This window comes from Cryobacterium cheniae, from assembly GCF_004403395.1.
GTDB lineage: Bacteria > Actinomycetota > Actinomycetes > Actinomycetales > Microbacteriaceae > Cryobacterium > Cryobacterium cheniae.
Map to the genome: position 1 here is coordinate 1 of NZ_SOGN01000008.1, position 114,159 is coordinate 114,159.

The 114,159-nt window shown below is 68.6% G+C and carries 110 protein-coding genes, 2 tRNA genes, 2 pseudogenes and 1 riboswitch (1 of these 115 only partly in view); of the genes and pseudogenes, 78 read left to right on the top strand and 36 right to left on the bottom strand.

Annotation, left to right across the window (positions count from 1 at the left end; all coding sequences use genetic code 11):
* Positions 1–1,929: AAA family ATPase (locus E3T23_RS00795; protein WP_166806147.1), on the top strand; the 1,929-nt coding region annotated here is incomplete at its 5' end.
* Between the two features lie 62 nt (positions 1,930–1,991).
* Here the strand turns inward: E3T23_RS00795 and E3T23_RS00800 are convergent.
* Positions 1,992–2,384: a four-helix bundle copper-binding protein gene (locus tag E3T23_RS00800; RefSeq protein ID WP_134368525.1), complete on the bottom strand. Its 393-nt coding sequence runs from the start codon at positions 2,382–2,384 to the stop codon at positions 1,992–1,994.
* Between the two features lie 315 nt (positions 2,385–2,699).
* Here E3T23_RS00800 and ftsY point away from each other — a divergent pair, with 315 nt between their 5' ends.
* Genes ftsY through E3T23_RS00820 form a run of 4 tightly spaced genes read left to right on the top strand, consistent with a single transcriptional unit; the run spans position 2,700 to position 6,573 of the window.
* Positions 2,700–3,575, top strand: a complete 876-nt coding sequence (gene ftsY, locus E3T23_RS00805) for a signal recognition particle-docking protein FtsY (protein ID WP_134368526.1) — start codon at positions 2,700–2,702, stop codon at positions 3,573–3,575.
* A 7-nt stretch (positions 3,576–3,582) separates the two neighbouring features.
* Positions 3,583–4,086 carry a DUF2004 domain-containing protein gene (locus tag E3T23_RS00810; RefSeq protein WP_134368527.1) on the top strand — a complete coding sequence of 168 codons (504 nt, stop codon included), beginning with the start codon at positions 3,583–3,585 and terminating at the stop codon, positions 4,084–4,086.
* A gap of 56 nt (positions 4,087–4,142) precedes the next feature.
* A complete protein-coding gene (gene ffh / locus E3T23_RS00815; protein WP_134368528.1) occupies positions 4,143–5,711 on the top strand; it encodes a signal recognition particle protein in 1,569 nt (522 codons plus the stop codon).
* A gap of 58 nt (positions 5,712–5,769) precedes the next feature.
* Positions 5,770–6,573 carry an LLM class F420-dependent oxidoreductase gene (locus tag E3T23_RS00820; protein WP_134368529.1) on the top strand — a complete coding sequence of 268 codons (804 nt, stop codon included), beginning with the start codon at positions 5,770–5,772 and terminating at the stop codon, positions 6,571–6,573.
* A gap of 124 nt (positions 6,574–6,697) precedes the next feature.
* Here the strand turns inward: E3T23_RS00820 and E3T23_RS00825 are convergent, their stop codons facing one another.
* The gene (locus E3T23_RS00825; RefSeq protein ID WP_134368530.1) at positions 6,698–7,840 is read right to left on the bottom strand and encodes a glutamate--cysteine ligase; all 1,143 of its coding nucleotides are present in this window, start codon (positions 7,838–7,840) and stop codon (positions 6,698–6,700) included.
* A gap of 297 nt (positions 7,841–8,137) precedes the next feature.
* On the opposite strand from E3T23_RS00825, the gene rpsP reads away from it, so the two are divergent.
* From rpsP to E3T23_RS00880, 11 genes are all read left to right on the top strand, one after another.
* A complete protein-coding gene (gene rpsP / locus E3T23_RS00830; protein WP_134368531.1) occupies positions 8,138–8,563 on the top strand; it encodes a 30S ribosomal protein S16 in 426 nt (141 codons plus the stop codon).
* A 2-nt stretch (positions 8,564–8,565) separates the two neighbouring features.
* Entirely contained in the window at positions 8,566–8,802 is a 237-nt protein-coding gene (locus E3T23_RS00835; protein WP_134362437.1) for an RNA-binding protein, read from the top strand.
* Positions 8,803–8,824: 22 nt separating this feature from the next.
* Positions 8,825–9,502: a ribosome maturation factor RimM gene (gene rimM, locus E3T23_RS00840; RefSeq protein ID WP_134368532.1), complete on the top strand. Its 678-nt coding sequence runs from the start codon at positions 8,825–8,827 to the stop codon at positions 9,500–9,502.
* A gap of 89 nt (positions 9,503–9,591) precedes the next feature.
* Complete coding sequence (locus tag E3T23_RS00845) at positions 9,592–10,503, top strand: formate/nitrite transporter family protein (protein ID WP_134368533.1); 912 nt, start codon at positions 9,592–9,594, stop codon at positions 10,501–10,503.
* A 9-nt stretch (positions 10,504–10,512) separates the two neighbouring features.
* A complete protein-coding gene (gene trmD, locus E3T23_RS00850; RefSeq protein WP_134368534.1) occupies positions 10,513–11,247 on the top strand; it encodes a tRNA (guanosine(37)-N1)-methyltransferase TrmD in 735 nt (244 codons plus the stop codon).
* A 36-nt stretch (positions 11,248–11,283) separates the two neighbouring features.
* On the top strand, positions 11,284–11,838 hold the full coding sequence (locus E3T23_RS00855; protein WP_134368535.1) for an MFS transporter: 555 nt from the start codon (positions 11,284–11,286) through the stop codon (positions 11,836–11,838).
* Between the two features lie 195 nt (positions 11,839–12,033).
* On the top strand, positions 12,034–12,378 hold the full coding sequence (gene rplS / locus E3T23_RS00860) for a 50S ribosomal protein L19 (RefSeq protein WP_134368536.1): 345 nt from the start codon (positions 12,034–12,036) through the stop codon (positions 12,376–12,378).
* An 86-nt stretch (positions 12,379–12,464) separates the two neighbouring features.
* A complete protein-coding gene (gene lepB, locus E3T23_RS00865; protein ID WP_134368537.1) occupies positions 12,465–13,211 on the top strand; it encodes a signal peptidase I in 747 nt (248 codons plus the stop codon).
* Positions 13,212–13,856 carry a ribonuclease HII gene (locus E3T23_RS00870; protein ID WP_134368538.1) on the top strand — a complete coding sequence of 215 codons (645 nt, stop codon included), beginning with the start codon at positions 13,212–13,214 and terminating at the stop codon, positions 13,854–13,856. It abuts the gene before it with no gap.
* A gap of 12 nt (positions 13,857–13,868) precedes the next feature.
* Positions 13,869–14,192: a DUF2469 family protein gene (locus E3T23_RS00875; RefSeq protein ID WP_066596196.1), complete on the top strand. Its 324-nt coding sequence runs from the start codon at positions 13,869–13,871 to the stop codon at positions 14,190–14,192.
* Between the two features lie 86 nt (positions 14,193–14,278).
* Positions 14,279–15,748, top strand: a complete 1,470-nt coding sequence (locus tag E3T23_RS00880) for a glyceraldehyde-3-phosphate dehydrogenase (protein WP_255570524.1) — start codon at positions 14,279–14,281, stop codon at positions 15,746–15,748.
* A 34-nt stretch (positions 15,749–15,782) separates the two neighbouring features.
* Here the strand turns inward: E3T23_RS00880 and E3T23_RS00885 are convergent, their stop codons facing one another.
* Both E3T23_RS00885 and E3T23_RS00890 read right to left on the bottom strand, forming a co-directional pair.
* Positions 15,783–16,229, bottom strand: a complete 447-nt coding sequence (locus tag E3T23_RS00885; protein WP_134368540.1) for a nitroreductase family deazaflavin-dependent oxidoreductase — start codon at positions 16,227–16,229, stop codon at positions 15,783–15,785.
* A gap of 71 nt (positions 16,230–16,300) precedes the next feature.
* Positions 16,301–17,113 carry a metal-dependent hydrolase gene (locus E3T23_RS00890; RefSeq protein WP_134368541.1) on the bottom strand — a complete coding sequence of 271 codons (813 nt, stop codon included), beginning with the start codon at positions 17,111–17,113 and terminating at the stop codon, positions 16,301–16,303.
* 115 nt (positions 17,114–17,228) lie between these two features.
* Here E3T23_RS00890 and E3T23_RS00895 point away from each other — a divergent pair, with 115 nt between their 5' ends.
* The 12 genes and pseudogenes from E3T23_RS00895 to E3T23_RS15060 all read left to right on the top strand — a co-directional run bounded on the left by E3T23_RS00895 (position 17,229) and on the right by E3T23_RS15060 (position 27,838).
* Positions 17,229–18,374, top strand: a complete 1,146-nt coding sequence (locus E3T23_RS00895; RefSeq protein ID WP_134368542.1) for a dipeptidase — start codon at positions 17,229–17,231, stop codon at positions 18,372–18,374.
* A 58-nt stretch (positions 18,375–18,432) separates the two neighbouring features.
* Positions 18,433–19,161, top strand: coding sequence for an SGNH/GDSL hydrolase family protein (locus tag E3T23_RS00900; protein WP_134368543.1), 729 nt, complete (start codon positions 18,433–18,435; stop codon positions 19,159–19,161).
* 111 nt (positions 19,162–19,272) lie between these two features.
* On the top strand, positions 19,273–19,629 hold the full coding sequence (locus tag E3T23_RS00905; protein ID WP_134368544.1) for a YraN family protein: 357 nt from the start codon (positions 19,273–19,275) through the stop codon (positions 19,627–19,629).
* Positions 19,629–21,545 (top strand): annotated as a pseudogene (locus E3T23_RS15530) (YifB family Mg chelatase-like AAA ATPase); the annotation flags it as partial. The gene E3T23_RS00905 and the pseudogene E3T23_RS15530, both read left to right, overlap by 1 nt.
* Positions 21,546–21,701: 156 nt before the next feature.
* Positions 21,702–22,628: pseudogene (locus E3T23_RS15755) on the top strand (recombinase family protein); the annotation flags it as partial.
* 980 nt (positions 22,629–23,608) lie between these two features.
* On the top strand, positions 23,609–23,821 hold the full coding sequence (locus tag E3T23_RS00915; protein ID WP_134368546.1) for a hypothetical protein: 213 nt from the start codon (positions 23,609–23,611) through the stop codon (positions 23,819–23,821).
* On the top strand, positions 23,818–24,195 hold the full coding sequence (locus E3T23_RS00920; protein ID WP_134368547.1) for a hypothetical protein: 378 nt from the start codon (positions 23,818–23,820) through the stop codon (positions 24,193–24,195). The genes E3T23_RS00915 and E3T23_RS00920 overlap by 4 nt, the downstream gene beginning before the upstream one ends.
* Positions 24,192–25,766, top strand: a complete 1,575-nt coding sequence (locus tag E3T23_RS00925) for an AAA family ATPase (RefSeq protein ID WP_134368548.1) — start codon at positions 24,192–24,194, stop codon at positions 25,764–25,766. The genes E3T23_RS00920 and E3T23_RS00925 overlap by 4 nt, the downstream gene beginning before the upstream one ends.
* Before the next feature lie 94 nt (positions 25,767–25,860).
* On the top strand, positions 25,861–26,481 hold the full coding sequence (locus E3T23_RS00930; protein ID WP_134368549.1) for a hypothetical protein: 621 nt from the start codon (positions 25,861–25,863) through the stop codon (positions 26,479–26,481).
* Positions 26,481–26,831, top strand: coding sequence for a hypothetical protein (locus E3T23_RS15055; RefSeq protein ID WP_166806148.1), 351 nt, complete (start codon positions 26,481–26,483; stop codon positions 26,829–26,831). Before E3T23_RS00930 ends, E3T23_RS15055 begins: the two co-directional genes overlap by 1 nt.
* A gap of 256 nt (positions 26,832–27,087) precedes the next feature.
* Positions 27,088–27,639: a hypothetical protein gene (locus E3T23_RS00935; protein WP_134368550.1), complete on the top strand. Its 552-nt coding sequence runs from the start codon at positions 27,088–27,090 to the stop codon at positions 27,637–27,639.
* Between the two features lie 25 nt (positions 27,640–27,664).
* Positions 27,665–27,838: a hypothetical protein gene (locus E3T23_RS15060; protein ID WP_166806149.1), complete on the top strand. Its 174-nt coding sequence runs from the start codon at positions 27,665–27,667 to the stop codon at positions 27,836–27,838.
* Positions 27,839–27,900: 62 nt separating this feature from the next.
* Here E3T23_RS15060 and E3T23_RS00940 read toward each other — a convergent pair whose 3' ends face one another.
* Both E3T23_RS00940 and E3T23_RS00945 read right to left on the bottom strand, forming a co-directional pair.
* The gene (locus E3T23_RS00940; RefSeq protein WP_134368551.1) at positions 27,901–28,305 is read right to left on the bottom strand and encodes a hypothetical protein; all 405 of its coding nucleotides are present in this window, start codon (positions 28,303–28,305) and stop codon (positions 27,901–27,903) included.
* A 191-nt stretch (positions 28,306–28,496) separates the two neighbouring features.
* On the bottom strand, positions 28,497–28,991 hold the full coding sequence (locus E3T23_RS00945; RefSeq protein WP_134368552.1) for a hypothetical protein: 495 nt from the start codon (positions 28,989–28,991) through the stop codon (positions 28,497–28,499).
* A 176-nt stretch (positions 28,992–29,167) separates the two neighbouring features.
* Here E3T23_RS00945 and dprA point away from each other — a divergent pair, with 176 nt between their 5' ends.
* The 4 genes from dprA to E3T23_RS00965 all read left to right on the top strand — a co-directional run bounded on the left by dprA (position 29,168) and on the right by E3T23_RS00965 (position 34,127).
* Complete coding sequence (gene dprA, locus E3T23_RS00950; protein ID WP_134368553.1) at positions 29,168–30,427, top strand: DNA-processing protein DprA; 1,260 nt, start codon at positions 29,168–29,170, stop codon at positions 30,425–30,427.
* A gap of 134 nt (positions 30,428–30,561) precedes the next feature.
* Entirely contained in the window at positions 30,562–31,980 is a 1,419-nt protein-coding gene (locus E3T23_RS00955; RefSeq protein WP_134368554.1) for a DUF222 domain-containing protein, read from the top strand.
* Between the two features lie 156 nt (positions 31,981–32,136).
* A complete protein-coding gene (locus tag E3T23_RS00960; RefSeq protein ID WP_134368555.1) occupies positions 32,137–33,036 on the top strand; it encodes a phosphodiesterase in 900 nt (299 codons plus the stop codon).
* A gap of 5 nt (positions 33,037–33,041) precedes the next feature.
* Positions 33,042–34,127: a tyrosine recombinase XerC gene (locus tag E3T23_RS00965; protein ID WP_134368556.1), complete on the top strand. Its 1,086-nt coding sequence runs from the start codon at positions 33,042–33,044 to the stop codon at positions 34,125–34,127.
* A 66-nt stretch (positions 34,128–34,193) separates the two neighbouring features.
* Here the strand turns inward: E3T23_RS00965 and E3T23_RS00970 are convergent, their stop codons facing one another.
* Positions 34,194–34,889 (bottom strand): M23 family metallopeptidase, encoded by a 696-nt coding sequence (locus tag E3T23_RS00970; protein WP_241977485.1) that lies wholly within the window; start codon positions 34,887–34,889, stop codon positions 34,194–34,196.
* A gap of 325 nt (positions 34,890–35,214) precedes the next feature.
* On the opposite strand from E3T23_RS00970, the gene rpsB reads away from it, so the two are divergent.
* The 9 genes from rpsB to E3T23_RS01015 all read left to right on the top strand — a co-directional run bounded on the left by rpsB (position 35,215) and on the right by E3T23_RS01015 (position 41,916).
* The gene (rpsB, locus tag E3T23_RS00975; RefSeq protein ID WP_134368557.1) at positions 35,215–36,147 is read left to right on the top strand and encodes a 30S ribosomal protein S2; all 933 of its coding nucleotides are present in this window, start codon (positions 35,215–35,217) and stop codon (positions 36,145–36,147) included.
* Positions 36,148–36,156: 9 nt separating this feature from the next.
* Complete coding sequence (gene tsf, locus E3T23_RS00980; protein ID WP_134368558.1) at positions 36,157–36,984, top strand: translation elongation factor Ts; 828 nt, start codon at positions 36,157–36,159, stop codon at positions 36,982–36,984.
* Between the two features lie 156 nt (positions 36,985–37,140).
* Positions 37,141–37,857 (top strand): UMP kinase, encoded by a 717-nt coding sequence (gene pyrH / locus E3T23_RS00985; protein WP_134368559.1) that lies wholly within the window; start codon positions 37,141–37,143, stop codon positions 37,855–37,857.
* Between the two features lie 31 nt (positions 37,858–37,888).
* Entirely contained in the window at positions 37,889–38,443 is a 555-nt protein-coding gene (gene frr, locus E3T23_RS00990; protein ID WP_104103176.1) for a ribosome recycling factor, read from the top strand.
* Between the two features lie 15 nt (positions 38,444–38,458).
* Positions 38,459–39,454: a phosphatidate cytidylyltransferase gene (locus E3T23_RS00995; RefSeq protein ID WP_134368560.1), complete on the top strand. Its 996-nt coding sequence runs from the start codon at positions 38,459–38,461 to the stop codon at positions 39,452–39,454.
* A 46-nt stretch (positions 39,455–39,500) separates the two neighbouring features.
* Positions 39,501–40,046, top strand: a complete 546-nt coding sequence (locus E3T23_RS01000) for a DivIVA domain-containing protein (protein WP_134368561.1) — start codon at positions 39,501–39,503, stop codon at positions 40,044–40,046.
* Between the two features lie 79 nt (positions 40,047–40,125).
* Positions 40,126–40,824 (top strand): aggregation-promoting factor C-terminal-like domain-containing protein, encoded by a 699-nt coding sequence (locus tag E3T23_RS15540; protein ID WP_241977487.1) that lies wholly within the window; start codon positions 40,126–40,128, stop codon positions 40,822–40,824.
* Between the two features lie 37 nt (positions 40,825–40,861).
* On the top strand, positions 40,862–41,158 hold the full coding sequence (locus E3T23_RS01010; protein ID WP_134368562.1) for a hypothetical protein: 297 nt from the start codon (positions 40,862–40,864) through the stop codon (positions 41,156–41,158).
* Positions 41,159–41,199: 41 nt separating this feature from the next.
* Positions 41,200–41,916 carry an alpha/beta hydrolase gene (locus E3T23_RS01015; protein WP_134368678.1) on the top strand — a complete coding sequence of 239 codons (717 nt, stop codon included), beginning with the start codon at positions 41,200–41,202 and terminating at the stop codon, positions 41,914–41,916.
* On the opposite strand, the gene E3T23_RS01020 is transcribed toward E3T23_RS01015, so the two are convergent.
* Positions 41,913–42,962, bottom strand: a complete 1,050-nt coding sequence (locus E3T23_RS01020) for an AI-2E family transporter (RefSeq protein WP_134368563.1) — start codon at positions 42,960–42,962, stop codon at positions 41,913–41,915. The two genes, E3T23_RS01015 and E3T23_RS01020, sit on opposite strands and share 4 nt — an antisense overlap.
* A 114-nt stretch (positions 42,963–43,076) precedes the next feature.
* Entirely contained in the window at positions 43,077–44,696 is a 1,620-nt protein-coding gene (locus E3T23_RS01025) for a coiled-coil domain-containing protein (protein ID WP_134368564.1), read from the bottom strand.
* Positions 44,697–44,947: 251 nt separating this feature from the next.
* Between E3T23_RS01025 and E3T23_RS01030 the strand changes: the two genes are divergently transcribed.
* Together E3T23_RS01030 and E3T23_RS01035 are read left to right on the top strand one after the other, a co-directional pair.
* Positions 44,948–46,726, top strand: a complete 1,779-nt coding sequence (locus tag E3T23_RS01030; protein ID WP_134368565.1) for a DUF8094 domain-containing protein — start codon at positions 44,948–44,950, stop codon at positions 46,724–46,726.
* Complete coding sequence (locus E3T23_RS01035; protein WP_134368566.1) at positions 46,723–47,703, top strand: tetratricopeptide repeat protein; 981 nt, start codon at positions 46,723–46,725, stop codon at positions 47,701–47,703. The genes E3T23_RS01030 and E3T23_RS01035 overlap by 4 nt, the downstream gene beginning before the upstream one ends.
* Before the next feature lie 118 nt (positions 47,704–47,821).
* On the opposite strand, the gene glgB is transcribed toward E3T23_RS01035, so the two are convergent.
* Together glgB and E3T23_RS01045 are read right to left on the bottom strand one after the other, a co-directional pair.
* Positions 47,822–50,197, bottom strand: coding sequence for a 1,4-alpha-glucan branching protein GlgB (gene glgB / locus E3T23_RS01040; RefSeq protein WP_134368567.1), 2,376 nt, complete (start codon positions 50,195–50,197; stop codon positions 47,822–47,824).
* Positions 50,194–52,269: a maltotransferase domain-containing protein gene (locus tag E3T23_RS01045; protein WP_174843822.1), complete on the bottom strand. Its 2,076-nt coding sequence runs from the start codon at positions 52,267–52,269 to the stop codon at positions 50,194–50,196. The genes glgB and E3T23_RS01045 overlap by 4 nt, the downstream gene beginning before the upstream one ends.
* 80 nt (positions 52,270–52,349) lie before the next feature.
* On the opposite strand from E3T23_RS01045, the gene glgP reads away from it, so the two are divergent.
* The gene (gene glgP, locus E3T23_RS01050; RefSeq protein ID WP_134368568.1) at positions 52,350–54,923 is read left to right on the top strand and encodes an alpha-glucan family phosphorylase; all 2,574 of its coding nucleotides are present in this window, start codon (positions 52,350–52,352) and stop codon (positions 54,921–54,923) included.
* A gap of 88 nt (positions 54,924–55,011) precedes the next feature.
* Here the strand turns inward: glgP and ybaK are convergent, their stop codons facing one another.
* Together ybaK and glgX are read right to left on the bottom strand one after the other, a co-directional pair.
* Entirely contained in the window at positions 55,012–55,506 is a 495-nt protein-coding gene (gene ybaK, locus E3T23_RS01055) for a Cys-tRNA(Pro) deacylase (protein WP_134368569.1), read from the bottom strand.
* A 15-nt stretch (positions 55,507–55,521) separates the two neighbouring features.
* Positions 55,522–57,564, bottom strand: a complete 2,043-nt coding sequence (glgX, locus tag E3T23_RS01060; RefSeq protein ID WP_134368570.1) for a glycogen debranching protein GlgX — start codon at positions 57,562–57,564, stop codon at positions 55,522–55,524.
* 95 nt (positions 57,565–57,659) lie between these two features.
* Between glgX and E3T23_RS01065 the strand changes: the two genes are divergently transcribed.
* The 3 genes from E3T23_RS01065 (at position 57,660) to ligA (ending at position 62,605) form a co-directional block, all read left to right on the top strand.
* On the top strand, positions 57,660–58,844 hold the full coding sequence (locus E3T23_RS01065) for a cysteine desulfurase family protein (RefSeq protein ID WP_134368680.1): 1,185 nt from the start codon (positions 57,660–57,662) through the stop codon (positions 58,842–58,844).
* A gap of 172 nt (positions 58,845–59,016) precedes the next feature.
* The gene (gene mnmA / locus E3T23_RS01070; RefSeq protein WP_174843823.1) at positions 59,017–60,237 is read left to right on the top strand and encodes a tRNA 2-thiouridine(34) synthase MnmA; all 1,221 of its coding nucleotides are present in this window, start codon (positions 59,017–59,019) and stop codon (positions 60,235–60,237) included.
* Complete coding sequence (gene ligA, locus E3T23_RS01075) at positions 60,230–62,605, top strand: NAD-dependent DNA ligase LigA (protein ID WP_134368572.1); 2,376 nt, start codon at positions 60,230–60,232, stop codon at positions 62,603–62,605. Before mnmA ends, ligA begins: the two co-directional genes overlap by 8 nt.
* A gap of 2 nt (positions 62,606–62,607) precedes the next feature.
* Here ligA and E3T23_RS01080 read toward each other — a convergent pair whose 3' ends face one another.
* Both E3T23_RS01080 and E3T23_RS01085 read right to left on the bottom strand, forming a co-directional pair.
* A complete protein-coding gene (locus E3T23_RS01080) occupies positions 62,608–63,384 on the bottom strand; it encodes an alpha/beta fold hydrolase (protein ID WP_134368573.1) in 777 nt (258 codons plus the stop codon).
* On the bottom strand, positions 63,381–63,926 hold the full coding sequence (locus tag E3T23_RS01085) for a PadR family transcriptional regulator (RefSeq protein WP_134368574.1): 546 nt from the start codon (positions 63,924–63,926) through the stop codon (positions 63,381–63,383). Before E3T23_RS01085 ends, E3T23_RS01080 begins: the two co-directional genes overlap by 4 nt.
* Positions 63,927–64,223: 297 nt before the next feature.
* On the opposite strand from E3T23_RS01085, the gene E3T23_RS01090 reads away from it, so the two are divergent.
* From E3T23_RS01090 to E3T23_RS01115, 6 genes are read left to right on the top strand one after another with little or no spacing between them, the layout of a single operon-like run.
* Positions 64,224–65,603: an alpha/beta hydrolase gene (locus E3T23_RS01090; protein WP_134368575.1), complete on the top strand. Its 1,380-nt coding sequence runs from the start codon at positions 64,224–64,226 to the stop codon at positions 65,601–65,603.
* 38 nt (positions 65,604–65,641) lie between these two features.
* A complete protein-coding gene (gene gatC, locus E3T23_RS01095) occupies positions 65,642–65,938 on the top strand; it encodes an Asp-tRNA(Asn)/Glu-tRNA(Gln) amidotransferase subunit GatC (RefSeq protein ID WP_166806150.1) in 297 nt (98 codons plus the stop codon).
* 3 nt (positions 65,939–65,941) lie between these two features.
* Positions 65,942–67,480: an Asp-tRNA(Asn)/Glu-tRNA(Gln) amidotransferase subunit GatA gene (gatA, locus tag E3T23_RS01100; protein WP_134368576.1), complete on the top strand. Its 1,539-nt coding sequence runs from the start codon at positions 65,942–65,944 to the stop codon at positions 67,478–67,480.
* Positions 67,480–68,985, top strand: coding sequence for an Asp-tRNA(Asn)/Glu-tRNA(Gln) amidotransferase subunit GatB (gatB, locus tag E3T23_RS01105; protein ID WP_134368577.1), 1,506 nt, complete (start codon positions 67,480–67,482; stop codon positions 68,983–68,985). Before gatA ends, gatB begins: the two co-directional genes overlap by 1 nt.
* On the top strand, positions 68,985–69,299 hold the full coding sequence (locus E3T23_RS01110) for a hypothetical protein (RefSeq protein ID WP_134368578.1): 315 nt from the start codon (positions 68,985–68,987) through the stop codon (positions 69,297–69,299). Before gatB ends, E3T23_RS01110 begins: the two co-directional genes overlap by 1 nt.
* Before the next feature lie 5 nt (positions 69,300–69,304).
* Complete coding sequence (locus E3T23_RS01115) at positions 69,305–70,408, top strand: VIT1/CCC1 transporter family protein (protein WP_134368579.1); 1,104 nt, start codon at positions 69,305–69,307, stop codon at positions 70,406–70,408.
* Between the two features lie 62 nt (positions 70,409–70,470).
* On the opposite strand, the gene E3T23_RS01120 is transcribed toward E3T23_RS01115, so the two are convergent.
* Positions 70,471–71,811, bottom strand: coding sequence for an HNH endonuclease (locus E3T23_RS01120; protein WP_166806151.1), 1,341 nt, complete (start codon positions 71,809–71,811; stop codon positions 70,471–70,473).
* A gap of 315 nt (positions 71,812–72,126) precedes the next feature.
* Between E3T23_RS01120 and E3T23_RS01125 the strand changes: the two genes are divergently transcribed.
* From E3T23_RS01125 to E3T23_RS01140, 4 genes are all read left to right on the top strand, one after another.
* Positions 72,127–73,245, top strand: a complete 1,119-nt coding sequence (locus E3T23_RS01125) for an ABC transporter ATP-binding protein (RefSeq protein WP_241977489.1) — start codon at positions 72,127–72,129, stop codon at positions 73,243–73,245.
* A gap of 71 nt (positions 73,246–73,316) precedes the next feature.
* On the top strand, positions 73,317–74,468 hold the full coding sequence (locus E3T23_RS01130) for an ABC transporter substrate-binding protein (RefSeq protein ID WP_241977491.1): 1,152 nt from the start codon (positions 73,317–73,319) through the stop codon (positions 74,466–74,468).
* Positions 74,469–74,504: 36 nt separating this feature from the next.
* Entirely contained in the window at positions 74,505–75,428 is a 924-nt protein-coding gene (locus E3T23_RS01135) for an ABC transporter permease (RefSeq protein WP_134368583.1), read from the top strand.
* 9 nt (positions 75,429–75,437) lie between these two features.
* Entirely contained in the window at positions 75,438–76,238 is an 801-nt protein-coding gene (locus tag E3T23_RS01140) for an ABC transporter permease (protein ID WP_134368584.1), read from the top strand.
* A gap of 30 nt (positions 76,239–76,268) precedes the next feature.
* Here E3T23_RS01140 and E3T23_RS01145 read toward each other — a convergent pair whose 3' ends face one another.
* Entirely contained in the window at positions 76,269–76,832 is a 564-nt protein-coding gene (locus E3T23_RS01145) for a TIGR03086 family metal-binding protein (RefSeq protein WP_134368585.1), read from the bottom strand.
* Between the two features lie 226 nt (positions 76,833–77,058).
* Here E3T23_RS01145 and E3T23_RS01150 point away from each other — a divergent pair, with 226 nt between their 5' ends.
* Both E3T23_RS01150 and E3T23_RS01155 read left to right on the top strand, forming a co-directional pair.
* Positions 77,059–78,348, top strand: a complete 1,290-nt coding sequence (locus tag E3T23_RS01150) for a DNA polymerase IV (protein WP_134368586.1) — start codon at positions 77,059–77,061, stop codon at positions 78,346–78,348.
* A gap of 9 nt (positions 78,349–78,357) precedes the next feature.
* Positions 78,358–78,690: a hypothetical protein gene (locus tag E3T23_RS01155; protein WP_134368587.1), complete on the top strand. Its 333-nt coding sequence runs from the start codon at positions 78,358–78,360 to the stop codon at positions 78,688–78,690.
* Positions 78,691–78,767: 77 nt separating this feature from the next.
* Here the strand turns inward: E3T23_RS01155 and nhaA are convergent, their stop codons facing one another.
* Complete coding sequence (gene nhaA, locus E3T23_RS01160; RefSeq protein ID WP_134368588.1) at positions 78,768–80,141, bottom strand: Na+/H+ antiporter NhaA; 1,374 nt, start codon at positions 80,139–80,141, stop codon at positions 78,768–78,770.
* Between the two features lie 105 nt (positions 80,142–80,246).
* Positions 80,247–80,411, bottom strand: coding sequence for a hypothetical protein (locus E3T23_RS15065; RefSeq protein WP_166806152.1), 165 nt, complete (start codon positions 80,409–80,411; stop codon positions 80,247–80,249).
* Positions 80,412–80,483: 72 nt separating this feature from the next.
* Positions 80,484–80,593: riboswitch (TPP riboswitch) on the top strand.
* Positions 80,594–80,630: 37 nt separating this feature from the next.
* On the opposite strand from E3T23_RS15065, the gene E3T23_RS01165 reads away from it, so the two are divergent.
* Genes E3T23_RS01165 through E3T23_RS01185 form a run of 5 tightly spaced genes read left to right on the top strand, consistent with a single transcriptional unit; the run spans position 80,631 to position 84,504 of the window.
* Positions 80,631–81,263, top strand: a complete 633-nt coding sequence (locus tag E3T23_RS01165) for an ECF transporter S component (protein ID WP_134368589.1) — start codon at positions 80,631–80,633, stop codon at positions 81,261–81,263.
* A gap of 9 nt (positions 81,264–81,272) precedes the next feature.
* Entirely contained in the window at positions 81,273–82,808 is a 1,536-nt protein-coding gene (locus E3T23_RS01170) for an ABC transporter ATP-binding protein (protein ID WP_134368590.1), read from the top strand.
* The gene (locus E3T23_RS01175; RefSeq protein WP_134368591.1) at positions 82,805–83,587 is read left to right on the top strand and encodes an energy-coupling factor transporter transmembrane component T family protein; all 783 of its coding nucleotides are present in this window, start codon (positions 82,805–82,807) and stop codon (positions 83,585–83,587) included. Before E3T23_RS01170 ends, E3T23_RS01175 begins: the two co-directional genes overlap by 4 nt.
* Positions 83,574–84,239 carry a nucleoside/nucleotide kinase family protein gene (locus E3T23_RS01180; RefSeq protein ID WP_241977493.1) on the top strand — a complete coding sequence of 222 codons (666 nt, stop codon included), beginning with the start codon at positions 83,574–83,576 and terminating at the stop codon, positions 84,237–84,239. The genes E3T23_RS01175 and E3T23_RS01180 overlap by 14 nt, the downstream gene beginning before the upstream one ends.
* Before the next feature lie 4 nt (positions 84,240–84,243).
* Positions 84,244–84,504, top strand: coding sequence for a hypothetical protein (locus E3T23_RS01185; RefSeq protein WP_134368593.1), 261 nt, complete (start codon positions 84,244–84,246; stop codon positions 84,502–84,504).
* 61 nt (positions 84,505–84,565) lie between these two features.
* On the opposite strand, the gene E3T23_RS01190 is transcribed toward E3T23_RS01185, so the two are convergent.
* From E3T23_RS01190 to orn, 4 genes are all read right to left on the bottom strand, one after another.
* The gene (locus E3T23_RS01190) at positions 84,566–85,867 is read right to left on the bottom strand and encodes a D-alanyl-D-alanine carboxypeptidase family protein (RefSeq protein ID WP_134368594.1); all 1,302 of its coding nucleotides are present in this window, start codon (positions 85,865–85,867) and stop codon (positions 84,566–84,568) included.
* Positions 85,868–85,890: 23 nt separating this feature from the next.
* Entirely contained in the window at positions 85,891–86,241 is a 351-nt protein-coding gene (locus E3T23_RS01195) for a metallopeptidase family protein (protein WP_134368595.1), read from the bottom strand.
* Between the two features lie 101 nt (positions 86,242–86,342).
* Positions 86,343–86,418 (bottom strand) — tRNA-His (locus E3T23_RS01200).
* 42 nt (positions 86,419–86,460) lie between these two features.
* A complete protein-coding gene (gene orn, locus E3T23_RS01205; protein ID WP_134368596.1) occupies positions 86,461–87,081 on the bottom strand; it encodes an oligoribonuclease in 621 nt (206 codons plus the stop codon).
* A gap of 89 nt (positions 87,082–87,170) precedes the next feature.
* On the opposite strand from orn, the gene E3T23_RS01210 reads away from it, so the two are divergent.
* The 3 genes from E3T23_RS01210 to nadE all read left to right on the top strand — a co-directional run bounded on the left by E3T23_RS01210 (position 87,171) and on the right by nadE (position 88,423).
* Positions 87,171–87,431: a YbbN family protein gene (locus E3T23_RS01210; protein ID WP_134368597.1), complete on the top strand. Its 261-nt coding sequence runs from the start codon at positions 87,171–87,173 to the stop codon at positions 87,429–87,431.
* Positions 87,432–87,473: 42 nt separating this feature from the next.
* Positions 87,474–87,546: transfer RNA gene (locus E3T23_RS01215), tRNA-Arg, on the top strand.
* 55 nt (positions 87,547–87,601) lie between these two features.
* The gene (gene nadE / locus E3T23_RS01220; RefSeq protein WP_134368598.1) at positions 87,602–88,423 is read left to right on the top strand and encodes an ammonia-dependent NAD(+) synthetase; all 822 of its coding nucleotides are present in this window, start codon (positions 87,602–87,604) and stop codon (positions 88,421–88,423) included.
* 58 nt (positions 88,424–88,481) lie between these two features.
* Here the strand turns inward: nadE and E3T23_RS01225 are convergent, their stop codons facing one another.
* The 3 genes from E3T23_RS01225 to mgrA form a co-directional block, all read right to left on the bottom strand.
* Entirely contained in the window at positions 88,482–89,180 is a 699-nt protein-coding gene (locus E3T23_RS01225; protein ID WP_134368599.1) for a hypothetical protein, read from the bottom strand.
* A gap of 72 nt (positions 89,181–89,252) precedes the next feature.
* Entirely contained in the window at positions 89,253–89,492 is a 240-nt protein-coding gene (locus tag E3T23_RS01230; protein ID WP_134368600.1) for a hypothetical protein, read from the bottom strand.
* A 104-nt stretch (positions 89,493–89,596) separates the two neighbouring features.
* On the bottom strand, positions 89,597–90,604 hold the full coding sequence (gene mgrA / locus E3T23_RS01235; RefSeq protein ID WP_134368601.1) for an L-glyceraldehyde 3-phosphate reductase: 1,008 nt from the start codon (positions 90,602–90,604) through the stop codon (positions 89,597–89,599).
* Between the two features lie 17 nt (positions 90,605–90,621).
* Here mgrA and msrA point away from each other — a divergent pair, with 17 nt between their 5' ends.
* The 5 genes from msrA to E3T23_RS01260 all read left to right on the top strand — a co-directional run bounded on the left by msrA (position 90,622) and on the right by E3T23_RS01260 (position 94,592).
* On the top strand, positions 90,622–91,143 hold the full coding sequence (gene msrA, locus E3T23_RS01240; protein ID WP_134368602.1) for a peptide-methionine (S)-S-oxide reductase MsrA: 522 nt from the start codon (positions 90,622–90,624) through the stop codon (positions 91,141–91,143).
* 193 nt (positions 91,144–91,336) lie between these two features.
* Positions 91,337–91,819 (top strand): single-stranded DNA-binding protein, encoded by a 483-nt coding sequence (locus E3T23_RS01245; protein WP_134368603.1) that lies wholly within the window; start codon positions 91,337–91,339, stop codon positions 91,817–91,819.
* Between the two features lie 54 nt (positions 91,820–91,873).
* The gene (locus tag E3T23_RS01250) at positions 91,874–92,401 is read left to right on the top strand and encodes a DUF6993 domain-containing protein (RefSeq protein WP_241977494.1); all 528 of its coding nucleotides are present in this window, start codon (positions 91,874–91,876) and stop codon (positions 92,399–92,401) included.
* 5 nt (positions 92,402–92,406) lie between these two features.
* Positions 92,407–94,089, top strand: coding sequence for an energy-dependent translational throttle protein EttA (gene ettA, locus E3T23_RS01255; RefSeq protein WP_134368604.1), 1,683 nt, complete (start codon positions 92,407–92,409; stop codon positions 94,087–94,089).
* 8 nt (positions 94,090–94,097) lie between these two features.
* Positions 94,098–94,592, top strand: a complete 495-nt coding sequence (locus E3T23_RS01260) for an acyl-CoA thioesterase (protein ID WP_134368605.1) — start codon at positions 94,098–94,100, stop codon at positions 94,590–94,592.
* A 32-nt stretch (positions 94,593–94,624) separates the two neighbouring features.
* On the opposite strand, the gene E3T23_RS01265 is transcribed toward E3T23_RS01260, so the two are convergent.
* Entirely contained in the window at positions 94,625–95,038 is a 414-nt protein-coding gene (locus E3T23_RS01265; RefSeq protein WP_134368606.1) for a QcrA and Rieske domain-containing protein, read from the bottom strand.
* Between the two features lie 63 nt (positions 95,039–95,101).
* The gene (locus E3T23_RS01270; RefSeq protein ID WP_134368683.1) at positions 95,102–95,965 is read right to left on the bottom strand and encodes an acyl-CoA thioesterase; all 864 of its coding nucleotides are present in this window, start codon (positions 95,963–95,965) and stop codon (positions 95,102–95,104) included.
* 90 nt (positions 95,966–96,055) lie between these two features.
* Here E3T23_RS01270 and E3T23_RS01275 point away from each other — a divergent pair, with 90 nt between their 5' ends.
* Positions 96,056–96,733, top strand: a complete 678-nt coding sequence (locus E3T23_RS01275) for a DUF8185 domain-containing protein (RefSeq protein ID WP_134368607.1) — start codon at positions 96,056–96,058, stop codon at positions 96,731–96,733.
* Between the two features lie 45 nt (positions 96,734–96,778).
* Here the strand turns inward: E3T23_RS01275 and E3T23_RS01280 are convergent, their stop codons facing one another.
* Positions 96,779–97,825, bottom strand: coding sequence for a nitronate monooxygenase (locus E3T23_RS01280; RefSeq protein ID WP_134368608.1), 1,047 nt, complete (start codon positions 97,823–97,825; stop codon positions 96,779–96,781).
* 78 nt (positions 97,826–97,903) lie between these two features.
* On the bottom strand, positions 97,904–99,466 hold the full coding sequence (locus tag E3T23_RS01285; RefSeq protein ID WP_134368609.1) for a PucR family transcriptional regulator: 1,563 nt from the start codon (positions 99,464–99,466) through the stop codon (positions 97,904–97,906).
* Between the two features lie 144 nt (positions 99,467–99,610).
* Between E3T23_RS01285 and gabT the strand changes: the two genes are divergently transcribed.
* The 4 genes from gabT to E3T23_RS01305 are packed head-to-tail and all read left to right on the top strand — an operon-like array spanning position 99,611 to position 105,303.
* Positions 99,611–100,972, top strand: a complete 1,362-nt coding sequence (gene gabT / locus E3T23_RS01290) for a 4-aminobutyrate--2-oxoglutarate transaminase (protein ID WP_134368610.1) — start codon at positions 99,611–99,613, stop codon at positions 100,970–100,972.
* A complete protein-coding gene (locus E3T23_RS01295) occupies positions 100,969–102,360 on the top strand; it encodes a Glu/Leu/Phe/Val family dehydrogenase (RefSeq protein WP_134368611.1) in 1,392 nt (463 codons plus the stop codon). The genes gabT and E3T23_RS01295 overlap by 4 nt, the downstream gene beginning before the upstream one ends.
* Positions 102,361–102,414: 54 nt before the next feature.
* Complete coding sequence (locus E3T23_RS01300) at positions 102,415–103,878, top strand: NAD-dependent succinate-semialdehyde dehydrogenase (protein ID WP_134368612.1); 1,464 nt, start codon at positions 102,415–102,417, stop codon at positions 103,876–103,878.
* Positions 103,879–103,932: 54 nt separating this feature from the next.
* Positions 103,933–105,303: a flavin monoamine oxidase family protein gene (locus E3T23_RS01305; protein WP_134368613.1), complete on the top strand. Its 1,371-nt coding sequence runs from the start codon at positions 103,933–103,935 to the stop codon at positions 105,301–105,303.
* A 131-nt stretch (positions 105,304–105,434) separates the two neighbouring features.
* Here the strand turns inward: E3T23_RS01305 and E3T23_RS01310 are convergent, their stop codons facing one another.
* The 3 genes from E3T23_RS01310 to pepN all read right to left on the bottom strand — a co-directional run bounded on the left by E3T23_RS01310 (position 105,435) and on the right by pepN (position 109,809).
* Positions 105,435–105,893, bottom strand: a complete 459-nt coding sequence (locus E3T23_RS01310; protein WP_134368614.1) for a globin — start codon at positions 105,891–105,893, stop codon at positions 105,435–105,437.
* Entirely contained in the window at positions 105,883–107,148 is a 1,266-nt protein-coding gene (locus tag E3T23_RS01315) for a mechanosensitive ion channel family protein (protein WP_134368615.1), read from the bottom strand. Before E3T23_RS01315 ends, E3T23_RS01310 begins: the two co-directional genes overlap by 11 nt.
* A gap of 117 nt (positions 107,149–107,265) precedes the next feature.
* Positions 107,266–109,809 (bottom strand): aminopeptidase N, encoded by a 2,544-nt coding sequence (pepN, locus tag E3T23_RS01320; RefSeq protein WP_134368684.1) that lies wholly within the window; start codon positions 109,807–109,809, stop codon positions 107,266–107,268.
* A 141-nt stretch (positions 109,810–109,950) separates the two neighbouring features.
* Between pepN and E3T23_RS01325 the strand changes: the two genes are divergently transcribed.
* Positions 109,951–110,748, top strand: a complete 798-nt coding sequence (locus E3T23_RS01325) for a GNAT family N-acetyltransferase (RefSeq protein WP_134368616.1) — start codon at positions 109,951–109,953, stop codon at positions 110,746–110,748.
* 60 nt (positions 110,749–110,808) lie between these two features.
* On the opposite strand, the gene E3T23_RS01330 is transcribed toward E3T23_RS01325, so the two are convergent.
* The 3 genes from E3T23_RS01330 to E3T23_RS01340 form a co-directional block, all read right to left on the bottom strand.
* Positions 110,809–111,492 (bottom strand): dihydrofolate reductase family protein, encoded by a 684-nt coding sequence (locus tag E3T23_RS01330; RefSeq protein WP_241977499.1) that lies wholly within the window; start codon positions 111,490–111,492, stop codon positions 110,809–110,811.
* 74 nt (positions 111,493–111,566) lie between these two features.
* Positions 111,567–113,078, bottom strand: coding sequence for an SDR family NAD(P)-dependent oxidoreductase (locus E3T23_RS01335; RefSeq protein WP_134368617.1), 1,512 nt, complete (start codon positions 113,076–113,078; stop codon positions 111,567–111,569).
* A 118-nt stretch (positions 113,079–113,196) separates the two neighbouring features.
* Positions 113,197–114,159, bottom strand: the 3' portion of a protein-coding gene (locus E3T23_RS01340) for an MFS transporter (RefSeq protein WP_134368618.1). It continues 636 nt past the right edge of the window; the window shows 963 of its 1,599 coding nt (coding positions 637–1,599); the start codon falls outside the window, past its right edge; the stop codon is at positions 113,197–113,199.

Genomic DNA, 114,159 nt, shown 5'->3' on the forward strand with positions numbered 1-114,159 from the left:
GACGACCTCGGCCGGGTCGAGCTGATCGTGGCCGGTGCGTCCGACGGCACGCCGTCCGACGGCACGCCCGCCGCCGGTGCGACGGATGCCCGCGCGCCCGCCGCCCTGCCCGACCTGTCCGCGCGGCCGGGACTGGTGTGGGCCGAATCGGTGACCGACGCGCCCCCCGGGGTGCTCGGCCTGCTCCGGGGCGCGGTGATCGCCGACGATCTCGACGCCGCCGGCGCCGCCGTGGACCACCTCACCCGGTCCGCGGCCCTGCCGATCACCATCATCACCCGGGCCGGCGACGTGTTCAGCGACTCCGTGCTGCGCGGCGGCTCCGGGGCCAGGCGCAGTCGCCTCGAACTCGTCGCCGACCGCGACGCGGCCGCCGACGCCGCCGACGCGGTGCGCACCCGGCTGGAGCAGTGCGCCTCCGATCTCGCCGAGGCCCGCACGCTGCTCGCCGCCCGCAAAACCCAGGCGCAGGCCGCGGCGGCCCGGGTGCGGGACCTCGAGTCCCGCACCACCGTGCAGGCCGCGAAGACCAGCCGGGCCACCGTGCAGCTCGAGGCGGCCACCGCCGAACTGAACCGGCTCTCCGCCGCCCTGCTTCTCGCGGCCGAGACCGTCGCCGGGGCGGAGGCCGCGAGTGAGACGGCCAGCGCCGCGCGCGACGAGCAGCGGGTCCGGCCGCGCCCGGTGCTGGACACCGGATCGCGGGACGCGCTCTACGCCGGCCTCGAGCGCGCGCGCGAAAGTGAGGTCGAGGCCCGGCTGCAGGCCGAAACCGCCCGGGAACGCGTGCGCGCCGCACAGGCTCGAGCCGACGCGCTCGAGAAACAGCAGCACACCGAGCGGGCGGCGGCGGAGGAGTCAGCCCGGCGTGCGGTCATCCGTCGTCGCCAGGTGGATGTCGCGGGCCAGGTGGCCGAGGCGCTCCCGCTGGTGCTGGCCTCGGTCGACGCCTCCGTCAGTGCGGCCAGGATGCGCCTGGCCGCCGCCGAGACCGAGCGCAGCAGCCAGAATGCGGAACTCGCTGCACTGCGCCGGGAAGACAGCGCCCTGCGCGCTCGACTGCAGGCCGTCACCGAGACCGTGCACGGCCTGGAACTGGCCATCTACGAGAAGAAGCTGCACCTGTCCGGGATGCTCGAACGCGCCATCAGCGACCTCGGCTTGACCGAGGACGTTCTGGTGTCCGAGTACGGGCCCGACCAGCCGATCCCGAGCTTCGACCCGAGCAACCCCGACCCGAACGCTGCACCGGCCCGCTTCGACCGGGAGGACCAGCAGCGCCGCCTGGCGGTCGCCGAACGCCGCTACGCCCAGCTCGGCCGGGTGAACCCACTGGCCCTCGAGGAGTTCGCGGCTCTCGAGCAGCGGCACCGGTTCCTCACCGAGCAGCTCACCGACCTCACCAGCACGCGTCGCGACCTGCTGACGATCATCGACGAGATCGACGAGAAGATGGGCGCCATCTTCGGCAGCGCCTTCGACGACACCCAGGCGGCATTCGCCGAGGTGTTCCCGGTGCTGTTCCCGGGCGGGAGCGGCAGCATCCGTCTCACCGATCCCGACAACCTGCTCACGACCGGGATCGAGGTGTCGGTCAAGCCCGCCGGCAAGAAGATCGAGCGCCTCTCGCTGCTGTCGGGCGGGGAGCGTTCGCTCGCCGCCGTGGCCCTGCTGATCGCCATCTTCAAGGCCCGCCCGAGCCCGTTCTACATCATGGACGAGGTCGAAGCCGCTCTCGACGACGCGAACCTCGGTCGGCTGCTGACCATCTTCGAGGACCTGCGCGCCACCAGCCAGCTCATCGTCATCACCCACCAGAAACGCACGATGGAGATCGCGGATGCCCTCTACGGCGTCTCGATGCGCCTCGACGGGGTGTCGGCCGTGGTCGGGCAGCGCATCGCGAAGGACGACGAGCAGGCATCCTGAATCCTCGGCGTGGACGAGCGCGCTGCCGAGCGCGCTGCGGAGCGCGCTGCCGACCGCGTTGACTAGCGCGCGGACTTGCGCAGAACGGCCAGAAGCCGCGCGCAGGCCTCGTCGACCCGTCGGCAGGCCATACTGCAGGTCTGCCAGCCGGGGCGGAGGTCGGCCAGGTACTCGCAGGCCGCCATCGATGCCCGGGCGGCCTCCTGGCAGGTTTCCAGAAGGGCGGTGGTCGTCGGACCGTCGCTGCGGGTGTGCCAGGACAGCAGCCGACTCGTCGACGAGCACACCTCGATGCAGTCCAGGTCGGCCAGGAAGCAGCGGGTGACCTCGCCGTTGCCCTCGATCCTGAGGCAGGCGTCCGCGCAGTCCTCGCTCACCGTCACGAGCGCTTCGCACGCCGCGACACACCGAGATATCCCGGTTGGGACGTCGTCGCGCCCTGTGCTGACCGCCATGCCGACACCCTAGACCCGGTTCGAGGTGCTGTCGGGGGGTTGCGGGGGATGCCTGCCGGGACGGTCAGGGAACGGGCACCGGCAGCCCCGCGCTGACCGGATGGTCGGGCCCGGCATGCCGGTCTTCGCGCCCCTGCCGAACGGGAACACCCGCCAGAGAACCAGGAGAACGACCAGGCCGATCCCCAGGGTGATGAGGTCCCCGAGGGTGATGACGCAGCTGGTCTCCCGTGGTGCGCGGGTGCTGCGCCGCTGCGCGGGTGGCACGCCACCGGCGCAGCGGCGCAGGCAGCGCGCGAGCCATAGGCTGTACGTATGGCAGAACGCACCCCCTGGTCTCTCTCCGGCGCACTGCGCGGCATGTTCGCGAAGAAGCTGATCGACGCCGAAACGTGGGAAGACCTCGAAGACGCGCTCATCCAGGCCGATTTCGGTCCCAGCATCACGGAGGCGATCGTGGCCGATCTCCGGGCCAAGGTCGCCAAATACAACACGACCGACCCGACCGACCTGCAACGGATGCTGCGCGAAGGCCTCGAGGAACGGCTCTCCAAACTCGACTCCACCCTCAACCTCAGCGCGCGGCCTGCCGTCGTGCTCGTCGTCGGCGTCAACGGCGTCGGCAAGACCACCACGATCGGCAAATTCGCCAAGTTCCTGCGCACCTACAACCGCAGCGTGCTGATCGGGGCCGCCGACACGTTCCGCGCGGCCGCGGTGGAACAGTTGGCCACCTGGGCCGAACGGGCGGGCGCCGACATCGTACGGCCGCAGGCTCACGGCCAGGACCCGGCATCCGTCGCCTTCCAGACCGTCGAGCGGGCCATGAAAGACGGCACCGAAATTGTGATCATCGACACCGCCGGGCGCCTGCAGACCAAGGGCGGCCTGATGGACGAGCTCACCAAGATCCGCAAGGTGATCGAGAAGCAGACCCCGATCGCCGAGGTGCTGCTCGTGCTCGACGCGACGACCGGCCAGAATGGTCTGGCCCAGGCGGAGGCCTTCATCCAGCACGCCGGCGTGACCGGGCTCGTGCTCACCAAGCTGGACGGATCCGCCAAGGGCGGCTTCGTTCTCGCCGTGCAGGAGAAGACCGGCATCCCCATCAAACTCGTGGGTCAGGGTGAGGGCATCAACGACCTCACCGGCTTCACGCCGCACGTTTTCGCCCAAAAACTCGTCGGATAGGACAGTCATGACCATTGAACACGATTTCTTCGGAATCCTCGGCAGCGACGACACTGGCGAGGTCTACTGGTCGGATTCGGCCGAACTGGGCGACCAGGACGTGCAGATCGACCTCAGTTCGCCCGATGAGGAGTCCGTCTCGGCCGAATCGCTCGACATCGCCGCGGCCATGGTCAACGCCATCGAGGAACTCGACTCGCAGGCCCGCGAATCGCTTGTGGCCGACCTCAGCAAAGAGGGCTCGGTGACGGGCGCCTACATCACGACCGAACTCGACGAGATGGATCCCGAGGTCCTCGACGACGCCCTGATCTGGGATTCCGGCGATAAGCAGATCGACTTCCTGCGCTCCATCCAGCTGCAGCGGATCGGCTTCCACCCGCACCACTCCCGCAGCGAGGAGCACTTCGCGGTGCTCGAGTATTCGATCAGCCCCGATGACACCGACGCCCTGCTCGTCGTCACGATCGATGTGCACGGCGACCCGGTGCTGATCGCCGTCGAGCAGTAGCGCAAACGCGACCCCGGCACGCGACGGGTCCGCGGACCGGTTAAACTAAACGCATCATGGCTACTTTTGGAAACCTCTCAGATCGCCTGGCCGAGACGTTCAAGAATCTCCGCACCAAGGGCAAGCTCAGCGCGGCGGATGTCGACGGCACCGTTCGCGAGATTCGGCGCGCCCTGCTCGACGCCGACGTCGCCCTCGAGGTGGTCAAGGAATTCACCGGCAAGGTGCGCGAGCGCGCCCTCGGCGACGAGGTCAGCAAGGCGCTGAACCCGGCGCAGCAGGTCGTCAAGATCGTCAACGAGGAACTCGTCGAGATCCTCGGTGGCCAGCAGCGCCGACTAGAATTCGCCAAGAAGCCGCCGACCATCATCATGCTCGCGGGCCTCCAGGGCGCCGGTAAGACCACCCTCGCCGGCAAGCTCGCGAAGTGGCTCGCCAAAGACGGCCACACCCCGATCCTGGTCGCGGCCGACCTGCAGCGCCCCAACGCGGTCACCCAGCTCGAGGTCGTCGGCGCCCAGGCCGGCGTGCCGGTCTACGCGCCGGAGCCCGGCAACGGCGTCGGCAACCCGGTCAAGGTCGCCCGCGACGGCGTGAAGTACGCCCAGCAGAAGATGCACGACGTCGTCATCGTCGACACCGCCGGACGCCTCGGCGTCGACGCGGAGATGATGAAGCAGGCCGCGGACATCCGTAAGGCCATCGATCCCGACGAAGTGCTTTTCGTGATCGACGCCATGATCGGCCAGGATGCCGTGGCCACGGCCAAGGCGTTCCAGGACGGCGTCGACTTCACCGGCGTGGTGCTCTCCAAGCTCGACGGCGACGCTCGAGGCGGTGCGGCCCTGTCCGTGGCCTCGATCACCGGCCGTCCCATCATGTTCGCATCCACGGGTGAGAGCCTCGACGACTTCGAGCCGTTCCACCCCGACCGCATGGCCAGCCGCATCCTCGACCTCGGTGACATCCTCACCCTGATCGAGCAGGCGCAGGGTGCCTTCGACGAAGACGAAGCGCGCAAGATGGCGGAGAAGTTCTCCACCGACAGCTTCACCCTCGACGACTTCCTCGGCCAGATGCAGCAGCTGCGCAACATGGGCTCGATCAAGAAGATGATGAGCATGCTCCCGGGCGCCGGGGCCATGAAGCAGCAGCTCGAGAACTTCGACGAGCGCGAGATCGTGCGCACCGAGGCCATCATCCAGTCGATGACCAAGGCCGAGCGCACCACCCCGAAGCTGTTGAACGGATCCCGCCGGCTGCGCATCGCCCGCGGCGCCGGCTCGACCGTGACGGAGGTGAACCAGCTCGTGTCGCGCTTCGAGCAGGCCGCCAAAATGATGAAGACGGTCGCCAAGGGCGGCATGCCCAACATCCCCGGCATGGGTCCGGTCCCCGGGGGCATGGGCGGCGGCCGCAGCAAGCCGCAGCCGAAGAAGAAGGGCTCGAAATCGGGCAACCCGGCCAAGCGTGCGGCGGAGAACCTGGCCCTCGCGTCCGGCGAGAAGCCGGCCGCCGGTGCCGGCGTGAGCGGCGGCACGGGCTTCGGCCTCGGCTCCTCCCGGAAGGCCGGCGGTCCCAGCGAAGACGAAATGGCCGCCCTGCAGAAGATGCTCGGCCGGTAACACGCCCCTGCCAGCGCTGCGCTGCGGATGGCCCGGTTCGCCCGTTTAGGATGAGCGCATGACCTCCTCCCCGCACTCTTCCACGGCCGGGCCGGTGCGCATCGGTGCGCAGATCGCCCCCCAGCACGCCCTGTACCCGAAGATCAGGGCGACCCTGGCCGAGGTCGAGGCCCTGGGCACGGACATCGCCTTCGACTGGGACCACTTCTTCCCGCTCTCCGGCGAGAAGAACGGCCTGCATTTCGAGTCCTGGACGCTCCTCGCGGCGTGGGCGGAGCAGACCTCAACCATCGAGCTGGGCGCGCTGGTGAACTGCCACAGCTACCGCAACGCCGATCTGCAAGCCGACATGGCGCGAACCATCGACCACATCAGCGGCGGCCGGTTCGTCTTCGGCACTGGCTCCGGCTGGTTCGAGCGCGACTACGACGAGTACGGCTACGAGTTCGGCACCGCGGGAACCCGTCTGGATGCCCTCGAAGCCGACCTACCCCGCATCGAGGCGCGCTGGGAGAAGCTGAACCCGCCACCCCTGCGCGACATCCCGGTGCTGATCGGCGGCGGCGGCGAGAAGAAGACCCTCCGGATCGTGGCCAGGCACGCCGACATCTGGCACTCCTTCTCCAGCCCCGCCGTGCTCGAGCACAAACTGGGCGTGCTCTCACAGTGGTGCGACACGGTGGGCCGGGACCTGTCCGAGATCGAGATCTCCACCGAACTGCGGGGGCGCACCGTCGCGGAAGCCGACCAGCTCTACGACCTCGGGGCGCGCCTGTTCACCCTCGGCCTGTCCGGGCCGCACTACGACCTGGCACCGCTGACCGACTGGCTCGCCTGGCGCGACAGCAAAAACGCGCACTGAACATCCGCCGAACCGTGAGAAACGCCCCTGAAAACACGCCGGAGAGGGGCCGAACTCACGGTTCGGCGGATGGTCGGGGGTGCGTTCGGGTGCGTTCGGGTGCGTTCGGGGAGCGAGAGGTGCGTCAGGAAGTGGCGGGGAGGCCCGTGCGCAGTTCGCGGGTCAGCGACTTCACGACGGCCGGCAGGCTGCCCCCGTGCGCCTCGGCGACGCGGAGCTGCCGCTGGTAGCTCGCGCCACCGGAGATGATCCGGTTGAGGCTCTGCAGCTCGTGCAGGCAGCCGAGGCGCTCGGCGACGGGGGAGAGGATGCCGATCAGCCGGCGTACGTCGTCGGTCACCAGGCTTTCGGTCCCCGCGGTATCCGTGATGATCCTGGCGTCCAGGCCGTAGCGGGCCGCCCGCCATTTGTTCTCGCGAACGAACCACGGCTGCATCGATTCCACCGACTCGCCGGCGTCGAGGCGCCCGGACATCCAGTCGACCAGGCACTGGATGAACGCGGCGATGGCCCCGAGTTCCTCCGTGGTGGACACACCGTCGCAGGCGCGCACCTCGATGGTTCCCCACCGCGGTGACGGGCGGATGTCCCAGCGCACCTCGGTCACATCCTCGATCACCCCGGTGACGGCCATATCGGCCACATAGCGCTCCCAGGCCGCCCAGTCCTCCAGGATCCACGGCAGGCCGGCGGTCGGCAGCTGCTGAAACATCAGGGCGCGATTGGAGGCGTAGCCCGTGTTCACGCCCGCCCAGAACGGGCTCGACGCCGACAGGGCCTGCAGGTGCGGCAGGTAGCCGAGCAGGCCGTTCAGAATGGGGATGACCTTGGACTTGTCCTCGATCCCCACATGCACGTGGATGCCCCAGATCATCATGTTTCGGCCCCACCACTGGGTGCGGTCGATCAGCCGGTGGTAGCGGGCCTTGTCCGTGACCTCCTGGTCGAACCATTGACTAAACGGATGCGATCCGCTGCAGATGAGTTCGACGCCCCTCGGATCGGTGATCGCCCGCACCTCGTCAACCTGGGCGGCGACATCCGCGACGGCGCCCGCGACCGTTCGGTGCACCCCCGACACGAGTTCGACGGTGTTCAGGAGCAATTCGCCGGTGATGCGCGGATGCGGTGTGCCGTCGGGTGCGGCCAGGGCAGTCAGGACCTCGTCGGCCAGGCAGACCAGGTCGCCCGTCTCGCCGTCGACGAGGGCGAGTTCCCACTCGATGCCAATGGTTGACCGTTCTGACCGGGCAAATTCGATCTCCACGCGCCGTCCTCCCGATCCTGGTGCACCCGTTCGGGTGTGGCTTGGTGACAATCCTGACACCGATTGAGGGACCGGCACCACAGCCCGCGCCCCAAGCGCCCGGAGGGTCGGCGACGCCGGCCCCGCCGAGGTTGTCGATTATCAGAAAGTCGCCGATGTCTGACAGAATGGTTAGTCGAGTTCTCTTGCGTCCGACCCTCTACTCAGGCGCAGGAAAAAACCTTATTGAGCTTGTGCCGAGTGTGCCCCCACGCTCACGGCCTTCAGTTCGCCAAAAATCAAATACACAGGAGAATTGTGGCTGTCAAAATTCGTTTGAAGCGCATGGGCAAGATCCGTGCACCGTACTACCGCATCGTCGTTGCCGACTCGCGCACCAAGCGCGATGGTCGTGTCATCGAAGAGATCGGCATCTACCACCCCACGCAGGAGCCCTCCGTCATCGAGGTCAAGTCCGAGCGTGCGCTGTACTGGCTGGGCGTTGGCGCACAGCCGACCGAGCAGGTTGAGGCTCTCCTCAAGCTGACCGGCGACTGGGGCATCTTCAAGGGCGACAAGAACGCCGTCAGCACCGTGAAGTTCAAGGAGCCGAAGGTTCCCTTCGTCGCCGACGAGAAGAAGAAGCCGGTTCTGAAGCCGAAGGCCGACAAGCCCGTGGCCAAGGAAGAGGCTCCCAAGGAGACCGAGGCTGCCGCAGAGGCAACCGAAGAGGACAAGGCGTAATTTTGCTCGCTCCCGCGCTTGAGCACCTCGTCAAGGGGATCGTTGATCACCCGGACGATGTGCATGTTGCCGCCCAGACGTCCCCTCGGGGCGAGGTGCTCGAGGTTCGCGTGAACCCCGAGGACCTCGGCCGCGTGATCGGGCGCTCCGGGCGCACGGCCAAGGCACTGCGCACCCTCGTGGCCGCGCTGGCCGACGGCCGGCGCGTGCGCGTCGACGTTGTCGACACCGATTTCTGAACTGGTAAATGAGTAGTTGGATATGAGTTCGGTGAACGACAGCACGACTCCGCGCAGCCAGTTGAGGGTAGGGCGCCTGACGAAGGCGCACGGCCTCAAGGGAGCGATCAAGCTGGAACTGTTCACGGATGACCCGGGACGTCGTTTCGTCCCGGGCGCCGTGTTCACCCTGCAGGTGCCCACGGGTTCGCCCTGGCACGGCAAGAAGATCGAGCTCGTCGAGCTCCGCTGGTACAACCAGCACGCGGTGGGCTTCTTCAAGGATGTCCCCGACCGCGAAGCGGCCGAAGCCCTCGCCAAGGCGATCCTCTGGATCGACCAGGACGACGCGGAACAGTCCGGCGAAGAAGACGCCTGGTACGACCATCAGCTGATCGGCCTCGCCGTCGTCCGCGACGGCGTCAAAATCGGCACCATTGCGCGGCTGGAACACCTCCCCGCGCAGGACCTGCTGATCGTGAAGACCCCCGCCGGCGACGTCATGATCCCGTTCGTGAAGGCCATCGTGCCCTCCGTCGACATCAAGACCGGCATCGTCACCGTCACCCCGCCTCCGGGCCTGCTCGAGGAGCTCCCCGAGGAACCGGACGACGATGACGAGGACGTCGAGAACGACGCCGACACCACCGCAGTCACGGCTGCCCCCGAAACTGAATCAGAACCTGAGACCGAGATCGACGGAGCCCCCGGCCCAAGCTGAAGCACCCCCTTGGGGAGAGGCGCGCCGCGCCCGACCGGCTCCCCACCTCGTCACGACGCGGCAGACCTTTTTTCTAGGAGCACCGCCGCATGTCGTACGTCAAACCGAATCAACTCATTGATGACATTATTCACTCCGGTGTCCTTAAAACGAGACTGACCCTAGGGCAGATGGCGGTGCGGGGCGTACTCGCCGGGGCCATCCTCGGAGCGGCCACCACCGTCGCATTAACCGCCGCGGCCCAGACCGGCCTGCCGATCGTCGGGGCCGTGCTCTTCCCGGTCGGCTTCGCGATGATCCTGCTGCTGGGTCTCGAACTGGTCACCGGAAGCTTCGCCCTTATCCCGCTCGCGATCATGGAGGGGCGGGCCACCATCGCCAGGGGGCTCACGAACTTCTTCGTGGTCATCCTCGCCCACCTCGTCGGGGCCGGCCTGTACGCCTTCCTCTACACGACGTCGATCACCTACCTGGGCACGGACGCGTCCGACCCGATGATCCAGGCCATCATCGACCTCGCCGAGCACAAAGTGCTGCCCTACGAGGCTGTGGGTGCCGGCGGCATCCTGGTCGCGATCATCAAGGCCATGCTCTGCAACTGGATGGTCGCCATCGGCACGATCATGTTCTACACGTCGAAGTCCACGGGCGGCAAGATCCTCGCGATGTGGCTGCCGGTGACCACCTTCTTCAGCCTCGGCCTCGAGCACGCGATCGTCAACATGTTCGCCATCCCGGCCGGCATCATGCTCGGAGCCGACATCACGATCGGCCAGTGGTGGGTCTGGAACCAGGCGCCCGTGCTCCTCGGGAACCTTCTCGGCGCCATCCTCTTCACCGCGCTGCCGATCTACTTCTCGCACCGCACCCGCGTGAACCGCGCCCAGGCATCCGCTGAAGCCGCCGTCCCCGCCGTGCCCGCCGACACCACCGTGCCCGCCGACACCACCGTGCCCGCCGACACCACCGTGCCCGCCGACCCCGCGCTCCTTCGCTCGTAGACTTCTCCCGTGCGCATCGACATCATCACGATCTTTCCGGAGTTCTTCTCCGTCCTCGACGTCTCCCTGGTCGGCAAGGCCCGGCAATCGGGGCTGATCGACCTGCGGGTGCACAATCTGCGCGACCACACCCACGATCGGCACCACACCGTCGACGACACGCCCTACGGTGGCGGTGCGGGCATGGTGATGAAGCCGGAGCCGTGGGGTGACGCGATCGACGCGATCCTCACCGACGTGCACCCCCTCACCGAACCGACGGAGCAGACGGATGCGACGGATGCCGCCCCTCTCCTGATCTTCCCGTCCCCGGCCGGCGAGTTGTTCACGCAGGCCATGGCCCGCGAGCTGGCCGAGGAGCCGAACCTCATCTTCGGCTGCGGCCGCTACGAGGGTATCGACCAGCGGGTCTTCGACCACTACGCGGAGGCCGGCCGGGTGCGTCTGGTCAGCCTGGGTGACTACGTGCTCAACGGGGGAGAAGTGGCCGTGATGGCCATGATCGAGGCCGTCGGGCGCCTGATCCCGGGGGTCGTCGGCAACCCGGAGAGCCTTGTCGAGGAGTCCCACGAGGACGGCCTGCTCGAATACCCGAGCTACACGAAGCCCGCGGCGTGGCGCGGACTCGAGGTGCCTCCGGTGCTGCGGAGCGGCAACCACGGCGCCGTCGCCGCGTGGCGGCGCGAGCAGCAGCTCGAGCGAACCGCCCGGGTGCGCCCCGACCTTCTGCCGCCAGCGAACTGAGAGCGCCTGCTCGGGTCGTCCGGGTAGTCTGATCCCGTGTTCCTACGCAGGGTCTTCTACTACTGGCAGTTCATCGCCGCGCTGGTGCTTCCGGCCTGGCTGCTGATCGGCGCCTCCGTCTACGGAAGCGGCGGCTGGGACGTCGTCGGCAGTTTCTTCACCGGCCTCGTGGTCGGTGTGAGCCTGCTCGGTGTGAGCCTGATCTTCTTCGCTCGCGCAGCGGTGCGCAGCACGCGCATGGTGTCGTGGGCCGACGTGGGCGTCCTCACTCTGTGGCACGCCCTGATCGTGGCCATGGGGTTCACCTACGGCGTCGCGCCGGGGCTCGCCGCGCTGGTGATCCTGGTCGGGATCGGCGCCTTCTGGTTCGCCATCTGGGAGTTGGTCGACGCGGCCCGCCGCAGCATGCGGGCCATGATGCTCCTGATCGAGGAGACGGCGAGGGGCCCCGCGGTTCCGCCGACGATGCCGCCCACCCTGACGCCGACCGAGGGCTTCATCCCGACGCCGGACCCCACGGTCATCATCGTGCGCGAACATCCGCTCGATCCGCACGAGGGGAACAAGACCGGGACGTCGCCGGAGGCTTGACCCGCGGGCATCCGTCTTTTGCGGGCAGGGTCCGTTTCGTGACATAATCATCGTTTGTGCCGTGGCAAGCCTCTGCCACAGGGGAGCTGCAACGTATCGGCACGCAACACACTCATTCATTTGCTGATCCGCACGCCCGCGTGACGGATCGCATAAGCCGTAGTCGTCCTGTGGCGGATACAGAGAGCGAACACTATGCATATTCTCGACCAGGTGGATGCACCATCCCTCCGCAAGGACATCCCGGCGTTCCGCGCCGGCGACACCGTCAAGGTCCACGTCAACATCGTTGAGGGCGCCCGCTCTCGTGTGCAGGTCTTCCAGGGAGTCGTCATCGGACGCTCCGGCGAGGGCGTGCGCGAAACGTTCTGCGTTCGCAAGGTCAGCTTCCAGGTCGGCGTCGAGCGTACCTTCCCGGTGCACTCCCCGGTGATCGACCACATCGAGGTCATCACCCGTGGTGACGTGCGTCGCGCGAAGCTGTACTACCTGCGCAACCTGCGTGGCAAGAAGGCCAAGATCAAAGAGAAGCGCGACTAACAACCCGTCGCAGTCGACTCTCAGCGTCAGCTGGATTCCCCCTGAGCTCCTCACCCGTACACTGGGTCAGGAGCTCAGGCGGTTTAATGACAGACAATTCTCTGCCCACGCGATCCAATCGCCCGGGAACAGAAACGAAGCGCAAGAAGCGCGGCGTTGCACTCTTTATTCGTGACCTACTGGTCATCTTCGTGGTGGCGCTGCTCATCTCGTTCCTGATCAAGACATTCCTCGTGCGGTCGTTCTACATCCCGTCCGGGTCCATGGAAACCACGCTCCTGGTCAACGACCGGATCATCGTGAACCAGCTCGAACCCAAGCTGATCCCGATCACTCGCGGCGACGTCGTCGTCTTCCGGGATCCGGGCGGCTGGCTGCTGCCGCAGGCGCCCCTCGAGCAGAACCCCGTCGTCGCCGCCGTGGACTGGGTCATGGCCGCGGTCGGACTGGCGGCGCCGGACAGCAACGACCACCTCATCAAGCGCGTCATCGGACTGCCGGGCGACCATGTCACCTGCTGCAACCCGCTCGGCCAGATGAGCGTCAACGAGGTGCCCCTGTCCGAACCCTACGTGACGCTGCCGGCCGGGGAGACGAGAGTCTCGCAGGACGACTTCGACGTCGTCGTCCCGGACGGCTCGCTCTGGGTGATGGGGGACAACCGCTACAACTCCAAGGACTCCCGCTACAACACAGAGACCCCCGGCAAGGGGTTCGTGCCCGTCGACAACGTCGTCGGGCGCGCCCTCGTCATCAGCTGGCCGACCTCGCGCTGGGCGTGGCTCGACGACTACCCGGAGGTCTTCCAGGGCATCCCCACGGAGACGAGGTAGGTGGCGGTCGTGGATCCGACCCTCGACGTCGAGCGAGCGCTGCTGGCCGCCGGTGCGACCTGCGTGATCGGCGTCGACGAGGTCGGCCGCGGAGCCCTCGCCGGGCCCGTGGGGGTGGGTGTCGCCGTCGTCAACGCCTCCGCACGGGCCTTCCCGGCCGGATTGCGCGACTCCAAGATGCTCAGTGAACCCCGGCGCGAGCTCCTCGCGCCGCTCGCAGCGGCCTGGGCGCTGCACTCCGCGGTCGGCCTCGCGTCGCCGTTGGAGGTGGACCGGCTGGGCATCATCGCCGCGCTCGGCCTGGCCGGCAAACGGGCCCTCGCACAGCTGTACGCCGCGGGTGTCGACATCACCGGCGCCGTGGTGCTCCTGGACGGCAACGACGACTGGCTGAACAAGGCACTGGGCACCCCGCTCAACGTGGTGACCCGCGTGCGGGCCGACCAGGACTGCGCATCGGTGGCCGCCGCATCCGTCATCGCGAAGGTGCACCGCGACGCCCTGATGATCGAGGCGGATGCCGCGACGCCCGGCTACGAGTGGGCCGGCAACAAGGGCTACGGCAGCCCGGCGCACATGGCTGCCATCGCCCTGCTCGGTCCCGCCCTGCTGCACCGCAAATCCTGGCTGAAGATCACCGCGTAGACTTGAGGAACCATGGAAGAAGATGAGTTCGAGGACTACGACCGCGAGGTCGAGTTGGCCCTGTACCGCGAGTACCGAGACGTTGTGGGGCAGTTCCAGTACGTCGTCGAGACCGAACGACGCTTCTATCTCGCGAACGAGGTGGAATTGGTGCGCCGTGACACGGAACACGACTTCTACTTCGAATTGACCATGAAGGATGTCTGGGTCTGGGACGTCTACCGTTCCGACCGGTTCGTGAAGTCGGTACGGGTGCTGACCTTCAAAGACGTCAACGTCGAGGAACTGGCTTCCAAGGAGTTCGAACTGCCGAAGGAACTCGCACTCGACGAGTAGTAGGACGAATAGCACCACGAATGCTCAGGCCGGTGGGGCCTGCACACTCGGCGCAACGATGCGGTCGAGAACGAAGGGTATGTCTTTTGCTTCAGGAATCTGATCGCGCTCGGGCCACGTGGATCAACCGGGAGGCACTCGCTGAAGCGATGATCCCGTTGATCGGCCGTTTATACCGGGAAAACGACGTCGTCACCAGTGTGCACGGCCGGGGACTGGTCAACCAGTCGGTCATCGGCCTGCTCAAGGCGCACCGCTTCGCGCGGCACATCGACGACGTCGAGCTGCCTCTGGAGGAGACGCTGCCGCTGCTGCAGGTGCTCAGCACGCTGCGGCTCGGGACCGCGTCGATCGACCTGGGCCGGCTGGCCATGGCCTACAAGCTGGAGGGTGCCGGACGAGGTCTGGAGGAGTTCCTCCGCGCCGAACTCGCCGACGTCGTCGACCGCCAGGGTGATGTCGTCAGCGCGGGCACGGATGTCGTGCTCTACGGGTTCGGCCGGATCGGCCGCCTTCTCGCGCGCATCCTGATCGACCATGCCGGCGGGGGACAGGGGCTGCGCCTGCGGGCCATCGTGGTGCGCCGCGGGTCGGACAACGACATCGTCAAACGGGCGAGCCTGTTGCGGCGCGACTCGGTGCACGGACCCTTCGAGGGCACCATCACCGTCGACCCGGTGAACAACACGATCCTCGCCAACGGCACACTCATCCAGGTCATCTACTCGAGCGACCCGGCCACGGTCGACTACACCCGGTACGGCATCCAGAACGCCGTCGTGGTCGACAACACGGGACGCTGGCGCGACGCCGAGGGACTCCGTCAACACCTGGCCTGCCCGGGTGTCGCCCGGGTGCTGCTCACCGCGCCGGGCAAGGGCGCGCTGAAGAACATCGTGCACGGCATCAACCACGACACCATCACCGCGGACGACACCATCGTGACCGCGGCATCCTGCACCACCAACGCGATCACGCCCGTGCTCAAGGCCGTGAACGACCGCTTCGGCATCCGGGACGGCCACGTGGAGACGGTGCACTCGTTCACCAACGACCAGAACCTGATCGACAACTTCCACTCGGGCGACCGCCGCGGGCGCAGCGCCGCCCTGAACATGGTGCTCACCGAGACGGGGGCCGCGAAGGCCGTCGCCAAGGCGTTGCCCGAGCTGGCCGGCAAACTGACCGGCAACGCCATCCGGGTGCCCACGCCCGACGTGTCGATGGCGATCCTCAACCTGACCCTCGAGCAGGGCACCACCAGGGACGAGCTCAACACGTACCTGCGCACCATGTCGCTGCACTCCGAGCTGCACAAGCAGATCGACTACATCGACTCGCCCGAAGTCGTCTCCAGCGACTTCCTCGGCTCCCGCCGGGCCGGTATCGTCGACGGCCTCGCCACCATCTGCACCGACATGAAGGCCGTGCTGTACGTCTGGTACGACAACGAGTACGGATACAGCTGCCAGGTCATCCGGGTGCTGGAAGAGATGGCGGGCGTGCATCCGCCGGTCTTCCCGAAGTTGCTCAGCGCACCGGCCGCCCTGGTCTGATCGGGCGGATCCCGCCGCGCCGGCCCCGGGCGGGTCAGCGCGGCCGGGGCTCGCAGATCACGACCGGGATGTCCCGGTCGGTCTTCTGCTGGTAGCCGTCGTAACCGCGGTAGGCGGCCACGATCTGCGGCCACAGCTCGGCCTTCTCCGCGGGGGAGGCGGTGCGCGCCCGCAGCTTCAGGGTGTTGCCGTGCACGGTCAGTTCGACGTCCGGGTTCGCGACAAGGTTGAGGTACCACTGCGGGTGGCGGTCGTCGCCGCCCTTCGAGGCGATCAGCACGTAGCGCTGGGGCCCGTGGACGGGGGCGGTGAGCATGGTTGTGCGGCGCTTGCCGCTGGAACGGCCGATGGTGTGCAGCTCGACCGCCGGCATCGACCCGAACGAGGCGAGCAGGCGCCCGCCGGAGGCCGCCAGCACCGCGCGGTGCAGCACACTCATCGTCTTCATCTGCAGATCCGTCAGTCGATTGCCAAGGCCCATGGCTCCAGCCTACGAGGTGATCCGCGGGCGGCCGGCGGATGCCCGGCGGATGCCCGGCGTCGCCTGTCCGGTTACAGCGGCAGCGCCCCGGCAAGGCGCACCAGCACGGCCGCCAGATTGACACCCCGGGTCTCCAGGAGCGCGAAGAGCACGCCATAGCCCGCGTACCCGGTGACCGGGATGAGCAGCAGCCACTCCCGCAGGGAGCCGGCGTTGCCCAGCAGCGGCACGGCCAGGTAGCCGCCCGACGACCACAGGCCATCGAGCACCGGCACCCTTCGCCACCATCGCGGCGGCTTCGGGATCCACGGCCACAACAGGGGCAGCCCGCCCGTGGTGAGCAGGTCGCCCAGCAGGTGCACGCCGTAGCCCAGCGTGAAGCAGACCACGAACCACGACTGCTGCTCCGGGGCGAAAACGGCGATGAAGGCCGCCACGGCCAGGCCGATCACCCAGGCCCATCCCCACGACCTGTTCGACAGGCCCAGGACCTTGGCCGCGAACGCGATCGCCGCGGCGCTCAACAGGGCCGGGCCGACGCGCACCGGCTCCGTCGCCCAGGCCGGCTCCCAGAGCACCAACCCGATGACGCTGGCGAGCAGCCACGCCGAGAAGAGGCCGAGCAGACTGTGCAGGCCGTGCCGGTGCCCGCCGGAAGCGCGGGAGATCCCCGTGGTGACGAGCCGGCCCAGCAGCGGGACGGACTGTGAGATCGTGGCCGAGGTGTGGTCGGCGTCGGCGAGGAGGGCCGCCCCGGCGCAGAGCAGGGAGCCGGCGATCGTGCCCACGGGGGTCACCGGGAAGAGGCCGAGGCCGTGCCCGGCGGTCGCCGTGACGGCGATCCAGGCGGCGGCGCCCGTCATGGCATGGTGTGCACCCATCATGAGAGGGGGTCCTAACTGGTTCAGGCCGTCGGGGGCATGCCGAGCCTCGACTGGGCCGATCCAACTGTAGGCGGATTCGTTCTTCGACCGCGCCGGACGGCACTAGCGTGGGGGCATGAGCACACCGGTTCCGACCGCGCCCGCGTCCGCTGCAGCAGACGTCGAAGCATCCGTCGCAGCATCCGTCGTCGTGGAGCAGGCGCTCGCCCTGGCCCCCCTGATCGATGGCCACAACGACTGGGCGTGGGAGTGCCGCCAGAGCCGCGATTACTCCGTGGAGGGTCTCGAGGGCCGTCTGGCCACCGACACCGACATCTCCCGGCTGCGGGCCGGGCGGGTCGGGGCGCAGTTCTGGTCGGTCTACGTGAGCGACGACCACCTCGGCGCCGACGCCGTGCAGGGCACCCTCGAACAAATCGACTGGGTCTATCGCCTCGCCGCGCGCTACCCCGACGACTTCGGCATCGCCCGCAGCGCCGCCGACGTCGAGGCCGCCCGCGCGGCCGGTCGCATCGCCTCCCTGCTCGGCGCCGAGGGTGGGCACAGCCTCAACGACTCCCCGGCCGTGTTGCGCATGTTCGCCCGGCTCGGCGTGCGGTACCTCACCCTCACCCACGTGCACAACACGACCTGGGCCGATTCGGCCACCGACGAACCCGCGCACGACGGCCTCACGGCCCGCGGTGTCGACTTCGTGCGCGAACTGAACCGGCTGGGCATGCTGATCGACCTCTCCCACGTCTCCCCGGCCACGGCGCACGCGGCGCTCGACGCGTCCGACTCGCCCGTCATCTTCAGCCACAGCTCCTGCCGGGCCCTCACCGACCACCCCCGCAATGTGCCCGACGACGTTCTCACGCGCCTGGCGGCCAACGGCGGGGTGATCATGCTCACCTTCGTGCCCCAGTTCCTGTCCGAGGACTACTCGGTCTGGCTCGAGGGCGACCAGACCGGCCCGGCGCCCGTCGTGACGCTGACGGATGTCGCCGACCACGTCGAGCACGCCCGCCGTGTCGCGGGGGTGGGCCACATCGGCCTCGGCGGCGACTTCGACGGCACAGACGAGTTCCCCGCCGGTCTCTCGGGCGTCGACGGTTACCCCGCACTGCTGGCCGAGCTGGCCCGGCGCGGCTGGCCGGCCGCCGACCTGGCCGCCCTCGCCGGCGCCAACGTGTTGCGTGTGCTGCGCGAGACGGATGCCGCCTTCGCGGCCGCCGGACCCGCGGCATCCGGTGCCTCGGTGCCCCGGTTGGTGCGCTGAGCATGCCGGGCTGCGCACGCGACCAATCCGGGTGGCGCCCCGCTTTCGAATCAGTGTCATGACTCCTCGACGACGCCCTGCCTTCTGGATCACCGTCGGGATCGCCGCCGCCGTGCTGGCGGTCGCCGTGGCCCTGCTCACCGTCAGCGGCGCCCTCGGCGGCTCTCTCGGCGGCGTCCTGAGCCGCGGCCAGGGCGAGACCGGCCCGGGCTACTCGGCCCGTGCGCCCGGCGAGACCGTGGTCGCCTTCTACGGTGATTCCTACACGCGCGGCACCGGCGCGTCGGCCACGGACCAGCGTTGGTCGACCATCGTCTCCGCCGAGCGCGGCTGGACCGAGGTCAACCCGAGCCGCAACGGCCTCGGCTTCGTGAACCAGCGCGGGGCGGGCGACGACCTGGTCGATGAGGTCATCGCCGCCAGACCTGACATCGTGATCAGCACCATGGGGCTCAACGACAATTTCTCGATGCCGTCCCGTGCCGACGAGATCGAGGCCGCGATCACCCGCGACTTCACGACCATCCGGGCGGCCCTGCCCGAGGCGCGCCTCATCGTCGTGGAGCCGTTCTGGTACACCGCGGAGCGCCCGGAATCCGTCGAACAGATCATCGGCTGGGTGCAGGCGGCCGCGCTGGACGCCGACGCCGACTACATCTCCGGAGCCTCGCACTGGCTCGACGGGCACCCGGAATGGATGGCCGACGACGGCCTCCACCCCAACGACGCCGGTTATGCGGCCCTCGCCGAGCGGATGGACGCGGAGCTCGACGCGCTGGGGTTGTAGGCCGGGCCGGGCCCGGTCCTCCCCAGACGGGGTCCCGCCGCCGGCCGCACAGCTTCCCTGCCCAGCGAGCGCCGGGCCTGCCCGCCCGCCACGCTGGGGGCGGAGGTGCTTGTGGCACGCAAAGACGAACTGGGCAGGCGGGGCGAGGAGTGCGCCGCGGTCTTCCTCGCCGCCGCCGGCTACCGGGTGGTGGATCGCAACTGGCGTTGCGGGCAGGGTGAGATCGACCTGGTCGCCGAGATCGGGGGAGAGGTCGTCTTCGTCGAGGTGAAGACGCGCTCGGGCACCCGGTTCGGGCATCCGTTCGAAGCGATCACGGTCGCCAAGCTCGCCCGGCTGCGTCGCCTCGCGGCCGCCTGGTGCGAGCAGGCGGATGCCCGGCCCGCGCGCATCCGCGTCGACGCGATCGCGGTGATCATCCGACCCGGCACCGAGCCCGTGATCGAGCACCTGACGGGGGTGTTCTGATGGGGCTCGCCCGCACGCATGCGGTGGCCCTGGTCGGGCTGACCGGGGCGCTGGTCGAGGTGGAGGCCGACATCTCCGGGCAGTTGCCGGGCATCATCCTGATCGGGTTGCCCGATGCGGCCCTGTCGGAAGCCACCGAGCGGGTGCGCGCGGCGGCGAAGAACTCCGGCTGCCCGCTCACCCGCAACAAGCTCACCATCAACCTGTCCCCGGCGTCGCTGCCGAAGCACGGGTCGGGCTTCGACCTGGCCATCGCGCTGGCCTGCCTCGGGGCCGACCAGATGGTCTCTCCCGCCTCGGTGGGCCGGGTGGTGCACATCGGCGAGCTGGCCCTCGACGGGCGGCTGCGGCCGACCCCGGGCATGCTGCCGGCGGTGATCGCGGCCTCCCGGCTCGGCCACGGCACGGTCATGGTTCCGGCCGGAAACGTGGATGAGGCCTCCCTCGTGCCGGGCATGCGGGTGATCGGCGTCGCCTCCCTCCGGGACGCCGCCATCTGGCACGGCGCCGAACTGGAACCGATCCCGGTCGACCCCATCCGGATCCCCGGCGACGCCGCGGCGGAGGCGGCCGAACCCGACCTGGTCGACATCATCGGCAATGACGACGCGATCCTGGCGTTGCAAATCGCGGCGGCCGGCGGGCACCACGTGTTCATGGTGGGGCCGCCCGGCGCCGGCAAGACCATGCTGGCGGCCCGGCTGCCGGGGCTGCTGCCCGACCTCGACCCCGAGGCCTCCCTCGAGGTCAGTTCCATGCGATCGCTCAGCGGCCGCGCCGTCGGACGCGCGCTGATCACCCGGCCACCGCTCGAGGCGCCGCACCACACGGTGACGGCGGCGGCCATGGTCGGCGGCGGCAGCGGGCAGATCCGGCCGGGTGCCGCGGCGCGCGCCTCGCACGGGGTGCTCTTCCTCGATGAGGCTCCCGAATTCGCCTCGGCGGTGCTCGACGCGCTCCGGCAGCCGCTGGAATCCGGGGTGATCAGCATCCATCGCGCCAACGCGGTCGCCCACTTTCCGGCCCGATTCCAGCTCGTGATGGCGGCCAACCCGTGTCCCTGCGGGCAGTACGGGGCCCCCGACCTGGACTGCAGCTGCCCGCCGAGTTCGCGGAGACGGTACCTGGCCCGCATCTCGGGCCCGCTGCTCGACCGCATCGACATCCAGCTGAAGGTGCAGCGCATCACCGCCGCCCAACTGCGCCTGGCCACCGAGACGCCACGCCTGGCGAGCTCCGTCGCCCGCGGGCGGGTGGTCGAGGCCCGCGCGGCCGCGGCCCAGCGCCTCTCCGGAACGCCCTGGGCGCTCAACTCCGACGTGCCCGGACCCTGGTTGCGCGGCCCCGAGGCCCGGCTCGGTGGCGCGGCCACGGCCGTCCTCGACCGGGCGCTCGAGCGCGGCGGCATCACCATGCGCGGCTACGACCGTGTGTTGCGGGTGGCCTGCGCACGTTTAGGACATACTTCAGATATGCCCCGTATAGCGATTTACCTCCGCCAGTCCAAGGCCGTCGAAGGCGACGAGCTCGCGATCGATCGACAGCGCGAGAACTGCCTCGCACGCGCGACCGGGAAGGGGTGGACGGTCGACAACGCCGCGATCTACGTCGACAACAACATCTCGGCCTCGTCCGAGAAGGTCCGCCCCGCTTACCAACGGCTCGTGGCCGACGTGAAGGCTCGGAAGTTCGACGTCGTGATCGCGTGGAACCTCGACCGGCTCACGCGTCGGCCCCGCGAGATCGAGGATTGGATCGACCTCAACGAGCGATACGGCGTGAACCTGATGACCAGCGAGGGGACCGAGCCGATCGACCTATCGACCGAGACGGGGCGGCTCATGCTCCGGGTAACGTCGAGCGTCGCGCGTATGGAGGTCGAGCGGAAGGGTCGCCGCCAGAAGGAGAGCAACGCGCAGTCTCGCGAGCTCGGCCTCCCTCCGACCGGCCGGCGAGCGTTCGGCTACTCGGCCCTCGAGGCAGGCGCGAAGAACGTCCAGGCGACGAGGCTCGGCGCCGGGGGTAAGGAATACCCCGCCTACGGGCACGAACCGAAGGTCGAGGAGGCCGCCGCGATCCGTCGAGGGTTCGATCTGCTCCTCGCGGGCGCTTCGCTCGGGACCGTGGCGCGCGCGTGGACCGCTTCCGGACTCACGACGACGACGGGGGAGCCGTGGGGACAGAACACCGTGCGCGGAGTGCTGACCAATCCTCGATACGCCGCTCTCGTGGCCCCTCCGCGCGAGAAGGCGACCACCGGGCACCGGGCGAACCGCTATGACCTCGACAAGCTCACGCCGGGCGGCTGGGAGCCTCTCGTCGGCGTCGAGACGTGGACGGCGGCGAGCGAGATCCTCCGCGACCCTTCCCGGCGCAAGACCAGCGGAGCGCCCCGGCGCTGGCTCCTCTCCGGCCTCGCGACGTGCGCCGTCGTTGTCGAGAGTGGAGGAGTGTGCGGCGCTCCCATGAAGGCCGGGGCGACGCGCGACAAGGTCGCGGTCTACCGGTGCTCGGCGAGCTACCACCTCGCGCGGAAGGCCGAAGTCGCCGACGAGCTCGTCGCTCATACCGTCATGGCCCGGCTCTCCCGATCGGATGCCGTCGAGCTCCTCGCCAACCACGAGGCTCCCGATCGTGCGGCCCTCAGCGCCGAGCTCACGGCCCTACAAGCTCGGCTCGGCAACGTGGCCGACCTCGTCGCCGACGGGACGCTCACGAAGGATCAGGCGCGGTCTTCGGTGGCACGCCTCCGGGGTCAGGCCGCCGAGCTCACGGCCCGGCTCACCGATGCCGGGAAGGTCGACACCCTCGGGCCGCTGATCCACGCCGCCAATATCCGGGAGGCGTGGGCGTCCCTCTCCGTCGACGTGCAGCGCGCCGTCGTCGCGTCTCTCTATCGGGTCGAGTTCGCCACTCCAGGGCGCGGCACCCGGCCGCCCGCCGACGACGAGGGACGCCGCGACCACACCCGCCGGAGCGTGGCCCTGACCCCACGCTGACTTATGCCCCGCGCACCAATCGGCAACGGTTGACCCGCGGGGCGTAACTCGGGCGCCAAGCGGAGGCGTCCCTCCCCGGCTAGTGCCACTCCTCCGGCTACAGGCCGCCGCCTCGCGGACGTCGAGCGCGCAGGCGTCCGCGAGGCCGTGGGCGGGTGTCGAGGCTCCAGGCGAGGGCGGCCTCGTGGGACTCGTGCTGACCAATCCGGGGCGCTCTCGCGACCTTCCTAGGAGCTCTTCGAGCGGGCGCGCCTGCCGCCTGATTCCCGCGACGCCCGCCGCTTGCATTTCGCCGACCGGCGACGGCCCCGTCGAGGGCCACTCGATTGGCCTCCCAATCTCTCCCCGTCGTCCCCCGTTTCTCTGATGTCAGATCGGGGCACATCAAGCCCTCTATCCCTAAAGGGATAGAGAACGTCTTGACATTGGTTGCCGGGTGTCAAATTGGCCTTTGACATTGACACCCTCCAAACCCCTTAGATCCCTTGTGTTTACAGGGTTGTCAAATGTCAAAGGCCCCTCTTTGACATCGTTTGATAAACCCCGTTCTGATGTCAAGAATGGCCTTTGACATACCCCCCAATGTCAAACCCGTTTCTTGACATCAGGACGGACCATTTCGACCGCCTCCAGCACCGAGCGAGCGGCTCTCGACGGCCCCGGCGACGACCGCGCCGAACCCATCCAGGCCGAAGCCAAGGCAAGCCTCCGATTAGGTCGACGTAATGCGATCGTGACCTAATGTGCACAGTCGAACAAGCTCAACGGTGGCTTGCCTCCGCTTTGTGTGCGACACTGGTCTTGTTGCGGTTCCTCCCCGGCTTGTGAAATAGCTCGCCGGGATCGAGTGCCGCCACCCCTCGGGATAAGCATTTGCGGCCCCGGCGCAAGGGGCAAGGCATCGGTGACTGACTAAGGCGAATCTCGCCACAGCCCGACTCTGGCCAGACAGAGCAACTCAATCTCCTTGAGGCGCTCCCTTGTCTACCCAAACCCTTACCCTCTCCTCGGCCCCCGAGGTCGACGACGACGACTTCGACTTCGATATCGCCGTCGACGATCGCGCCGAGTTCGATCGCCTTCTCTCGATGGGCTTCGACCGAGCGGCCTCCGCCTCGGTCGCCAGCGCGGCCCCACTCACCGACTCTCAGGCCGCGATCATCCGTGCCGCGTTCACCGGGGCGACACGGTGACCACCCAGCCGACGCCAGCGGAAATCGCCCACGCCGTCCGCCGCTCCGAGATCGGGGTCGCCGGGGCGCTCGCTCTCGCCGCGTCAAAGTCGCCCGAGTGGAGGACCGAGCGCGCTAAGAAGGCCGCCGCGGCCGGTGTCAAGAAGCGGGCGCTCAAGCGGGCGACGGAGGCCGCCCTCCGAGCCGCCGCGGGCATCGAGGAGCCGCCGAAGCGCAAAACGTACGCCTCGCGACACCTTCCCAACGACGAAATACTTCGCCCGTACTATCCCGCCGTCGACGCAGCTTGGCCCGACCTCACTCACGATCAGCGCCGTAGGCAGGCCGCCGCCTACCTGCGCGCCGACCGGGCACGCTTGGAGATGGAGAAATGACCCCCGCGCCCCCGGTCGTCGAGGACTACTTCGGAGAGATCGGCGACGGCCTCGTCGGCGGTACGTCTCCCGAGGACGCGCTCGCCAACGAGGCCGAGGGCATCGTCTCTGCCGCGCTCTGGGAGACGGCGGAGGCTAACCCGGAGCTCACTCCGAAGCGCCGCGCGAAGGTCGCAGAAAGGGCCGCCCGAAAGGCGCTCGACAAGCGCTTCGGTGACAGCGATTACGGTGACGTGCTCGCGTACCTCCCGGCATGGTCGCGGGACGTCGCCGAGGCGGTCACGAAGGCCGCCGAGCCCGCGATCGTCGACGACCTCGCGGCCCGGCTCCAGGCGGCCTTCCCGAACATGACGCCCGCCGACCTCGCCCGCTTCGTCGCGGACCCGGAGAATGGCGAAAAACTCCTCGTCGAGAAGGCCCGCGCCGACCGCGACGCCTTCCGGAAGTCGGCCGCGAATCCGGGCGTCGGATTCAACGCCTCCGCCGCGCTCTACGGCGCCGACCTCGAAGACATAGCCGACGCGGCCTATCTGATCGACGGCTACTTTCCGGAGGCGTCCGTCATTGGATTGGTGGGCGAGACAGGTTCTCTCAAGTCCGCGCTCGCCATTGACGCCGGATGCTCGCTCGCGATCGGCGCACGATTCCTCAAAGAGATCCAGACGGCCGGGCCGCGTCGCGTCGTCTTCGTTGCTGCGGAGGGATCGCGCGGGCTCCGGATGCGTCGCCGCGCGTTCATCGTCGACCGTGGCCTCGACGCGGCCGAGATCGCCCTCCTCGATCAGAATTTCATCGTCTACCCGAGCCCGATCAACCTCCTTTCGGCGGACGACGTCGCCGGGCTCCGCCGCTTCGTCGACTCCGTCGAGGCGGATCTCGTGATTCTCGACACACTCTCCGCGCTCACCCAGGGCATGGACGAAAATGCCGCGGGGCCGGTAGCCGACGCGCTCCGAGCGGCCCGGCTGATCGTCTCCGGCCGCGAGAGTGCCTCCGCGCTGATCGTTCACCACCCCGGCAAGGGCGGCGGCGTCGACGGCCGAGGCTCCGGAGCGTGGAAGGCCAACCTTGACGCCGTCCTCGCGACCCAGAAGGACGGCGACCTCGTCGCCTTGACGCTGGAAAAAATGAAGGACGGAAGTTCCGACTCACGGCGGATCATCCGGAAGCGGATCGTCGAGATCCCCGCGTCGGTCAGCCGTCGCGGGGTCGCTCACGAGGCAACGACGAGCGTCGTCGCTTCGCTCATGGCCCGCGGCACGGAGGCGCTCTTCGGGACTGGTAAGCCGCCGACTGCGACGGAACGCCGGGCGGAAGAGATCTTCTCTCATGTGATCCCGGCGCACACGGCCGCCGAGGGCGTCACCCGCGCGGAAATCCTCGAAGCGCGGAGGACGTCGAATGACGAAAGTTACGCAACCGTTACCAACGCGATCAACTCGCTTATCAAGAGCGCCAGGATCGCCGCGGACGGAAAGAACGCGAACGGCTGCGACCGCTACAAGCGCGTCTATATCCCGAGCGCGACCGACCTCGGCCTCGCGGACATCGACGGGAGGGCGATCCCATGACCTGAAAACGAGCAAGCTCTCGACCCGCGTGATCCGGCGCGGCGTAAGGCCAGCAATCGAAACACCAACTAGCTAACCAATCGAAAGGCATTTCATGTCATTGCTCAAATTCTCCAACCGTTCCAACGAAGGCCGAGTCGGCTACGTCATCAACTTCCCCCGTGAGTGCGGCGTGAAGGTTGTCGAGGCCGGGATCGTCGCTCTTGAGGAGGCCGTAGACCACCTTCAGAGCCTCCAGCGCGAGACGAAGCCGACCTTCGACGCCGTCGTCCAGGCGAAGGCGGCCCGCGACGACCAGGGCAAGCGCGACGCGCTTGGTAAGCCGAGCACGCTCTCGGAGTCGATCACGGCAGTCCACGCCGCCGAGCATGCCGTCGAGCTCCTCGACGCCCGCATCGAGGGCGCCAAGGTTCGACAGGTGGACGCCGTGAACACGTTCCATGCGCTCGTGCTCACCAATGAGGAGGCGCTGAAGGCGGCGGCGAAGCCGAAGGCGCAGAACGCCCGGCTGAAGCTCGTTGCGGCCCGCCGGATGCTCACCGACGCCGAGGCGGAGCTCAGCGAGTCCGCCGGGCTCCTCGAAATGTTCGAGTTCGGGGACGCCTACCGTCACGCGATCCGGGCTCACGCGGGCTCGATCCCGCTCTCGGCCGCTATCGAAGGCGCGGGCGACGCCGTCCGCGCGCTCGGCATCCGTGAGAGCGAGCTCGGCTAATGGCGAAGAAGAAGCCCGACGCGGAGGAGATCACGCCGCGACAGCGTCGGATCGCCGATCTGCGCGTCTCAGGTCGGACGTTCGAGGAGATCGCCGCCGAGGTCGGGATCTCGCCGGAGAAGGCCCACGCCGAGGCCGGGAGGGTATTCGCCTCCTTGGTAGGCGAGGACGCGGCAACCATCCGGACGCAATCGGAGCTACGCCTCGATAACGTGCTGGTCCACGCGAACCGCGACCTTCGAGGGGCCTCGACACAGTCGGAGCGGTCGACCCTCTACGGAATCATCCTTCGCGCCGAATCTCAGCGCGCAATGCTCCTCGGGCTGTCCCTGAAACGGGCCGACCAATGAGCGAGCGACGCGAACGCATGGCCCGAAGGTCGACGGCGCGCCACGCCGCGGCCCTCCGCGAAGCTCTCCGCCAATTCAGGGAGACGAATCAGCCGGGCCGCCTCCCAGGGAGGGCGCGGGAGATCCTCGCGCTCCTCGACGACTTCACCATCGAGCTCGGGGCGTACTCCCGAGCCCTCGACACACCCAGCGAAGAGAGGCCCCGCTAATGGCGCTCAAACTCCCTGACCGTCCGGTCCCGCGTCCACCGGCTCTCGTGACTGCTCCCGACAATTGGATCGACTGGAGCGAGCACCCGGCCGCGCCGTTCATCAAAGAAGCCGACAAGATCGTTTTTTCCAAGCTCAAGGCGAAGAAGGCCGCGGGAACGCTGACCAAGTGGGAAGCGTACGACCTCCGCGAGTGCGTGACCGGCCTTGTCGTCGACCGGCGCCGTAGGCGCATGACCCGCGACGAACGCTACCGCGACGAGCTCGCCGTCGAGGCGGCGCGCACGCCTCGGGACCGGGAGCTCTCGGAGGCCCGCTTCGCGCACGGGGTCAAGCTCATGGCGAGGCTGGAGGAAGCGGAAGCGGACGAACGTCGAGATGCCGCCCACGGCTCACTTCTCGTCTTCGAGGTTGAGGCCACGCCGCCGGCCTTGACCGACGAGGAGACGGCGCGAGACGCGGAGCGTGCACGCTTCGTCCCTGACCAGGGCGGCGAGGCCACCCCGAGCCCCGCAATCAGACCGAGACGCCGACGGCGGCCAAGGTTGACCGTTTTGCATGCGTACGCGGACGGCCCCGACGATGACGACGACTACTAACCAACCACGAAAGAGGAGCGCAACTATGACGAACGCCACACCCAGCGAGGCACAGGCCGCCCAGATCAAAGCAATGGCCGGCGGCTCGACCTACGAGCCGCCAATGCCAACGCGGCCCAAAACCGTAAGCGAGATCCAGGCCGAATCGATCCAGGCGTCGGCCAACGGCTGGGATCGCATCGAGTACGCCGACGAATAGACGCAACTCACCAATAAACAGAGCCCCCGCTCGGAGCAATCCGGCGGGGGCTTTGTCGTGCCCTAAATGAAGACCGACCAGAGACTCGCCGCGCTGGAGAGCATTAGGCCCACTCCCGCCCAGATCAGATTCCCCCGCGTTGAAACGAGGATCATTTCTATGAGGCGTTTCGAGTCCTCGGCAGCCAGATACTCAATGCTCTCGATGGTCGGCCTAATGAGTTGATTCTCGGCGTACAGCGCGTGGTACCTCACATTGATCATGTAGCCGACTGCACCGTCGCTCTGTTGTCTCGTGAGCTCTGCAATCTCCGCCATATACGCCTTTGAGAGCTCTTGCGACTTCTCGATTCGCTTCTCTTCGAGACCCGGCTGACGCTTCGCGCTCAAATATGCGGCGATTAGGCCCCCAGCCGTGAGGATGAAGCCGAGAACGGTCAGGGCCGCTATCCAAGGTTGAGGTGTCATTTCTCTACCCTCCCAACGGGCGCGATCTGTGGATAACTTCAACTGAAACGCCCCGGACCTCCAAGAATGGTCCGCATGGAAGCCGACGACCTTGACACGCCCAACTGTCCCGCGTGCCTAATCCGATTCGAGCCTTCCGACACGCTCCGCGTCGTCGTCTGGGAATGTCCGGAGTGTGGCCTCCGGAGGGTCTAGCTGTCCGCCGGATTATGGGTTCCGAGTGTCCAGCCTGAGATATCGTCCATGGGCGCGCGCCAAATCGGAAAGTTGCAGGGACCTTCCGGGTTGGAAACACGAACGTCTATGAGGTGCAGGAATCCGCGCGGTTGAGCGAAGAGACCGGCCTCTTCCCGAGCGCGGTTGTCCGCGTCGGCGTCATCGAAAGCGGCTGTGAAAACACTATTCAGGGTCTCGGCGGCGGCGTCGGCGTTAGTGGGGTCAGCTTCGCCCGCTCCCCGGATCAAATTGGTGAGCCTCTCGGACCACACTCGGCGGGAGACAGCCGTTCCAGAGACGATGAGACCCTTCAGGTTGACGGTTATGCCGATGCGGCCTTCCGTGTAGTCGTCACTCCGGCCGAGGCTCACATCGAGGAGCACTTGGAGAAAATAGTCCTTCGAGCTCCTGACTTCCCCGTCCAACTCCGCTTCGCCCTCGGGCTTGATCGCTGTATCTGAAACGTCCATTGTGTTCCCCTCAATTGGTGTCATGCGTACTCTACCGACCGCCTCCGACATCGATTTTAGTTACGCCCTAAGTGCGCGCAGCTTGTGGCGTGGTCGATCGCCGACCTCGAGGGTGTCGCGCGGCCGGGCATCGAACAGGTAGGGCAGGCCCTGTACCTGCGGAAGGGAATGACGTCATGATGCTGTTCGGGCTGGAGGAATCCACGGTGATCTCGCTGGCCGGGGGCGTGCGAGCATCCGCCGGGCCGGCCGTCATGGATGCCGCGGCCGCCGCCGACGTGTTCGCGCGCGCCGCGTGGACCGGCATCGCGGAGCCGGGCGACGGAGCCGCCGGACTGCTCGTGCAGGGGCTGGGTGCAGGGCCGGCCCTCACCGCCGTGCTCGACCTCTGGACCGGTGCGCGGCTCGCGGCCGCTCTGGCCGCCGCGGGGTGGCCGCTGACCGACGACCTGCCGGCGCAGCTCGAGCAGGGCCTGCAACGGTGGCGGCCGCGGTTGTCCTCGGCCGAGGTGATCCGCTCCCTGCAACAGGCGACTCGCGTGTCCGCCGGGCTTCTCGTGCCCACCGACCCGTCCTGGCCGACGGGCGTCGACGACCTGGCGATCCACGCGCCGATCGCGCTGTGGTGGCGGGGCGTCCCGACGGCTCTGACCGCGCTCTCCAATTCGATCGCCCTGGTGGGTGCCCGTGCAGCCACCGGCTACGGCGAGCATGTGGCGATGGAGGCCTCTGCCGGGCTCGTCGACCGTGGCTTCCTGATCGTGTCCGGGGCGGCCTACGGAATCGACGGCATGGCTCACCGGGCGGCACTGGCCAGCTCGGGGCTGACCGTCGCTTTCCTCGCCGGGGGAGTGGACCGCTACTACCCGAGCGGCCACGACACCCTGCTGAGCCGCATCGCGACGGTGGGGGCCATCGTCTCCGAGCTGCCCTGCGGGGCCGCGCCCACCAAATGGCGGTTCCTGCAGCGCAACCGATTGATCGCCGCCGCCAGCGCGGCCACAGTCGTGCTCGAGGCCGGCTGGCGTTCGGGTTCGCTCAACACCGCCGGCCACGCCGCCGCCCTCGGCCGCCCGCTCGGGGCCGTGCCGGGTCCGGTGACCAGCCCGACCTCGGCCGGCTGCCACCGGCTGATCCGCGAGTATGACGCCGTGTGCGTCACCACGGCCGCGGAGATGGCCGAGCTCGTAGGCGAACGGATGCTGAACCTCACCCTCGACCTGCCGCCCGTCGACGGCGACACGGCCGGGTTCGGCGGCCGCACGAGTGAGCAGGTGCGCGTGTTCGATGCCCTGAGCACGCGGGCGGCCCGCACCGTGCCCGACATCGCCCGCCGGGCGGGCCTGTCGACGTCCGCCGTGCAGGGGGCCCTCGGAGCTCTCGACCTCGAGGGGGTGGTGCGCGAGAAGGAGACCGGCTGGGTGCGCGGCCGCTAGGTGTTCCTCTCACGGTGGTCCAGCCCAGTACGAGGGCCCGGTGTTCAGTACAAAATTACGAGTAATTGATCCAAAATTCCGGATAAATGCGTCCGACTCTAGATCCTATGTACGACATGAGGTATCCTCGAAACATGATCACCCTCGCAGATGACCTGAGGCAGGCAACGGAGGCCGTCGCCCGTCTGGGTGCCTCCTGCGCGGACTACGAAGCCCTCGCCGACGCCGAGGTGCTGGCCGGTCAGAAGCAGATCGCGGCCGCCCGCCGCCTGCTCGACACCCGTTCGGCGTGGATGGCGGCAACGATCGCCCGTCGCTCCCGCCCCGAGCTCGGCCATTCCGGACTGGCCGCGCAGCAGGGCTTTCTTTCCCCCGAGGCCCTGATCCAGAAGTGGACGGGATCGTCCAAGGGTGACGCCTACAAGCTGGTCGCGGTCGGCACGATGATGGCTGATACTGAAGCGGCAGACAAGCTCGTCGAAGCCGCCGTGGGGTCCCCCACAGCGGATGCCGCCGACATCGCTGAGTTCGAGGCGAAGGTGCCCTGGCAGGCTCCGATCGCCCGGGCCGTCACCGCCGGCACTCTCTCCGTCGATGCTGCCGAGTCGATGCGCGCGGGACTCGGCCAGATCGATGCCGCAGTCACCGCAGAGAAGCTCGGGGTGGCACTCGAGGCGCTACAGGCCGAGTCGTCGTCGCTGAACGCGGACGAGGTCTTCAAACGCGCTCGGCGGATGCGTGACCACCTCGACGAGGCCGGCATCGCCGCCCGCGAGAAGCAGGCCCACGACGACCGGTACTTGAAGGTCTACCGACTGGGTAACGGCAACGTGCGACTCAACGGGCTGTTCACCCCGGAGGACGGCGAGTTCGTGCTCTCCACCTTCGACTCCATCACCGGCCCGCGCCGCGGCGGGGTGCGATTCGTTGACAAGGAGCTGGCCGCCTGGGCCCAGAAGATGCAGGAGGATCCCCGAACGACGGAGCAGATCGCAGCGGACTCCCTCGTGCAGCTGCTCAAGATCGCCGGGGAGGCCGACCCGGGCCGCGTATTCGGCGGCCGCCGCCCCTCGGTTCGGGTTATCGTCACCGAGAAGGCCCTCAAGTCGGGTAGACCGGCGCAGGCAGGCCAGATAGAGGGCAACTCGGTCCCGATCTCGCACGAAACGATCGACCGGATCCTGTGCGACACCGGAACCCGCGGCATCCAGTTCGACGCCGACGGGCAGATCATCAACGTCGGACGCGACCAGCGCCTTTTTACCGAGGTGCAGCGTGCCGCGATGGGGGTGCGCGATGGTGGATGCCGGTGGGTGGACTGCGACAGGTCACCCGCCTGGACCGAAGCGCACCACATCAACGAGTGGTCGACCGACAATGGGTATACCGACCTTGCCGACGGGGTGCTGCTCTGCCACCCGCATCATCTGCTCCTGCATAACCAGCATTGGACGATCATCCGCATCGGAACGGAATACTGGCTCAGGCCGCCAGAAGAAGTCGACCCGGAACGAACCCTGATTGCGCTGCCGAGCAAGCGCGGAAACCCGTGATCCGGAGGCCGATCTTCAACCTGCAGGGCTGGCTGTCCTGTTGTCTTGCTGACTTCCGGTTTTTTGGTCGTGGCCCCTGGATCTCGACTCGCGACCTGGCACCGCCTGACGTCGGCGGCAGGCCGTAGTCTGGGCGGGAACGACGAAAGGTGAGCCATGTCAGCCGTGCAACTGGGCCAGCACCCGCCTGCCACCCACCTGATCGCACATATCAGTGACACCCATTTCCTCGGCGGGGGTCAGACGCTCTACGACACGGTCGACACCGACACCACGGTGTACCAGGCGATGGCTCAGCTGGAGCGGTCCGGTCTCCGGCCCGACGCGCTGCTGTTCACCGGTGACATCGCCGACCGCGGAGAGGTCGATGCGTACCGCCGGGTGCGCGACATCGTCGAGGCCGCGGCCGAACGGATGGGTGCCCCCGTCATCTGGGTGATGGGCAACCACGACAAGCGCGAGGCCTTTCGTACCGAACTGCTCCGGGAAGCGGAATCGACGGCGCCGGTGGACCGGGTCTTCGATATCGGGGGAGTGCGCATCATCGCACTGGACACGAGCGTTCCGGGGTACCACCACGGTGACCTGTCCGACGCGCAGCTGGCGTGGCTGTCCGACGTGCTCAGGGAGCCGGCTCCGCACGGCTCCCTGCTGGCCATGCACCACCCGCCCGTCCCCACGATGCTGCCGCTGATGGCCATCCTCGAGCTACGCGGGCAGGCCCGGCTGGCCGAGGTGGTTGCCGACAGCGACATCCGGGCCATCCTGGGCGGGCACCTGCACTACGCGACGACTGGACTCTTCGCGGGAATCCCCGTGTCGGTCGCCGCGGCCACCTGCTACACGATCGATCCGACCGCTCCGCGCGGTTCCCTCAGCGGCCTGCAGGGTGGGCAGTCGATCAACCTCGTGCACGTGTACGACGACCAGATCGTGCACTCGCACGTGGCTCTCGGGGAGTTTCCGGCGGCGACCGGCTTCGACGCGTCCTTCCTCGAACGGATGGAGGCGCTCACGCCCGACGAGCGCACCGAAGCCTTCTCGCGGCAGGACTGACCGAGATGACCGTGCCTGAGCCGGTTCCGGTTCCGGTTCCACCGCCGGTTCCCGTGCCGGAGCCGCCGCTGGAGTCGCCGCTGGAGTCGCTGCCGGCGCCCGTACCGGTGCACCTCCTCGAGGCCTATATCGACGATTTCGTGGTCTACCTGGCCGCTGAGCGCGGCTTCTCCGTGCATACCGTGCGCGCCTACCGTACCGACTTGGCGGGACTGGTCTCCTTCGCCCGCACCCGCGGCGTCAGCGACACAGGAGGACTGAGCCTCGACCTGCTCCGCGACTGGCTGTGGGTCGGAACCCAGGCGGGCCTCGCCCGGGCGACAATCGCACGGCGGTCGGCCTCCGCACGCAGCTTCACGGCCTGGCTGGCCCGCACCGGCGGCAGCGCGACCGACCCCGCGGTTCGGCTGCGCTCGCCGAAACCCGGCCGTCCCCTGCCGCGGGTGATCAACCACACCCAGATGCAGGAGCTGCTCACCCACCTGGAACTCCGGGCCGCCGGCCACGACCCGGCCGCACTGCGCGACCTCGCGATCGTCGAACTGCTCTACGCGTCGGGGCTGCGGGTCTCCGAGCTGGTCGGACTCGACGTCGCCGACGTCGACCTGCACCGACTCACGGTGCGCGTCACCGGCAAGGGGTCCAAGGAACGCGTCGTTCCCTTCGGTGTGCCGGCCCAGCACGCGATCCTCGACTATCTCGAGCGGGGCCGCCCCGTGCTCACCAGGACCGCCGCGCCCGCCGCACGCCTCGCGTCCGCGGCACATCCCGTGCCGGGCACGAACCATGCCGCCGAGAACGCAGCCTCGCCGGGGCGCGCGCTGTTCCTCGGTCTTCGTCGCCAGCGCCTCGGCGTGCGGGCGGTCTACCGCCTGGTCGCCACGCTGCTGGCCGACGTGCCCGGCAACGGGCCGGCCGGTCCGCACGCCCTCCGCCACACGGCAGCCACCCACCTCCTCGACGGCGGAGCCGACCTTCGTGCCGTACAGGAGCTGCTCGGCCACGCGAGCCTGGGCACCACCCAGATTTACACGCACGTCTCGGCGGAACGCCTCAAGCAGAGTTACCGCACCGCGCACCCGCGCGCCTGACTAACGCGCCTGACCAATCAGACACCTGCACCTCAGACACCTGCACCTCAGACACCTGCGCCTCCGCTACCGGCCCTTCACAAGGAGAGCCGGTAGCAGCACAGCCCGCGGAACGCCGACCAGATACAGCAGTGGCGATACGTAGCCACCGTTCAGCCGGGCTCCGAGGTGCAGGCACCGCCCCGCGCAGTGCCCGCCGTCGGCAACCCGTCCGACCGGTTGCCCCGCCGTGACCCGGTCGCCGACCGCGACGCCGGCCGAGACCGGCTCAAGGCTGGAGACCAGGCCGTGGGCATGCTCGATCGAGACCACGGGGCGATCGACCACCACGCCGGCAAAGGAGACGACACCCTCCGCCGGGGCGATCACCTCCCGGCCGGCCTCGGCCGACAGGTCCAGACCCCGATGACCGGGCGCGTACAGGGTGGCGGGTGCCTGGAAACCCCGGAGCACCGGATGCGGCGGCGGCAGCGGCCAGAGCCAGGTGCCGGCCGTGGCCGTTTCCCTGTCCGTCTCCGTTTCCCTGCCCGTCTCCGAGGCCCTGTCCGCCTCCGTGACCATGTCCATGGTCGGCGCTGGGCCGGGTGCCGAGGCCGGAGCCGCACCCTCACGCGCGGGAGAAGCCGCACGCCGAGCCGCCGCCGCATCTGTGGCGTCAGAGGGTGCCAGGGGCGGACCCGCAGCGGGCGGGTCGCTTCGCACGTTGAACAGGCAGGCGAGCGGCAGCAGCGTTGCCGCGATCAGCAGACGGAAGACATTCATGCCACCACCGTGAGGCATCCGTCCCGCGCGCCACCGACGAGGGTGACATCGGTGATCGAGTCCGTAACCTCCCCGGCTGGGGAGGGATGCCCGCACCCGTCGGCGCGCGCACGAGGCTCCTTCCGTGGGTGCTAAACTCTCCGTAGCAGCGCTTTGTGCGCTGACTACGCGTGCCCATTCGGCCTCCAGACCCACTCGGTCCTTGCTTCCTCCGGAAGCTGGGCGGTTCTGTGCCGGGCACCAGGAGTAGTGATCATCCGATCACGACACAAACCGATTGGCGTTCGTCTGCTTCGCAGCGCTCGCCGGACAAGGAGAACGGCTCATGGCCGTCGTAACCATTCGCCAGCTGCTCGACAGCGGCGTGCACTTCGGGCACCAGACCCGCCGTTGGAACCCGAAGATGAAGCGCTTCATCTTCACCGAGCGGTCCGGCATCTACATCATCGACCTGCAGCAGTCGCTCGGGTTCGTCGACAAGGCCTATGACTTCGTCAAGGAGACGGTTGCCCACGGCGGCACCATCCTCTTCGTCGGAACGAAGAAGCAGGCGCAGGAATCGATCGCCGAACAGGCGATCCGCGTGGGCCAGCCCTACGTCAACCAGCGCTGGCTCGGTGGCCTCCTCACCAACTTCCAGACCGTTTCCAAGCGTCTGGCCCGCATGAAAGAGCTCGAAGAGCTCGACTTCGAGGACACCGCCAAGAGCGGTTTCACGAAGAAGGAAATGCTCATCAAGAAGCGCGAGCTCGTCAAGCTTCACAAGAGCCTCGGCGGAATCCGCAACCTCACGAAGACGCCGTCGGCGCTGTGGGTTGTGGACACCAACAAGGAGCACCTCGCCATTGACGAAGCCCGCAAGCTCGGCATTCCCGTCATCGCGATCCTCGACACCAACTGCGACCCGGACGACGTCCAGTACCCGATCCCGGGCAACGACGACGCCATCCGCTCCGTCGGCCTGCTGACCCGCATCATCGCGGACGCCGCAGCCGAGGGCCTCATCCAGCGCCACGCCAAGCCGGAGGCCGAAATCGAGCCCCTCGCCGCGTGGGAAGCCGAACTCCTGGCCGCTCCGGCCGAGACCGCTCCGGCCGAGACCGCTCCGGCAGCTGACGAGACCGCCGTTTCCGAAGACACCACCGAGGCCGTCGTCGCCGAGCCGGCTGCCGAAGAGGTCGCCGCCGAAGCACCCGCCGAAGAAGCCGAAGCCGCAGCCGATGTTGCAGCCGACGCTCCCGCCGAAGAAACCAAGTAAGGACCAAGCATGGCAAGCATCAGCCTCGCAGACGTCAAAGCGCTGCGCGAGCGTCTCGGTACCGGCATGGTCGACACCAAGAACGCCCTCGTTGAAGCCGACGGCGACATGGAAAAGGCCGTCGAACTCCTCCGGATGAAGGGTGCGAAGGGCAACGCCAAGCGCGCCGACCGTTCCACCTCTGAGGGACTCGTCGCCGCCAAGGAAATCGGCAACACCGCCACCCTGATCGAACTCGCCTGCGAGACCGACTTCGTCGCCAAGGGCGTCAAGTTCGTCGCACTGGCCGAGAAGGTCCTCGACGCGGTCGCTGCTGCCGGCGCCACCACGGTCGAAGAAGGCCTGGCCGCTCCGGTCGACGCTCAGACCGTGGGCCAGCTCATCGACGGCGAAGCCGCGATCATCGGCGAGAAGTTCGAACTTCGCCGCGTCGCATCCGTCACCGGTGAGAAGTTCGCGATCTACCTGCACAAGACCAGCAAGGACCTGCCCCCGCAGGTCGGCGTTGTTCTGGGTTACACCGGAGATGACGCCGAGACCGCGCGCAGCGTGGCTCAGCACATCTCCTTCGCGAACCCCGAATACCTCGCTCGCGAAGACGTCCCCGCCGACGCCGTTGAGGCCGAACGCCGGATCGTCACCGAGATCTCGAAGAACGAGGGCAAGCCGGAAGCGGCACTGCCCAAGATCGTCGAGGGTCGCGTCACCGCGTACTTCAAGCAGGTCGCCCTCCTCGAGCAGGACTACGCCAAGGACAACAAGTTGTCCGTCAGCAAGGTCCTCGCCGATGCGGGACTGACCGTCTCGGGCTTCGCCCGATTCAAGGTCGGCGCGTAACCGGTCATTTGATCAACAGTGAAGGAGGCCGGGTTGCAGTCGCAATCCGGTCTCCTTCTGTGTGTGGGTACCCAGCAGCCCACCCGGTAGTTTTAGATCACAACCAGAACACAACCTGAAGCCAGCACAGCCGGCACAACGGAAGAAGCGCACAGCATGTCAAACACGGTCAAGAAGCGCAGGGTCCTCCTCAAACTTTCCGGCGAAGCCTTCGGGGCCGGCGGTCTCGGCGTCAATCCTGACGTCATCAGTGCCCTCGCGCGCGAGATCGCCGAGGCGGCCCAGCAGGTTGAGATCGCGATCGTCGTCGGCGGCGGCAACTTCTTCCGCGGCGCCGAACTGTCGCAGCGCGGAATGGACCGAGGACGCGCCGACTACATGGGCATGCTCGGCACAGTGATGAACGCCCTCGCGCTGCAGGACTTCCTGGAGCAGGCCGGGGCCGAGACCCGGGTGCAGTCCGCCATCGCGATGACCCAGGTCGCCGAGCCGTATATCCCGCGTCGCGCGGAACGCCACCTCGAGAAGGGCCGGGTCGTCATCTTCGGCGCCGGCGCCGGACTGCCCTACTTCTCCACGGACACGGTCGCGGCCCAGCGTGCCCTCGAAATCGACGCGGAAATCGTGCTCGTCGCCAAGAACGGTGTCGACGGCGTCTACTCGGACGACCCGCGGACCAACCCGGACGCGCACAAGATCGACCGCATCACCTACCAGGAGGCCCTGCAGCGCGGCCTCAAGGTCGTCGACTCGACCGCCTTCAGCCTCTGCATGGACAACGGGATGCCCATGCAGGTGTTCGGGATGGCCCCCCACGGCAACGTGACGGCCGCCATTCTCGGCGCCGATCTGGGAACCCTCGTCTCCAACTAAGCTTGTCCACGCCACCGAAGAAGGAGTCATCGTGATCACGGATGTTCTGTCCGACGCCACCGCCCGCATGCACAAGGCCGTGGAAGCCGCCAAAGACGACTTCGCGACCGTGCGAACCGGTCGCGCAAATCCGCAGATGTTCGCCAAGATCCTGGTGAACTACTACGGCACGCCGACACCGCTGGAACAGCTTGCCTCGCTGCAGAACCAGGAAGCCCGCACGCTTCTGATCGGCCCCTATGACAAGGGCGCGCTGCGCGACATCGAGCAGGCCATCCGGGACACCCCGAACCTGGGTGCCAACCTCGGCAACGACGGCAACGTCATCCGGGCCACTCTGCCGGAGCTGACCGCGGACCGCCGCAAGGAATACGTGAAAATCGTCCGCACCAAGGCGGAGGATGCCAAGGTGTCCGTGCGCAACCTGCGCCGCAAGGCCAAGGACGACCTCGACGCACTCAAGAGTGAAGTAGGTGACGACGACGTGGCCCGCGGGGAGAAAGAACTCGAACACATCACCAAGACCCACGTGGATGCCATCGACGACGCCCTCAAGCGCAAAGAAGCCGAACTCCTCGAGATCTAAGGACGATCCAGCCTCATGACGGACGAATCAGGCGATCCCGGCGACCGGGATGGGCTGCGCGCCAAACGTGAACATGGCGTCAGCCGTGCCGAGTTCCGAGCCCAGGTGCAATCGAAGAAGGCCGATCTCGAACGTCAGATGCTGGCTACCCGGGCGCAGCTGGACGCCACCCAGGAACGCATCCAGGCGCGCACCGGGCGCAACCTGATCCTGGCGACCCTGATCGGACTCGCCCTGGGCCTGTTCATGCTGTTCAGCCTCATTTTCATCAAGGACCTGTTCATGGTCTGCGCGATCGCGTTCGTGGGCTTCACCGCCTTCGAGCTCGCCCAGGCCCTCCGCCTCGCCGGACGCAACGTGCCACGGGTGCCGGTCGTGATCGCATCCGTGGGCGTCGTGCCCGCCGCGTTCTACTTCGGCGCAACCGGCCAGTGGCTGGCCACTCTCGCCGGGATCGTGCTGATCGCCCTGTGGCGGGTGGCTCTCCTCGCGTGGCGCGACCACCGTGCCCCTGCCAGGACCGTTCTCGGCGACATCGGTGGGGGCTTCCTGATCCAGTCCTACGTCGTCTTCCTCGGCAGCTTCTCGGTGCTGCTGGTCGCCCAGCCCGACGGACAGTGGTGGACCCTCGCCTTCCTTCTGCTGGTGATCTCCGCCGACACGGCGGCGTACGCCGCCGGCCTCAGCTTCGGCAAGCACCATATGGTCCCCTCGATCAGCCCGAAGAAGACCTGGGAAGGGTTCGCCGGAGCCGGCCTCGCCTGCCTCGGGATCGGCATGCTGCTCTCCGTGTTCATGCTCGACCAGCCCTGGTGGTTCGGCCTCATCTTCGGTGTCGTGATCCTGCTCAGCGCGACCTTCGGCGACCTCGCCGAATCCCTGATCAAACGCGATCTCGGCATCAAGGACATGAGTTCGTGGCTGCCCGGCCACGGTGGGCTCCTGGACCGGCTGGACTCGATCCTGCCATCCGCCGCAGCCGCCTACGCGCTCTACCTGATCTTCGCCTGATGGCCTCGGTTTCGTCAGGCGCGCGGCAGTGAGGCAGAATGTTCCGGTGACCACGTTTCCTCGAACCGGTAAGAAGACGCTCGGCTACAGCGCCCCGCAGGTCGAGGAATTCCTCGCAGTCGCCCGAAAGGCCTATGACTCCGTTGACGACAGCGCCGAGCTGACGGCCGAGGACATCCGTCTCACCGCGTTCAGCATGCACAAGGGCGGCTATTCGCCCGCACATGTGGATGCCGCCCTCGAGCGTCTCGAGGACGCCTTTGCGATCCGGGACCGCGACCGTGCCGCGCGGGCGCAGGGGACCGAAGCGTGGCTGGACGAGGTGCACGACCTCGCCCAGGTGCTCGTGAATCGGCTGAGCCGCAAAGACGGACACCGATTCCACCGGGTCAACCTTCTCAGTGTCGGTTACAACCGAACGGATGTCGACCGGTTCGCCCAGAAACTCGTGCGGTACTTCGAAGACGGCTTCCCCATCACGGTGGATGAAGTACGCACCGCCGTGTTCCGTCCCCAGCGCCGCGGTTACCGGGAAACCCAGGTCGATGTCGTGCTCGACAGCGTCGTCGACGTGATCCTGGCCGTCCGTTGATCGGGCGGCGCGGCGCGCCGCAGTCCATCCCCACCGTTATCTGGCTGTTATGTCGCATTTCCGATAGGATCGAAAAATCGTGGGTAGACAATTGAACATCATTCCGTCCGAGCACGCCGGCAGGCCCGTCAAGGTCAAAATGAGAAGGGCCCGCTCCCGCGGGCGCGCTTCCCGCTTCGTTTTCGCCTTCACCGCCGCTGCGGCTTTCGTACTCGTCTCCGTTGTCGACCCGTATTCCGGCGCCACGGCATCACCCTATTTCCAGATTGCCGGAGACCGTTTTAATGGTGAGGCAACCCAGCAGATCCAGATTGCCACGGCAGCCTCGAACACATTCACCCGCGACAGCTTCACCGTTACCGAGAAGCCCAAGCCCGTTCCCGTCCCCGTCCCGGTTGCGGCTGCCGCTGCCGCTCCGGTCCCGGCCGAGCCCAAATCGGCGTCGAGTTCGGCTCCGTCCGCGGCCGTGCCGGACCCCGGGTCCGCCCAGGCGATCGCGGCCGACGCCGTTGCCGCCCGTGGCTGGGGTGACGACCAGTTCAACTGCCTCGTGTCGCTATGGAACAAGGAGTCCGGCTGGCGCGTCAATGCGGAGAACAGCTCCAGCGGCGCCTACGGAATCCCGCAGTCCTTGCCGGGCTCCAAGATGGCCTCCGCCGGCGACGACTGGCAGACCAACCCCGCCACGCAGATCCAGTGGGGACTCGGCTACATCTCCGGCCGCTATGGCACGCCGTGCGGCGCCTGGGCCCACTCCGGCGATGTCGGTTGGTACTAGCGCTATCGCACCGGAGGCCCGCACGTAGACTGTCCCAATGGCCCGCAGCAACCGACCCCGTGGCCGCAAGCCCGGTCCGGGATCGGAAGATGACGGCCTCGAGCGGATGCGCGCCGGCTGGCGTCGCACGGAAACCCGTCGCGACGGGCTCTGGACCGTGCAACCCGTGCCGGGACCGCAGGCCCTGAAGTCGTACGTGTGCCCCGGATGTCACCGCGAGGTCGCCCCCGGCACCGCCCACGTGGTCGCCTGGCGCGGCGACGGCGTCATGGGTGAGGCGTCCGACCTCGCCGCGAGGCGCCACTGGCACTCGCACTGCTGGAAGATCAAGTAGCCGTCACCAGCGGCACAAAAGGAGAAACCGTGACGTCGAGCGTGGAAATCCGTGCGGGAGTCGAACTGCCGGCGGTGCGCGAGCAAATCGAGCTGCACACGGCGGACGGCCTGACCCTGGTCGGCGAACTAGCCACCCCCGTGGGCCGGGCGCCGGTGGCCACGCTGGTGACTTTGCATCCGCTGCCCACCCACGGCGGATTCATGGACTCGCACATCCTGCGCAAGGCGGCCGGACGGCTTCCGGCCCTCGCCGACCTGGCGGTGCTGCGGTTCAACAGCCGCGGCACGACCTCGCCGCGCGGGACCAGCGGCGGCAGCTTCGGTGACGGTGTCGATGAACGCCTGGACGTCGCGGCCGCGATGGCTTTCGTCGCCGAGCGCGGCCTGCCCGATCCCTGGCTGCTCGGCTGGTCTTTCGGCACCGAGCTCGCGATCAAGTACGGCCTCGAGCACCCGATCCGGGGCGCCATCCTCCTCTCGCCTCCGCTGCACCGGGCGTCTGCTGCCGACCTGGCCGCCTGGGCCGGCCGGGACGCGCACCTGGTGGCGCTCATTCCCGAGTTCGACGACTATCTGCGCCCCGAGGAGGCACGCGAGCGCTTCGCGAGTGTGCCGGGCACGCGCTTGATCGCGGTGGAGGGCGGGAAACACCTGTGGGTGGGGGAGAGCGCAACGCGCCGCGTGCTCGACGAGGTCGTCGCCGTGGTCAACCCGGCCGCCGCGCCGCTGCCCACGGAGTGGACCGCTTCGGCCTAGAGCTCGTTCTGCCGCGGGATCACGACCTGCTTGACGATCATGATTGTCGCCGCGGCGACCGGGATCGCGATCAGCGCGCCCAGGATGCCGAGCAGGTTGCCGCCGGCGAGAGCGGCCACCACGACGACGGCGCCGGGAACGGCCACGGCCCGGTTCATGATGTTGGGGCTGAGCAGGTACGCCTCCACCTGCATGTAGATCAGGTAATAGATGCCGGCGACCAGGGCCGTGAACGGCGAGCTGCCGATGCCGGGGATCAGGCAGGTCAGGACGATGATGATCGACCCGGTGATCGTTCCCACGAGGGGGATCAGCGAGAACAGGAACGCGATCAGAGCGAGCAGCGCCGGGAACGGCGCACCGATGATCGACAGGAAGATGAAGCTGAGCACGCCGTTGCACAGTGCGAGCGCTCCCTGGCCGATCACGAAGCGGCCGACGGATGTCGTGATCTGCTCGCTGAGATCGGCGAACCGAGCCCGCTTGGAGGCCGGCACCAGCTGGTACATGGCCTGTTTCATGCCATTCAGGGAGGAGGTGAAGTAGAGCGTGAGGATCAGGATGATCAGGGCGCCGAAGAGGCCGTTGACAATCGCCAGTCCGGACTGGATGATGGTGGTCGAGATGTTCGTGATGTTCTTGCCGACGAGATCGGTGATCGACTCGGTGATCTTGGACAGCGGGAGGGCCGGGAACTGCTTCTGCACGTCGGCGAGGAAGGTGGAGGTGTTGATGGACTTGACCAGGTCCGGAATGGCCTTGGAGAGCTTGGTGACCTGGTCCACGATGATCGGAACGACGGCGAAGATCACCCCGGTCAGCACCCCGATCACGGCGACGAGCACCGTGAGGATGGCGGCCCAGCGGGGGAACCTCTTCTTCTCCAGCCAGGACACGGCCGGGTCGAGCCCGAGCGCCAGGAACAGTGCCGCACCGATGTAGGTGATGATCGTCTGCAGCGTGATCACCGACGTGATGATGAGCAGGCCGACGCCGACGCCGAGGGTGCCGATCAGTCCGACGCGAAAGGCATTCTGAATCTTCACGGTTCTCCCCAAGGCGACGGCTGAGCGTCGGTGCGACGACTGTGCCGACGTTGGTGCCGGCGGTGGTGCAGTGCAGGTGGCTGTGCTGGTGATTCTGTCGGGCTGGTGTCGGCGTTACTCGTCGTCGTCGCTGGCGGTGACCTTCTCCGCCTGAGTGAGCAGACCGCGCAGGCTCTCGAAGTATCCGGCCACGGCGTCGCGCTCAATCCTAATCTGGGACAGGCGCTCCTCGGCGTCGGCCACGAGCACGCGAGTACGCAATTCGGCGTCGGTCACCAATGCGGTGGCCCGTGCCTCGGCTTCCCGCACGAGGCGTTCGGCGGATTCCTCGGCGACCTTCTTCGACACTCGGACTTCGTCCCGGGCGGATGCGTCCAGCTGGTCGTTCAGCGCACGCAGTTCGAGCGTGCGCTGGTTGGTCTCGGCGAGCTGCCTGGCAGCATCCGCGACGAACTTCTGCGTTTGGGCCACCGCCTCCTGGTGGCGCTGCAACTGGGCCTGCTCCGCTTCGTCCCGGCGGGCCTTCAGCTCGACGTCGAGGTCGGCTCTGGCCTGGTCGATCTCGCGCTTGAGCTTGGCGGCTTCGTGCTCTCCACGCTTGCGGGAGGCCGTCAGATGGTTCTCGAGGTCGATACGGAGCTGCTCGCTGTCGGCGACGAAGTCCGCCCGGGTCTGCTCATTGTCACGACCGAGGTCGGCGTGGGACTGCTCGATCTCCGCGGCCAGGGCGACGCGTGCCTTGCCCATCTCGCGGCTGAGGTCGGCGCGCTGTCGTTCGAGGTCGCGGGCCAGGTCGGTTTGCGCCTGCTCGCTTTCAATCAACAGGTCGGCGCGGCCCTGCTCGATCTCCCGTTCGAGGTCGGTTCGGGCCTGCTCGATCTCGATGGCGAGGAGGTTGCGGGCCTGCTCGGTTTCGTGGTCAAGGTCGATCCGGGCCTGGTCGGTCTCCCGGGCGAGGTCGATGCGATGCTGCGTAGTTTCTGCTGCCAGGTCGATCCGGGCCTGGTCGGTCTCCCGGGCGAGATCGGCGCGCTGCTGGTCGAGTTCGTGGGCGACCTCGGCGCGCGTCAACTCGGTCTCGCTGGTGAGCCCGGCAGCGACCTCGCGGGCCTCGGTGGCCTCCCGCTGGGCGACAACGCGCACCTCGGCGGCCTCGCGCTCCGCTTCCGACCGGATTGCCGCGACTTCGCGTTTCACGGTGGCGCGCAGCTCGGCAGCCTCGGTGGCCACCGCGCCGCGGATGGCAGCAGCGTCATGCACGGCGTCCTGGGTGAGGGTGGTGGAATCCTCGTGGGCCCGGGCGAGCAGGTCATCGGCCTCGGCGATGGCATCGTTCAGGATGCGACCGGCCTTCACCGCGGCATCCGACAGCGTCCGTTCGGCGCGCTCGGTGCCCTCGCTGAGCAACGTCTGCACTTCGCTGGCCGCGGAGGCGCGGAGCCGTTCGGCGTCGATATCGGCCTGGGCGATCACCCTCGTGGACTGCTCCTCCGCCACCCGCAGCGTGTTCTCGAGCTTGGTGCCGAGGCCGGAGAAGGTGGGGCTGCCGACCTCTTCGATTTCGGCGTTCAGATCGTCGACCTGGGTGCTGAGGCGCTTGATTTCCTTCATGGCCTCGGTGCTCTGGGTATTCGCCTGGACCAGGTCGCGCCGCAGTCCCTGGATCGCCTTGTCAACTTCCTCGCGGTCATATCCGCGGAATACCTGGGTGAAGTCTGCTTCGTCGTTCGCCACGCTGTCTCCTCAAACTGGGGCTCTGACCCCCGTTTACGGTCTGTCGGAGGGAGCTTGCACAATTTTAGTCTGTTGCGACGGTACCGGCGCGTTCCAACCTGAATGACTATTAGGTGCCTCTCAGGGGCAACCGGTATCGTGAGGAGTCCTGTCTGTTGCTGATTGGGCCCGCGTCCGGGTCCTACGCGCCTGCGCGCGTGATGAGCGGCCGGCGACACAGGAGGGTTGACGTGCGTTTTGTTTTTGCCATAGTGGCATTCGTCCTTGCTGCCGCGATGATTGTGCTCGGGATCGCCCAGCGGACCATTTTTCTTGAACCGAACTCGGTCAGCCTGAGTGCCACCGTCGCCGACGATGCCCGGTTTGCGGTGGTCGAGTCCAGTGCACTCAACGCCGTCCCGGGCAGCCAGACGATCACCGTGAGCGGTTCCGACACGGTCTTCCTTGCCTACGGGCGCACCGGTGACGTGAAGGCGTGGCTCGGAGACGAACCGTATGTCGACATTCGGAAGGCCGGCAAGTCGGTCGCCCTCAGCAGCAAACTCGTCGATCCGGGCGCGGATGCCGAGGCCGACCCGTCGACCCCCGCGGCGGTGCCGGAGACGGTCACCAACCCGGCGGGTTCTGACCTGTGGCTGCAGGAGTTCACGGCGAAGAACACGGTCACCACCACGGTCAAGATACCGGACGGCATCTCAATGATCGTGGCCTCCGACGGCGAGGCCCCCGCGCCCACGGAGGTCAGACTGTCCTGGCCCACCGACAACGCCACTCCCTGGGCCGGCCCGCTGATCGTCGGCGGCGGCGTCGTCGGCCTGATCGGCCTGATCATCTACCTGTTGGCGCTCCTGCACCTGCGCCGCTCCCACGGCCCCCGCCGCAACCTGCCGCGCGGGCCTCGGATGCCCCGGCTCCCGCGCGTGCCCCGCCCGAAGGCCATCAAGGCGAGCCAGATCAACGGTTCGGGCAAGCCCCTCACCCGCTCCCTGATCGCCGTGCCCGTGATCCTGGTCAGCGGTCTCGTGCTCAGCGGCTGTTCGGCCGATTTCTGGCCGGTCGTCTCGCCGCCCGAGGCCGTCGTCAGTGCGACGCCCGCTCCGACCGGCACCGCCGGACCGGCCCAGGACGTGCCGCCGCCGGCCGTGACCGTGCCGCAGCTCGAACGCATCGTGACCGGTATCGCCGCTCTGACCGCGGATGCCGATGCGAACCTCAACGTGGAAGCCATCTCCACCCGGTTCACCGGCCCCGCGCTGGAAAAGCGTCTGGCGAACTATAAGATCCGCGCGGCCGACTCGGCCATCGCCGCACTGCCGTCGTTGCCCACGTCGCCTCTTCGGCTCACCCTGCCGCAGCAGTCCTCCACCTGGCCGCGGGTCGTCATGACGGTCCTGCAGGACGAGACCGACTCCGCCACGGCGCCGACGGCCCTCGTGCTGCGACAGGAGTCACCGCGGGCCGACTACCGGGTCGAATACTTGATCCAGCTCGAGGCGGCCGCCACGGTGCCCCAGGTTGCTCCGGCGGCGATCGGCGCCCCGATCATCGCGCCCGACTCCACTTTCCTCCTGCTCTCGCCCGACCAAGTAGCCGCGGCCTACGCGGATGTGCTTCAGCTGGGGGAGGCCAGCCCCTCCTACGGCCTGTTCGAGGCGGAGGGTGACACCTTCCGCACCCAGGTCACCGAACTGAAAACGTCGCGTAAGGCAGGCCTGCCCGCGACGGCGTCCATCGAATTCGGTGCGACCGCGGGCACCGGGCGCACCGTGGCATTGGCGACCAACGACTCCGGCAGCATCGTCGCCGTGAGCCTGACCGAGACCGAGACGGTCAAACCCGTGGATGCCGGCGCGACCGTGAGCCCCGAGGGTGCCAGCAAGGCCCTCTCCGGCATCACGGCCACGGCCAAGGGCATCACCAGCACCTATGCCGACCAGCTCCTGTTCCATGTGCCGGCCGCAGGTTCGAACGAAAAAATCGTCCTCCTTGGTTTCTCCCAGGGTCTGATCTCATCAACGGAGCTCCCATGAGTGTTGTCCCCCCATCCGGCATGAATCTGCGCGGAGCCGTCGACCTGTCCTCCCTGGTGAACCGTCCGGCGGCGCCGGCCGCGGGAGACCCGGCGACAGCCGGAGCCCCGGGTGCGCCCGCGGCGGGCCCCGTCGCGGTGCCCAGCCTTGTGCTCGAGGGCACGGATGCGAACTTCGGCGAGATCCTGGAACTCTCGATGAGCGTTCCGGTCATCGTCGACCTCTGGGCCGAATGGTGTGAGCCGTGCAAGCAGCTCACCCCGATCCTGGAGAGGCTGGCCCTGGAGTACGCCGGCCAGTTCGTGTTGGCCAAGGTCGACGTGGACTCGAACCCGCAGCTCACCCAGGCTTTCCAGGCCCAGTCGGTCCCGACCGTCGCCGCCCTCATCGGCGGTCAGCCGGTGCAGCTCTTCAGCGGCGCGCTACCCGAGGGCCAGGTTCGCGAGGTTCTGCACCGTGTGTTCGAGCTGGCGGCGGAGCACGGCGTCACCTCCATGGCCGCTGCCCCGGAGGCCGTCGCCGACGAGGCCGGGGCGGAGGCACCGGTCCCCGTGGAACCCGAGCTGCCGCCGCTGCACCAAGAGGCCTACGACGCCATCGAGCGTGGGGACTACGATGCGGCGATCGCCCTCTACAAGACCGCGCTGGCGCGGGATCCCCGGGACCAGATGGCCGTCGCCGGCCTGGCCCAGGTGAGCCTGCTGGCCCGGTTGCACGGCAAGACCATGGCCGAGATCCGTTCCGCCGCCGCGGCCGACCCCGACGACCTGCAGGCACAGCTCGCGGTCGCCGACCTCGACCTCTCCGGCGGCCACATCGAGGACGCCTTCGATCGGCTGCTCGCCCTCTTCCCCGCTCAGGACCCGGCCGGCCGCAACCTGATCCGCGAGCGCATCCTGGAGCTGTTCGAGGTCATCGGCCAGGACGACCCGCGGGTGCCGCCGACCCGTTCCCGCCTCACCGCGCTGCTCTACTAGCCGCCACCGACCCGGTACCGGGCACCCGATACCCGGTACTCCGCGAAAGCGCGAAAATGGCCCCCTCGGCGATGCCGAAGGGGCCATTTTCGCGCTCTCGCGCGAGCATTCCGGGCTGTCAGCGGTTCAAGCGCAGCCAGAGACCGGCGAGCGGGGGCAGGGTGACCACGGCGGATGCCGGGCGTCCGGCCCAGGGAACGTCGACCGCCGTCACGGCGCCCAGGTTTCCGACCCCGGAACCGCCGAACTCGTCGGCATCCGTGTTCAGGATCTCCTCCCACACCCCGGCGGACGGCAGGCCGACCTGGAAGTCGGTGTGCGGCGCTCCGGAGAAGTTGAACAGGCAGGCGATCGGGTTGCCGTCGGCGTCCCAGCGCAGGAATGAGACGACGTTCTGGTCGGCGGCTCCGCCGTCCAGCAGCTCGAACCCGCTCGGGTCGTTGTCCTGGGCCCAGAGGCTCGGGTTCGACCGGTACACCCGGTTGAGCTGGCCGACCAGATTGAACAGGCCGCGGTGGGCCGGCTGGTCGAGGGTCCACCAGTCCAGACCCCTGGCCTCGCTCCACTCGGAGCGCTGCCCGAATTCCTGGCCCATGAACAGCAGCTGCTTGCCGGGGTGCGCCCACATGAACGCGAAGTAGGCGCGCACGTTCGCGAGCTGCTGCCAGGAGTCGCCGGGCATCTTGGAGACGAGGGAGCCCTTGCCGTGCACGACCTCGTCGTGGCTGATCGGGAGCAGGAAGTTCTCGCTGAACGCGTAGACGAAGGAGAACGTGATCTGGTTGTGGTGGTGGGCCCGGTACATCGGGTCGACCGCCATGTACTCCAGCGTGTCGTGCATCCAGCCCATGTTCCACTTGAAGCCGAAGCCGAGGCCTCCGGCCGAAGTCGGTGCCGTCACCCCACCCCAGTTGGTGGACTCCTCGGCGATCATCACCGCTCCGGGATTGCGCTTGTAGGCGGTGGCCGTGATCTCCTGCAGCAGGCTGATCGCCTCGAGGTTCTCGTTGCCGCCGTGGATGTTCGGCTCCCACTGGCCGTCCTCACGGGAGTAGTCCAGGTAGAGCATCGACGCGACGGCGTCGACCCGCAGTCCGTCGATGTGGAATTCCTCTAGCCAGTAGAGGGCGTTCGCGACCAGGAAGTTGCGCACCTGCTTCTGGCCGAAGTCGAAGACGTAGGTGCCCCAGTCCATCTGCTCGCCGCGGCGCGGGTCCGGGTGCTCGTACAGCGCTTCGCCGTCGAAGCGGGCCAGCGCGAAGTCGTCCTTCGGGAAGTGCCCGGGCACCCAGTCCATCAGCACGCCGATGCCGGCCTGGTGCAGCCGGTCGATCAGGTAGCGCAGGTCGTCGGGGTGGCCGAAACGGCTCGTCGGCGCGTAGTAGCCGGTGACCTGGTAGCCCCATGAGCCGCCGAACGGATGCTCGGTGAGCGGCATGAACTCCACATGCGTGTACGCCAGCTCGTTCAGGTAGTCGATCAGCTGGTCGGCGAGGTCGCGGTAGCTGAGCCCCGGACGCCAGGAGCCGACGTGCATTTCGTAGATGCTCATGGCCCGGTTGTGGGGGTCGGTGGCCGAACGGTCGGTGAGCCAGCCGGCATCCGCCCACTCGTAGCTGGTCTCACCGATGATGGAGGCCGTCTTGGGCGGGATCTCGGTGTAGCGGGCCATCGGGTCGGCCTTCTGCACCCAGTCGCCCGACCGGGTCAGCAGTTCGAACTTGTAGTTGGATCCGGCGGTCAGCCCGGGCACGAACAGCTCCCAGACCCCGGTGCTGCCCATGTTGCGCATGGCGTGCAGCGTGCCGCTCCACTGGTTGAAGTCACCGATCACGCGGACGGCCTGGGCGTGCGGGGCCCACACTGCAAAGGAGGTGCCGGACGTGGTGCCGAGCGGGCCGGCGCCTGGCCGGTAATGGGCGCCGAGGACGTCCCAGAGGCGTTCGTGGCGGCCCTCCCCGATGAGGTGCAGGTCGAGTTCGCCGAGAGTGGGCAGGTAGCGGTAGGGGTCGTCGACGATCCAGGTGGGGCCGTCGCTGTAGCGGGCCTCCACGAGGTAGTCCTGCAGGCCGAGTGTGCAGACACCCTGCCAGATGCCGTGGCCCAGGTGCGCCAGCTCCACATGTGCACCCGTCGGCAGCACGGCGAAGACCTCGATTGCGGACGGCCGGAGGGCACGGACGACGGTGAGCGGGTCCGCGATGCCGGTCTGCTCGAGCAGGTGCTGCCCCAGGACCTCGTGCGGGTCGTGGTAGCTGCCGGTGGCGACGCTGGCGAGGATGTGTTCGGCGATCACCGGCAGCTCCACCTTCGCGGCGGAGTGCCGCGGTTCGGCGGAGTGCCGCGGTTCGGCAGAAGCCCGCGCGGCCGACGTCCGGGAGTCCGGTGCCTGCTCGGCGCCCTTCCGGTCCACGTTCTTCTTGTCGGCGATCTTCTTGTCGGCGGACTTCTTGCCCGCGGACTTCTTGCCCGAACGTGCCTGTGCGTCCTTCATTGAGCTGGTCCCTTCACGTGCAGGATGTGCACAGGTTCGGTGAATGCGTCGAGACGCACGAAGTTGTCGGCCGACCAGGTCCAGACGGCACCGGTGATCAGGTCCTCGACCTCGTAGGAGGAGCCGTAGGGGAGACCGAACCGGGCGACGTCGAGGTGCACGACGGTCTGGCGCACGGAGTGCGGGTCGACGTTCGCGACGATGATCAGCGCGTCCGGCTGCCCGGTGCCCGTGAACGGGGCGTCGAGGAACTTGCTGTAGACGAGGATGCCCTCGTCTTCACTCTCGTGGATATCGAGGTTGCGCAGCTGTCCGAGTGCCGGGTGCTCGGCACGGATGCGGTTGAGGCGGGTGAGGTAGGGCGCCAGGGAGGCGCCGGCGGCCTCGGCGGCCGCGAAGTCACGCGGCCGGTACTGGTACTTCTCGTTGTCGATGTTCTCCTCGGCTCCGGGCCGGGCCACGCTCTCGAAGAGGTCGAAACCCGTGTACACGCCCCAGGTCGGCGCCGCGGTGGCCGCGAGGGCCGCCCGGATCTTGAACGCCGCCGGGCCGCCGAACTGCAGGTATTCGGAGAGGATGTCGGGCGTGTTCACGAACAGGTTCGGGCGCAGGAAGTCGGCGGTTTCGTGGGCGAGCCCGTCGAAGAACTCCGACAGCTCCTTCTTCGTGTTGCGCCAGGTGAAGTACGTGTAGGACTGCTGGAACCCCACCTTGCCCAGACCCTGCAGCAGGGCCGGCCGGGTGAAGGCCTCGGCGAGGAAGAAGACATCCGGGAATTCCGCGTTGATCTCGAAGATCAGCCACTCCCAGAAGTCGAGCGGTTTCGTGTGCGGGTTGTCGACCCGGAAGATGTTGACGCCGACGCCGATCCAGTAGCGCACGATCCGCAGCACTTCGGCGCGGATGCCCAGGGGATCGTTGTCGAAGTTGATCGGGTAGATGTCCTGGTACTTCTTCGGCGGGTTCTCGGCGTAGGCGATGGAGCCGTCGGGCAGCGTGGTGAACCACTCGGGGTGCTCGGTGACCCAGGGGTGGTCCGGCGACGCTTGAAGGGCCAGGTCGAGGGCGACCTCGAGGCCGTTCTCGCGAGCGGCCGCGAGGAAGACCTGGAAGTCCGCCACGGTGCCGAGATCCGGGTGGATGGTGTCGTGGCCACCGTCCGCCGATCCGATCGCCCAGGGCGAGCCCGGGTCGTTCGGTCCGGCGTTGAGCGTGTTGTTGGGTCCCTTGCGGAAGGCCAGGCCGATCGGGTGGATCGGCGGCAGGTACAGCACGTTGAAGCCCATCGCGGCCACGGCCGGGAGCCGGTCTGCGGCGGTGCGGAAGGTGCCGCTCTGCCAGGAGCCGTCGACGCGCTGGACGGCGCCCTCCGACCGCGGGAAGAACTCGTACCAGGAGCCGACTCCGGCCCGGGTGCGCTCGACCAGGACGGTGCGGGACTCCGAGACCGATTCGAGCCCGGCCATCGGGCGCACGGCGGCCGCGGCGGCCAGCTGCGGGCTGCCGAGCACGGCGAAGCGGTCGGCAACAGATTTGGCGGGGTCGACGAGGGTCGTCGCGGCGGTGGCCAACGCGCGGCGCTCGGGGAGAGGCCGGGCCTGGTCGGCGCTTTCGCGTTTCAGCAGCTCCGACCCGATCAGGAACATGAGTTCCACGTCGACGTCGGCCGGGATCTTCAGCGAGGCGTTGTGCAGCCAGGTGGCCCAGTCGTCCGCGTAGGCGCGCACGCGGTACTGCCAGCGACCCTGGGTGCCCAGGGTGACGAGGGTCTCCCAGCGGTCGGTGCCCGGGGCCTTCAGGGCCATCGGATGCTGCGATTCGGTTCCATCCGGGGCGGTCAGCAGCAGCATGACGCCGATGAGATCGTGTCCCTCCCGGAAGGCGGTCGCCGCAAACGGCACCGCTTCGCCGGCGAACGCCTTCGGCGGCCAGAGGTTGTCGTTCAACTGAGGGGCCAGATCGAGGATCGGGATACGCCCGATCCGGGGTTCTGCCGGGACTGTCGTCTGGACTTCCTGAACCGCGCCGGGGGTTTCAGGAGCCGCGCCTGTGCGTTTTACTGTCTTAGCCACCTACTGACCGTAGCGCGGATTGGGAGTGCAATGCTGCCTCCATTAACCCGTGCGACACGTCCCGCCCCTAGGCTGAAGTTGTGAAAGCGATCCGCAAATTTACCGTCCGAACCGTGCTGCCCGCGTCGCTCGCCGCGCTCGACGAGCTTGCCGCCAACCTGCGCTGGTCCTGGCATGAGCCGACCCGCCAGTTGTTCGAGCACATAGCCCCCGAATTGTGGCGTGAGATCGGGACCGACCCGGTCGCGTTGCTGGGGGCCGTCGACACGGCCCGCCTCGAATCCCTCGCCCAGGACGACGGTTACGTGGCGTGGGCGAACGCCACTCGGGACGAGTTGCGTGAGTACCTCGAGAAGCCCCGGTGGTACCAGGGGCTCGAGGGCGACAAGCCGGCATCCATCGCCTACTTCTCCCCGGAGTTCGGCATCGCCGCCGCACTGCCGCAGTATTCGGGCGGACTCGGCATCCTCGCGGGAGATCATCTCAAGAGCGCCTCGGACCTCGGCGTGCCGCTGGTCGGAGTCGGCCTGTTCTACCGCGCCGGCTACTTCAGCCAGGCGATCTCGCCCGACGGCTGGCAGCTGGAGAGCTACCCGCTCCTCGACCCGGACGGCCTGCCGTTGTCGGTGCTCCGCCGGGCCGACGGTTCGCCCGTACAGGTCTCCCTCGCCCTGCCCGATGACCGAACCCTGCACGCGCGCGTCTGGCAGGCGATGGTCGGTCGCATCCGCCTGTTGATGCTCGACACCGACATCCCCGAGAACACCGACGAACTGCGACTGGTCACCGACCGCCTGTACGGCGGCGGAGGCGAACACCGGCTGCTGCAGGAGCTGCTGCTCGGCATCGGCGGCGCGCGCGCCGTCAAGAAGTGGAGCAGCCTCAACGGGCAGGCCGACCCCGAGGTGTTCCACACCAATGAGGGTCACGCCGGGTTCCTCGGGCTCGAGCGCATCTCCAGCCTGATCGGTGAGGGGCTCAGCTTCGCGGAGGCGTTGCAGGTGGCCCGGGCCGGAACGGTGTTCACGACCCACACCCCGGTCGCCGCCGGCATCGACCGGTTCGACCGCAGCCTGGTGCGACGCTACTTCGAGACCGACCTGCTTCCGGGCGTCGCCGTGGACGACCTCCTCGCCCTCGGCGCGGAGAACTTCGCGGACGGCAACCCGGACGTCTTCAACATGGCCCTGATGGGCCTGCGTCTGGGGCAGCACGCCAACGGCGTGTCCAAGTTGCACGGCGAAGTCAGCCGGGTGATGTTCAAGGGCCTCTGGCCGGGGTTCGACGCCGCCGACGTTCCCATCGACTCGATCACGAACGGCGTGCACGCCCCGACCTGGACCGACCCGGCCCTCCTCGCGCTCGCGCAGAACCGCCTGGGCACCAGCGACACCTCCGAGGCCGACTGGGCGTCTCCCGCCGTGTCCGACACGGACCTGTGGCAGGTGCGCGGGCAGATGCGGCGTCAGTTCGTCGAGGATGCCCGCCGCCGGATCGCGGCTGCCTGGCAAGACCAGAACCCGGGCGGCATCGTGCCGTCCTGGATCGGCAATGTCTTCGATCCCGACGTGCTCACGATCGGGTTCGCCCGCCGCGTGCCGACCTACAAGCGCCTGACGCTGATGCTGCACGACCCCGAGCGGTTGCGCGCCCTGCTGCTCCACCCGGAGCACCCGATCCAGATCGTGATCGCGGGTAAGTCGCATCCGGCCGACGAAGAGGGCAAGCGGCTCATCCAGCGGATCGTGCAGTTCGCGGCCGACCCCGAACTACGCACGAGAATCGCATTCCTGCCCGACTACAACATCGGGATGGCCCAGCTCATGTACCCGGGGACCGACGTGTGGCTGAACAACCCGCTGCGCCCGCTGGAGGCCTGCGGCACCTCCGGTATGAAGGCGGCCCTCAACGGCGCCCTCAACCTGTCGATCCTCGACGGCTGGTGGCCGGAATACTACGACGGCAAAAACGGCTGGGCGATTCCGTCCGCGGACTCCGCCGGCGACGCCGCCGAACGCGACCGGATCGAGGCCGACGCGCTCTACGAACTGATCGAGCATCAGGTCGCGCCGCCGTTCTACGACCGCAACGCCGACGGGGTGCCCGAACGCTGGGTGTCGTCGATCCGGCACACCCTGGCGACGCTGTCACCCGAGCTGAACGCCGGCCGGATGGTGCGCCAGTACGTGCAGAAGCTGTACCGGCCGGCCGGGAAGGCCGAGGCCCGCCTCGCCGAGAACAACTACCGCGCGGCACGGGAACTGGCCGGGTGGAAGGGCAGAATCGTGTCGAGCTGGCCCGGGGTCGCCGTGGCCCACGTCGAATCCGGCGGCGTCGCCACGGTGCCGCAGGTCGGCGACGCGCTGCACCTGCGCGCGCACATCCAGCTGAACGGCCTGGCGCCCGAGGACGTCACCGTCGAGGTGGTCTACGGCAAGAGCCTCGGCAACGATGATCTGACCGACGTCATCGCGATGCCGTTGGCGGCGGAACCGTTCGTGACCGGCGTGACGGATGCCGGCGCGCCGACCCTGTTCACCGGCACGATCGAACTCGACCGTGGCGGCGCATTCGGCTACTCGGTGCGGGTCGTGCCCCGCAACGAGCTCCTGGTGAGCCCCGCGGAGATGGGGCTGATCGCCGTCGCCGGCTAACCCCGGAGTCCCCGCCGAGCCGTGAGTTTCGCCCCCTTTGCCCGCGTTCGAGGGGGCGTTTCTCACGGTTCGGCGGGTCTCGAAACGACTAGGCGCGGGCGATCGCCGCGAACACCGCGGATGCGGCCCGGGCGAGGTCGGCCGGCGTCAGCTCGATGTCGAAGCCGCGCCGCCCGCCGGAGACGAAAACGGTGTCGAACCCCAGGGCGCTCTCGTCGACCACGGTCGTGAGCCGGCTCTTCTGCCCGATCGGGCTGATGCCGCCCACCACGTAGCCGGTCTTGCGCTCGGCGAGGGACGGGTCGGCCATCACGGCCCGCTTCGCGCCCACGGCGACGGCCAGGGCCTTGAGGTCGAGCTGCCCCGTGACCGGCACGACGCCGACGACCAGCCGGCCGTCGACATCCGTCAGCAGCGTCTTGAACACCCGGCCGGCATCAACGCCCAGCTTCCCGGCCGCTTCCAGCCCGAAACTCGTCGACCCCGCCTCGTGCGCGTAAGCGTGCGGGGTGAACGGGATCCCGGCGTGCACGAGCGCCACCGTCGCCGGCGTTCCGACGCTTCCCTCCACCCGCTTCGCCACCTCAGCGACCGACGCTCAATGCGCCCGGAGCAACTGCATCGAGGCGCCCGGCACGAGGAACCGGTCCCCGGGGGCGTGCTCGATGACCGCGTCGCGCAGGTCGTCGTGGCTGGAATCCCAGAGCAGCGAGTACGACGTGACGCCCTTGTGCAGGGGCAGCGTCACCGTCACCTCTTCCTCACGGCCCTGCACGATCAGCAGGATGCGGTTGAACTCCTCGTGCTCCGGGGTGCTCGCCGCCAGGTACTGGAGGGTGCGCTCCTGGGGGGAGTGCCAGTCCTCCTCGGACATGGACCGGCCCTCCACGTTGTACCAGTCCATTTCGCTGGCGCTGAGGATCGTTTCGCCGGGGCGTCCGAACCTCACCGGGCGCAGCGCCGGGTTCTCGCGCCGCAGCTGGAGCAGGCGCCGGGTCACCCGGTGCAGGTCTTCCTGCCAGTCGTCGAGGTCCCAGTTCAGCCAGGTGAGCTCGCTGTCGTGGCAGTAGGCGTTGTTGTTGCCGCGCTGGCTGCGGCCGAATTCGTCGCCCGCGGTGATCATCGGCACTCCGGCCGACAGCAGCAGCGTCGCGAGCAGGTTGCGCATGGCCTTGCGCCGGGTGGTCAGGATGTCCCGGTCCCGGGTCGGGCCCTCCGCGCCGTGGTTGAACGAGTTGTTGGAGTCCGTGCCGTCCCGGTTCGACTCCCCGTTGCCGACGTTGTGCTTGACGTTGTACGAGGTCAGGTCGGCCATGGTGAAACCGTCGTGGGCCGTAATGAAGTTGAGCGAGGCGAGCGGCCCGCGCTCCCGGGAGAAGGTGTTCGCGGAACCGGCCAGGCGGGTCGCGAAGCGCCCGATCCCGCTGCCGGCGTGCCCGTCGCGGGCGGCCGCGAGGTCGGTCAGCCAGAACGATCGCATGCGGTCGCGGTAGCGGTCGTTCCACTCGGTCCAGCCGTCGGGGAAGTTGCCGGTCTGCCAGCCGCCCATCCCGATGTCCCAGGGTTCGGCGATCAGTTTCACCTTCGAGAGTTCCGGGTCGGCCGCGATCTCGGCGAGCAACGGGCTGTTCTGCTGGAACTCGACGTTCTCGTCCCGGGCGAGCGTGGCCGCCAGGTCGAATCGGAAGCCGTCGACCTGCACCTCGTTAGCCCAATAGCGCAACGAGTCGAGCACCAGGCGGCGGGGAACGTCATGAGACACGTTCAGCGTGTTGCCGCAGCCCGTCACGTCGGTGTAGCCGCCGGCGCTGTTCTGCCGGTAGTAGGCGGCGTTGTCGATGCCGCGAAGGCTGCTGACCGGGCCGTTCGGGCCCTCCTCGGCGGTGTGGTTGTAGACCACGTCGAGGATGACCTCAAGGCCCGCCTCGTGCAGGAGTTTGACCATGCCCTTGAACTCCCGGAGCACCGCCTCCGGTCCCGCGGCCTGCGACGCCTGGGTGGCGTAATCGGCGTGCGGAGAAAAGAAATTGAAGGTGTTGTAACCCCAATAATTGCTCAGACCCTGTTTGATCAGGCGCTGTTCGGACACGAACGCCTGTACCGGGAGCAGTTCGACGCTGGTCACGCCGAGGTTCTTCAGATAGTGGATGGTCGACTCGTGGGCGAGGCCCGCGTAGGTGCCGCGGAGGTTCGCCGGGACCGAGGGACTGAGGTTGGTCAGGCCGCGAACATGGGCCTCGTAGACCACCGTGTGGTCCAGGGCGATCCGCGGTTTGACCGAACCGGCCCAGTCGAAGTCGTCGTCGACGACGGAAGACTGCCACTGGTCGGGGCCGACCCGGACGAGTCCCCGGGAATACGGTTCGACCAGCGTTTTCTCGGGGTGGAAGGAGTTGCGGGGTGCGGTGGGGCCGGAGACCCGGATGCCGTAGCGGCGTCCGGGGGAGAGGGTGCGGGAACGTCCTGACCAGACACCGTGCTCATCCTTGACCATGGGCACGGTCTTGATGATCCAGCTCGGGTCGGTGGCGTCGAAAATGCACAGGTCGATGGAGTCGGCGGTCTCCGACCACACGCGGAGTTCGCCGCCGTGGGAGGTGACTCGCACGCCGAGGCTGCGCAGGGGATCAGGCGGGGTCATGCGTTCTAGAGTAATGAGTACACCAGATGAACTTTTACCAGCAGGAGACCCTCCGGTGGGGCCTTCGGCACCCGAGCGCGCGCGGACGGAGCGAGATGGCGATCTACCTGGACCATGCGGCGACCACCCCGATGCTGCCCGACGCCATCGACGCCTACGTTCGGGCGCTGGCTGTGGTGGGCAATCCCGCATCCGTGCACAGCCAGGGTCAGAACGCGAAACGGATGCTCGAGGAGGCCCGCGAGCAGGTCGCCGCCAGCCTCGGCTGCGACCCGATCGAGGTGGTCTTCACCGGCGGCGGCACCGAGGCGATCAACCTCGGCATCAAGGGGCTGTTCTGGGCCAGGCAGCCGCGCAACCGCATCCTCGTTCCCGGAGGGGAGCACCACGCCACCATGGACACCGTCGAGTGGCTCGAACGCCACGAGGGCGCCGTGGTCGAGTGGCTGCCGCTGGACACCGCCGGCCGGATCGACCTGGCCGCGGTCGCCCAATGCATTGCCGTCAATCCCGACGACATCGCTCTCGTCACGCTGCTCAGTGCCAACAACGAGGTCGGAACCCTGCAGCCGGTGGCCGAGGTGGCGGCGCTCGCGGCGGCCCACGGCATTCCGGTGCATGTGGACGCGGTGGCGGCGTACGGCCATGTTCCGATCGACTTCCACGCCCTCAGCCAGGCCGGGGTGGCCGCGCTGAGCGTCTCCGCGCACAAGATCGGCGGCCCGGTGGGGATCGGGGCGCTCGCGCTCTCGCGCCGCGCCACGATCGAGCCGCTGCTGCACGGCGGCGGGCAGCAGCGTCAGGTGCGCAGCGGCACCCAGGACGTCGCGGCGGCCGTGGCGTTCGCGGTCGCGGCAAACGCCGTGCACGACCTCCCGGCCGAGAACGCGCGGGTTTCCGCGTTGCGCGATCGGCTCGTCGCCGGCTTCCGCGCGGCAGTGCCGTCCGCCGTCGTGAACGGCGCCGCGGACCCGCAGGACCGCCTGCCGGGCACCGCGCACTTCAGCTTTCCGGGCTGCGAGGGCGACTCGCTCCTGTTCCTGCTCGACGTGGCCGGCATCTCGGTGTCCACGGGGTCCGCCTGCCAGGCGGGTGTCCCCGAGCCCTCGCATGTGCTGCGCGCCATGGGCCGCAGCGAGGCTGAGGCGCGCGGCGCCCTGCGGATCACCCTCGGCCGCACCAACACCGAGGCCGACGTGGACGCCCTGCTCGCCGCCCTCCCCGCCGCCCACGCCCGGGCGGCCAAGGCCGGCCTGGCCGACCGGGTGCCGGGGCGCTGAGCGCGCCCGCGCATCCGTCGCTGACCGTTCTCGCCCGCTACGCGGGTGCTGCGCCGCTCCGCGCATGGCACGCCGCGCGCACAGCGGCGCAGCTCCCGCGCGGAGGCCGCGCGCGAGAGGGACCGGTGCCGGGCGCGTTGGCCATTCGGCTTTGCCCGATTACACTCGTCAGGTGAAGGTTTTGGCAGCAATGAGCGGTGGGGTGGACTCCGCCGTCGCCGCAGCCCGCATGGTCGAGGCGGGACATGAGGTGGTCGGGGTGCACCTGGCGCTCAGCCGGATGCCCGGCACCCTGCGCACCGGAAGCCGCGGCTGCTGCACCGTCGAGGATTCGATGGACGCTCAGCGGGCCGCCAACATCATCGGCATCCCGTACTACGTCTGGGATTTCTCCGAACGCTTCAAGCTCGATGTGGTCGATGACTTCATCGCCGAATACGCCGCCGGCCGCACCCCGAACCCCTGCATGCGCTGCAACGAGCGGATCAAGTTCGCCGCCCTGCTCGAAAAGGCCCTCGACCTCGGCTTCGACGCCGTCGCCACCGGTCACTACGCCACGATCGTGACGGATGCCGACGGCAACCGCGAACTGCACCGCGCCAGCGCCTGGGCCAAGGACCAGTCCTATGTGCTCGGCGTGCTCACCCAGGACCAGCTCGCACACTCGATGTTCCCGCTCGGAGCGACGCCGTCCAAGGCCGAGGTGCGCGCCGAGGCCGCCGAACGGGGTTTCTCGGTGGCGAACAAGCCCGACTCGTACGACATCTGCTTCATCCCCGACGGCGATACCCGAGGCTGGCTGGCCGAGCGTGTGCCGCCGGCGACCGGCGACATCCTGGACCGCGACGGCAACACCCTCGGCCGGCACGAGGGCGCCGCCGCGTTCACCGTCGGTCAGCGTAAGGGGCTGCAGATCGGAACCCCCGCCGCCGACGGCAAGCCGCGGTTCGTGCTCGAGGTGCGTCCGATCTCCAACACCGTCGTCGTCGGGCCGAAAGAGGCCCTCGCGATCAAGGAGATCGCCGGCACCAAGTTCACCTGGTGCGGCGTCGCCCCCGCGCACCCGGAGATCGCCTTCGACTGCGACGTGCAGATCCGCGCGCACGCCGACCCGGTTCCCGCCGTGGCCCGGGTGGTTCCGATCAAGGCCGGCTCGTCCGCCGAAACCAGTGCGAGCCACGGGACCGGCGCCACCACCGAACTCGTCATCGTCCCGGCCGAGCCGCTCACCGGCGTCGCGCCCGGGCAGACCGCCGTCGTCTACCTCGGCACCCGCGTGCTCGGCCAGTGCACCATCGACCGCACGGTCAGCGCCGTCGACACTGCCGCAGACACAGCCGTCCACACTGCCGAGACCAGCGCCCTCGACGTCCCCGTCGCCGTCGATGCGTAGCCCAGAGCCCGCTCCCGCGGTGGACGCGGCCCTGCACGTCGCGGCGGCCGAGGTCGCCGACCTGACCCGGCGCATCCTGGAGGCCCGCGACGCGTACTACGACCGCAACGAGGTCATCATCTCCGACGCGGAGTACGACGAGCTGGTACGCCGGCTCGCCGGTTTCGAGCGCGAATTCCCCGAGCTGGCCAGCCAGGACAGCCCCACGCAGACCGTGGGCGGCCGCGCCGAGACCAGCCTGTTCGATCCGGTGCAGCACGCCGAACGCATGCTCAGCCTCGACAACGTGTTCTCGCAGGGCGAGTTCTCACTCTGGGCGGCGAAGGTCGAGCGCGACGCCGGGCGGCCCGTGCACTACCTCTGTGAACTCAAGATCGATGGGCTCGCGATCAACCTGCGCTACGAGCACGGGGTGCTGGTCAGCGCCGCCACCCGCGGCGACGGGGTCGTCGGGGAGGACGTCAGCGAGAACGTCGCGTGGGTTCCCGGAATCCCCAGGCAGTTGCCGGGCACCGGGCATCCCGCCCTGATGGAGGTGCGCGGCGAGGTGTTCTTTCCGGTCGCCGCCTTCCTCGAACTCAACGCCGCCCAGGTCGCCGCCGGCGAACGCGTCTTCGCGAACCCCCGCAACGCGGCGGCCGGCTCCCTGCGCCAGAAGGCGGAGGGCAAGGCCCCGGAACCGTTGCGCCTGATGCACGCCCGGCTCGGCCGGCTCCGGATGCTGGTGCACGGCATCGGCGCGTGGACCAGCCCGCCGGTCGCGTCCCAATCCGGTGTCTACGACCTGTTGCAGGGCTGGGCTCTGCCCACCAGCAGCTATTACCGGGTGGAACCCTCTGCGGAGCGAGCGGCCGACTTCATCGCGTACTACGGCGAGCACCGGGCGAGCGTCGACCACGAGATCGACGGCATCGTGATCAAGGTCGACGAGCTGGCCCTGCACGCCGAGCTCGGTGCCACCAGCCGGGCACCGCGCTGGGCGATCGCCTACAAGTACCCGCCGGAGCAGGTCAACACCCGGCTGCTCGACATCGTCGTCAGCGTGGGCCGCACCGGCCGCGCCACCCCGTTCGCCGTGATGGAGAAGGTGCGCGTCGCGGGTTCCGAGGTGCGCCAGGCCACCCTGCACAACCAGGACGTGGTCAAGAGCAAGGGCGTACTGATCGGCGATACCGTCGTGCTGCGCAAGGCCGGCGACGTCATCCCCGAGGTGCTCGGCCCGGTGCTCGAGCTGCGGGACGGCACCGAGCGCGCCTTCGTCATGCCCGTGAACTGCCCGGAGTGCGGCACGCCGCTGGCCCCGGCCAAGGAGGGCGACATCGATCTGCGCTGCCCGAACGCGCGCAGCTGCCCGGCCCAGGTGCGCGGCCGGGTGGAGCACATCGGCTCCCGCGGCGCCCTCGACATCGAGGTGCTGGGCGAGGTGGCCGCCGCGGCCCTCACCCAGCCCACCCGTCCGGCGGAGCCGCCGCTACCCACCGAGGCCGGACTGTTCGATCTCACCCTCGGCGACCTGCTGCCGATCGAGGTCATCGTGCGGGACGCCGAGACCGGGCTCGCCAAGGAAGAGGACGACGGTTCCGTGCGGCTGCGCACCCCGTTCCGGCGCAACCCCACCGCCGCCGAGAAGAAGCAGGGCAGTGAGGGCCCGCAGCCGTCGTCGAGCGCCGTCAAGCTTCTGCGCGAGATCGAGCTGGCGAAGACGAAACCGCTGTGGCGGCTCCTGGTGTCCCTCAACATCCGTCACGTCGGGCCGGTGGCGGCGCGCGCCCTGGCCGGTCACTTCGGATCCCTCGACCTGATCCGCGCCGCGTCCCGCGAGGAGCTCGCGCAGGTCGACGGTGTCGGCGGCATCATCGCGGACGCCATCATCGCCTGGTTCGAGGTCGACTGGCACCAGGGCATCGTGGAGCAGTGGACGCGGGCCGGCGTGCAGTTCACGACCCCCGGCCATCCGGGTCCGGGTGCCGCGGCGGCCGCCGGGGGAGTGCTGGCCGGACTCACGGTCGTGGCCACCGGCTCGATCGAGGGCTACACCAGGGAAGAGGCGCAGGAGGCGATCATTTCCGCCGGCGGCAAGTCCGCCGGGAGCGTGTCGAAGAACACCGACTTCGTCGCTGCCGGTCCGGGTGCCGGGTCGAAGCTGGGCAAGGCGGAGGCGCTCGGCCTGCGCATCCTGGACGCCGCCCAGTTCCACCTGCTCGTCACCGAGGGGCCGGCGGCGCTGTCCGAGACACCGGCCGACACCGACACCGACACCGACACCGACACCGACACTGATACCGAAGCCGACGCCGACGCCGACGCCGACGCCGACACAGACGCCCCAGGGTCATCAACGGCGGCAGCCGACACCGGCCCGGCCTGACCTCAGCCGGGGTGGGTGGCCGGCACCTCCGACGCGTCGACCCAGCCGCGCACCATCCGGGTGAACAGGTCCACATTCTCGATGCTCCAGACGTGGTGCATGCCGGGTGCGATCCAGGTGCGGGTCTGAGGCAGCCTTGACTGCAGCAGGGGGAAGCTGTTCCGGACGAGACGAGACTCCCGTTCGCCGGCCACCGCCAGCAGAGGCCCGTGGTAGCGCCCCAGCCCCTCCGGGGCTCCGCCGCGGCTCACATCGTCGAACACGCGCCGGGCGTTGTCTGTTCGGATGCGCAGGCCATGTTCCACGAACAGGTCCACCGCGTCGGCGGGCAGACCGAAGGCCTTCGCCTGGGCCCGCCAATACCAGGCCCTGTCCCAGAGCGGCAGTTGCAGCGTGTTCAGGAACCGCGCGGCACCGTGCACACCACTGAGCGGCACCCCGGACACCAGGCATGAGCGCAGCACTCCCGGGTTCCGGGCCATCACGTGGGTGGCAACCAGCCCGCCCAGGGAGAGCCCCACCAGGTGGGCCCGGCCGCCGCGCGCGTGGCCTGCGATGAGACCGGCCACGTCGTCGGCGGACTGCCCGAGGGAGAGCCAGTCCTCCTCGGTCCGGTCGCCGAAACCGGGCAGATCGGGGGTGAGCAGGTGCCGATCCGGCATACCCTCCACCTGGGGCTGCCAGGACCAGGAGGCCACGGTGCCGCCGTGCAGGAACACGATCGTGTCGGTCCCTGCCGTGTCCTCGCCGTGTTCCAGGGGATAGCGGTGACTGCTCATCCGAGGGCCTCCTTCGTCTCGTTCAGCCACGCGAGTTCCGCCTCGGCATGGAGGATGCCGTTCCGCAGCGTGGCGAAGCGCAGCCTACGCCCGAGGTCGTCCGGTGCACGATCATCGGGCTCGCGGTGGGTTTGGTCCTGCTCGGCGACGGAACGCAGTCCGGCCAGCATCGCGATGGCCTGGCTGCGCCGGGCCCGCAGCACCGCCCGGGTGGCCGGCACCCCCAGCGTTCCGACGAAGAACAGCCGCATCAGGAACGCGTCGTGCGGAGTCTCCGGCTCCAGGGGTGACCGCAGCCAGTCGTTCAGGGCCGCACGGCCGGCCGGGGTGATGTGGTGCTCGCGCCGGTCGGGGCGCCCGTCCTGCGGGATGACCTCGACCTCGGCGAGGCCGTCGGCGACCAGTGCCGCGAGCGTGCGGTAGATCTGGGATTGGTCGGCCGACCAGAAATGGGCGACGGATGCCTCGATGCTCTTTTTGAGGTCGTAGCCCGTCATCGGTGCGAGGTCCAGGATCCCGAGAAGGGCGATTTTGAGCGACATGTACATATTGGACCACACCTATACAGGACTACGCAAGTATCATTTTTCTCGCAAATGCCCCTCTATCGGGGGTCTCCCAAACCCACTGTGGGGGCACGGACGCACCATCCGTTTCAGTACTCTGGAGAGGCAGTGCTTGTCTTTGTAGGCCGGGCTGGATTGCTGCTCGGTGTTCGTGAGGGGACGTACCCAGGTTTGCTGTTGGAAGCGGCGGTTCTATCGCTCTCCCTGGCTCTCAACGGAGCCAGTGAGACCTTTGGAGTACACGCACTCAGCAACACGGTACAGGGGCAGCCGGTGCCGAACCGGGGTGCCGAACCCGCTGCGACCGAACCGCTGTGGCTGAACCTGTCGGCGCGGAACGGCACCTCCGTCGGGGTGCCCGTCGCCGGCGACCCGATGGTGTCCGCGCAACCGATCGCATCCGTCCCACGGTCCAGCACGGTCGCCACTCTCGCATCCGTGCGGGGGATGACCGGCGCCAACCTGCTGGCCGGCCTGTCCACCCTCACGGTCGCCGATCTGACCGCGTTCGTGCAGCAGGCCCCCGGCCAGGTCGACGCCCTGCTGACGGCGCCGCCCGCAGCCTCCGCGGTGGCCGGCCTCTGGACCGAACTCGGCGCTGCCGAGCGGTCCGCGCTGCTGGCGGCCGCACCCAAGCTCGTCGGCAACCTGGAGGGCGTCCCCTTCCGGGAGCGAGGCCGCGCCAACGCCCGCTACCTCACGCAGCGCCTGGCCGACGTCTCACAGAGGCTGGCCGACGCACCCGACGCACCCGACGCACCCGACGCACCCGACGCACTCGACGCAAACGACGCAAACGAGCGCACGGTGCTCACCCGGGAACTAACCGTCCTGCTTCAGGTCAAGGCGGCACTGCGCACCCCCGACGGCGCACCCCGCCGGTCCCTGATCCTCCTCGACCCGACAGGCGGCGGGCGTGCCGCGATCGCCCTCGGCAACCCGGATACCGCCGATTTCGTCTCCTATCTGGTGCCCGGTATGAACTACACGGTCGAGCAGCAGATCGTCAACTGGACCGACACGGCCGACGCCGTGTACACGGAGCAGATCGATGTGCTGCGCGGGCAGGCCGCCGCCGGGCAGGCACTGACGGGCAAGTTCGACGCCGAAGTCGCCGGCGTCGCCACGATCGCCTGGATCGGCTATGAGACACCCCACTTGTTCAACGTGGGTGGGACGGGCCTGGCGGAGGCCGGCGCCGACTTCCTGGAACAGTCGGCACTCGGCATCGAAGCCGATCGCGGCACGCGTCAGCCCTTCGTTTCCGTGCTCGCGCACTCGTACGGATCAACCGTGGCACTCACGGCACTGGCCCGCGGCACCTTCGGGGTGGACGCCCTGGTGCTGGTGGGCTCCCCGGGCAGCCAGGTGCAGTCCGTGGACAGCCTGAGTGTCGCGCCGGGCAACGTCTACGTGGGCAGTGCCGACTGGGACCCGACCGTGAACAGCGCGTTCTTCGGCAGCGACCCCGGTGCCGCATCCTACGGCGCGAAGGCCCTCGGCGTCTCCGGCGGGCACGACCGGGTCACCGGCTCCCGGTTGACCGGATCGGTCGGCCACAACGCCTATTTCGACCGGGGCAGCGAGTCCCTGCACAACATGGCGCTGATCGGAACCGGCAACGCGGATCTTGTCACCGACGGCTCCGAATAGAATTGGGGGATCCACCCCCGACGATCGTACGGAGCAACATGTCTGAAATCACGGCCGAGCAGGTTGCCCATTTGGCCAACCTTGCCCGGATCGACCTCAGCTCGGAGGAGATCGCCCGCCTCACGACCGAACTCGGTCAGATCGTTGACTCGGTCGCGAAGGTCGCCGAAGTGGCCACGCCGGATGTGCCGGCGACGAGCCACCCGATGCCGCTGACCAATGTCTTCCGCGCCGACACGGTTGTCCCCTCACTCTCGGTCGAGCAGGCGCTCTCCGGAGCCCCCGACCGGGACGGCGACAAGTTCCGCGTGCCCGCAATCCTGGACGAGGAGTAACCCATGACCAACCTGATCAAGCGCTCTGCCGCCGACCTCTCCGAGCTGCTTGCCGATCGGTCCGTCAGCTCCGTCGAGGTGACCCAGGCCCACCTGGACCAGATCGCGGCCATCGAAACCGGGGTGCACGCGTTCCTCCACGTGGCCGGAGATGCCGCGCTGGCCGCAGCCGCCCGCATCGACGCCCGGCGTGCCGCCGGTGAGGTGCTCGGTCCGCTCGCCGGGGTGCCCATCGCCATCAAGGATGTGCTCGCCACCATCGACATGCCGTCGACCGCCGGTTCGAGGATTCTGGAGGGCTGGATCCCCCCGTACGACGCCACCGTGGTGCGGCGCGTGCGCGACGCCGGACTGATTCCCCTCGGCAAGACCAACATGGACGAGTTCGCGATGGGCTCGTCGACCGAGTTCTCCGCGTACGGCCCGACGCACAATCCCTGGGACTTCGACCGGATCCCCGGTGGTTCCGGCGGTGGCTCCGCGGCCGCCGTCAGCTCCTTCGAAGCCCCGCTGGCACTCGGCAGCGACACCGGCGGCTCGATTCGCCAGCCGGCCGCCGTCACCGGTTCGGTCGGCGTCAAGCCCACCTACGGCGGCGTGTCCCGCTACGGTTCGATCGCTCTCGCATCCTCTCTGGACCAGGTCGGTCCGGTGACCCGTACGGTGCTCGACGCCGCCCTGCTGCACGACGTGATCGGCGGGCACGACCCGCTCGACTCGACGTCGCTCACGGACACCTGGCCGTCGATGGCCGCCGCCGCGCGCGCCGGTCTCGCGGACGGAGCACTCAAGGGAGTGCGGGTCGGTGTGGTCAAGGAACTCGGTGGCGACGGATTCCAGGCCGGTGTCGCACAGCGCTTCACCGAAACCCTGGCGCTGCTCGCCGCCGCGGGCGCCGAGATCGTCGAGGTCTCCGCCCCCAACTTCGAGTATGCGATCGCGGCCTACTACCTGATTCTGCCGGCCGAGGCGTCGAGCAACCTGGCACGGTTCGACTCGGTGCGCTTCGGCATCCGGGTCAACCCGGAAGACGGCCCGCTGACCAGCGAACGGGTCATGGCGGCCACGCGCGACGCGGGCTTCGGTCCCGAGGTCAAGCGCCGCATCATCCTCGGCACCTACGCCCTCAGCGCCGGCTACTACGACGCCTACTACGGCAGCGCGCAGAAGGTGCGCACGCTGATCCAGCGGGACTTCGACGCGGCCTTCGCGAAGGTCGACGTGCTGGTGTCGCCGAGTGCGCCGACCACCGCGTTCAAGTTCGGCGAGAAGATGGCCGACCCGATGGCGATGTACCTGAACGACGTCACGACGATCCCGGCCAACCTGGCCGGCATCCCCGGCATGAGCCTGCCGATGGGTCTGGCACCCGAAGACGGGCTGCCGGTAGGCCTGCAGATCATGGCGCCAGCGAAAATGGATGCCCGTCTCTACAGTTTCGGAGCCGCCGTCGAGGCGCTGCTCGAAGCATCCTGGGGGCACACGCTTCTCAGCCAGGCGCCGGAACTGGCGCCGAAAGAAATCACAGAGGGAGCCGTCTGATGAAGAAGGCCGAACTGATGGACTACGACAAGGCCCTGGAGCTGTTCGAGCCGGTGCTCGGCTTCGAGGTGCACGTCGAGCTCAACACCAAGACCAAGATGTTCTGCGGCTGCGCGAACGAATTCGGCCAGGGTGCCAACACCAACACCTGCCCCACCTGCCTGGGTCTTCCCGGCGGGCTGCCGCAGGTGAATGCGCAGGCCATTGAGTCGAGCATCCGTCTGGGGCTCGCCCTCGGCTGTGAGATCGCGGAGTACTCGCGGTTCGCGCGCAAGAACTACTTCTACCCGGACACGGCGAAGAACTTCCAGACCTCGCAGTACGACGAGCCGATCGCGTTCGACGGTCAGCTCACCATCGAACTAGAAAGCGGACGTCTGGTCACGGTCGACATCGAGCGCGCCCACATGGAGGACGACGCCGGCAAGCTCACCCACGTTGGTGGGGCGACCGGTCGCATCCAGGGTGCCGACTACTCGCTGGTCGACTACAACCGCGGCGGCGTGCCGCTGGTCGAGATCGTCACCCAGATGATCGAGGGCGGCGAGGCGGACTCGCCCGAGATCGGCCGCACCTATGTCGCCGCCATCCGCGAGATCGTGAAGGCGCTCGGCGTCTCCAACGCCCGGATGGAAGAGGGGAACGTGCGCTGCGACGCGAACGTGTCGCTCCGCCCGCGCGGCTCGAATGTGCTCGGAACGCGAACCGAGACCAAGAATGTGAACTCGCTGCGTTCGGTCGAGCGGGCCGTGCGCTACGAGATCCAGCGTCAGGCGGCGCTACTGCACGCCGGCGGAACCATCACCCAGGAGACCCGGCACTGGCACGAGGACACCGGCATCACCTCGGCCGGTCGGCCCAAGTCCGACGCCGACGACTACCGGTACTTCCCGGAGCCGGACCTGGTACCCGTGGCCCCGTCGCGGGAATGGGTGGAAGAACTCCGCGCCACTCTGCCCGAGCCTCCCGCCGCACGCCGCAAGCGGCTCCAGGCCGACTGGGGCTTCGCCAACCTCGAATTCCAGGATGTCGTCAACTCCGACCTCCTCGACGCCGTCGAGGCCACCATTGCGGCCGGCGCCGCGCCCCAGGCCGCCCGCAAATGGTGGACCGGTGAGGTCGCCCGCCTCGCGAACGTCTCCGGCGTCTCCGCCGACTCGCTCGTGCAGCCGGCGCAGGTCGCCGCACTGATCGAACTGGTCGTGGCCGGCACCCTGACCGACCGCCTGGCCCGTCAGGTGCTCGAGGGCGTCATCGCCGGCGAGGGCACTCCGCTCGAGGTTGTCGAGTCCCGTGGTCTCGCGGTCGTTTCCGACGACGGCGCCCTCATCGCCGCGATCGACGAGGCACTGGCCGCCCAGCCCGACGTTCTGGCGAAGATACGCGACGGCAAGGTCCAGGCGGCAGGCGCCGTGATCGGTGCCGTCATGAAGGCCATGCGCGGGCAAGCGGATGCGGCCCGCGTGCGCGAGCTCGTGCTCGAGCGTGCCGGAGCGGCCGAGTAGTGGGCCTGAGGAACAAGCGCCGGCCCGCCGCCGACGGGCACCCGGCCGCGCAGCCGGGTGCCCTCGGTGTGGGGGCGCAGGTGGTGGTGCGTTTGGACCGCGATCGGTATCCGGACGCCATGGCCGACGACCCGAGCGGCGTGATCGTGGCGGCCGGTGAACTCCAGGGCGCGGCCCTGTACGCCCCCGTGTCCGGACGGGAAACCGTGTGGGTCGTGGAATTCGACGAACCCTTCTACGGTCTCGACGGTTCCGGCCCGCACGCGTCGGCTCGGGTGGCGCAGAGCTCACTCGAAGCTGCCCCGGAGGCGTGAACCTCGTGGAACAGGGGCAGGACCGCCCGGCGACAGCGGCGGAGATCCGTCGCTGGCGCCGGTACCTCGCCGATGAACGGGCCGAAGCGAATGTGTACCGCGACCTGGCCCGGCGCCGCTCCGGCGAGGAACGCGAGATCCTGCTGGCACTGGCCGAAGCCGAAGGGCGCCACGAGGCGCACTGGCGGCACCTTCTCGGGGACCAGGTCGGAGTGCCGCGCCGGGGCGCCGTCCGCACCCGCTTTCTGGGGTTCCTGGCCCGCCGGTTCGGATCGGTGTTCGTGCTGGCCCTCGCCCAACGCGCCGAAGCACGATCACCGTACGACGCCGACGCCGACGCCACCGAGACCATGGCCGCCGATGAGCGCATCCACGAGGAGGTCGTGCGCGGGCTTGCCGCTCGCGGCCGGCACCGGTTGGCCGGCACGTTCCGGGCCGCGGTCTTCGGGATCAACGACGGCCTGGTCAGCAACCTGGCCCTGGTGCTGGGCATCGGCGCCACCGGAGTACCCGCCGCCACGATCCTGTTCACCGGTATCGCCGGGCTCCTTGCCGGAGCGCTCTCGATGGGTGCCGGTGAATATGTCTCGGTGCGGTCTCAGCGTGAGCTGCTCGAGGCGTCGACGCCGAATCCGGCGTCCCGGAGCGTGCTGTCCCACCTCGATCTGGCCGCGAACGAACTGACCCTGGTCTATCGCGCGCAGGGGATGTCCCCGGAGAAGGCCGAGACCCACGCGCGCGAAATTCTGCGCACGGTGGCCATCGCTACCGGACCGGTCGGCGTCAAGAAGACCGGCGGCCTGGCTCCGGCGGTGGACGAGCACGAAGCGATCGGCACGGGCATCGGCGCGGCCACGTCGAGTTTCTGTTTCTTCGCTTCCGGGGCGATCCTGCCGGTGCTGCCCTATCTGTTCGGCTTCGAGGGGATCACCGCGGTGATCATCGCCGCCGTGCTCGTGGGGCTCGCCCTGCTGGCCACCGGTGCCATCGTCGGTCTGCTGTCGGGCGGGCCGCCCTGGCGCCGCGCCATCCGTCAGCTCATCATCGGTTTCGGCGCCGCCGGCGTCACCTATCTGCTGGGTCTTCTCTTCGGAACCTCGATCGCCTAACGCGGCTCCCGAGCCGGCCGGTAATTGAGCTGCCCCGGTGGTTGAGCCTGTCGAAACCCCGCTCAGAACGGGGCCGGATCGCCCGAGGCCAGCGGTCGAACGGTCGGCTTCGATCCCGGCCGCTTCCCCGGCGGGCGGATGATCGTGGCCGGCTCACTGAGGGACGTGCGCCCGGTCGGCGATGTCCACTTCAGGGTTCCGTCCGGGTTGTGCGCGTAGGTGCACCGGGTCTCTGACTTGAGTGCGGGGTCGGCCGGACACAGATGCGCGAGGTTGTCGTGCTCCGTCAGCCCGTCGAACTGCCAGTCGAGGGTGTGGTCGATGTCGCACTGTGTCGCCGCACGGCGGCAGCCCGGCCACCGGCAGGTTTCGTCTCGCACCCGGAGGTACCGTCGCAGTTCTTTCGGCACCTTGTAGCGGGTGCGCCCGACCGAGAGCACCGCTCCCGTCTCCGGGTGGGTCAGGATCCGGATGAAGCCGGGTGCCCGAGCCGCGATCTCGCGTGCGGTGTCGGGGTCGATCGGTCCGTATCCCTCGAGGTGCCCGGGTGCCTCGGAGTGGCCGAGGAGCGTCATCACCGGAACGGTCACGTGCACCGAGCCCCGGATTCCCTTGCCCACTCCGGAGGCGGTGACCCCGTCGAGGATGAGGTCTTCGAAGACGTCTGCCCGCAGCTGGGTGAGTGTGCGGGTCTCGTTCGGGCCCTGCAGGCTCATCCCCATCACGGTGAGGCGGTCGTACCCGGCCTTCACCTTCTCCGCCGAGTCGAACCAGTGCAGCGAGGCCATCCCGTCGGCCTCGGGCTCGAAGATCACCTTGCGGTCGGCCACCGATTTTTGGTGCCGGGCTGTGATCGACTCCGGGTGCTGCCGTTCCCGCATGATCCGGGCCTTGTCCTTGAGGTTGGCCACGGTCAGGTGCGGGGCGGATTTCAGCAGGGCCTCTTCGAAACCGGCCAGTGCCTTGGCGGGGAGGGACCAGGCCCGGTTCATGATCACCTGCGCGTGCCGGTAGGTGATCGACCCGTCCTGCAGTGCGGCCCGGGTGGCGGGCAGCTCGTTCATCAGGGTCTGGCTTTCGGCGATCAGGGTCTCGGTCGAGCGCACGGGCAGCCGCAGGGTGCACGCGAGTTCGGTGACGAACTCCCGTTCGGCGACCGTCGCGGCATCCCACCGGGCACGAGGCACCCCGGCCGTGATCCCGGACAAGGCCGGGGGACCTTCCCGAGCCTTGTCTTCGGCTGCCTGGGCCGCATTCCGGGCCAGGGTTTCGGCGAACCGGCGGGCCTGATCGACCTGTTCGGCCAGGCGGGCGTCGACCCGGGGGGACTCGGCCTGCGTCTCCCGGCTCGCATCGAAGTGACGACCCAGGCTCTCTAGCTGCTCACTGTAGGAGGGCTTCATGAGACACACGTTTCGGGTGACCATTGACAGTCGAGGCCCCAGATCGGCACCTGCCAGCGCCCTGTGGATAACTTGATCACACCCGCATTGTGGCGGATCAGACGCAGCTGTCCCGGGGCCGCCCACGGGCATCCGTTACTACCGGGTCTCGACAGGCTCGACCGCCAAGGCGGCATGACCACCGACAACAGGCTCGACCACCGAGACCAGACCGAAACCGAGAGAAACGCCCGACGGGTCCATAATGTCTCGGCGGAGCCCCGGAGCCCCGGAGCCCCGCAAGCCCCGCCAGGATTGCCCGAGCAAGGAGTCGTCGTGAGTGCTGACCGCCCCGCGATCCGGTTGACCGGATTGACGAAGAGTTTCGGCGGCGCCGCGAATGCCGTCGACGGCATCGACCTCGACATCGCCGAGGGGGAGTTCTTCTCGATGCTGGGACCATCCGGTTCCGGCAAGACCACCGTGCTGCGCCTCATCGCCGGATTCGAGCAGCCCACGGCCGGCACGGTGTCGCTGCTCGGGGAGGACGTCACCGACCGCGCCCCCTTCGACCGTGACGTCAACACGGTGTTCCAGGACTACGCCCTCTTCCCCCATATGAGCGTGCTCGACAATGTGGCCTACGGGCTGCGCGTGCGGGGAGTCTCCAGGCGCGAACGGCATGCACAGGCCCGGCAGGCCCTCGAGACCGTGCGCCTCGGCGGCTTCGGAGACCGCAAACCCGGCCAGCTCTCCGGCGGCCAGCGCCAGCGGGTGGCCCTGGCCCGCGCCACCGTCGTGCGGCCCAAGGTGCTGCTCCTCGACGAACCGCTCGGCGCCCTCGACCTCAAGCTCCGGGAGCAGATGCAGGTCGAACTCAAGGAGTTGCAACGCGAACTGGGCATCACCTTCATCTTCGTCACGCACGACCAGGAGGAGGCGCTCACCCTGAGCGACCGCATCGCGGTCTTCAACGAGGGGCGCATCGAACAGCTCGGCACACCGGCGGAGATCTACGACCGACCTCTGTCGCCGTTCGTGGCCGCCTTCGTCGGAACCTCCAACATCTTTCCCGACGCCCTCTCCCGAGCCGTGCTCGGTCGCGGGGGCATGCACGCCCTGCGCCCCGAGAAGGTCACGGTCGGCCGGGCGGATGCCGTGCCGTCCACCCAGCGCACGGCACCCGGCACACTCGCCGAGGTGATCTACGTCGGCAGCACCTCCCGGCTGATCGTCGACCTCGACGCGGGCATGCGCATCATCGCGCTCGAGCAGAACGACGCGCACCGGGTGACGGAGGACGAGCGCGGATCCCGGGTGAGCGTCGGCTGGCAGGACAGCGACATCGTCGCGCTCGAGAAGGCGACCGCCGACACCACCGACCCAGCCACCGACCCAGCGACCGATACCGCCACCGATTCAGCCCCGAAACTCACCACCGACACAGCACGATAACCGGAATGGAGAATGCAATGACACATCTTTCAGCACGACGCGCCCGTATTCGTTCGTCAATCCTGACGGGATTGGCGATCGCCTCCGTGGCGTTGTTGACCGCTTGCGGCACCGGGGGCGACGGGGGAACCGGGGGCGCGGACAGCAGCGAAGCGCCCACGGAACTCGGCGAGAACGAGAGCACGGTCTCGATCCTGGCCTGGCCGGGCTACGTCGAAGACGGCAGCAACGACCCCTCCGTCGACTGGGTGAGCGCCTTCGAGGAGGAGACCGGGTGCATGGTCACCAGCAAGACGTACGGCACCTCCGACGAGGCCTTCAACCTGATGAAGACCGGCGAGTACGACGTGGTCGCGGCCTCCGGTGACGCCTCCCTGCGCCTGGTCGCGGCCGGAGACGTGGCCCCGGTCAACACCGACCTCATCCCCAACTACGAGGGCATCTACGACTTCCTGAAGATGCAGGACTGGAACAGCGTCGACGGCGTCGCCTACGGGATTCCGCACGGCTACGGCGCGAACCTGCTGATGTACAACACCGACGCCGTGACGCCGGCGCCCACCTCCTGGGACGTCGTCTTCGACGAGTCCGCCCAGTACACGGGCAAGGTGACGGCCTACGACTCCCCGATCTATATCGCGGATGCCGCCATGTACCTGATGACCCACCAGCCCGACCTCGGCATCGAGAACCCGTACTCGCTGGACGAGACGCAGCTTGCCGCGGCCGTCGACCTGCTCAAGGCGCAGCGGGAGAACATCGGCGAATACTGGTCGGACTACCTCAAGTCGATCCAGGCCTTCGAGACCGGTGACACCGTCGTCGGCACCACCTGGCAGGTCATCCGCAATTCCCTGGCCGAAGGAACCCCGGCCGAGGTCGTGCTGCCCGAGGAGGGCGTCACCGGATGGTCCGACACCTGGATGGTCGCATCCGAGGCGCAAAGCCCGAACTGCGCCTACGCCTGGCTGAACTACATCGCCAGCCCGGAAGCGAACGCCCAGGCCACCGAGTACTTCGGTGAGGCCCCATCCAACCAGGGCGCCTGCGACTTCACGGTGAACCCCGACCAGTGCGAGATCTTCCACGCCGGCGACGAGGAGTACGCGTCGCAGATCTGGTACTGGTCGACTCCGATCGAGGACTGCCTCGACGGCCGCACCGACGTGAAGTGCACCGACTACTCCGACTGGACGACCGCCTGGCAGGAGATCAAGGGCTAGCGGCATCCCCTCAGGCCGAGCCGGAAAAGAGGAATCATGACGGTTGACACGGCGTCACCGGGGCAACGGATACCGGTGCCCCCGCATCGCGACACGCTCGCCCGACGCGGTTCCATCTCGTTGAGCCGGCATCCGCGGTTGCGACTGACGCTGATGCTGTCCGCCCCTCTGCTCTGGCTCGGCCTGATCTACATCGTCGCCCTCGCCGCTCTGCTGATCACCGCCCTGTGGACGGTGGACAGCTTCACGGGCACCATCACACGGTCGTGGACGCTCGACAACATCATCACCGTGGTCACCGGCTCGCTCTACCAGACGGTGACGGTGCGCACGGTGGGGGTGGCATTGCTGGTGACGCTGATCGACATTCTGGTGGCCCTGCCGATCGCGTTCTTCATGGCGAAGGTGGCCAGTCCACGGTGGCAGCGCATCCTGGTGATCGCGGTGCTGATGCCGCTGTGGGCCAGCTACCTGGTCAAGGCCTATGCGTGGCGGTCGGTGCTCTCCCAGAACGGCATCTTCGAGTGGCTGGTGGCCCCGTTCGGCGGAGAGACCCCCGGCTACGGCCTGCCGGCGACCGTCATCACGCTGGCCTATCTCTGGCTGCCCTACGTGATCCTGCCCGTCTACGCCGGCCTGGAACGGGTTCCGGACTCGTTGCTCGAGGCGTCCGGGGACCTGGGCGGCAAGACGTGGGCCACCCTGCGCCTGGTCGTGCTGCCGATGATCTGGCCGGCCATCATCGCCGGGTCCATCTTCAGCTTCTCCCTGTCGCTTGGCGACTACATCACCGTCAATATCGTGGGCGGGGCGAACCAGATGCTCGGCAACCTCGTCTATACGAACGTCGGCGCGGCCAACAACCTGCCGCTCGCCGCGGCGATCGCCCTGATTCCGATCGTCATCATCTTCGGCTACCTGGCCGTGGTGCGCCGCACCGGCGCCCTGGAAAACCTGTAAGGGGGCATTATGCGTCTGTCGAGGCTCGCGCGAGGCATCCTGGGCGCCGTCACCGGCGTCATCCTGCTCGTGATCTACCTGCCGCTGATGGTCGTGCTGGTGAACTCGTTCAGCACGAGCACCAGCCTCGTCTGGCCGCCGCCGGGACTCACCCTCGAATGGTGGGGCCGGGCCTTCCAGAGCGAGGGGGCCCTCGAGGCGGTGCTCACGAGCGTGCAGATCGCCCTCATCGCCACCCTGGTCTCGCTCGTGCTCGGCACCCTGATCTCCCTGGCGCTGCAGCGGTTCGCCTTCTTCGGCCGCGAGGCGGTGAGTCTGCTGGTGATCCTGCCGATCGCCCTGCCCGGCATCATCACCGGTATCGCCCTGAACAACGCCTTCCGCACCATTCTCGGGGTGCAGCTGTCGATCGCGACCGTGATCGTCGCCCACGCCACGTTCTGTATCGTCACCGTGTTCAACAACGTGATCGCCCGGCTGCGGCGCCTCGGAACCAGCTACGAGGAGGCGTCGGCCGACCTCGGCGCGGGGCTCTGGACCACGTTCCGGCTGGTCACCTTCCCGCAGTTGCGCTCGGCGCTGCTCGCGGGCGGTCTGCTCGCCTTCGCCCTCAGCTTCGACGAGATCATCGTGACGACCTTCACCGCGGGGGCCGGCGTCAAGACGCTGCCGATCTGGATCCTGGACAACCTGTTCCGTCCGAGCCAGGCGCCGATCGTCAACGTCATCGCCGTGGTGCTGGTGCTGGTGTCGATCGTTCCGATCTACATCGCCCAGCGCATCGCCGGAGCGGAGAAGGTGAGCCGGTAAGGCCCCATTCCGGTCAGCGCAGCCCGCGGGCTACAGCGGGCTCGGGTCCCGGCCGGTGAGGGCGAGCAGCCGGGTCTGCAACGGCGCGTTCTCGTCGGCCGGAACGGGGGAGGCGAAGAGGCCGCTGGCCTCGAGGGTGTCCCGCTGGGCCTCGAACACCGTCCAGACCGCCTCGATCAGGGCCGGATCAAGGGACTCGTCGGCAGCCGTCGCCCGGGCCAGGTCCCAGGAGTGGACCGTGACGTCGGAGACCTGCTCGCGCAGATAGTCGGATGCCGTCACCGTGTCATACGACAGGGTCACCGGCGCGTCGGCCGAGGTTGCCGCCCAGGCAGCGGACGCCAGCGCCGAGTGGGTGGCCCATTCCTTCGCCAGGTCCGGGCCCAGCGGGGCGAGCGAGCGTCGGGCGTCGAGCACCGAGAGGCCGTTGAGCAGTGGCGGGATCCACTGCTGTTCCAGCACCACGTGGCGCACCAGGTCGGTCACGTTCCACTCCGTGTCCGGTGTGGTGGCAGCCCAGTCGGTGATCAGGTCGACGCGGCTGCCGAACTCTTCCGCGGCCCGTTTCTGCAGCGCAAGCCAGTCATGCGTCATGGGACTCCTTCGGTGGAACGATGAAACACTGGAACGGTGGAGCGGGTGCCCCTGCAACGCTACAACCGGCATCCGTCACTGTGCATTCCGTCACCGTGCATTCCTTCCCGGCACCGGGCGCATTCTCCTGTCGCGGAATCGGCGCGGCCTGTCGCCGGTCCGGGTTAGGGTCTCTCCAGGAGTTGAAGGACCACGAGCAGGCAGGACACATGAGCAGGCAGGACGTATGAGCAGGCAGGATGGCAGCGATCGCACGGTTTCGACCGACGCCGTCGACGACAGCACCGCGACTCTGCTCCACATCGACCTGGACGCCTTCTTCGCGTCGGTCGAACTGCTCGATCACCCCGAGCTGGTGCACCGCCCGGTGATCGTGGGGCACCGGTCAGGGCGCTCGGTGGTCACGGCGGCGAACTATGTGGCCCGGCGCTACGGCGTCAATTCGGCCATGCCCATGGCGCTCGCCCTGCGGCGCTGCCCGGCGGCGGTGGTGCTCGAGCCGCACATGGGCCGGTACAAGGAGTATTCCGACCGGGTGATGCGGATTTTCGAGGAGTTCACGCCGCTGGTCGAGCAACTCGGCATCGACGAGGCGTTCCTGGATGTGGCGGGGGCACGCCGCCTGCACGGGTCGCCGGCCGAGATCGGCGCGAAAATCCGGGCGCGGGTCGCGGCCGAGACCGGGCTCACCTGCTCGGTCGGCGCGGCGAGTACGAAGTTCGTCGCCAAAATGGCGTCGGGCCGGGCCAAACCCGACGGCCTGCTCGTGATCCCCGCCGACGACACCCTCGCGTTCCTGCATCCGTTGCCCGTCGGGGCCCTGTGGGGAGTCGGCGCCACGACCGAGCAGGCGCTGCTCGGGCAGGGCCTGCGTCAGATCGGCGACCTCGCCCGCACCCCGCTCGCCGTGCTGCAGAAGTGCGTGGGGGATGCTTCCGGCCGCAAACTGCACGAGCTGGCCTGGGGGAGGGACCCGCGGGTGGTCACCGTGGAACACGAGGAGAAGAGCGTCGGCCACGAGGTCACCTTCGAATACGACGTGACGGATGTCGCCCGGCTGCGCAGTGAACTGCTGCGGCAATCCGACGCGGTGGCTGCCCGGCTGCGGCGCGCCGGCCTCGTCGGCCGCTGCGTGGTGCTCAAGCTGCGCTACACCGACTTCAGCACCGTCACCCGCTCGCGCACCCTGTCGGAACCGACCAGTGTCGGCCGCCGGATCTATGAGGAGGTGGCCGCCAGCTTCGAGGTGCTGGCGGCGTCCGGCATCCGGGTGCGCCTGATCGGCGTGCGTGTCGAGCAGCTCAGCGACGGAGACGGCAGCGGCGCGGGCCTCTGGGACCCCGACGACGACTGGCGCGACGCCGAACGGGCCGTCGATTCGGTGACCGCACGGTTCGGCCGCGGCACGCTGCGGCCTGCCTCACTGCTGGACCCGGACACACCCCGAACGGCGACTCCCGAGCAACCACGCCCCGGGCGACTTCCGTTCGGCGATCGCGAACCAGACAGGGGGTAGCCTGAAACCATGACTAGCCTTCCAGAGAAGCTCGCAGAAATCTCTCGTACCGCCGGCGTCAGGTCGGCCTACGGTGATCCGGTCCAGGTCGACGGCGTCACCCTGATTCCCGTTGCTCTCGTCTACTACGGTTTCGGCGGCGGTGAGGGCGATTCCGCCGCCACCGGCACCGGGTCCGGCGGCGGAGGCGGCGGGGCATCCCTGCCGATCGGCGCCTACGTCAAGTCGGGAACGACGGTGCGCTTCGAGCCCAACGTCATCTCGTTGCTCTCGGTCGGCATCCCGTTCCTGTGGGTGGCCGGCAAGGCCATCTCCCGCATCATCCGCGCCCTCAAGCGCTAGTCGCGAAGACCACCAGCCGTCCAGTAGCCCAGCCGCCCGGCCACGTCGGCTGGGCGGCTGGCTGCGCTCCGGGGCGGTCAGTGCCCGCAGGGCCGTTCGCTTCGTGCAGGGTCGGCCTGGAATACATCGGGGATGCCGTCGTTGTCGGCGTCGAGCGCCTCCTTCTCGGCGATGCGGCCGTAGTGCCGGTTGCGGCTGCGCAGCACGACGCTCGCCAGCAGCGCGGCCAGCAGCGAACCGGTCAGGATGGCCACCTTGGCGTGATCGTCGTGCGGGCTGCCCTGTCCGAAGGCCAGTTCGCTGATCAGCAGCGACACCGTGAAGCCGACACCGGCGAGCATGGCCACACCGAGCACGTCCACCCAGGCGAGATCCGGGTCGAGGGCGCCCCGGGTGGTCTTGGTGACCAGCCAGGTGGCCAGCATGATGCCGACCGGCTTGCCGACCACCAGGGCGACGACGATTCCGATCGCGACCGGGTCGGTGAGGGCCGTGGTCAGACCCTCCACGCCGCCGAGCGTGACGCCGGCGGAGAAGAACGCGAACACCGGCACGGCGAAGCCGGCCGACAGCGGGCGGATGCGGTGCTCCAGGTTCTGGGCGAGGCCCGGGCCGGCGTCGGGTCCGCCGCCTCGGCGGCTGCGCAGCACGGGCACAGCGAAGCCGAGCAGCACTCCGGCGACGGTGGCGTGGATGCCGGAGCCGTGCACGAGTGCCCAGGTGACCAGGCCGAGCGGCAGCAGAACGGCGCCCGCGGCCCACTTGGTGGTGCCGAACAGGTAGGAGTACTTATGCGCCAGAAAGGCGAAGAGCCCCAACGGCACGATGGCGAGCAGCAGCAGGACAGGCTGGAGGTCTCCGGAGTAGAAGAAAGCGATGATGGCGATGGCGAGCAGGTCGTCGACCACGGCCAGGGTCAGCAGGAAGATGCGCAGTGCGCTGGGCAGTTTGGAGCCGATCACGGCGAGCACGGCCACGGCGAAGGCGATGTCGGTGGCGGTGGGGATGGCCCAGCCGCGCAGCATCTCCGGCCCCGAGCTGAACGCGATCGCGGTGAAGATCAAGGCCGGAACAATGACGCCGCCGATGGCCGCGGCAACCGGGACGACCGCACGGCTGAACGTGCGCAGGTCACCGGCGACGAACTCGCGTTTGAGCTCGAGTCCGGCGATGAAGAAGAAGATCGCCAGGAGCCCGTCAGCGGCCCACGCGCCGAGGCTCAGGTTGAGGTGCCACGGCTCGTAGCCGATCTGGAAGTTCCGCACGGAATAGTAGAAATCGGACGCCCCAGTGTTGGCCAGGATCAGCGCCAGCACCGTCGCCACCAGCAGGAGCGCACCACCCACGGTCTCCTTGCGCAGGATCGTCGAGACGTGCAGGTACTCGGGGTAGCTGCTCCGGTTGAAGACATTCAGTTTCGGGGTGGCAGGCAGGGGTGATGGTTTCGTCATAGACGAGCCTCAGGCAATCGGGGTTTTGTGGCGCACGAACAATACTGTCGACCAGACTTCCCGACTCACCACTTCCAGCGTACCGCGTTCGGGGGCTCAGCGCCGTCAGCGCCGTCCGCGCCACCACCGCCCCGGAAGGTCGCGCCAGCCCTGGGGGATGTGCCAAGGGCCGCGCACGGGCAGTCCACGTCGCATCCGTCGCCGCCGCAGAACGAAGTGACGCAGCAGCAGGAGCAGCAGCGCGGCGAGGATCAGGGGAACGGTGAACATCATTCGATCCCGTCGGCGATGCGGCGGCGAGACGTGGACTCCATCCCGCGAGTCTAGGCCGCGGACTATACTGAGTCCGAACACGGGAGTCCGGTCAACCGGGCTGAGAGGAAGCTTCTGAAGCTTCGACCGTCGAACCTGATCTGGATCATGCCAGCGCAGGGAGGCAGCTTTTCTCGTTCCCGTGCCCTGGAACCAGCTACGGAAAGGGCACGACCAGTGCACGCAACAACCACTCTTCTCACCTCCGCCACGAACCGAAAGCCGCGGAATTTCCGCTGGCGGGTCGTCGATATCGTCATCGCCAGCGTCATCGGCGTGGCCAGCGGACTCATCTTCGTCGTCTGGAACCAGGCCTACAACCCGCTCAGCGGCCTGCTCACTCCGCTGCTGCCGGGCCTGCAGGCCCTGCTGGGCGGCGGATGGCTGTTCGCCGGCGTGCTCGGCGGCCTCATCATCCGCAAACCCGGTGCGGCCCTCTACACCGAGCTGCTCGCGGCGGTCGTGTCGACCCTGGTGGGCGGCACCGCCTGGGGAGCCACCATCCTGGTGTCCGGCCTGGTGCAGGGTCTCGGCGCCGAGCTGGTCTTCGCGCTGTTCTTCTACGCCAACTACCGCGTCGTCGTGGCCCTGCTCGCCGGCGCGGGAGCCGGCCTGGCCCTCGCGGTCAATGACCTGGTGCTCTGGTACCCCGGGTCGGCCGCTCCGTTCATCGCCATCTACACCGCCTCCTCGATCGTCTCCGGCGTTCTGGTGGCCGGGCTGCTGTCCTGGTTGGCCATGCGCGGTCTCGCCCGCACCGGTGCGCTGTCTCGCTTCGCCGCGGGGCGATCGAACCGCGCCCGGGTTTAGGGACGGGCGATGACACCGGCAGCAGCGGCATCCGTCTCGGGCGCGTCCGTCGTCGCCCGTGGCTGGGGCTGGCGGCATGCCGGGCGGCGGGGCTGGGCCGTCGACGGTCTCGACCTGCGAATCGAGCCGGGCGAGCGCGTGCTGCTGCTCGGCGCCTCCGGGGCCGGCAAGTCCACCCTGCTGCACGCCCTCGCCGGAGTTCTCGGCGGCGACGAGGAGGGTGAGCAGCGCGGTCAGCTGCTCGTGAACGGCGCCGAACCGACCGCTGCGCGCGGCCAGGCCGGGCTGCTGCTGCAGGACCCGGACTCCCAGGTGATCCTGGCGCGGGTGGGCGACGACGTCGCCTTCGGCTGCGAGAATCTCGGGGTGCCGCGTGAGGAGATCTGGCGCCGGGTGCACGACGCCCTGGACATGGTCGGCCTGGACCTGCCGCTCAGTCATCCGACGTCGGCGCTGTCGGGCGGGCAGAAGCAGCGCCTGGCCCTTGCCGGGGTGTTGGCGATGCGGCCGGGGCTCCTCCTGCTCGACGAACCCACGGCGAACCTCGACCCGGCGGGGGTGCTGGACGTGCGCGATTCCGTCGCCCGCGTGCTCGAGCACTCCGAGGCGACGTTCATCGTGATCGAACACCGCGTGGCGATCTGGCAGAGCCTCGTGAACCGGGTGATCGTGCTCGACGCAGCCGGGGGAGTGCTCGCCGACGGCCACCCCGACGACGTGCTGTCGCTCCAGGGGGACCGGCTCGCGGCCGCCGGCGTCTGGGTGCCCGGGCGGGGCAGCGGGCTGACCGTGCCCCGCCGTGAGACCCGCCCGGCGTCCCTGTCGACGTCGGTGCCCGGCTCGGAACCCCTGCTCCGCACGCCCGGCCTTGCGATCGCGCGCACACGCACCGATTTCGTGGCCAGGGATATCGACCTGACGGTGCACGCCGGCACCGCCCTGGCCCTCACCGGGCCGAACGGGGCCGGCAAATCGACCCTGGCGCTCACTCTCGCCGGCCTGCTGAAACCGGCCGGAGGCGCGGTTCTCGCGGGCCCGGAGCTTGCCGACGGGGCCGACGCGGAACCGATCCGTTGGAAGTCCCGCCAGCTGCTCACCCGCATCGGCACCGTGTTCCAGGACCCGGAACACCAGTTCGTGGCCGCCACCGTGCGGGCCGAACTCGCCGTCGGGCCGCGGGCCCTCAACCAACCGGGGCCCGCGATCACCGCCCGGGTCGACCAGGTGCTGCAGCGCCTCCGCCTGGACCATCTGGCCGAGGCGAACCCGTTCACCCTCTCCGGCGGCGAGAAGCGCCGGTTGTCGGTGGGCACCGTACTGGCGACCCGGCCACGGCTGCTCGTGCTCGACGAGCCCACCTTCGGCCAGGACCTGCGCACCTGGCGGGAAATCGTGGCCCTGCTCGACGAACTCCTGCGGGAGGGCACCGCGGTGGTCGCCGTCTCGCACGACACCGACTTTGTGGCCGCCCTCGGCGATCGCGAATACCACCTGACCGGGCAGGCCGGCCCCGGCGTCACGTCACGGGCGGCGGTGTCACGGTGAGCGTGCTGACGCCGGCCCGGGGCCCCCAGGCCATCTTCCGGATCAACCCGGTCGCGAAGCTGGCCGCCACGCTGCTGCTGGCGGGCGTGCTCATCCTGACCATCGACTGGGTCTCCGCCTCCGTCGCCCTCGCCTGTGAGTTCGTGCTCTTCTGCTGGGCTGGGCTGTCCCTGAAAACCTTCGCCCTGCGCACCCTGCCGGTCTGGATCGCCGCGCCCACCGCCGGACTCACCACCCTGCTGTACGGACAGGCGGCCGGGCAGGTCTACTGGTCCTTCGGGCTGGTGAACGTGACCGAGGGATCGCTCGAGCTGGCCATCGCCACGACCCTGCGCATCCTCGCCATCGGGCTGCCATCGGTGGTGCTCTTCGTGACCGTCGACCCCACCGACCTCGCCGACGGCCTCGCCCAGGTCGTGAGGTTGCCGGCCCGCTTCGTGTTGGGCGGCCTGGCCGGGCTGCGCCTGGTCGGCCTGTTCCTCGAGGACTGGCGTGCCCTCGAACTGGCCCGGCGAGCCCGCGGCATCGCGGACCGCGGCGCCCTGCGCCGGCTGCTCAGCCAGGCCTTCGCCCTGCTCGTGCTGTCGATCCGTCGCGGCAGCAAGCTCGCGACCGCGATGGAGGCCCGCGGGTTCGGCGCCCCGGTACGGCGTACCTGGGCCCGTCCCTCCACCTTCCGGGGGCGCGAGTTCGCCCTGGTCGGCCTCGGTCTGGCCGTGGCCCTGCTCTCGGTGGGTGTCTCCGTGGCGACCGGAAGCTGGAACTTTGTGCTCACCTGATCCGGCCCGGTCCTCCGATCCGGTCGATGACCGGCGGATGCTGCTGGCCCCCGTGCTCCGTGACCTCGCCCGCGCCGGGGCGGCCCCCGTCGTTCTGATCGACGGGCCGAGCGGGGCCGGCAAGAGCACCCTCGCCGACGCGCTGGTCGCCGCCTGGCCGAGACCCGTGCGCCCCACCCTGGTGCGCCTGGACGACATCTACCCCGGCTGGCAGGGGCTGGACGCCGCCATCGCCCACCTGACGGGAGGGGTGCTCATCCCGAGGAAACTCGGCCGACCCGGCACCTGGCAACGCTACGACTGGGATCGGGGCGAGCCGGCGGAATGGCACCTCGTCGACCCGGCACGCCCGCTGATCGTGGAGGGCTGCGGCACCCTCGCGGCCGCCCACGCACCGCTCAGCGACATCAGGGTCTGGCTGGCCGCCGATGACGTCGTCCGCAAGCAGCGGGCGCTCGACCGGGACGGCGAAACGTTCCGTTCGCACTGGGACCAGTGGGAAGCGGACTGGGACGCATATCGGGATCGGGAGCAGCCCGAGCGGCAGGCGACGATCCGGCTGGCCGGGACCCCGGGCATCCGTCGCCCCGACACGCCCCCCGGAATCGGGCCCGGCGCGTCTGCCGGAAGCCCGATTGCGGGGCTAAGTTGAAGTCATGGCTGATAAAAGCACAGAAAGCGTCCTTTACACCGCGGAATTCGTCGACGGCCCCCTCGCGGGGCAGGTCGACGCCCGGGTGCTGATACACGGCAAACACGAACCCCGCGTCAGCATGATGGCCGCCGTCGAAGGTGTCGAAACGCTGTTCTGGTACGACGAGGTGGACACGCGCGATGTGCAGGGCCGCCTGCACGTGCGCTACCGCTTCGACGCCGGCGAGAGCGACCCGTACCTGCCGACCGGCGAGGCTCAGTAGTCGCCGGTAGTCGCCGGTAGCCGCCAGCAGCACGCCGGTAGCCGCCGGCGGCTGGTCGCGGCTAGCGGTTCGCGGCGATCAGCGCCGAGATCATCGGTACGGGGTTCAGCAGCCGCCAGCCGAGGCCCGGCGGGCTGATCGTGCGGTCGAGGACCAACGTCGACGTCACCGGGGCGCCCCCGGCGTCCACCGTGACCCGGCCGACGGTCTTGCCCGCGCGTCCGGTCGACAGCGGGTCCACGGTCACCTCGGCGTCGCCCGGCGCCTGCGCCTGCCAGCCATACGTGGTCGTGGCCGTGCGCACGGTTCCGGATGCCTCGGCGCCCCACGGAGTGCTGAACTCCACGTACGCGTCGCCCTGGGCGAGGGTGGGCAGCTCGCGCACCCCGGCCCGGGCGCTCTCCATCAGGGCGGTGACGTCGATGGCGAGGGTGTCGTAGTCGGGTTCGCCGATCAGGGCGCCGGCGAAGGTGTACACGGAGTCCGGGCCCTGCACCTGGGCGGTGAAGAGGAAGCAGACGCCGGCGCCCTCCGTGTAGCTGCGGGTGATGCCGGTGACGCCCGCCTCGGGCAGGAACGCCGTGGTGTTGTCCACGCCGCGCTGGCCCACCAGGGCGGAGGCCGGCTGGGAGAGGATGGCGCCGATCACCGGGTCGGCGGCGGCCAGGCCGGCCAGCCGGGCGAGGTCGGAGGCCGTTCCCACGCTGTCGTCGCTGAGGCCGGTGGCATCGGCGACGTGCGTGCCGGCAAGTCCCTGCTCGGCGAGCCAGGCGTTGGCCGCGGCGGTGTAGGCGTCGAGGGATCCGAAGGCCCAGCGGGCGAGCGTGTCGGCGTGGTTGTTGCTGGAGCCGAGGATCATCGCCTGGAGCAGCTCGGTCTCGGTCCACAGTTCGCCGGGGAAGACGATGACGGTGCGGTTGTCGGTGCTGTAGTAGTCGAGGTAGTCCTGGTAGTCGGCGGCCGTGATCGGAACCTGAGGCCCCGTTTCGCCGAGGGCCAGCGGCTTCGCATCGAGCACGACCAGGGCGGTCACGATCTTCGTCGCGGCGGCCATCGGCAGCGGTTCGGCAGAGCCGGCCACCGCCAGGGGCAGAGTGGTGGCGAGGGCGGCGGCATCCGGTGTCGTCGTCTCCGGAGCGGCCGGATCGGCGGCGACCGTGGCCAGACCGATCACGGCGCTGCCGCCGGTGGCGGGCAGCACCGGTGGGAACGGAACGGCCTCGCCGGCGGGCGGTGTGACCAGGGTGGCGGTTGCTTCGGGCAACGGCCCCAGCAGGGTGGCCGGGCCGTAGACGCCGACGGACAGGATGACGAGGGCGCCGACCGTGGCACTGATCAGTCGGACAGGCCGGAAACTACTCATGACGCAAGGCTAATGGTGGTTCGTCATCCCCAGCCGAGTTCGTGCAGCCTGTCGTCGTCGATGCCGTAGAAATGGGCGATTTCGTGCACCAGGGTGATGTGCACCTGGTCGCGCAACTCGTCGAGATCCGCGCAGAGCTCCAGCAGCGGTTCCCGGTAGAGCACGATCCGGTCGGGCATCTCGCCGAAACCGTACTGCCCGCGCTCGGTCAGGGCGACGCCGTCGTAGAGCCCCAGGGTGTCCATCGTGCCGTCGTCGGGCCGGTCCTCGACCACGAAGATCACGTTGTCCAGGCCGTCGACCATGTCGTCGGGCAGAAGATCGAGCTCGTCGACGACGAGACGCTCGAATTCCTCGTGAGTCAGGTGCGGCATCCGTTCAGCTTCTCACAGCGGCGTCAGCGAAAAAAACAAACGCCCACCGGGAGCCGAGGCTCCGGGTGGGCGTTCATCTAAGGCGTACTGCGTGTTTTTCTTGGGGTGAGTAACGGGGCTTGAACCCGCGGCCTTCCGGACCACAACCGGATGCTCTACCAGCTGAGCTATACCCACCAAGCGTTGCTTTTCCTAAGAAAAGGCAACTCGATAAGTGTATTACATGTTTGGAGCGAAAGTATTCACGGCCTCGGCCGCGCTGATCTTCGCCTGTTCGCTGGACGGCCCCGGGTCGGCCACGAACACGGTTTGGCGGTAATACGCCAGTTCGCGGATGGATTCGAGGATGTCGGCCAGGGCGCGGTGTCCGCCGTCTTTCGCGGGGGCGTTGAAATACACCCGTGGGTACCAGCGGCGGGCCAGTTCCTTGATCGAGGACACGTCGACGTTGCGGTAGTGCAGCTGGTCGTCGAGGCGGGGCATGTACTTCGTCAGGAAGGCCCGGTCGGTGCCGATCGAATTGCCGGCCAGCGGAGCCTTCTGATCGGCCGGGATGAACTTCAGCACGTATTCGAGAACCAGGGTCTCAGCTTCGGCGGCGCTGATGCCGTTCGGGATCTCGTTGATCAGCCCGCTGGTCTCGTGCATGTTGCGCACGAAGTCGTTCATGTTCGCCAGCGACGCCGGATTCGGCTTGATGATGAGGTCTAGTCCCGGGTCGATGATGTTGAGTTCATAATCGGTGATCACCACCGCGATCTCCACCAACTCGTCGGAATCAATGTCCAAACCGGTCATTTCGCAATCAATCCATACCAACCGGTCACTACTTTTTGTCATGTGCCGAGTCTAACGGCGGCCGTCGACCGGCCCCAGTGTGCAGGTGGGGCAGCCGCGCGGCCGTTCCGGCGCTCCGTAGACTACCGAGAATGGAATTGACGTTTTTCTCCTCCGCCTTCTGTGAGCCCTGCATGCAGACCCGGGCGGTCCTGGCCGAGGTCGAACGCCTGGTTCCCCTGGCCTCGGTGCGCGAACTCGACGTGGTGCGGGACGTCGCGGAGGCGGAGGCGGCCGGCATCCGAATCACCCCCACCGTGATCATTCGGGACGCGACCGGGGCTGAAGTCTTCCGGGCCACCGGTGTGCCCACTCTCGCCCAGGTGCTCGTCGCGGCCGCGAAGGCTGTGTGAGCGCCGACGGGCCGGGTCTGCGGTATCGTTGGACGTTGTTTCGCCCCCGTAGCTCAGTGGATAGAGCAGCGGCCTTCTAATCCGCTTGTCGTAGGTTCGATTCCTACCGGGGGCACTCCACATCACCCGGGAATCCCGTTCGCGATCCGTCGGCTTGGTAGATTTGCGGGATGCGAGAACTACAGGCGCGAATCATCGCCGAGCTGAACGTGTCCCCGAGGATCGACGCCGCCTCCGAGGTGCGCCGCCGGGTGCAGTTCCTCGCGGACTACCTGGTGCGAACCGGTGCGAAGGGACTCGTTCTCGGCATCAGCGGGGGCCAGGATTCCAGTCTGGCCGGCCGCCTCTGCCAGTTGGCGGTGGAGCAACTGGCTCAGGGGGGACATCCAGTGACGTTCCAGGCCGTGCGCCTGCCCTACCTGGTGCAGCGGGACGAAGAGGATGCGCAGCTCGCCCTCGAGTTCATTCGGCCCACTTCGACCGTCACCTTCGACATCGCCGCCGCCGTCGACGGCATCGAGTCGGAATTCGCCGACGCGACGAGCCGCCCGCTACCCGACTTCGACAAGGGAAACGTCAAGGCCCGGATGCGCATGATCGCCCAGTACGCCCTCGCCGGATCGGCCGGTCTGCTCGTCGTGGGAACCGACCACGCCGCCGAGGCGGTCACCGGATTCTTCACCAAGTACGGCGACGGCGGCACGGACATCCTGCCGCTGAATGGACTGACCAAGCGTCAGGGGCGCGCGCTGCTGGTCGAGCTCGGGGCGCCGGACCGGTTGTACCTGAAAGCGCCGACCGCCGACCTTCTCGACGACAACCCCGGCCAGACCGACGAGGCCAACCTGGGATTGCGGTACGAGCAGATCGACGATTTTTTGGAGGGGCTGCCCGTCGCAGACGCCGTCGCGGAGGCGATCGAGAAACGCTACCTCAGCACCGACCACAAGCGTCGGGTGCCGGCATCGATGTTCGACGAGTGGTGGCGCTGACTCGTTAAAAACCTCAGCCGCCGCCTCACTCGGGAGCGCGGCGGCGGCTGAGGTCTGACTAGCTCTGGAACGGGGTGGGGCGCACCTCGAGGGCCTGCACGTCGTCGAGGAGGCGCTGGGTCTCCGTCGACGGCGAGGTCGTTTCGGACGGGTACTGGAGCGGGGCGGGTGCGGGTGCGGCCGGCTCCGCGGCGTACTGGTCGTGGTGCTGCTGGGCCGTCCAGGCATCCTGCTCGGCAAGGAGGTTTTTCTCCGTGCTGTTCTTGGAGACTCTCCACCGGTCGAGGTCGCTCTGGAAGATCTTGCGGGTGCGGCCCGGCTTCTCCTGCCATTCGACCAGACGGTCCCGGAATTCGACCAGCGCGGGCTCGAGCTGATAGCCGAACGTGGCCGAGGTGCGCTTGAGCTCAGCGAGCTGATGCGCGGCCCAGTTCGCGGCGACGCCCGAACCCTTGATCGGCAGGAGGCGGAGCTGCACGTCGGCCTGGCCGACCGCGCGGTCCGCCATGACCTGTTCCTGCGGCGTGAGCGAGTTCCAGACGGATGCCTCGGTCGCGGCATCCACGAGGGTTCCGATCACTGCCGCCTTGAGCGCCCGGTCATTCTGCACGAGGAGACGCCTGATCGCCTCGCGCGCGATCAGCGCCGCCAGAAGGCTGGCGACGACGATCGAAACGATGAGCACCACGGCGCTGAAAACCATGGTCTGATTGCTGGCTGCCGTGAGCCAGGATACGAAACTATTCCACCACTGCATGAGCGCACTTTACCGGCGTCTCGCCCCGATCTGCGGGAGCGGCGCGGCGTGCCCTGCGGAGGATCCGTGCAGTCAGCGGAAGCAGTCGGCCGCGTCGTCGATGCGCCAGAACGAACCGACGTTCATCGTTCGGGTGGCGGCGAGCAGGCGGCGAGCGGAGAACCGGTCGCCGTCGGCGTCGGTGCGCCGCTCGATGTGCCCGAGAACCATGCCGGACGGGTTCGAGACCCGCCAGAGGCCGTCTTTCACGGGAACGAGCGACAGGCCCCGGATGACCGGCAAACGGGGTGCCGTTGACGCTGGTATGGACATGGAATCCTCCGCGGTCGACCGTTCGTGGGTGATGGTCCCTTTAGGTTACGGAGAGCCACCGACATTGCTCCCGGTACTGCCGCACAGGCCCGTTCTGCACCTCGCTAGCCCAGGCCGGTGCCGTGCACGGCGTACGGTTCGATCGCGTCGATCTCGCCCTGGGTCAGAGCCGGGGCGTCGAGTGCGGCCACGGTCTGCTCGAGTTGGTTGACGCTGCTCGCACCGACCAGCACACTGGTCACCGACGGTTGGCGCAGGATCCAGGTGACCGCCAGTTGCGCCAGCGTCTGGCCGCGCTCGGCGGCGATCGCATCGAGGGCGCGGGCGCGGTCCAGATAGGTGCCGGTGAGCATGGTCTCCGAGAGGGAGTTGCTCGTGGCGGCCCGCGAGCCGGCCGGGATGGTTCCGCCCAGGTAGCGGTCCGTGAGCAGGCCCTGGGCCAGGGGCGAGAAGACGATACTGCCCATGCCGAGCTCGTCGAGCACCGGGAAGAGCCCGTCCTCGACGTGGCGGTCGAACATCGAGTAGCGCGGCTGGTGGATCAGCAGCGGGATCTTGTGCTCGGCCAGTGCCGCCGCTGCTGCCCGCGTCTGCTCGGGGGTGTAGCTGGAGATGCCCGCATAGAGGGCCTTGCCCTGCTGCACCGCCGAGGCCAGGGCACCCATGGTCTCCTCAATGGGAGTCTCCGGGTCGGGACGGTGGGAGTAGAAGATGTCGACGTAGTCGACCCCAAGCCGGCCCAGGCTCGCGTCGAGGGAGGAGAGCAGATACTTGCGGGAGCCGAAATCGCCGTACGGGCCCGGCCACATGTCGTAGCCGGCCTTGCTGGAGATGATCATCTCGTCCCGGTAGGCGCGGAAATCCTCGGCGAAAATGCGGCCGAAATTGGTCTCGGCCGCCCCGGGAGGAGGGCCGTAGTTGTTGGCCAGGTCGAAGTGGGTGACCCCCAGGTCGAAGGCGCGCCGCAGGATGGCGCGTTGGGTCTCGATCGGGCGTTCGTGGCCGAAGTTGTGCCAGAGGCCGAGAGACAGGGCCGGCAATTTGAGGCCGCTCCGTCCGGTGCGGCGGTAGGTCATCTCGGCATAGCGGTTCGGAGCGGGAACGAAGGTCATGCCGTTACTCTAGGTGCGTGCAAACTTTTGTGGTCGCGGGTGGATGTTTCTGGTGTCTCGATGCTGTGTATCGGGTGTTGCGTGGCGTGAGCGCGGTGGTCTCCGGGTATACCGGGGGCGACGCGCCGAAGCCGACGTACGAGTCGGTGTGCACTGGCCGTACCGGCCATGCCGAGGCCATCGCCGTGACGTTCGACCCGGAGGTCATCCCGGCCGGCGTCATCCTCGACGTGTTCTTCACGCTGCACGACCCGACCCAGCTGAACCGCCAGGGCGCCGACGTGGGCACCCAGTACCGCTCGGCCATGTTCTTCATCGACGACGAGCAGAAGCAGCTTTTCGAAACCGCCCGCACCCGGGCCGCCGAATGGTGGGGCGACGGCATCGTCACCACGATCGAGCCACTCGGCGAGTACTTCGTGGCCGAGGACTACCACCAGGACTTCTTCGCCAAGAACCCCGGTCAGGGCTACTGCATGGCCGTTGCCCTGCCCAAGGTGAACAAGATCCGCAAGTCCTACGCCGAGTACCTCCGCTAGCAGCGCGCCCGTCCCTCCCCAGGCACGCGAGCACGTCATTCGGCACAGGATCCGGATGCCGCACCCGCGTGCCGTTCTGCCGCCGCACACTCGGAGAACGCGATCCGGGGCGGCGGAGACAGGCACGAGCCGTCGCTCCCAGGTCGCGTGTTCCGGGCATTCGTCCGGGACCCGCTGGATGAGGGAGACCGCAATGAGCGACAGCATCACCGTGACCGGAATCGTAGCCACCACGCCTCGTCACCTCGTGACCAGTTCGGGACTGGCCATCACCACGTTTCGGCTGGCGTCCGGCCAACGGCGCTTCGACCGGGTGAAGCAGAGCTGGGTCGACGCCGAGACCAACTGGTACACGGTCTCCTCCTTCCGGCAACTGGCCCACAACGTGGTGAGCTCCGTGCAGAAGGGCGAGCACGTCGTCGTGTCCGGGCGGCTGCGCATCCGGCCCTGGGAGAACGCCGACCGAAACGGCACCTCGGTCGAGGTCGAAGCCGACACCGTCGGGCACGACCTCGCCTGGTGCCGCACGGTCTACAAGCGCTCGCCTCCGCCCGGCGTGGCGGCGGCGGCACAGCCGGCCGAACCCTCGGACGGCTTCCTTCCGGCCGATGGCGATGACGAACCCCGGCTGAGCGGGGAGGCAGAGGCCACGGCACTGGTCGGGGTCGATTCCTAGCGGACATCTGGCAGACTCGGATGTCTGACCGCACCGCGGTCGCGGAAGGATCACGTGCCGGCACCATCAGATCAGGAAACCCGGAGACAACGAACCGGCATCCGTTTCGGACGCTGCGGGAGCGCGCTCCTGCTCGGCCTGACCGTCAGCATGTCCTTGGCGGCCTGCACGGCCGTGCCTGCCGGGACACCGCCGGCCACGGTCCCGGCGGCGGCCACTCCGACCCCGAGCGCAACCCCGGCGCCCGCGCCGGTGCTGCAGCCCGAGAAAGACGCCACGGCGAACCTGGCCTACTTCGACAGCGTCGCGACGGCGGTCGTGGCCGCCGACGGCGCCGCGGGCGGGCAGGCGTTCGTGGACGCGCTGGTGGCCGCGGGTTTCGACAAGGCCCAGATGGAAGTCACCTTCGACGAGACCAACGTCGACCTGGCCGCGGACTCGATCCAGTTCTCCGTGCGGTTCAACGGGCAATGCCTGATCGGGCAGAACGGACCGGCCACCGGCGGGTACCACAGTGCGGTCACGGCGATCCTCGCATCAGGAACGTGTCTGGTCGGGGCCACGCGGCAAATAGACTGGTAAGCACTATGGCTGAATTTATCTACACGATGGTCCGCGCTCGCAAGGCGGTCGGCGACAAGCTGATCCTCGACGACGTCACCATGTCATTCTTCCCCGGCGCCAAAATCGGTATCGTGGGGCCGAACGGCGCGGGAAAATCCACGATCCTCAAGATCATGGCCGGACTGGACACCCCCAGCAACGGTGAGGCGAAGCTCTCACCCGGTTACTCCGTCGGCATCCTGATGCAGGAGCCCGAACTCGACGAGACCAAGACGGTCCTCGAGAACGTGCAGGAGGGGGTCGGCCCGATCAAGGCCAAGGTCGACCGGTTCAACGAGATCAGCCTCGCGCTGGCCGAACCCGACGCGGACTTCGACGCGCTGCTGGCCGAAATGGGCACCCTGCAGGAAGCCATCGACGCCGCCGACGCGTGGGACCTCGACTCGCAGCTCGAGCAGGCCATGGACGCCCTCCGCACACCGCCGGGCGACTATCCCGTGGCCGACCTCTCCGGTGGTGAGAAGCGCCGGGTGGCGCTGACCAAGCTGCTGCTGCAGAAGCCCGACCTGCTCCTCCTCGACGAGCCCACCAACCACCTCGACGCCGAAAGCGTGCTCTGGCTCGAGCAGCACCTGGCCCAGTACCCCGGCGCCGTCCTCGCCGTCACTCACGACCGGTACTTCCTCGACCACGTGGCCGAGTGGATCGCCGAGGTCGACCGTGGCCACCTGTACCCCTACGAGGGCAACTACTCGACGTACCTCGAGAAGAAGCAGGAGCGACTGCTGATCGCGGGCAAGAAGGACGCGAAGATGGCCAAGCGGCTCGCGGACGAGCTCGAATGGGTGCGCTCGAACGCGAAGGGTCGCCAGGCCAAGTCGAAGGCGCGCCTCGCGCGCTACGAAGAGATGGCGGCGGCCGCCGAGAGCACCCGCAAGCTCGACTTCGAAGAAATCCAGATCCCGGTCGGCCCGCGCCTCGGCGCCCAGGTCATCGACGCCAAGAAGGTCAAGAAGGGCTTCGGCGACCGCGTCCTCATCGAGGACCTCTCCTTCACCCTCCCGCGCAACGGCATCGTCGGCATCATCGGCCCCAACGGCGTGGGCAAGACCACGCTGTTCAAGACGATCGTCGGACTCGAGCCGCTCGACCAGGGCGAACTGAAGATCGGCGAAACCGTCGACATCTCCTACGTCGACCAGAGCCGCGCCGGCATCGACCCGAACAAGTCCCTCTGGGAGGTCGTCTCCGACGGCCAGGACTACATCCAGGTCGGCAAGACCGAGATCCCGTCGCGGGCCTACGTGTCCACCTTCGGGTTCAAGGGTCCCGACCAGCAGAAGAAGGCCGGCGTGCTCTCCGGTGGAGAGCGCAACCGCCTCAACCTGGCACTCACCCTCAAACAGGGTGGCAACCTGCTGCTGCTCGACGAGCCCACCAACGACCTGGACGTCGAGACTCTCGGGTCGCTCGAGAACGCGCTCCTCGAATTCCCCGGCTGCGCCGTGGTCATCACTCACGACCGGTGGTTCCTAGACCGGATCGCCACGCACATCCTGTCCTACGAGGGCACCGACGAAGACCCGGCAAACTGGTACTGGTTCGAGGGCAACTTCGAGTCGTACGAGCAGAACAAGATCGAACGCCTCGGTCCGGATGCCGCGAAGCCGCACCGCTCCGCGTACCGCAAGCTGACCCGCGACTAGGGCCCCCGATGAAGCTGCACGTTCCGGTGAAGTTGCGCTGGTCAGACCTGGATGCCTACGGCCACGTCAACAACGCCGAGCTGCTGCGCGTGCTCGAGGATGCGCGCATCCAGGCATTCTGGCCGGATGAGGACGGCGCCGGCCCCGGGGCGTTCGCCGGCACCGCGGTGCTCGACGGGCGTCCGGGAGCGGCGACGCTGACCCTGATCGCGCGAATGGAGGCCGAGTACCTGGCCCCGATCCCGTACCTGAGGCAGCCTCTGGACATCCGCCTCTGGCTCGGTAAACTCGGCGGAGCCAGCCTCGAGGTCTGCTACGAGGTCTGGACTCCGGTCGGGCTGGAGCCGGCGGTGCTCTTCGCGCAGGCGAGCACCACGATCGTGCTGGTGGACGCCGCGACCGAGCGGCCCCGCAAGATCAACGAGGTCGAGCGCGCCGCGTGGACGCCGTACGTGGACGAGCCCATCCGGTTCACCCGCCGCGCGACCGTGCCGTCGGAGTAAGCCGGGCCAACGCGGCCCGAACCCAGGCCGTCTCAGCCGGCGGTGATGGCGTCGCCGGTGACGGTGACCTTCACCGGCGCCAGCGGGGCGGAGGCCGGTCCGGCGAGGACCTCGCCGGTTTCACGGTCGAACTTCGAGCCGTGGCACGGGCAGTCGAACTCGTCCTTCACCGGTTTGACCACGCAGCCCTGGTGGGTGCAGATAGCGCTGAACGCGACCACGGTGCCGGCCTCGGGCTGGCTGATCAGGATGGGTTTGCCGTCGAGGGAAGCCTCGATGGAACCGCCCACCGGGATGTCGGCCAGCTTGGCCAACTCAACCGGGCCGTTTCCGGCGGAGCCGGAGTCCTCGGCGGCATCGGTGCTGCAGCCGGCCAGGACCACGGCGGTGCCGGCCGTGCCGAGAAGGAGCGCGGTACGGCGGGAGATGTCGGTGGCGTTCGTCATGGTTCTCCTCGATCGGGCGGACGTTCAGAGGCGTTCAGAGGCGTTCACAGCCTGGAAAAAATGCTACTCCGTGTTCGTGGGCGCGCGCAGCATGCCCTCCTGCGCAACGGTGGCCAGTAGCAGGCCCTCGCGGCTGTAGATGCTGCCGGTGGCGAGGCCGCGTCCGCCCTGGGCGGTCGGGGAATCCTGAACGTACAGCATCCACTCGTCGACGCGCCCGAAGCGGTGGAACCACATGGCGTGGTCCAGGCTCGCGACCTTGAGGCCCGGGGTGGCCCAGGCCACGCCGTGGCGGCGCATGACGGGCTCCATGATCGAGTAGTCGCTGGCGTACGCCAGGGCGGCGCGGTGCAGGTCGGGGTCGTCGGGCAGCGGGCCCATGGTCTTCATCCACACGGCCTGGCGGGAGGTGTGCTCGCCGTCGACCTTGAGGTAGATCGGCGACGGCAGGTGTCGCATGTCGAACGGCCGCTCGTTCGCCCAGTAGCGGGCGATGGAGTGGTCGACCTGGGCCAGGGAATCCGCGGTCGTCGGCAGGGACTCCGGGTCGGGCATATCGGCCGGCATCTCGATCTGGTGCTCGAGGCCCTCATCGTCATCCTGGAAGGAGGCGATCATCGACAGGATCGGGCGCCCGTCCTGGTACGCCTGCGTGCGGCGGGTTGAAAACGAACGGCCGTCGTGGATGCGGTCGACAGAGAAGGTGATCGGCTGGCCCACGTCGCCGGGGCGCAGGAAATAGCCGTGCATCGAGTGCACGTGGCGGTCGTCGGGCACCGTGCGCATCGCGGCGACCAGCGATTGGGCGAGCACCTGACCGCCGAACACGCGGCCGAGCGGCATCCACTGCGACGGCCCGGTGAAGATGTCCTCGCTGGTGCGGGCGCCCGTGTCGGTGAGGTCAAGGGCGGCCATAAGGCCTTCCATCGGCGAGTCCATGGGGCCTCCTCAGGCGCGTGACGGTCAAGGCGCGGGCATCGCTGTGACGCGCGCCGTACCTTGGTAGTTTAGGAGCAGATGAGTAAGTCATTTTCTCTCCCAGACTCCCTGTCCCTTCGCGACCTCCAGGTCTACCTGTCCCGTGCCGGCCGGGTGGAGGACGGTTCCGTGCGCCTGATCCAGGCCGCAGGGGTGCTCGCCGTCTACACCGCGATCCTCTATCCGCGCGGTCTCCTCGACTCCAGCCCCACCGTGCTGGGCCTGCGCACCTTCGCGCTCACCGCGCCGGTCGAGCTCGACGCGGTCGTCCCGGTGCGCTCCCTGCTGGACCGGCTCGCCCGCCTCACCGCGGCCGTGCAGACGGAGGAAGCGCCGGTGGTCGTCACCGTTCCCCTCGAAGTGACCACGGTGACCTGGGCCGGCATCTCGCCGCCCCAGGGCGGCTGGGCACTGCTGGGTGAAACGGATGCCGCGCTGCTCGACGCGGCCGCCCAGGCCGGTATCGAGGAGGTCGCCGCCGTCATCCCGACCGGGACCGGCGGGCAGATCGTGCAACGGGTGCGCTCCGAGGTCTGGAGCCGTCCGATCCCGGGCCTGGAGATCGTGCCGGCCGGCGCCGCCTTCGCGGCCGTCAGCCTCGGCTTCCTGCCGAAGGATGAACCCGTGCGCCTGTTCGAGACGGGCCTGTGGACCCGGCTGAGCACGAGCCGCGGACACATCCTCGTGCGTCGTAAGCCCTGGTCGCTGAGCCGCTGAGCCGCCGCTGAGCCGCCGCTGAGCCGCTGACCGCGCATCATCGGGCTACGCGGACTCAATCCGCCGGCCGCGCGTGCCCTGCCACAGCCGGGCGAGCACGACGGACGCCGGTGCGTCGAGGGCGGACCGGAACCCGGTGCCGGCCCAGAGGGCGAGCCCGTCGGCGTCGCCGCGCCGACCCGCATCCGCTCTGAGGCCACTGGTGAGGTGGTGCACCTGGGGATACGCGCGGGGAGCGGTGGCGTCGTGCGCGGCGATGAACGCGTTGCGCAGCCCGCGTGCCGGACGCCCGGAGAACGCTCGCGTGACCACGGTGTGATCGAATCTCGGGTCGACGAGGGCGTCCTTATGCGCCCGCTGGGCGCCGGATTCCACGGTGCGGAGGAACGCCGTGCCCAGTTGCACGGCGTCCGCGCCGCGGGCCAGGAGCGCCGTGATCCCGGCACTGGAGTGGATGCCTCCGGCTGCGATGAGCGGTAGCCGCGACAGGCGCCGGACGGCGGAGACCAGTTCCGGCAGGGGAGTGGTCTCCGGTTCTTCGATCGTCGTGAACGTCGCCCGGTGACCTCCCGCCTCCGGGCCCTGGACGCAGAGCACGTCGACTCCGCGTGCCGCGGCCAGGGCCGCCTCCGGAAGCGAGGTGACCGTTGCGATCACGCACGCGTCGACGGCGTGCAGCCCGTCCACCGCCGCGGCCGGCGGCAACCCGAAGGTGAACGACACCACCGGGACCCGGTACTCGATGAGAAGGGCCACCTTGTCGGAGAACCAGTCATCGTCCGAGACCCGTGTCGGGGGTAATTCCACACCGTGTTCCACCGCGGTTGCCTCCAGTTCCAGGCGGTAGGCGTCGACTCCGGACCGGTCGGTCATCGGCGGCGCGGGAACGAACACGTTCACGCCGTACGGCCGCCGGGAACCCTGTTTCACGTCGGTGATCTGCCGGGCCATCGCATCCGGATGCTTGTACCCGGCAGCCAGGAAGGCGAGGCCGCCTCCCTCGGTGATGCTGCGAACCAGTTCCGGGGTGGAGGCGCCACCGGCCATGGGCGCGGCGATGATCGGAATGCGAAGGTCTGTCAGGCTGAACATGGTCTCTCCCCGGTGTTTGGGTGCGTGTTGCGCAGTTCGTATGGCGTGTCCGTGCCAGCAGTACAGCTAGCGGTACAGCTAGCCCGCCGCCAGGAGCGCCGCCCAGAGGTCGGCGCGGGCGTGGAAGGCTCCCAGATCGCGGCCGAGCAGCTGCTCGGCGTGGCTGATCCGGCCGCGCACGGTGTGCCGGTGCACGCCGAGTTCCGTCGCCGCCGGGCCGAATTGGCCGTTGTGCTCGAGCCACACGCGCAGGGTCGTGAGGAGTGCCGTCCCGTGCGCGGCATCGTGGTCGGCGAGCGGTCGGAGGGTGGCTCGGCCGACCTCCGAGGCATCCGTTCGAGCCAGGAACGCGAGCACCCCCTGCCGGGAGATGACCTCGAATTCGACGATGCCGGCCGCACCCTCGTGGGCGCGCTCGAGCGCCTGCCGGGCCTGGGCGGCCGCGTGCGGCAGCGAGCGGTAGTCGCTCCGGTCGGAGACGCCCACGTGCAGGCCGAAGTCCACCAGTTCGGCGAGCAGCGGGTCGGCGGCGGGATCGACGATGAGCAGCACCTGCCGGCCGTCACGGGCGAAGAACAGGTGACCGGGGCGCTCCTCGACCCGCAGTTCGAGCAGCTCGGCGAGGGCGTCCAGGCGTTCGGGGGGAGGGGAGACGACGGCGACCCGCACCGGCTCGGCCGGGAGGGAACCCCAGAGCTCGCCGGAGACGCTCTGCACCAGCGGCAGGTCGCCGCCGAGTAGCGCCTGCAGCAGTCCGGACCGCAGGTGCCCGCGGGCGCGTCCCTGGGCGCTGTTCTGCTCGAGCGCCAGCCCGGCGAGGGCGATGACGCTGGTCACCACGTGCTGGCTGGCCTGGTCGAGCAGGGTGACGCCACCGAGGGCCAGCACCCCGCGCAGCTGGTCGCGCCGGCCGAGAGTCTGCAGGGTCAGGGTCTCGCCGCCCTCGTCGAGGGTGGTGCCGGCGCGCTGCCCGCGGCGGAGCAGCCGGCCGGCCTCCGCCTGCACCTGCCGCAGGGCGGGGGAGGCGTCGGCACCGGAGAACGCATCCCGGGGGAAGACCCGGTCGAGCGCGCCGCCCGCGTCGAAGAGCGCGACCCAGTGGCCCAGCTGCCGGGACAGCTCGCTGAGGATGTTGCTCAGGCCGTCGGGGCGGAGGGCCGCGTGCGAAATGGCGCGCTGGGCGCCCTGCGCCCAGGTGTTGCGGGCGTAGCGCAACTCGGCGACCAGGTCGCCGGCCGCGCGGGCCACCGCGATGAACGGTGTCTCGTAGGGCACCTCGACCAGGGGAAGTCCCTCGGCCAGACAGGCCGCCACGAGGGCGTCCGGGGTGCCGGCGCGCACGACCTCGGTGCCGAAGCCGAGGCAGGCGATTCCGCGGGCCGTGAGCCGGCACACATAGTCGCGGTAGTAGTCATCCGTCGTCGGGTCGGCGAACTGGGTGCCGGTGGTGAGCAGCACCTGGCTGGCGGAGAGGAAAGGCGTCGGGTCGGCGAGGTCGGAACTGTGCACCCATTCCACGGGCTGGTCGAGCGCGTGCGCGGGCAGCTGCCACTCGGGCGTGAGCAGTCGCAGTTCCAGGCCGGGCTGGGCGAGCAGGCGGCGCAGGGTGGGCAGAAGCGGCGGGGCCAGGTTCGAAGCCATGGGACGAGTGTACAACGTGGCGAAAGGTTCCCGGTGAGTTGTACATGGTGGCGGATCGCGCGGACGGTCGCCCTGCGTAGCCTTCTGGAAGCGGCATCGTCGCCGGCCTCACGCCGATGCACCGGCAGAGAAACAGGAGCAGCCATGACCCTCGTAGACGCCCTTCCCCTGATCCCGGTCGGCGGTCCGACCCTTCCCCAGGAACGCCGCCTCGTCACCGCCGTCCCCGGCCCGAAGTCCCAGAAGCTCAGCCGTCGCAAGCTTGAAGCCGTTTCCGCCGGGGTGGGCGTCACCCTGCCCGTCTACATCGTCGCGGCCGGCGGCGGCGTACTCGTCGACGTCGACGGCAACTCCCTGATCGACCTCGGCAGCGGCATCGCCGTGACCGGCGTCGGCAACAGCGCCCCCGAGGTCGTCGCAGCCGTGGCCGCCCAGCTGGCCCAGTTCACGCACACCTGCTTCACCGTCACGCCGTACGACTCCTACATCGAGGTGGCCGAGACGCTCAACCGGCTCACCCCCGGCGACCACGCCAAGCGCAGCGCCCTGTTCAACTCCGGCGCCGAGGCCGTGGAGAATGCCGTCAAGATCGCCCGCCACTACACCGGCAAGCAGGCCGTCGTCGCGTTCGACCACGCCTACCACGGCCGCACCACCCTGACCATGGGCCTCACCGCGAAGAACCAGCCCTACAAGAACGGCTTCGGCCCCTTTGCCGCGGAGATCTACCGCGCACCCACCTCGTACCCCTACCGCGACGCCGGTCTCGACGGGGTCGGGGCCGCCCGGCGCGCCATCACCCAGATCGAGAAGCAGATCGGCGCCGACAACCTGGCCGCCCTGATCATCGAGCCGATCCAGGGTGAGGGCGGCTTCATCGTGCCCGCGCCCGGCTTCCTGCCCACCCTGGTGGACTGGTGCCGCGCCAACAGGGTCGTCTTCATCGCCGACGAGGTGCAGACCGGCTTCGCCCGCACCGGCGACCTGTTCGCCAGCAACCACGAGGGCATCGTCCCCGACCTGATGGTGCTGGCCAAGGGCATCGCCGGTGGGCTGCCGCTCTCCGCCGTCACCGGCCGTGCCGAGATCATGGACGCCCCCCAGGTCGGCGGCATCGGCGGCACCTATGGCGGAAACCCGCTCGCCTGCGCCGCGGCCCTGGCCACCATGCGCAGCTACGAGACCGAGAACCTGGCCCAGCGCGCCCGCGAAATCGGCGCCATCCTGACCGGGCGGTTGAACGCCATCCGTGCCGTCGACAAGCGTGTGGGCGATGTGCGTGGCCGCGGTGCCATGATCGCGATCGAACTGGTCGACCCGGTTACCGGAGACCCGGATGCCGCCCTCACCGGCCGCGTCGTGGCGGCCGCCCATGCGCAGGGCGTCGTGCTGCTCACCTGCGGCACCTATGGCAACGTGATCCGCTTCCTGCCGCCGCTGAGCATCCCGGACGACCTCTTGGTCGAGGGCCTGCAGGTGCTGAGCAGCGTGTTCGCGGCCGCATGAGCCTCGTCGACACCGTTCCGGCGGCCACCACCCTGCTCACCCGACCGCTCGCGACCACACTGCCCGCCGCCACGACCACACTGAGCGCCGCGACGACCACACTGCCCGCCGCCACGACCACACTGAGCGCCGCGACGGCGACCCCGCCGGCCACCCCGCTGGACGACGCCCGGTCGCAGCTGACCGCCGCCATCGGCGTGCTCGGTTACGGCTCGGGCCTGCATTCCCTGCTTGCCACCCCGCGCCGCGAACTGACCGTCGCCGTGCCGCTGCGCCGCGACGACGGCAGCACCTGCCTGTTCACCGGCTACCGGGTGCAGCACAACCTGTCCCGCGGCCCCGCGAAGGGCGGCCTCCGCTACAGCCCCCACGTCACCCTGGACGAGGTGCGGGCCCTGGCCATGTGGATGACGTGGAAGTGCGCCCTGCTCGACGTGCCCTACGGCGGAGCAAAGGGTGGGGTCACCATCGACCCGCGACTGTACTCCCAGGCGGAGCTGGAGCGGGTCACCCGCCGGTACACGAGCGAGATCCTCCCCATCATCGGCCCGGAGAAGGACATCCCGGCCCCCGATATGGGCACCGACGAGCGCACCATGGCCTGGATCATGGACACCTACTCGGTCAACGTCGGCTACACGGTGCCCGGAATCGTGACCGGCAAACCGATCAGCCTCGGCGGATCGCACGGGCGGGCCAGCGCCACCTCCCGCGGGGTCACCCACATCGCCCTCGCGGCGCTGACGCACCGCGGCCTCCGGGTGAACGGGGCCACCGCGGCCGTGCAGGGCTTCGGCAAGGTCGGCCACGACGCCGCGGTGTTCCTCACCGAGGCCGGCGTGCGCGTGGTGGCCGTCAGCGACCAGTACGGCGCGGTCTACAACGCGCAGGGGCTCGACTTCGAGCGCCTCGGCGCGCACGTCGCGGCCACCGGTCGGGTCGACGGCTTCGACGGCGCGGAACCGCTGGACGGCGACCTGCTGCTCGAACTCGACGTGGACCTGCTCGTGCCGGCCGCCGTCGAGGGAGTGCTGCACGCGGGCAACGCGGCCCGGGTCACGGCCCGGGTCATCGTCGAGGGCGCCAACGGGCCCACCTCGCCCGCGGCCGACCTCATCTTCGCCGCGAACGGGCAGCTCGTCGTGCCCGATATCCTCGCCAATGCGGGCGGCGTCATCGTGTCCTATTTCGAGTGGGTACAGGGCAATCAGGCATACTGGTGGAACGCTGCGGAGGTCGAGCACAAGCTCGCCGAGCGGATGCTGGCGGCCTGGCACCAGGTCGTCGACTACGCGGCCGCCAAGAACCTGTCCCTGCGCGCCGCAGCCACCGTGCTCGCCGTGGAAAGGGTGGCGGAAGCGCACCTGCTGCGCGGCCTGTACCCCTAAGCGACACCCGCATTTCACCACCCGTATCTCCCGCATCGCATCGGAAAGAGACTCATCGTGTCCACTCGTGAAACCGAACTCCTCGCCCGCGTCCCGGACGGCCTCTACATCAACGGCACCTGGCAGCAGGGTGGCGGCGACGCCATCGAGGTCACCGACCCGGCGACCGGTGCCGTGCTCAAGCGCATTGCGAACGCGGATGCCGCCGACGGCATCCGGGCCCTCGATGCGGCCGTCGAGGCGGCCGAGTCGTGGGCGGCCACCGCGCCGCGTGTCCGGGCCGAGATCCTGCGCCGGGCCTTCGACCTGCTGCAGGAACGCCGCGACGACTTCGCGCTGCTGATGACCATGGAGATGGGCAAGCCTCTCGCCGAGGCCAACGGAGAGGTCACCTACGGCGGCGAGTTCCTGCGCTGGTTCAGCGAGGAGGCCGTGCGCATCAGCGGTCGCTTCGGGTTGAACCCGGAGGGAACCGGCACGATGGTCGTCTCTCAGCACCCGGTCGGTCCGTGCCTGCTGATCACCCCGTGGAACTTCCCGCTGGCGATGGCCACCCGCAAGATCGCCCCCGCGCTCGCCGCCGGCTGCACGGTCGTCGTGAAGCCCGCCGAGCTGACCCCGCTGACCACCCTCTTCTTCGTGCAGCTGCTCGAAGACGCCGGCGTTCCGGCCGGCGTCGTCAACGTGATCACCACGTCGACGTCTTCCGCCGTGGCCGGGCCGATCATCGCCGACCCCCGGCTGCGGAAGCTCAGCTTCACCGGGTCGACCGCCGTGGGACGCAAGCTCATCCAGCAGGCATCCGAGGGCGTGCTGCGCACCTCGATGGAGCTCGGCGGCAACGCCCCGTTCGTCGTCTTCGAGGACGCCGACCTGGACAAGGCCGTCGAAGGCGCGATGCTGGCCAAATTCCGAAACATCGGCCAGGCCTGCACCGCGGCGAACCGCTTCATCGTGCAGGAGTCCATCGCCGCCGAATTCGCCAGCCGCCTCACCGAGCGCGTCGGCGCGATGAAGATCGGCCGCGGCACCGAAACCGGCGTCACCATCGGCCCGCTCGTCAGCGAGGCGGCCGTCGCCGGCACCGACGCCCTCGTGCAGGACGCGCTGGCCCACGGCGCCACCCTGCTCGCCGGCGGCAAACGCCCCGCAGGGCCCGGCAGCTTCTACGAGCCCACCGTGCTGACCGGCGTGGCCCCGGCCAGCGCCATCCTGACCGAGGAGATCTTCGGTCCGGTCGTCGGCATCGTCACCTTCGCCGACGAGGCCGAGGCCGTCCGCCTGGCCAACTCCACCGAATACGGCCTGATCAGCTACGTCTTCACTCAGGACCTCGCCCGCGGGCAGCGGATGATCGCCAGCCTCGAAACCGGAATGATGGGCTTGAACACGGGCCTTGTCTCCAACGCGGCCGCACCGTTCGGCGGGGTCAAGCAGTCCGGTATGGGCCGCGAGGGCGGGCTCGAGGGCATCCAGGAGTACCTGTCCACGAAATACACCCTCATCCCGGTCTCCTGACCGGTGCGCCACCGGCGCCACCCCGTCCATTCCTCCACCCAGCAGAAGAACACAATGGAGCACTCCTTGAGCATCATCGAACGTGACATCGTCATCATCGGCGCCGGCGCAGCCGGCCTGACCGGCGCGACCGAGCTGAGGAAGGCCGGCCTGACCGTGGCCGTGCTCGAAGCCCGCGACCGGGTCGGCGGCCGGCTGCACACCGACGACATCGACGGTGCCATGCTCGAGATCGGCGGACAGTGGGTCTCGCCCGACCAGGACGCGCTCAAGGAGACCATCGCCGAGCTGGGCCTGGAAACCTTCGCGCGGTACCGCGAGGGCGAGAGCGTCTACATCAACGCGGCGGGGGAGCGCACCCGGTTCCAGGGGGAGATCTTCCCGGTCTCGGCCGACACCGAGCGCGAGATGGTGGCCCTGATCGCCACCCTCGACGAGCTCGTCTCCGAGATGGACCCCGACCGCCCCTGGGCGCACCCGCGCGCGGTGGAACTGGACCAGATCTCCTTTCGCCGCTGGCTCGAAGAGGCGACCGACGATCAGGAGGCGCGCGACAACATCAGCCTGTTCATCGCGGGGGCCATGCTGACCAAACCGGCCCACGCCTTCTCCACCCTGCAGGCGCTGCTGATGGCGGCCAGCGCCGGCAGCTTCAGCAACCTCGTCGACGCCGACTTCATCCTCGACGAACGAGTCGTGGGCGGCCTGCAGCGGGTGCCGATCCTGCTCGCCGAGAACCTCGGCGACGACGTCTTCCTCGGTCAGGCCGCACGCACCGTGCGCTGGGGCGACGCCGGCGTGACCGTGCTCACCGACGACCTCGAGGTGCGCGCGCGCCGCGTGATCGTGGCCGTGCCACCCGTGCTCTACACCCGGATCTCGTTCGACCCGCCGCTGCCGCGCCGCCAGCAGATGATGCACCAGCACCTCTCGATGGGCTTCGTGATCAAGGTGCACGCGGTTTACGAGACCCCGTTCTGGCGGGAAGACGGCCTCTCCGGCACGGCTTTCAGCCCCTACGAGCTCTCCCATGAGGCCTACGACAACACCAACTTCGAAGACCCGCGCGGCACCCTGGTCGGTTTCGTCTCCGACGAGGCCGCCGACGGCGTGTTCACCGTCTCGGCCGAGGAGCGCAAGCAGGCCATCCTGACCTCGCTCTCGCACTACTTCGGCGAGAAGGCCCTGACGCCCGTGGTCTACTACGAGAGCGACTGGGGCACCGAGGAGTGGACTCGCGGCGCCTACGCGGCCAGCTTCGACCTGGGCGGGCTGGCCCGTTTCGGAGCCGACCTGCGCACCCCGGTCGGCCCGATCTTCTTCTCCTGCAGCGACCTCGCCGGAAAGGGCTACCAGCACGTCGACGGCGCCATTCGGATGGGACGCGAAACGGCCGCGGAGATCGTCGCCGGGCTCGGCGCCTAGGACCCGCGCGGCGGCATCCGCCGGCTCGGTATCCGCCTGCGGCTCACCCTACGGAAACGGGTGCACGGTAGAACGTGCGCCCGCTTACGCAGGGTGCGCCGCCAGCGTGCGGTGGAACCGGCGCGGAGCTGTTAGTCGTCGAAGGTGTTGAGCATCGCGAAGGCCGCGCGCTCGAGGTAGTCCCAGAGCTGGTCCCGCTGCAGCGGGGGGAGAGCGGCCTTGTCGACGGCGGCGCGCATGTGGTGGAGCCAGCGGTCGCGGGCATCCGGGTTGACCTTGAACGGCTGGTGCCGTTGGCGTAGGCGGGGGTGGCCGCGCTGCTCGCTGTAGGTGCCCGGGCCTCCCCAGTACTGCTCGAGGAACAGGGTCAGGCGTTGGGCGGCCGGCCCCAGGTCGTCCTCCGGATACATCGGCTTCAGCACCGGGTCGGTGGCGACGCCGCGGTAGAACTCGTTCACGAGCTCTTCGAAGAACGGCTTTCCGCCGACCTGCTCGTAGAACGTGGCGCCGATACAGGCACCGTTCTCACCGTCACGCAGATGGACTGTGCCGGACGGGGCAGGCGTGGGGGTGGTGGCGTCATTCGTCATCGCGGATCTCCGGATCTGGTGCCGTGTGCGTGGCTGCCTCGGTCGGTGGCGTCGGGGCCTTGGGCGCCGTGGACTTGGAAGTGAGGGTCCGGGGCGTCTCCGGTGGCAGTACCGCCTGGGCCGTGCCCGGCTGCGCGGTGTCCGGCTCAGCATCGCGGGACTGCGTCGTGCGGAGCAGGGCGATCCCGGCGTTCTTGGGCCGGCGCGGTGCGCGCGGCGCCTTGTTCTTCCGCACCGGGATGGGGCCGGTGAACGCGGCGGTGGCGACGTCGGGCATGGCCGCGGCGGCCGCCGCGGCCGCATCGGGTGTCTGCTCGGAGCCGGGGTCGGAACCGGCGGTGATCGCGCCATCCGTGCCGGCCATGACAACACTGTTGAGGGGGGTCAGCCCGATGCCCATGCCGTCGAGAGCCTTTTTCAAGTGCAGGCGCAGGTCGCGGGCGAAGTCCCACTTCGCCGCCACGCGGGTCTTCACGACGAGGCGCACCACGAGGGCCTCGGCGGAGATCGACTCGAGACCCCAGATTTCGGGCTTTTCGAGGATGACGGGGCGCCATTTGCGGCTGGAAGCGAGGGCCTTGGCCACGCGGAGCAGCTCGTTCTGAACGGCCTCGACATCCGACGAGTAGGGGATGGCGAGGTCGATGATGACGCGCGCCCAGCCCTGGGACATATTGCCGACGCGCAGGATCTCGCCGTTTCGGACGAACCACAGGGTGCCGTCGACGTCACGCACCTGGGTGACCCGGATGCCCACGGTCTCGACGACGCCGGAGGCGAAGCCCACGTCGACGATGTCGCCGACGCCGATCTGGTCTTCCACCACCATGAACAGGCCGTTGAGGATGTCCTTGACGATGTTCTGGGCACCGAAACCGAGGCCGGCGCCGAGGGCGGCCGTGAGCAGGGCGAAGGAGCCGAGGATGTCCTTGTTCACGATATTGACGATCAACAGGATCGTCACGATCAGCAGGGTCACGTTGATGATGTTCGAGAGCACCGAACCGAGGGTGCGGGTGCGCTGCACGACCCGCACGGCGGCCAGCGGCGACACGTTCAGCGACTGCGTGTCGTCGACGTTCTGGGTCTTCTTCACCCCCGTCACGATCTGCTGCACCACGCGATCGATCACGAAGCGCAGCACCCAGCGGATCACCAGCGCGCCGATGATGATGACGACGATGTTGATGACCTTGAGCCACAGGTCGATCGCGAAGAATTGGTTCAGTTCAAGCCAGATAGCGTCAAAGTCCATATCGAAACGAGTCTACAGAGCATCCGGCGGCGAAAGCTGAGGGCCCTGCCGCGGTGGTGCGGCAGGGCCCTCAGCTCGTGCGGGTGGTGCGGGTAGTGCAATCTGGTCGCGGCGCGGCTACTCCGCGTCGCGCGCCTGGGCGGCCAGGGCGCGTTCGACCCCGGCCAGGTTCTCGATCACCAGGCGGCGCAGCGCGAGCGGCTCCGGATTGGCGTCGAGCCAGGTGCGCGTCGCCGTGACGAGCGCCTGGTTCGCGAGCGGCGCCGGGTAGAGGCCGAGCACCAGCTTCTCCGCGATCGAGAAGCTGCGGGCGGCCCAGACCGGCTGCAGCATGGCGAAGTACTGGTCGACGAACGGTTCCAGCAGCGTGGTGTCGTTGGCGCGCAGGAAGCCGGCGGCCGTGACCCGCACGATGGTGTTCGGCGCGGTGTCCACGTCGATCAGCGACGACCAGGCGGCCTGCTTGCCCTCCCGGGTGGGGATGGCGGCGCGGGCCTGGGCGGCCGACTGGGCGCCGGTCGCGGTGTTGTCCGCGGCCAGGGCCGCGTCGATCTCGGCCGCGCCGGCCTTGCCGCCGGCGACGAGGGCGATGAGCAGCTCCCAGGCCAGGTCGGTATCGATCAAGAGGCGGTCGAGCGGCGCCGTTCCGTCCCGCAGCGCGGCCACGGATGCCAGCTGGCTCTCGGTGGTCGCGAGGGCGGCGAAGAACTTCACGAACTGGAACTGCTCGTCGGTGCCGGCCTCGGCGTGGCGGGCGAGGGACCAGAGTGCGTCCCCGACCTCCTTGATCGTCGCCGTACGGAATTCCTCGGCGACGTAGTACGTTGCGGCGAGCACGACCTGGCCGAGCACGGTGCGCAGCGTGGTGGACTCGGATTCCGTCGCGACGTTGCCGAGCACGAGCGTGATGAAATCACGTGCCGCGGTCTCGGCGTCGCGGGTCGCGTCCCAGACCGCACCCCAGATGATGGCGCGGGCGAGGGGGTTCTCGATCGCGGACAGGTTCTCGAGGGCCACCTCCTGCGACGCCGGGTCGAGGCGGATCTTGGCGTAGGCCAGATCGTCGTCGTTGAGCAGAACGAGGTCGGGACGCTGGCGGCCGAGCAGTGATGGGACATCCGTCTGCTCGCCGTCGACGTCGATCTCGACCCGGTGCGTGCGCACCAGGGTGCCGTCAGCCAGATCGTAGAAGCCGATGGCGAGGCGGTGCGGGCGGATGGTGGGGTAGTCGGCGGCGGCGGTCTGCAGCACCGTGAAGCCGGTGATGGTGCCGGAATCGTCGACGGTGATCTCGGGGCGGAGGGTGTTCACGCCCGCGGTCTCGAGCCAGAGCTTCGTCCACTCGGTGAGGTCGCGGCCGCTGGAGGCCTCGAGTTCGACCATCAGGTCGTTCAGCTCGGTGTTGCCCCACTGGTGCTTCTGGAAGTACGCGGCGACACCGGTGAAGAATTCGTCGCGGCCGACCCAGGCCACGAGCTGCTTGAGCACGGAGCCGCCCTTGGCGTACGTGATGCCGTCGAAGTTGACCTGCACGTCTTCGAGGTCGTTGATCGTGGCGGTGATCGGGTGGGTGGAGGGCAGCTGGTCCTGCTTGTAGGCCCAGCTCTTCTCCATCACGGCGAAGGTGGTCCACGCTTCGGTCCACTCGGTGGCCTCCGCGGTGGCCATGGTGGACGCCCACTCGGCGAACGACTCGTTCAGCCACAGGTCGTTCCACCACTTCATGGTGACCAGGTCGCCGAACCACATGTGCGCAAGCTCGTGCAGCACGGTGACGACACGGCGCTCCTTGATGGCGTCGGTGACCTTGGACCGGAACACGTAGGTTTCCGTGAAGGTGACCGCGCCGGCGTTCTCCATGGCGCCCGCGTTGAACTCCGGGACGAACATCTGGTCGTACTTGTCGAACGGGTACGGGAAGTTGAACTTGCCCTCGAAGTATTCGAAACCCTGGCGGGTCTTCTCGAACAGGTAGTCGGTGTCGAGGTACTCGAACAGGCTCTTGCGGCTGAAGAGGCCGAGCGGGATGACGCGGCCGTCGCTGGAGGTCAGCTCGCTGCGCACGACGGCGTAGGGGCCGGCCACGAGGGCCGTGATGTAGCTGGAGATGGTGTGGGTGGGGGCGAAGGCCCACGTCTTATCGCCGTTGCCGGCATCCGTCGGCTCGGGCGTGGCGGAGTTGGAGATGACCTCCCAGGCTCCGGGCGCGGTGACCGTGAAGGCGAACGTGGCCTTGAGGTCGGGCTGCTCGAACACGGTGAAGACGCGACGGGAGTCGGGCACCTCGAACTGGCTGTAAAGGTAGACCTCGTTGTCGACCGGGTCGACGAATCGGTGCAGGCCCTCGCCGGTGTTCGTGTACTCGGCGTCGGTGACGACGGTGAGTGTGTTCTCGGCGGCAAGACCGTCGAGCTGAATCCGGATGCCGTCACTGACGTCTGAAGGGTCGAGCGCGACCCCGTTGAGCGTCACCGAGTGCACGGTGCGGGTGATCGCGTCAATGAAGGTCGACGATCCGGGCGTCGCGGTGAAGTGCACCGTGGTCTCGCTGCCGAACGTTTCCGGTCCGGCCGTGAGGTCGAGGGTGACCTCGTAGCTCTGAACGGTGATGAGCGCCGCGCGCTCCTGGGCTTCGATCCTGGTGAGGTTCTCTCCGGGCAACGGTTTCTCCATCTCGGTTTCGCGGTGTGCGCGCACGCCGGCGCCAAGGGCGCAGCGCACGAATAACCAGCCTAGCCAAGGAATATGGTGTCCGCACGGGGGCAAGCAGTTCTGTCTTGGCTCGACATAGGGTGAGTCTCAATGACAAATCGTGACGTGCTGCTCTCCGCCTACGACGCGCAGCTGCGGCTGCGGGTTCCGCCCGACCTGCCCACGGGCATCCGATACGACTTGCAGGGGTCGGTGCTCTGCATTTCGGGACGGTACCGGGGCTTCGTCGAGACCACCCGCAACGTGGGGGTGACCGGCGCGGCTCTCAACGCCCTGATCAAAGAGCACCGTGACTTCTTCGCGGCCCGCGGCGAGGCCGTCGAGTGGAAGACCCGCGGCCACGACCTTCCCGCGGATCTGCCGGACCGCCTGCGCGCGGCCGGGTTCGTGCCCGAGGACCGGGAGACGGTCATCGTCGGCGAGACCGTGCGCCTGAACGCCGACCCGGTGCTGCCCGCCGGCGTCACGATCCGGGTGGTCGACACCCGGCCGGATTTCGAGCGAATCGCCACGCTGCAGTCACAGGTCTGGGGCGAGGACCACGCCTGGCTGGCCGGGGAACTCGAGAGCAGTGTGCGCGGGGCCCCGGGTGACGTGCTCGTCTTCGTCGCTGAGGCCGGCGGCGAGGTCGTCTCCTCGTGCCGGCTCGAATTCAACCCCGGCACCGATTTCGCGGGCCTCTGGGGTGGATCGACTCTCGCTGCGTGGCGGGGCCGCGGCATCTACCGGGCGTTGGTGGCCCACCGCGCGCGGCTCGCGCACGAGCGTCGTGTGCGCTACCTGCAGGTGGACGCCTCCGCCGACAGCGAACCGATCCTGTTGCGGCTGGGCTTCCAGGCCGTGACGACGACGACCCCCTACGTCTGGACCCCGCCGGCGCCAGGCTGAACCCCGTCCGACCGATACCGCCAGGTCGCCGAGGGGGAGGCGCGCGGCATGCACGCCTGGCTATCGAACGAGGTGCAGACGGTCGTGCCCGCGGTCAGTGAGCGGATGCGTTCGGTCCCCGCCGCCTCCACCGACTTCGTCCTTGCCCTCGACGGCGAGCCCATCGCGTACACGCGGCCGCACGGCCGTGCCCTGCACCGGTTCGGTGCCCGATTGCGCTCCGAGCCGCTCCCGGACCGCCTCGGCGCCGCCCTCCGGCATCTCCAGGTCGGCGGTCACGAACGACGTCGGGCGGAGCGTCAGTGCGACCGCTCCGGCATTGGTCGTCGCACACTGCTCCACCGTGAAAGTCGATTGCAGGCAGCCCGAGTCGAAGAGCCGCTTTGTCTGGCCGACGACGACGGGGAAGTAGAGGAGCCGGTATTCGTCGACGAGGCCGGCGTCGTGCAGGGTGCGGGCCAGCAGGCAGCTGCCGTGCACCTGCAGCTCGCGCCCCGGCTGGGCCTTCAGCTGTGCCACGGACTCGGGGATGTCGGCAGCCAGCACGGTCGTGTTGTTCCAGGTGGCGTCCGCGAGCGTCGTCGAGACCACGTATTTCGGCAGTCCGTTGAGGCCCGTCGCCACCGGGTTGTCCGGGTCGGCCTCGGCGAACCAGCCGTCGACGATCCGCCCGAACCCCTCATCGGCGTGGGGCACGAGCCAGCCCCCGCGCTCGAAGCCGCCGGAGGTATCCTCTTCTGGCACCGAGGCGGGCCGGAGGGCCGCCTTCAGGCCCAGCGTCGTCCGGGGCCCGGAGGCTGTCAATCGGAGGCTGTCAACTACCAGGTGCCCGGCTTGTAGTCCTTGAGGAAGACGCCGCAGAGGTCCTCGCCGGCCTCGCCGCGCACGATCGGGTCGTAGACCCGCGCCGCTCCGTCGACCAGGTCGAGCGGGGCGTGGAAGCCCTCCTCGGCGAGCCGGATCTTGGTGGGGTGCGGCCGCTCGTCGGTGATCCAGCCGGTGTCGACGCTGGTCATCAGGATGCCGTCGGACAGCATCTCCTTCGCGCTGGTGCGGGTGAGCATGTTCAGCGCGGCCTTCGCCATGTTCGTGTGCGGGTGGCCGGGACCCTTGTAGCCGCGGCCGAACACGCCCTCCATCGCCGACACGTTCACGATGTAGGTGCGGCGGGCGTCGGATGCCTTGAGCGACGCGCGCAGACGGCTCACCAGCAGGAACGGGGCCGTGGTGTTGCAGAGCTGCACCTCGAGCATCTCCAACGGGTCGACGTCCTCCACGTTCGCGGTCCAGCTGTTCTCATCGTGCAGGTCGGGCACGAGCCCGCCGGCGTCGATCGCGGTGCCCGCGGCGAGGCGCTCGAGCGAGGAGGATCCCGGCGCGAGGGCCAGGGCGGTGAGGTCGTCGGCGGTGAGCGCGCCGCTCGCGCCGGCCGCCGCGGCCAGAATCGGGTGGCTGGTGACGGATGCCGCCAGAGCCGTCGGGTGCGCGTCGCTGGTGTGCCCGAACGTGACGATCTCCGGGAGGGTACCCGCCGGCAGCGTCGGCAGCGGCGACTCCTCCGCCTCCACCAGCATCGAGTAGGAGCCGGGGGAGCGGCGCACGGTCTGGGCGGCGTTGTTGATCAGGATGTCGAGCGGTCCGGCCGCGGCGACCGAGTCGGCCAGACCGATCACCTGCGCCGGGTCGCGCAGGTCGATTCCGACGATGCGCAGGCGGTGCAGCCAGTCGGCCGAGTCGGGCATGGCGCTGAAGCGGCGCACCGCGTCGCGCGGGAACCGGGTGGTGATGGTGGTGTGGGCGCCGTCGCGCAGCAGGCGAAGGGCGATGTACATGCCGATCTTGGCTCGGCCGCCGGTGAGCAGGGCGCGCTTGCCGGTCAGGTCGGTGCGGGCATCCCGCTTCTCGTGGCTCATCGCCGCGCAGGCGGGGCAGAGCTGGTGGTAGAAGGCGTCGACGAGGGTGTACTTCTGCTTGCAGATGTAGCAGGCCCGCGGCACGAGCAGCTCACCCGCCGACGCCCGGTCGGTGCCGAGGCGCAGCTGGGCACCGATGGTCTCGTCGTCGATGCGGGTGCGGGCGCCGGTCGCGGTCGCGGCGATGACCTCACGGTCGGCGTCGGCGATCGCCTGTCGCTTCTCGCCGCGGCGCACCATCTTCACGGACTTGAACATCTTGGCGGTGGCCTGCCGCACGGTGACGAAGTCGGGGTCTTCGGGGTCGATCTCGCTGAGCGAGGCGAGCACGCGCAGGGCGATCGCCATCTCGGCAGGGTCGATGCCCGGGGCGGACTCGGCCACGGAAGCGGGCTCGGCAGAAGGCGTCGTGGTCATCGGACAATTCTACGATCGGTCGGCAGACAACTGTTGCCCGGCCGGACGACTGTTGCCGGTGTAGCGGCAACAGTCGTCCGTTCGGGCAACGATTGTGGAGCGGAGTGCACGGGCGTGGCTAGACCTTCAGGGCTTCCGGGGCCTGCTCCGGCTCGGCTGCCGGCTCCGTCAGCAGCGCTGACAGGTCCATCGACGAGGTCGGCGGCTCATACGTCTCATCGAACGGCATCTCGTCGGTGTCCAGGTCGGGGTTGGCGTCCTGGGTGGCGACCAACTCGCGGGCCTCGAAGACCGAGTTCACGCTGGGCATCGAACCCATCAGCGGACGCCCGGCCGACTCGCGCAGGAAGAAGATCGCGATTCCACCGATGACGGATGTCCCCATCAGGTAGTACGCCGGCATCATCTCGTTCTCGGTCGAGGCGATCAGCGCCGCGATGATGAACGGCGTCGTGCCGCCGAAGATGGCGACCGAGAAGTTGTACGCGATACCCATGGCGCCATAACGGCTTTCGGTCGGGAACAGCGCCGGCAGGGCCGAGGCGAGGTTGGCGACGTAGAACGTGACGGGCAGGGCGATCATGGCCAGGCCGAGCAGCGTCGTCCAGATCTCTCCGACGCCGATCAGCAGGAACGCGGGGATGGACAGCACCACGGCACTGGACGCACCCATCCAGAGCACGGGGCGGCGGCCGATCTTGTCCGACAGCCGACCGGCGAGGGGGATGCACAGCGCCATGACGACGAGGATCGGGATGGTCAGCAATGTGCCGTGCAGCTCGTCGTAGCCCTTGGTGGCGGTCAGGTACGTGGGCATGTAGGAGGTGAGCGCGTAGCCGAGCGTATTGGCCGCGGCAACCAGGACCATCGCGACGATGATGCCGCGCCAGTGGTTCTTGAAGATGCTGACCGGGCCGTTGGTCGCGGCGGACTCGTCGGTGAACGACGGGTCGGTGGCGGCGAGTTCCTTCGCGTCCAGGGTGGCCTGGAACGTGGGGGATTCCTCGATCTTCAGACGGAACCAGATGGCGATCAGGCCGAGCGGTCCGGCGATCAGGAACGGGATGCGCCAGCCCCAGTC

Coding starts and splice junctions, on each gene's coding strand:
- E3T23_RS00800 (WP_134368525.1), bottom strand. CDS start 2,384: ATGGCGGTCAGCACAGGGCGCGACGACGTCCCAACCGGGATATCTCGG.
- ftsY (WP_134368526.1), top strand. CDS start 2,700: ATGGCAGAACGCACCCCCTGGTCTCTCTCCGGCGCACTGCGCGGCATG.
- E3T23_RS00810 (WP_134368527.1), top strand. CDS start 3,583: ATGACCATTGAACACGATTTCTTCGGAATCCTCGGCAGCGACGACACT.
- ffh (WP_134368528.1), top strand. CDS start 4,143: ATGGCTACTTTTGGAAACCTCTCAGATCGCCTGGCCGAGACGTTCAAG.
- E3T23_RS00820 (WP_134368529.1), top strand. CDS start 5,770: ATGACCTCCTCCCCGCACTCTTCCACGGCCGGGCCGGTGCGCATCGGT.
- rimM (WP_134368532.1), top strand. CDS start 8,825: ATGAGTTCGGTGAACGACAGCACGACTCCGCGCAGCCAGTTGAGGGTA.
- E3T23_RS00845 (WP_134368533.1), top strand. CDS start 9,592: ATGTCGTACGTCAAACCGAATCAACTCATTGATGACATTATTCACTCC.
- rplS (WP_134368536.1), top strand. CDS start 12,034: ATGCATATTCTCGACCAGGTGGATGCACCATCCCTCCGCAAGGACATC.
- lepB (WP_134368537.1), top strand. CDS start 12,465: ATGACAGACAATTCTCTGCCCACGCGATCCAATCGCCCGGGAACAGAA.
- E3T23_RS00875 (WP_066596196.1), top strand. CDS start 13,869: ATGGAAGAAGATGAGTTCGAGGACTACGACCGCGAGGTCGAGTTGGCC.
- E3T23_RS00885 (WP_134368540.1), bottom strand. CDS start 16,229: ATGGGCCTTGGCAATCGACTGACGGATCTGCAGATGAAGACGATGAGT.
- E3T23_RS00890 (WP_134368541.1), bottom strand. CDS start 17,113: ATGATGGGTGCACACCATGCCATGACGGGCGCCGCCGCCTGGATCGCC.
- E3T23_RS00895 (WP_134368542.1), top strand. CDS start 17,229: ATGAGCACACCGGTTCCGACCGCGCCCGCGTCCGCTGCAGCAGACGTC.
- E3T23_RS00900 (WP_134368543.1), top strand. CDS start 18,433: ATGACTCCTCGACGACGCCCTGCCTTCTGGATCACCGTCGGGATCGCC.
- E3T23_RS00925 (WP_134368548.1), top strand. CDS start 24,192: ATGACCCCCGCGCCCCCGGTCGTCGAGGACTACTTCGGAGAGATCGGC.
- E3T23_RS00930 (WP_134368549.1), top strand. CDS start 25,861: ATGTCATTGCTCAAATTCTCCAACCGTTCCAACGAAGGCCGAGTCGGC.
- E3T23_RS15055 (WP_166806148.1), top strand. CDS start 26,481: ATGGCGAAGAAGAAGCCCGACGCGGAGGAGATCACGCCGCGACAGCGT.
- E3T23_RS15060 (WP_166806149.1), top strand. CDS start 27,665: ATGACGAACGCCACACCCAGCGAGGCACAGGCCGCCCAGATCAAAGCA.
- E3T23_RS00940 (WP_134368551.1), bottom strand. CDS start 28,305: ATGACACCTCAACCTTGGATAGCGGCCCTGACCGTTCTCGGCTTCATC.
- E3T23_RS00945 (WP_134368552.1), bottom strand. CDS start 28,991: ATGGACGTTTCAGATACAGCGATCAAGCCCGAGGGCGAAGCGGAGTTG.
- dprA (WP_134368553.1), top strand. CDS start 29,168: ATGATGCTGTTCGGGCTGGAGGAATCCACGGTGATCTCGCTGGCCGGG.
- E3T23_RS00955 (WP_134368554.1), top strand. CDS start 30,562: ATGATCACCCTCGCAGATGACCTGAGGCAGGCAACGGAGGCCGTCGCC.
- E3T23_RS00960 (WP_134368555.1), top strand. CDS start 32,137: ATGTCAGCCGTGCAACTGGGCCAGCACCCGCCTGCCACCCACCTGATC.
- E3T23_RS00965 (WP_134368556.1), top strand. CDS start 33,042: ATGACCGTGCCTGAGCCGGTTCCGGTTCCGGTTCCACCGCCGGTTCCC.
- E3T23_RS00970 (WP_241977485.1), bottom strand. CDS start 34,889: ATGAATGTCTTCCGTCTGCTGATCGCGGCAACGCTGCTGCCGCTCGCC.
- rpsB (WP_134368557.1), top strand. CDS start 35,215: ATGGCCGTCGTAACCATTCGCCAGCTGCTCGACAGCGGCGTGCACTTC.
- tsf (WP_134368558.1), top strand. CDS start 36,157: ATGGCAAGCATCAGCCTCGCAGACGTCAAAGCGCTGCGCGAGCGTCTC.
- pyrH (WP_134368559.1), top strand. CDS start 37,141: ATGTCAAACACGGTCAAGAAGCGCAGGGTCCTCCTCAAACTTTCCGGC.
- E3T23_RS00995 (WP_134368560.1), top strand. CDS start 38,459: ATGACGGACGAATCAGGCGATCCCGGCGACCGGGATGGGCTGCGCGCC.
- E3T23_RS01010 (WP_134368562.1), top strand. CDS start 40,862: ATGGCCCGCAGCAACCGACCCCGTGGCCGCAAGCCCGGTCCGGGATCG.
- E3T23_RS01035 (WP_134368566.1), top strand. CDS start 46,723: ATGAGTGTTGTCCCCCCATCCGGCATGAATCTGCGCGGAGCCGTCGAC.
- glgB (WP_134368567.1), bottom strand. CDS start 50,197: ATGAAGGACGCACAGGCACGTTCGGGCAAGAAGTCCGCGGGCAAGAAG.
- glgX (WP_134368570.1), bottom strand. CDS start 57,564: ATGACCCCGCCTGATCCCCTGCGCAGCCTCGGCGTGCGAGTCACCTCC.
- E3T23_RS01065 (WP_134368680.1), top strand. CDS start 57,660: ATGGCGATCTACCTGGACCATGCGGCGACCACCCCGATGCTGCCCGAC.
- ligA (WP_134368572.1), top strand. CDS start 60,230: ATGCGTAGCCCAGAGCCCGCTCCCGCGGTGGACGCGGCCCTGCACGTC.
- E3T23_RS01080 (WP_134368573.1), bottom strand. CDS start 63,384: ATGAGCAGTCACCGCTATCCCCTGGAACACGGCGAGGACACGGCAGGG.
- E3T23_RS01085 (WP_134368574.1), bottom strand. CDS start 63,926: ATGTCGCTCAAAATCGCCCTTCTCGGGATCCTGGACCTCGCACCGATG.
- gatC (WP_166806150.1), top strand. CDS start 65,642: ATGTCTGAAATCACGGCCGAGCAGGTTGCCCATTTGGCCAACCTTGCC.
- gatA (WP_134368576.1), top strand. CDS start 65,942: ATGACCAACCTGATCAAGCGCTCTGCCGCCGACCTCTCCGAGCTGCTT.
- gatB (WP_134368577.1), top strand. CDS start 67,480: ATGAAGAAGGCCGAACTGATGGACTACGACAAGGCCCTGGAGCTGTTC.
- E3T23_RS01120 (WP_166806151.1), bottom strand. CDS start 71,811: ATGAAGCCCTCCTACAGTGAGCAGCTAGAGAGCCTGGGTCGTCACTTC.
- E3T23_RS01135 (WP_134368583.1), top strand. CDS start 74,505: ATGACGGTTGACACGGCGTCACCGGGGCAACGGATACCGGTGCCCCCG.
- E3T23_RS01140 (WP_134368584.1), top strand. CDS start 75,438: ATGCGTCTGTCGAGGCTCGCGCGAGGCATCCTGGGCGCCGTCACCGGC.
- E3T23_RS01145 (WP_134368585.1), bottom strand. CDS start 76,832: ATGACGCATGACTGGCTTGCGCTGCAGAAACGGGCCGCGGAAGAGTTC.
- E3T23_RS01150 (WP_134368586.1), top strand. CDS start 77,059: ATGAGCAGGCAGGATGGCAGCGATCGCACGGTTTCGACCGACGCCGTC.
- E3T23_RS01155 (WP_134368587.1), top strand. CDS start 78,358: ATGACTAGCCTTCCAGAGAAGCTCGCAGAAATCTCTCGTACCGCCGGC.
- nhaA (WP_134368588.1), bottom strand. CDS start 80,141: ATGACGAAACCATCACCCCTGCCTGCCACCCCGAAACTGAATGTCTTC.
- E3T23_RS15065 (WP_166806152.1), bottom strand. CDS start 80,411: ATGTTCACCGTTCCCCTGATCCTCGCCGCGCTGCTGCTCCTGCTGCTG.
- E3T23_RS01170 (WP_134368590.1), top strand. CDS start 81,273: ATGACACCGGCAGCAGCGGCATCCGTCTCGGGCGCGTCCGTCGTCGCC.
- E3T23_RS01185 (WP_134368593.1), top strand. CDS start 84,244: ATGGCTGATAAAAGCACAGAAAGCGTCCTTTACACCGCGGAATTCGTC.
- E3T23_RS01190 (WP_134368594.1), bottom strand. CDS start 85,867: ATGAGTAGTTTCCGGCCTGTCCGACTGATCAGTGCCACGGTCGGCGCC.
- E3T23_RS01195 (WP_134368595.1), bottom strand. CDS start 86,241: ATGCCGCACCTGACTCACGAGGAATTCGAGCGTCTCGTCGTCGACGAG.
- orn (WP_134368596.1), bottom strand. CDS start 87,081: ATGACAAAAAGTAGTGACCGGTTGGTATGGATTGATTGCGAAATGACC.
- E3T23_RS01210 (WP_134368597.1), top strand. CDS start 87,171: ATGGAATTGACGTTTTTCTCCTCCGCCTTCTGTGAGCCCTGCATGCAG.
- nadE (WP_134368598.1), top strand. CDS start 87,602: ATGCGAGAACTACAGGCGCGAATCATCGCCGAGCTGAACGTGTCCCCG.
- E3T23_RS01225 (WP_134368599.1), bottom strand. CDS start 89,180: ATGCAGTGGTGGAATAGTTTCGTATCCTGGCTCACGGCAGCCAGCAAT.
- E3T23_RS01230 (WP_134368600.1), bottom strand. CDS start 89,492: ATGTCCATACCAGCGTCAACGGCACCCCGTTTGCCGGTCATCCGGGGC.
- mgrA (WP_134368601.1), bottom strand. CDS start 90,604: ATGACCTTCGTTCCCGCTCCGAACCGCTATGCCGAGATGACCTACCGC.
- E3T23_RS01245 (WP_134368603.1), top strand. CDS start 91,337: ATGAGCGACAGCATCACCGTGACCGGAATCGTAGCCACCACGCCTCGT.
- ettA (WP_134368604.1), top strand. CDS start 92,407: ATGGCTGAATTTATCTACACGATGGTCCGCGCTCGCAAGGCGGTCGGC.
- E3T23_RS01260 (WP_134368605.1), top strand. CDS start 94,098: ATGAAGCTGCACGTTCCGGTGAAGTTGCGCTGGTCAGACCTGGATGCC.
- E3T23_RS01265 (WP_134368606.1), bottom strand. CDS start 95,038: ATGACGAACGCCACCGACATCTCCCGCCGTACCGCGCTCCTTCTCGGC.
- E3T23_RS01270 (WP_134368683.1), bottom strand. CDS start 95,965: ATGGAAGGCCTTATGGCCGCCCTTGACCTCACCGACACGGGCGCCCGC.
- E3T23_RS01275 (WP_134368607.1), top strand. CDS start 96,056: ATGAGTAAGTCATTTTCTCTCCCAGACTCCCTGTCCCTTCGCGACCTC.
- E3T23_RS01280 (WP_134368608.1), bottom strand. CDS start 97,825: ATGTTCAGCCTGACAGACCTTCGCATTCCGATCATCGCCGCGCCCATG.
- E3T23_RS01285 (WP_134368609.1), bottom strand. CDS start 99,466: ATGGCTTCGAACCTGGCCCCGCCGCTTCTGCCCACCCTGCGCCGCCTG.
- gabT (WP_134368610.1), top strand. CDS start 99,611: ATGACCCTCGTAGACGCCCTTCCCCTGATCCCGGTCGGCGGTCCGACC.
- E3T23_RS01295 (WP_134368611.1), top strand. CDS start 100,969: ATGAGCCTCGTCGACACCGTTCCGGCGGCCACCACCCTGCTCACCCGA.
- E3T23_RS01305 (WP_134368613.1), top strand. CDS start 103,933: ATGGAGCACTCCTTGAGCATCATCGAACGTGACATCGTCATCATCGGC.
- E3T23_RS01310 (WP_134368614.1), bottom strand. CDS start 105,893: ATGACGAATGACGCCACCACCCCCACGCCTGCCCCGTCCGGCACAGTC.
- E3T23_RS01315 (WP_134368615.1), bottom strand. CDS start 107,148: ATGGACTTTGACGCTATCTGGCTTGAACTGAACCAATTCTTCGCGATC.
- E3T23_RS01325 (WP_134368616.1), top strand. CDS start 109,951: ATGACAAATCGTGACGTGCTGCTCTCCGCCTACGACGCGCAGCTGCGG.
- E3T23_RS01335 (WP_134368617.1), bottom strand. CDS start 113,078: ATGACCACGACGCCTTCTGCCGAGCCCGCTTCCGTGGCCGAGTCCGCC.